An 86,684-nucleotide genomic window follows, 5' to 3' on the forward strand; every position below is an offset into this window, starting at 1 on the left:
GGGCTTCGGGCTTCGGGCTTCGGGCTTCGGGCTTCGGGCTTCGGGCTTCGGGCTTCGGGCTTCGGGCTTCGGGCTTCGGGCTTCGGGCTTCGGGCAGTCTCCGTCGTATCACGCTTGCTGCAAACCGCTCGTGGCTCGTGGCTCGTCGCCCGCGGCTTCTAGCCCGGACGCGCGGTGATGCGCCAGTCGCGACCGACGGCGCGGATGTCGAGGATCTCCAACGGCTTCTGCTCGGCCATGGTCTCGAGGCCCGGCAGCGCGAACAGCGGGCGCGCCTCGCCGCCGAGCAGCGTCGGGGCGACGAACAGCTGCATCTCGTCGACCAGCCCGGCGTCGAGCATGGCCCCGGCCAGCGTCGCGCCGGTCTCCAGCAGCGCCTCGTTGACGTCCTCGCGCGCGGCCAGGCGAGCGAGCAGGGCTGCCAGGTCGACGCGTCCACCGTCGCCGGCGGGCAGCGCCAGCACCTCGGCACCGGCGGCCTCCAGTCGCTGACGGCGCTCTTCGTCGTGTCCCTCGACGGTGGCCACCAGGGTGCGCCCCGGCTCGCGCAGGCAGGCTGCCGCCTCGGGCAGGCGCAGTTGGGAGTCCACCACCACGCGCAGCGGCTGACGGGCAGCGATGCCCTCGGCGCCGGGCAGCTCGAGCTGCTCGGCGCGCACGGTGAGCCGCGAGTTGTCGAAGATCACCGACTCGACACCGGTGATGACCGCGCTGGAGCGGGCGCGCAGCCGCTGCACCTCGCAGCGCGCCCGGGGGCCGGTGATCCACTGGGACTCGCCGGAACGCATGGCCGTGCGGCCGTCGAGGCTCATCGCCATCTTCAGCCGCACGAAGGGTCGCCCTCGGGCCATGCGCGACACGAAGCCGGGATTCAGGGCCAAGGCCTGCTCCTCGAGCAGGCCGACCTCGACCTCGATGCCGGCCTCGCGCAGCAGGGCGATACCACGGCCCGCCACCAGGGGGTTGGGGTCGCGCATGGCCACCACCACCCTGGCAACACCGGCCTTGACCAACGCCTCGGCACAGGGGCCGGTGCGACCATGATGGGAACAGGGCTCGAGAGTGACGTAGGCGGTGGCTCCGCGGGCAGCCTCGCCGGCGGCACGCAGGGCATGGACCTCGGCGTGCGGTTCGCCGGCTCGCTCATGCCAGCCCTCCCCCACCTGGTGGCCGTCCTTGACCAGCACGCAGCCGACCCGAGGGTTGGGATCGGTGGTATACAGGCCACGGCGCGCCAGCACCAGGGCTCGGGCCATCCAGCTCTCGGGGTAGCGGGTCACGGTGGTCATGGCTTGCTGGGCTCGTCGGGATGAAAGCTCGGCTCCTGGGCCAGGCGATCGATCTCGGCGCGGAACTCGTCGATGTCCTGGAAACGGCGATACACCGAGGCGAAGCGGATGTAGGCTACCTGGTCGAGACGCTTGAGGGCATGCATCACCTCTTCGCCGACGTCCCGCGCCTGGATTTCCCGCTCGCCCCTGGCCCGCAGGGTCTGGCGTATGCGCTCCACCGCGGCCTCGATGGACTCTGCGCTGACCGGGCGCTTCTCCAGGGCACGCAGCATGCCGGCGCGTAGCTTGGCCTCGTCGAACAGCTCCCGGGAGCCGTCGCCCTTGATCACCCGAGGCATCACCAGCTCGGCGGTCTCATAGGTAGTGAAGCGTTCGCCGCAGGCCGCGCACTGGCGCCGCCGCCGCACCTGGTCGCCGTCGGCGACCAGGCGGGAGTCGGTCACGCGGGTATCGTTGGCGCCGCAGAAGGGACAGTGCATAGGCAGGAATCCGGGATCGGGGAAAGACGATGTTGCCGTATTGTAACGGTTTTGGCCCCCGGGCGCCCAGCGAACCCCATGGCTGCTGCGCTGTCATCAGGGGGCCCAATCGTTCAAGGAGGATCGTCATGCCCGCCCTGCCCCGCGCCCTGCTGCCGGCCGTCCTGCTGGTGCCACTCGTCGTCTCCGCCGAGGAGCTTCCTGCCCCCTTGCAGGCCCTCGAGGCCCAGGGACTCGACGTGCACGGCCGCTTCGAGGCCCCCGGCGGCCTGACCGGCTATGCCGCCAGCGCCCAGGGGCAGCCGATGACGGTCTTCGTCACCGCCGACGGCGAGCATGCCGTGATCGGCAACCTGGTGGACGCCGATGGCCAGAATCTCTCGCAGGCGCCGCTGGATCGCCTGGTGCGCGGACCCAAGGACGCCGAGACCTGGGGCGATCTGGAACAGAGCGCCTGGATCGCCGACGGCGCCTCGGACGCCGAACGCATCGTCTACGTGTTCACCGATCCCAACTGCCCCTACTGCCGCCAGTTCTGGCAGGCCGCCCGCCCCTGGGTGGAGGCCGGCAAGGTGCAGCTGCGCCACGTGATGGTCGGCATTCTCGCCGCCGACAGCCCGCGCAAGGCGGTCTCGCTGCTGGCCGCCGACGATCCGTCGGCGGCGCTGGCTGACCACGAGCGGGGCGACACGGTCGAGGTCCTCGACGCCCTGCCCCGCCCCCTGGAGCTGGCCCTGCAGGAGAACCACAACCTGATGGATGGCCTCGGCCTGGTGGCCACCCCGGGCCTGGTCTACCGGCTCGACGGCCGCTTGCAGACGGCCCAGGGCATGCCCGACGAGGGGCGACTGGAGGCGATCCTGGGCCCACGCCCCTGAGCTCGACACGGGCCTTGCCGTGACTCGGCGGGGCCCGACGCACGGGCGCAGCGGTCACTCGGCGCCGGGATTCTCGCCGTAATCGTCATGATCGCCCAGGCGATGCCCATCGACGGTGTCACCGTAGTAGCCCATGTGCTGGTGGAAGATTCGATCGGTCTCGTCCACCGACTTCAGGGTACGCCGGCGCGGATCCTGGGGACGTTCGTGGCCGTTGATGAAGGCGGCCAGGTCCCAGGCCTGCTGGTCGCTCAGCGAATAGGGCTGGCCCAGCGGCATGTTGGCCTTGATGAAGTTGGCGGCGGTATTGACCCGGTGCATGCCGGCACCCCAGTTGTAGGCGCCGTCTCCCCACAGCGGCGGGAACACCTGGCGCTCGCCCACCGTCTGCCCCTGGCCGCCGTCGCCGTGACAGATCGCGCAGCGCTCGGCGAAGAGCTCGGCGCCCCGACCCCGATCCGGCGCCTGGGCAGGCTCCTCGAGCCCGGGATAGCCGCGCCCCGGCAGCGACTCGTTGATCGGTGCGCCGGTGGCCAGCCAGTGGAAGTAGGTCTGCAGCGCCACCAGCGGCTCGCTGCCGTATTCCGGGGGAATGCCGTTCATCGAGTAGGTGAAGCAGCCCTGGATGCGCTCGGCCATGGTGTTGACCTTGTCGTTCTTGCCGCGATAGGCGGGATACATGCCCACCGAGGCCCACATGGGAGCCGAATTCGCCAGTCGGCCGGCATCCAGGTGGCAGTTGCTGCAGTTCTGGTCGTTGAAGACATATTCGTCGCGCAGCCGCTGGGTATCCAGGAACAGGTCGCGCCCCAGGCGCACCATGTCGCCGTACGGGGTGTCGGGAATGTCCGCCTCGGCAGGGGGCTGGAATGTCGCCTCGCCGGCCGGGGCCTCCGGCAGCGGCACCTGATAGTCGCGCTGCGGCGCGTCGCTCTCGTCGGCGACCGCGCCGCCCAGCGCGCCTGCCATCAACAGGCTGCCGGCCAGCCAGGGAACGATGCTGCGAAGGTTCATTGGGCATCCTCCCCGGTCAGCGGTGCCCCGGACGCCGCGAGGCGCTCGGGCAGGGTCGCGTAGTAGTCGGCGATCGACGCGATCTCGTCATCCGACAGCCGTTCGGCAACGCCTCGCATCAGGCCGTTGGGATCGTTGCGACGACGGCCTTCACGCCAGCCCTCTAGCTGGGCGGCCAGATAGCCGGCATGCTGCCCGGCGAGCGGGGGAAAATGGCTGCCCACCCCTTGACCATTGGGTCCGTGGCACTGGTTGCAGCCAGGCACCGTACGGCTCCAGTCCCCCCGCTCGGCGAGCCATTCAGCCGATTTTCCTGGATCCGCGGCGCGGTAGTCGTCCGGCAGCGACGGCCAGGGCGCCAACTGGGCATAGTAGGCCGCCACGTCGACGATCTGCTGATCGTCGAGCATGTTGGCGAATGGCATCATGGTGGCGTTTTCTCGCCGCCCGGCCTTGAAGTCGTGCAACTGCTTGGCGATATAGGCAGCCGGTAGTCCGGCCAGCCTCGGCCAGGACTCGCCCTGCGGCATTGCCATGCCCATACCGTCGGCCTGGTGACAGGCCGTGCAGGTACCGGCGACGCGCTCTCCGCGGTCTGCATCGCCCTCCAGGGCAAAACCCGGGCCGGCGGCGAGGCCTAGCCCCACCACCAGCCCCAGCCCTCCCGCGATCCTCATCGCTGACATCCGATATCTCCTTGTGTGATTATCGCTCCCTTCACGGGTCCCTCCGACATGCCGCCGTCTTCTGCTCATGCTCCGCGGGACAGCGCCCGGGCCAGGAACCAGCCGGCGATCATCGCCGCAAGCATGGCGATCAGCGGCGCACTGATCCCGGCAATGGAAGCAAAGGCCGGCCCCGGGCAATAGCCGGACAATCCCCAGCCGACGCCGAACAGCGCCGCCCCGCCGACCAGTCTAGCGTCCAGGTCCCGCCGGGTGGGCAGCTGGAAGGCCGCTGCGAACAGTGGGTTGGGGCGCCGCAGGGCCAGCCGGTAGCCGACGAAGTTGGTCGCCACGGCGCCGCCGAGCACGAACACCAGGGTCGGGTCCCAGGCGCCCGCCAGATCGAGAAAGCCCAGCACTCGGGCAGGGTCGGTCATGCCGGACACGGCCAGGCCAAGGCCGAACAACAGCCCGGCGACGTAGCCCATCAGGCTCTTCATGCGCCACCTCCGATCAGGTGCCGGACCACGAAGACGGTCATGATGGCCGTCATCAGGAAGGTCAGGGTGGCGACCATCGAGCGCGGCGACAGCCGGGCCAGGCCACATACCCCATGACCGCTGGTGCAGCCGCTGCCCAGGCCGGTACCGACGCCCACCAGCAGCCCCGCCAGCAGCATCAGCATCACGCCGCCGGCGGGCTCGCCGATCACCGCCCCGGGCCGGCCGAGCACGTTGCCGAATCCGCCGCCGGCGAGCGTCAGCAGCAGCGGCCCGGATATCAGCCCCAGCAGAAAAGTCAGCCGCCAGGCGCTGTCCCCCCGGGGGCGGGCGGTGAGCAGGGTACCGATGATGCCGCTGACCCCGGCGATACGGCCCAGGGTAACCATCAGCCAGGTGGCCGCCAGCCCGATCAGCACGCCGCCGACAAGGCCGGACAACCAGGAATGCCATTCCACGTTTCTCCTCCCATTTGCTGCCTTACCATATGCCGACACCCACTACCTGATGCCGACACCCTCGATGTCGCTCAAAACAGGTCAATGGGCACCTTCAGGTACACCTGGCCATTGTCTTCGGCGGGCGGCATCCTGCCGGCGCGCATGTTGACCTGCACCGACGGCAGGATCAGCCGCGGCATGCCAAGGGTGGCGTCGCGCTCGGTGCGCATCTTGACGAAGTCGTCCTCGCCGACGCCCTCATGGACATGAATGTTGTGCTGGCGCTGCGCCGACACGGTGGTCTCGTGCTGGTATTCCTCGCGATCCGGCGCCTTGTAGTCGTGGCACAGGAAGAGGCGGGTCTCGCCAGGCAGCGCCAGCACTTTCTGGATGGAGCGATAGAGGGTGCGCGCATCGCCGCCCGGGAAGTCGCAGCGCGCCGTGCCGTAATCGGGCATGAACAGGGTGTCGCCGACGAAAGCGGCGTCGCCGATCAGGTAGGTCAGGCAGGCCGGCGTGTGGCCCGGGGTATGCAGCACCCGCCCCTGAAGAGCGCCGATGGAGAAAGTGTCGCCCTCCTCGAAGAGGCGATCGAACTGACTGCCGTCGCGGGCGAACTCGGTGCCGGCGTTGAAGGCCTTGCCGAAGATCTCCTGCACCTCGATGATGCGGGCGCCGATGCCGGTTTGCCCGCCGAACTTCTCGCGCAGGTAGGGCGCGGCCGAGAGGTGGTCGGCATGCACGTGAGTCTCGAGGATCCATTCGACGCTCAACGCCTCCTCCTCGACGTAGGCGATGATCGCCTCGGCGGAGCGCACGTCGGTCCGCCCGGCGGCGTAATCGAAGTCGAGCACGGAATCGAGGATGGCGCAGGAGGAAGAGTCCGGATCGCGGACCACGTAGCTGAAGGTGTTGGTGGGTTCGTCGAAGAAGGCCTTGGTGACAGGCTGCTGGGACATGATGTGCCTCCCTTGTCAGTATTCGGAGGAATGGGGAGCGACCAGGCACCGTGATTCCGAATGTGCCACCATCATAAACATATTTTTAGTTCTAACGTTATATCATATTCTCATATAAGAACCAGGCAACATGGCTCACCGCTATGTTCCTGAGCCCGACTCCTGGCACGAGGCGAAACGGCCTGCGAGGCATCGCGGCCAAAAGGTAGAGCCATCAGAGTTCGATGCGCTGCCGATAGGCGGGAATCTCAGCCTGGATACCGGCCTCCTCCAAGGCCGCCTGCAAGGCCCGCTGGGCTTCGGGCTCGCCATGCACCAGGTAGAAGCGGGGATGATCGCGAAAGGCGCCCGCCCAGCCGATCAGCTCGCTCTGGCCGGCGTGGGCCGAGAACCCGCCCAGGGTATGCACCCGGGCCTTGACCGCCAGTTCCTCCCCGAGCACCCGGACCCGCTCGGCCCCTTCGACCAGCTGACGCCCGAGAGTGCCCCTGGCCTGGAAGCCGACGATGACCAGTCGGGTGCTGGGACGCTCCAGGTTGTAGCGCAGGTGATGAACGATGCGCCCGCCGTTGCACATGCCGGCCCCGGCGATGATGATCGCTCCGCCATGGATACGATTGATGGCCATGGATTCCTCCACGCTGCGGGTCAGGCGCAGGATCGGCAGGTACTGCCCCGGATCGCCATGGGCCGCGACGTTGAGCACCCTGAGGTCGTCGGGGTCGAGCGCCTTGTGCTTGCGGGCGTAGAGCTCGGTGACGCGGATCGCCATGGGACTGTCCAGGAAAACCATCTGCTGGTGAAGCCGGCCCTCGTGGTAGAGCACGCTCAAGTGATAGAGAATCTCCTGGGTGCGGCCCACCGCGAAAGCCGGGATCAGCACGTTGCCGCCATCCGCATGGGCCTCGTCCAGTACCCGAGCGAACTCCTCGAGGGTGTCCGGTAGAGGGCGATGGTCACGGTCGCCGTAGGTGCTTTCCATCAGCACCAGGTCGGCCTCATGAACCTTCTCCGGCGTCTTCATCAGCGCCGACGCGGGATTGCCCAGGTCGCCGGAGAACACCAGTCGGCGCCGCTGGCCGCCCGAGGGAATGGCCAGCTCGACGATCGCCGAGCCCAGGATATGCCCCGCATCCCGGAACACCAGGGTCACGTCGCCGGGCAGCGTGACCGGCCGCCCATAGTCGTGGGGCTCGCACTGCTCCAACGTACGCACCACGTCGTCCTCGTCGTAGAGCGGCTCGAGGGCGGGCTTGCCGGCCCGCGACCGCCAGCGGTTCTCCCACTCCAGATCCTTGGCCATCACGAAGGCGGCGTCGACCAGCATGATCTCGAGCAGCTCGGCGGTGTCGGCGGTGCAGTGGATCGGCCCTCGGTAGCCTTCGCGGACCAGCTTTGGCAGCAACCCGGCATGATCGAGGTGGCCATGGGACAGCACCACCGCCTCGAGCTGCCCGGCCAGGCGACCGAAGGGCACGGCGTTGGCGCCCTCGAGCTCGCGGCCGCCCTGGTGGAGGCCGCACTCCAGCAGCAGCCGATGGGGACGGGACGGGCCGTCGACGTCGAGCAGATAGCGGGAGCCGGTCACCTCACCCACCGCTCCCAGAAAGGTCAGTCGCGACATGCCCACCTCCCGCTACGCCTCAGGGATCTCGTTTGAGCATAACGAAGCCTGGCGCCGGGCGCCTCGACTCAAGTCAAGCTCGAGGCGGCCGATGCAGGACAAGAGGCTTCGCCTCCCTCACCCGCTCCGGGCTCGCCAGGTCACGCTCAAGGGAACACCCCATCATGCACGCATCCTTCGCTCCTCTCTTCCGTGCCATCCTCGCGCTCGGCCTGCCCCTCGTGTTGAGCGCCTGTGCCGCCATGTCGGATGCCCCACCCCCGCCCAGGACGCTCGACGACGTGCTCGCGACGGCAACGACGGCGATGGTCAACGCCCACCCGCGCCTGAGCGACTACGACCCACTGATTCCCACGACCGTGGTGGACATCGACGACCTGAACCGTTCCTCGACCCTGGGCCGGCTGGCCAGCGAGATCGTTGCCGCAAGGCTCACCGAGGCCGGCCTGAGGGTGCGTGAGGTACGCCTGCGTGGAGAGCTGTACAGCGAGGAGTACACCGGCGAGCTGATGCTGTCCCGGCTGGCCCAGCGGGTCGGCATCGATCAGGGCGGGCGCTCGCTGCTGGTGGGCACCTATGCGGTGGGCGAGGACCGCCTCTACCTGACCTTCAGGATAGTCCGCACCAGCGACGCCAATGCGCTTGCCGCCGCCCAGGTCAGCCTGCCGCTGACCAACGACCTGCGCGCCATGCTCGATCGCTGGTGACTACGATCGACCCAGGCTTTGTCTGAAAAGTCGGCGAGCGCAGGCTAGACAAGGCAAAAAATCAGCGAGAAGCCGGAATTTACGGGGTGTAAATGAGGACTTTGACCGGGCTCGCGCACGAGCTGATTTTTAACGCGGTATAGCCGAGCACAGACAGTTTTCAGACATTGCCTAGCGCGGCTGGATCACCACCTCTACCCGCCGATTGCGGGCGCGGCCCTCGACGGTATCGTTGGTCGCCAGCGGCCGGGTGTCGGCGAGCCCCACCGCGCGCAGACGCGTCGGGTCGATGCCGGCCTCGACCAGCGCCTCGACGATAGCGATGGCACGGGCGCTGGACAGCGCCCAGTTGGAGGGAAAGCGCGGCGTCTGGATGGGCCGGCTATCGGTATGCCCCTGTACCGCCACCTGCCCCGGATGGCGCGCCACCACGTCACGCAGACGCTCCGCCACCAGCTCGCGGCCGGCCTCGGTGAGCTCGGCCTGGGCGGAGGGAAACAGCAGCCGGTCCTCGACCCGCAGGCGCACGCCCTCCGGTACCCGCGACACCTCGACGCCTTCGAGGTCCGGCAGGTAGGGGGCGGCAGCGACCCGCTCGGCCACCTCACGGGCGGCGAGGCTCAGGGTCTTGGCGGCCTCGGGTGCCGCCTCCATACCCTCGGGCAGCCGGTCGGTCAGGATCACCATGTAGTCGGCCAGCGGCGCGGCAGGATCGAGCCCCTTGGGCAACGCCAGCATCGGCAGATCCCTCGCCGATGCCGTGTCGGGCTCGGGGCTCGGCTGACGGGCCAGCAGCGCGGGGGGTGCCGGCGGCGTATCCACAGACGGTGACCGCAGCGGCAGACCGGCCACGCCGAGGGCCGCCGAGACGGCCTCGCGATGCAGGGTCAAGGGAGACACCGGGCCGGCGTCCAGCGCCTGGCGCAGCGCCGCCGGCAGCGGCACGCCGAGCCTGGGCGGCGTCGATTCGGCGATCACCGGTGACCCGGGGTCGGGCTCAGCGGCGGACAGCCCATCGCCAAACCGACTCGACAGGGCGAGCAGCAGTACGAACAACACCACCAGCAGCGTCATCACATCGATGTAGCTGACCATCCAGCCGTGGGCGCTATCATCGTGGCTGTGCTCCGGCAGGAGTGACTCATGTCGCGAAGGCCTGCGGGGATGCTGCATGTCTCGACTCGGCATATGGCGTGGCAAAACGCCAAGCCTAGCGCTCTCTCGGTCTCGTCGAAACGTCGAACAGGGCACGTTCGAGACCGTCTATTTCACCGAGCCCGGCATCATGGAAAAGCCCCGACGCCCATTGGAGCATCGGGGCTCGTGCGACCGCCGGCGGGAAATCGCCGTCCGGCAGTCTTGCTATCTCGCGCTAGGCGATCAGGGACAACGCTTCCGAGGACTCGGTGAAGCCCACCATCACGCTGCCTCGGCTATCTCCTTGAGCGAGCTGATCAAGCCAGTAGTCACGGCCCGACGCGTCGGCATCGCGTTCAAGGACATTGTGATACATGAGATCGATGAACGCCGCGTCCTCAATGGTGTGATGAAGCTGCTGGAACTCCACCGAACCGACGAAGGCATCCGCGATGTCCGAATGATCGAGACGTTGCTGACGATCCAGCCAATAGCCGAGCCCCGTCCCATCGGCATGACGGTCGAAGGCGGCATCGTAGAGACGCAGCAGCGAGTCGACGTCCCCCACCAGCACCTGATCGTCACGTGCGTCCAGATTCTGGATACGGGTATCCTCTCCCGCCGGCGTTTCCGCTTCACTGAACGGCGTCTCGGAATGGAACTCTGCCATGTACTCGGCGAAGGCATCTTGTTCGGTACCCGAGTCGGCGAAGTTGAACCGTCCTTCCTCCTGGACGGCATCGACCAGATCGACCCGCTCCAGATACTCCCCCTGCCCCAAGGGATAGCCGTCGCCGCCGTCCGCCATGAAGCCCAGCGTCACGACCTTGACGATCTTGTCAGCGCTGCCGACGAGGCTTCCATCGTTGACGAGCACGTCCAGGGTGGCGCCGGCCTCATCGACGATGGCGGCACTCTGGATGCGCTCGCCGGCGGGCTGCTCCCAGTCAAAGCTGTATCGAATACCGCCGACCTGGGCAAACTGGCCCGCCGTGATGTCGGGCGCCGAGGCCGCTACGGCATGCTCGAGAATCTCGACCAGCTTCTCCCGGGTAACGCTGAGGATCGCCAGATCGTTGTTGAAGCGTAGCGCCGAGGCAGCGTCAAGCTGCGACACGCCACCTCCCGGCTTGCCGATGGCCGAGTCGGCAGCCGGTGCCTCGAAGCTCGGCTCGCTATCTTGCCCCTCGACCACGACGCGCCCGATCGGCTCGCGGATTCCCCCGCCGTTCTTGAACGACACCAACACGTCTTCATCCACCTGCCGCGCGTACCACAGGTTCGCATCGGCAGTCAGATTACCGAGATTGGTTTCTTCGGTACGGACCTTGCCTCGCTCACCCACCAGGTAGGTATCGGTCAGCCCGAGGAGGTTGCCATCCTGCTCGGAAACGAAGTCGGCGACCGCCCCCACCAGGTCGTCGGCGATATCCCCCTTGGTGCCATCGGCAAAGGCGTTCTCCCATTCTCCCCAGAGCGCTGCCACCTGCTCGTCCGTCGCGGCATAGACCCCGGACGTCGCCGATTCCACGGAGTCGGCGATCAGGCGTCCCTGATCATCGAATTCCACCACCAGCTGCCCCACATAACGCCAGCCGCCATCGGTGTTGATGATGGCCACATCGTCACCCGCAGCATCCTGGGTGACGATGGGATAGCGATCGTAGGGCTCACCGGCCCCCGGATAGAGGCCACGATCGACGTCTTCGGCATCGGCCAACAGCGTGTTGGACCCACCCGCCATGACGATGTCGACGCCATCCAGCAGCGTGGCCAGCTCTTCCTCGTACTGGATCTGCTGCAGATGGGAGGCCAGCACGATCTTGTTGACGCCCTGGCTTTCCAGCTGGTCGACGATCGGCTGGATCAGGTCGGCCAGGGCCTGCATATCATTGCTGCCACCCGCCAGCACCTCGGTATCTCCTGGGGAAGAGATACTCTCCAGGATCTGGGTAGTGATACCGATGATGCCGATCTGCTCACCGCCACGTTCGGTCACCACGGCCGGAGCCAGCTTGGGCGGCATGGCACCATCCAGCACCTCATCAGGCGACGCGCGGAAGGCATCGCGATCCAGCACGTCGGTCGTCGCCAGATCGACCAGATTATCGTCGGCGCTGAAGTCGAGATTGGCCGAGAGATAAGGAAACTGGGCGCCCATCCATTCCATGCCGCTCTCACCGATCACCGGTGCGATCATGTCGGCGATCAACCCCGTGCCCTGGTCGAACTCGTGATTCCCCAGCGTCACCGCATCGGCATTCAGCAAGTCCATGAGCAGCGTCTCGACGCGCCCCGATGCGGCCGACACGTCTTCCAACGAGCCGGCGGGCAAGCCATGGATCGCCTCGGCCGCGGCCTGGATCGCCGGCTGCAACGCATCACTGCCGGCCGCCGCCAGGTAGGGTCCCGGCAGCACCAGGTCTCCCGAACTGACGAACAGGGAATTGGCTTCCTGCTCCTCGAGATAGTCCACGATCGCGGCGAAGTTGGGCGCGTTCAGCAGATCGCCACCGCCACCTTCCATGTCGGAGGCATGCAGCAGCTGCAGGCGAAAGTTGCTCATGAGACTCACTCCCTTGCGTCATGACTTTTGGCGCACCAGTGTCGACGCCGAAAGTGACATCCGTTTGACAGTTTCACTATTGGCTCTCTTTCGCATTTCTCCAAAGAAAGCGTCACCCAAGCGTCAATCAATCTAAATATTAGAATGCAAAAATATATTACCGATTGACCATTCAAGAGATTGCCTCATGTCCACTGAAACCCTGCTCGCCAATCTGTACAGAGACATCCTGCTGCGTGAACCCGATGCCTCGGGCATGGCCTACTGGAAAGGTCAGCTCGAGGGCGAAAGCCAATCTCTTTCAGAGGTTGCCCAGGCACTTCTCGATAGCCAGGAATTCCATGCAACGGTCGCCCCGGTGATTGCGCTGTACGGACAGCAGCTCCTGCGCCAGCCGGATCTTCCGGGGCTGCGCTTCTGGGTCGGCGAGCTGCGTGAAGGACTTTCTCTGGAAGAGATCGGCTCCGCCATGCAAGCTTCCGAAGAGGCCAGCGACGACATAGCCTCGCTGTCCGATGAGGCTTGGCTGGAAGGGGCCTATGCCAACGTGTTCGACCGCCAGCCCGATCCCGAAGGCCAGAGCTACTGGCTGAAGCAGCTGGCGGCCGGCGGTTCGCGTAGCGATATCGTTGCCACCCTTCAAGCCAGCGAGGAAGGTATCGCGCGTCAGGAGCAACGTCATCTCACCTCGATACTGGAAGATGACGGGCCTCCCGAACAGGCGCTGGGTCGCTATCTTGAAGCGCTCGAGGAATCTACCCAACCTCCCGCCGATGACAGTGACGATCAGGACGACGATCTTCCCTCACCCGTCGAGCCGCCGGATGAAGGCGATGATACGCCGGACAACACAGGAGATGACGAGGAAGAGCCCTCCTCCACGGACAATCCCGATCTTGGCTTGAACGAGCGCTACCACCTGGGTGCTTCCGATGCCTCGGCGGCTATCACCGTTGGTGACAGGCTGATGCTGGTTGCCGATGACGAAGACCAGGTATTGCGACTCTATGATCGCGATAAAAGCGGCGAACCATTGGCATCCATCGACCTGAACGAAGCGCTGGGCCTGAGCGACGGCGATGAAGTGGACATCGAGGCCGTGGCCAGCCTGGACGGCATTCAGTACTGGCTGGGCTCCCATGAGAACGCGCAGCGCTCGCTGGTCTTTGCCACGCAAATGGATGATAGCGATGTCGAAGGTATCGACATCGAGGTGCAAGGTCAGTACGCCGGTCTGCTGGCGGATCTTCAGGAGTGGGACGACCTCGACGGTCATGGCAAGGGTGCCAATGCCCAGGGACTTGCTGCCGGACTCAACGTGGAGGGAGCGGCCTTCGCGGATAACACCCTGCTATTGGGACTGCGTGCCCCGCTGGATGAAGGGTTGGCGCAGGTGATTCCGGTGACCAATGTGCCGGCCCTCGTGGCGGGAGAAGCCGACACGGCCGAGTTCGGCACGCCGCTTCGCCTGGACCTGGGCGGCCGCGTGATCCGCTCCATCGAGCCCGCCTCTGATGGCAACTTCCTGGTACTGGCTGGCCCCGAACACGATGACGGCGAGGAAGGCTTCGCGCTCTACCATTGGGATGGGGCTCATGCAGTGCGCGAGATCGACGGCATCGATCTCGATACCGTCCCGGAGGCATTGGGTGCCAAGCCAGAATCCATCTTCGGTCTGCAAGCGACCGATGGCGACGTTACCGCGAGCGTGCTCTACGATAGCGGCAGCGTGGACTGGCTGGAAGATGGCCAGGAATCCAAGGACTTGCCAGCTGATCAGCAGCGTTTCATCAGTGTGGATGTCGATATTCCGCCCCTGCCCGACTTCACTCCTCGCCCAGGGGATATTGCCATCACCGCCGTCCAGGCCGATTCTCCAGACGACTTCCAGTTCGTCGCCCTGAAGGGCATCTCGGCGGGGGCGCAGATCACCTTTACCGACTCAGGCTGGAACGATGCCGCCTTCCGTGCCAATGAAGGTGCGGTCACCTGGACGGCTCCGGAAGGCGGGGTGGCACCAGGCACGCTGATATCGTTTGCCGACCAGAGCGAGCAGTTCCAGGAGGCCAACGGAGACGAGGTCGGCAACAACGGCTTCAACCTTTCCTCCAGCGGCGATCAGGTAATAGCCTTCACCGGCACACCGAGCGAACCGACGTTCCTGTTTGCCGTTCAGACCAACAGCGATACCTGGCAGGACGCCGCCTCCAGTTCCAACGACTCGGCGCTTCCCCCGGGACTCGAGGCGGGGCTGACCGCCGTGGCGGCGGGTGAAGGACCAAGCAGCGAATACGACAACGTGGCCTACGTGGGACCGGGGACCGGTACCGCGGAGCAACTGCTGGCCTCCATCGGCAACATCGCCAACTGGACCGGCAGCAACGACATGCTGCCTGACAGCGCCACTTCATCGTTCCGGATCGGCACCATGGACGCTCCCCATGTGCCGGGTGAGCGCGATATCGGCCTGGCCATCACCGAAATCTGGTCCGGCCAAAGCGGCGACGATGTGAGCGAGGACTGGTTCGAGATCACCAACCACTCCGACGAGGCCCTCGACGTCTCCACGACCCCGCTCTACTACGACGATGAAAGCGCCGCCCCGGAGGATGCCGTAGAGATCCAGGGGCTGGACCATCTGGCTCCCGGGGAATCGGCCATCGTGCTGGTCGATGGAGGTGCCGATGCCGTGACCGAATTTCGCCAGGCATGGAGCCAGCTGAAAGGGATCGAGAACCTGTCGATCGGTTACGCCGAGGACGCCTCGGGGCTCGGCAGCGGCGGCGATGGCGTCACGCTCTGGCGGGGCGACCCGCGCGTGGATGGCGACCAGGTGGCAACCGGGCGCTATCCGGACACCGAGGGCTTTGACGCCGCGGCCTGGGACGTCAACGCCCAGCGTTTCGTCACCGCCCAGGATGATGGCGTGACCGCCTCCACCGCCCTGGGAGGCGATAACGGCGATGTGCCGGCACTGGCGACGCCGGGAACGGCGACCGAGCCCGCCGCCGACATCACCAGGATTTCGACGATTCAGGGCAGCGGCGATACCAGCCCCCTGGCAGACGAACGGGTCACCGTGGAAGCCGTCGTGACCATGGTCGCACCCGGCCTGGACGGCTTTTTCCTGCAGGAGGAGGATGCCGACAACGACGCCGACGCCACGACCTCCGAGGGCATTTTCGTCTACACCGGCAGTGGCAGTGCCGATTGGCTGGAGGCCAACCTGTCGGCCGGACAGCAGATCCGGATCAGCGGCAGCGTCTCCGAGTACTACGACAAGACCCAGATCAGCGCCGAGCGTGCCAGCCTGGACGTGCTGGACAGCGGCCTTGCCCTGCCGCAAAGCCAGCACACCGCCATGCCGTTCACCGACAAGCACGGCATGGAGGCCTTCGAAGGCATGCGAGTCGCCATCGAGGCCCGGGATGGCGAGCCGCTGACGGTCACCGAGCTGTACGAACTGGGCCGCTACGGCGAAGTCACGCTCTCCTCCGGCGGGCGTCTGGAACAGTTCACCGAGGTCAACGCCCCCGATCAGGAAGGCTATAGCCGTTGGCTGGCAGATGCCGAAGCGCGCACCATCAAGATCGACGATGCCAACGGCACCCAGAATCCGGACCCGGTGATCTACGGCCGCAACGGCCAGGCACTCTCCGCCGACAACCCGCTCCGCGGTGGCGACCAGTTGAACAAGCTCGAAGGCGTACTCGACTTCAGCTTCGATGAGTGGAAGGTCCAGAACGTCGAGGGGCTCGACTTTGCCGGCCCCGAGCGCCCCGACGCACCGGCCGAAGAGGCACTGGGCAACCCGGGACTGACCGTGGCGTCCTTCAACGTCCTCAACTACTTCACGACCCTGGACGAAGACGGCAACCAGACCGTCACAGCGAACGGCACCTCGCACGACCCGCGTGGCGCCGACAATCTCGAGGAGTTCGCGCGCCAGGAAGCCAAGCTTGTCGAGGCCATCAACACCAGCGGCGCCGACGTCGTCGGCCTGATGGAACTCGAGAACAACGGCTACGGTGAGGACAGCGCCATTGCCTCACTGGTCGAGGCCCTCAACGCCGACGTGGCGACAAAGGGAATCGAGGGCGTGAACTGGGCCTACAGCATCCCTCGAGATGCCGAGGGCAACCTTACCAGCCCCGGTGACGATGCCATCGCCGTCGGCATGATCTACAACAGCGAGGCCGTCACGACCGTGGGTTCCGCCGTCACCAAGACCGATGGCGCCTTCGCCACCGCCAACCGCGCCCCGCTGCTGCAGACCTTCGAGGAACTCGACTCGGGCGAGCGCTTTTCCGCCGTGGTCAACCACTTCAAGTCCAAGGGCAGCGTGGTCAACGGCGAAGAGGCCATCGACGACGGCCAGGGCAACAACAATCCCACCCGCGTCGAGGCGGCCAAGGCGTTGCGCGATTGGCTGGCCAGTGACCCGACCGACAGCGGCGACAGCGACGTGCTGATCCTCGGCGACCTGAATGCCTATGCCATGGAGGACCCGATCACGACCTTGACCGAGGCGGGCTACGCGTTGCTGGACGATGATCACAGCTACGTCTATGACGGCTTCTGGGGCTCGCTGGATCATGCCCTGGCCAGTGCCTCACTGGCATCGCAGGTCAGCGGCACCCGAACCTGGCACATCAACGCCGACGAGGCCTCGGCACTGGACTACAACACCGACTACACCAGCGACCGTCAGGACGAGGACCTCTATGCGCCGGATGCCTTTCGTAGCTCCGACCACGACCCCGTCCTGGTCGGCCTCAACCTGGGCGAACCAACCGGTCTCGCCTGACTCCGCCCCCTGACGACACAGCCCCGCCAAGGCGGGGCTGTGTCGTGATACATGCAGACTCACAACGGCGGCCTCGGGCCGCCGTGGCGGTATCAGCGATAGACAGGGAAGCGGCCGCAGACGGCCTCGACCTTGCCCTTGACCTCGGCTTCGATGGCGGCGGTGTCGTCGCCCTTGGCCAGCACGTCGAGGATGTCGCAGATCCAGCCGGCCAGCTCGCTGCACTCGGTCTCGCCGAAGCCGCGGGTGGTCACCGCCGGGGTGCCGATGCGCAGGCCGGAGGTCACGAACGGGCTCTGCGGGTCGTTCGGCACGGCATTCTTGTTGACGGTGACGTGGGCACGGCCCAGGGCGGCGTCCGCGTCCTTGCCGGTCACGCCCTGCTTGACCAGCGACAGCAGGAAGAGGTGGTCCTCGGTGCCGCCGGAGACGATGTCGAAACCGCGCTCGATGAACACCCCGGCCATCGCCTGGGCGTTCTTGACGACCTGCTGCTGGTAGGTCTTGAACTCGGGCGCCATGGCTTCCTTGAAGCAGACCGCCTTGGCGGCGATGACATGCTCCAGCGGACCGCCCTGGATGCCCGGGAACACTGCAGACTGCAGCTTCTTCTCGATGGCCTCGTCGCCCTCGCGGGAGAGGATCAGGCCGCCGCGCGGACCGCGCAGGGTCTTGTGGGTCGTGGTGGTGACCACGTGGGCATGGGGCAGCGGGCTCGGGTAGACCCCGGCGGCCACCAGGCCGGCGATGTGGGCCATGTCGACCAGCAGGTAGGCACCCACGTCGTCGGCGATCTCACGGAACTTGGCCCAGTCGATGATCTGGGAGTAGGCGGAGAAGCCGGCGATGATCATCTTCGGCTTGTGCTCGCGCGCCAGTTCGGCGACCTGGTCGTAGTCGATGCGGCCGTTCTCGTCGATGCCGTACTGCACGGCGTTGTAATGCTTGCCGGAGAAGTTCGGCTTGGCGCCGTGGGTGAGGTGGCCGCCGGCGTCCAGGCTCATGCCCAGTACGGTGTCGCCAGGGGTGACCAGCGCCTGGAACACGGCGCCGTTGGCCTGGGAGCCGGAGTGCGGCTGCACGTTGGCGTAGGTGGCGCCGAACAGTTCCTTGGCATAGTCGATGGCCAGCTGCTCGACCACGTCGACGTACTCGCAGCCGCCGTAGTAGCGCTTGCCGGGATAGCCTTCCGCATACTTGTTGGTCAGTTGGCTGCCCTGAGCCTCCATGACCCGGGGGCTCGCATAGTTCTCGGAGGCGATCAGCTCGATGTGCGCCTCCTGACGCGCGCTTTCCTTCTGCATCGCATCGAACAGGGCATCATCGAAACCGGCAATCTGCATGTCACGGCTGAACATCGGCGGGAAACCTCGCATCAACGGGGAAATCGAAGGCCGCCATGATACCCCAGCCCATGGCGGCTTTCACATGAAACCCCGTCATGCGGCGCCCCATCATTTCTCATGTGCGCTTCAGTAATTCTGAAGGCCGATCTCAGCGGGTCTCCACCCGCATCGAGAGCTTGCTCGGCAGCCCCAGGGGATCCGCAGCCAGCGTGTCCGCATCACTCTCCGGTGGCAGGGTCAGGTGCACCGTGAGTTCGCCGGCCTGGCCCACCATCATGTCCACCACGCCGTTCAGCAGCGCACCGACCTCCGGCCCGAGCATGGTACCGAAGCCCTTGGCCTGGGTGCGTGCCTGGTCGAGGAACTCGGCCTCGCTGACGCCTCGGCTGGCCGCCATCACCGCCGGCATGCGACCGAACAGGCCCAGGTCGGCAAGCGTGGTATCGATTCGACCGCCGAGCAGGGTGACCCCACGCAGGTCCTCCATCTCGGCCAGGTAGGCCGCCGGCTCCACGCCCTCCGGCAGGCTCACCGGCAGTTCGGCATCGATGTTCCAACGGAAGGCATCGCCGGCGGTGATCTGGCCTTCGCCATTCAGCAGGCTTTTCCGTCCCAGGGCTTCCCAGCGACCATCGAACTCGGCATCCAGGGCCAGCCTGCCGCTGCCGCCGGTGAGCACGTTGCTGGCCAGGCGCAGCTCGGTGCGCTTCTCGGGCGGCGCCAGTTCGATCATTCGCGCCAGGTCCAGGTCGAGCGACTCGAGGCGCATTCCCCCCTCGCCGTCGCGCATGTCGCCGTCATAGGTCAGCCGCGCCAGGTCGGCCACCAGGCGATCCGACACGATGCTCAGATCATTCAGCGTCATCTGATCCAGGGTGGGCTCCTTGCCGTCGTCCTGCAGGTGACGCATCCCGTCGAGGCTCAACGAGGCCAGCGTGAAGTCGCCGTCACCCATCTCCTCGAGCCCTTCCCCATGCCCCTCGATGCCGCTCATTTCCAGGTGGCCGATGGCCTGTCGCGACAGCTCGGTGGCATGCAGCCGCTCCATCGTCAGCCAGCCACTGGACGGGTCCGTGGGGGGCAGGGTCTTCTTGCCGTCGGCGGAGGTAACGAGAGCCGCCTCGAGTTCCAGGCGCAGCCCCTCGGCGGTGAGCTCGTCGGCCTCGAAGTCGACGTCGCGCAGCGGCCCCTCGGGCCACGGCAGCGGCCCGCCGGGGCCGTCGAGGCGCACCCGGTCGGCGGTCAGCACACCGGCCTCGCTGCCGGTGCGCTCGAGCCGCAGGCCCTCCATGACGACCGCATCGGGATGTTCATAGTCCCCCTCGACGACGTAGCGCGCCACGTCCAGCCTCGAGCCATCGTCATCGACGAAGCTCAGGTCCTCGGCCGCGGTCTCGCCGCCGAGCAGGCTGTCGGACACCTTGCCGATGGTGAGTTCGCCGGGCGCCTCGGCGAAGCGCTGGCGCAGATCGCTCTCGAGGTGATCGGCATCGGCCTGCGCCAGGCCGCAGGGCAGCATGGCGAGAAAGGCAGCGAGCGCGGCGGCTCGCGAGGGGGTCGTACGCATGAGGGTCACCTCCCTGATGATCCCGCCTGCGGGCGTCAGCGCGGCTCAGCGAGACGCGCCTCGAGCAGGCGATTGGCGTAATCCAGCACCGCCAGACGGGCACGGCGCTTGTCGCAGTGTCGATCGGGAACCGACTCCCGTCGACGCCGAGAGTATGAACGAACTTGGGGGCAATGGCTCGGCACGCTCTTATGCTCCCCTTTTGGATGCCGGATGCGTCTCGATCAAGTTTCGCCGAGCAACCCCAGACTCTCCGCCGGCGCCCTGCGCCGTATGCCCCTCGACAGCCACTGGCCGATCACGCCGACCAGCAGCGCTCCACCCAGCGGCAGCGCGATCCACAGCCAGGGATGCCAACGCGGCGCCAGGTCCAGCCAACCTCCGTATAGCCCGGCGGCGGCCAGCTCGGTCAGCGCCGCGGCGAGCAGGCCGCTGGCCAGGCCCAGCAGCGCATATTCGGCGCCCTGCACTCGCGACAGCAGCCGATCACCGGCGCCGAACACCCGCAGCAGTCCGGCCTCATGGGCGCGTACCGGCAGGCTGGCAGTCAGCGCGGCATAGAGCACGCTGACGCCGGCCAGCAGCACCAGGCCCAGCACCAGTTCCACGGCCCGGGTGACCTTGGCGAGCACCTCGCGCACCCGCTCGAGGATCGCCTCCACGTCGAGCAGGGTCACGCCGGGGAATTCCCGCACCAGGCGGCGCAGGGTATCGCGATCGTCGGCCGCCAGGTGGAAGGCGGTGATATAGCTGTGGCCGAAGCGCTCCAGCACCCCCGGGGGGAAAATCACGTAGAAGTTGGGTCGAAAGCTGTCCCAGTCCAGCTCGCGCAGGCTGGCGATTCGCCCGTCGACAGTGGCGCTGCCGACGCTGAAGGTCAGGAGATCGCCGAGCCCGAGGCCCAGGCGCTCGGCCAAGCCACTCTCCACCGAGATCGGCACCGGCGAGGCGCGATCGCCCTCTCGCGTCGCCCCGCCAGCATCCTCGAACCACTCGCCGGCCACCAGGCGGTTGCCCTCCGGCAGGTCGGCGCGCCAGGTCAAGTTGAGCTCGCGGCGCAGGGCATTGTCGCCGCGCGCCTCCGCCGGCACCGCCTCGCGGGGCGGCCGGCCATCGATGGCGGTGAGCCGACCGCGCACCATGGGGTAAAGCGCGCTGCGCGCCTCGGCGGCCTCGTTCAGGGCGTCGGCGAAGGCATCGCGCTCGGCGGGCTGGATGTTGATGGCGAACTGGTTGGGCGTGTCTTGCGGCAGCTGGTCCCGCCAGGCGTCGAGCAGGTCGCCGCGCACCAGGGCGATCATCGCCATGGCGAACAGCGCCACCGAGAAGGCCAGCAGTTGGCCGAGACTGGCGGCGCGGCGTCGAGCGAGCTGGCGACCGCCCAGGCGCAGCGCCTGGAGCGGCCCCGAGCCGCCACGCCGAGGCAGTCGGGCGCAGAGCGCCAGCAGCGCGCTCAGCAACAGCCCGCCGAGCCCCCACAGGATCGCCAACGCCAGGCCGCCGCCGAGCAGCAGCGAAACCGCCAGGACAAGGTCGCCGGAATACAGCCACAGCAGCGCCCCGAAGACCAGGCCGGCGACGCCCACCACCCACCAGGCGGACGCCGGCAGTGGATCGAGCTCGCGGCGCAGTACCTTGAGCGCGCTGACCCGTCGCAGGCGCAGCAGGGTCGGGCCGGCGAACCCGGCCAGCACCGCCAGCGCGGTGAGCACACCGAGCGCCAGCGGCATGAGCCCCGGCGGCGGCAGTTCCACCGTCACCAGGCTGCCGAGCAGACCCAGCAGCAGCGCCTGACCGGCCAGCCCGAGCAGCGCGCCCAGCGCCGCGGCAGCCAACGACAGCCACAGCAGCTGCAGCGCGAACAGCCTTACCAGGTCTGCCTGGCGAGCCCCGAAGCAGCGCAGCAGGGCCGCGGTGTCCAGATGACGCTCGACGTAGCGACGAGTGGCCATGGCCACCGCCACGCCGGCCAACAGCACCGCGGCGAGACCGGCCAGGCTCAGGTAGCGGTCGGCGCGGGACAGTGCGCTGCCAAGCCTCGGCCGGTCGCGGCGCACGTCGCGCACCTCGACGCCCTCGTCGCGCAGCCGCTCGAGCCGGGACGTGACGGCCTCCACCGCGGCCGGCGAGCCGGCGGCCAGGATCTCGTACTCGATGCGCGAACCGGGCTGGATCAGCCCGGTGGCGTCCAGGTCGTCGACGTGCACCATCAGCCGCGGGTTGAAGCTGCCGAAGCCTGCCGAGGGGTCGGCCTCGCGTTCGATCACTCCGCTCACCTCGAGCTCCGCCCGGCCCAGCCGCAGCCGGTCACCGACCCCGAGGTCGAGCAGCAGCGCCAGGCGCGGGGCGACCCACGCCGTGCCCCGGGCGGGCCCGCTGGCCAGCGCCTCGGGGCCCGTACCACGATCGACCCTCGAGACACCGTAGTGGGGATAGGCATCGTCCACCGCCTTGACGCTGACCGGCTGGAAGGCATCGCCGTGGCTGACCATGGACACCATGTCGACCTGGTCGGAGAGCGTCAGTCCGGCGTCCTCCAGGGCGCCACGCAGCGCGGCGTCGAAGGGGCGTGACTGCTCGAGGACGATGTCACCGCCCAGCAGCTGCCCGGCCTGGCGGGTCAGGCCGCGCTCGAGGCGGTCGAGGAAGAAGCCGATCATGGTGGCGGCGGCCACCGCCAGGACCAGCGCCACGAACAGCGCACGCACGTCGCCGGCGCGCAGGTCGCGCCCGAGCCCCTTCCAGGAGAGACGCACGGCGTGGCGCAGTCGCTGAGAGCGTGGCCCGGTCATGCGCCGACCTCCTCGGGCACGATCGCCGCGAGCCGCCCATCGGCGAGCGACAGGCAGCGATCGCAGCGCCGTGCCAGGGCGCGGTCGTGGGTGACCAGCACCAGGGTGGTGCCAGCCTCGCGATTCAGGGCGAACAGGCTATCGATGATACGCTCGCCGGTAGCGGGATCGAGGTTGCCGGTGGGCTCATCGGCGAACACCAGCTCGGCGCCGGTGACGAAGGCCCTGGCCAGGGCGACACGCTGCTGCTCGCCGCCCGAGAGCTGCTTGGGAAGGTGGTCTAGGCGTTCGCCGAGCCCCACACGGCCCAGCCAGTCCCGGGCCTTGGCCTCGGCATCGCCGTCCGGGGCCAGCTCGAGCGGCAGCAGCACGTTTTCCAGCGCGGTCAGGGTAGGCAGCAGCTGGAAGTTCTGGAACACGAAGCCTACCCGGCCCGCCCTCAGGGCGGCCCGGCCATCCTCGTCGAGATCGCCGAGCGGCTCGCCGAACAGCTCGAGCTCGCCGGCGCTCGGTGCATCCAGCCCGGCCAGCAGGCCGAGCAGGGTCGACTTGCCCGCGCCGCTCTGTCCGAGGATGGCCAGGCTCTCGCCGGGGAACACCTCGAGCGCCAGGTCACTCAGAATGGTCAGCGAACGCTCGCCGCTCTCCACCCGCTTGGTCAGGTGGGCGGCGCGTAGAATAGGATAGGGGTTTACTGGCGAGGAGTCGGACATGAGGTCGGTCATGAAAAAGCGCATCCCTGTTGGTCGAGCTCATGACACCCTGGCATGGTGCCTGCTCTGGGCGCTACTGGTGCTGATGGCCGCGCCGGCGATGGCCGACCAGCGCCCGCGGCTGCTGGTGATGGGCGACAGCCTGAGCGCCGCCTATGGCATCGAGCGAGACGCCGGCTGGGTCAGTCTGCTGGCCGAGCGCCTGGAGGGAAAGGCCGAGGTCATCAACGCCAGTATCAGCGGCGAGACCAGCGGTGGCGGCGCGGCCAGGCTGCCCGAGCTGCTTCGACAGCACGCCCCGGAGATCGTGCTGCTCGAACTGGGCGGCAACGACGGCCTGCGCGGGCTGCCGCCCGGTCAGCTACGCGCCAACCTGGCGGGCATGATCGAGGAGAGCCAGGCCGCTGGCGCCCAGGTGCTGCTGCTCGGCATCGATATTCCGCCCAACTACGGGCCGGCCTACCGCGACGCCTTCACCGGTGTCTATGACGATCTCGCCGAGCGCTATGAGGTGGCCCTGGTGCCCTTCCTGTTGAAAGGCGTGGCGCTCGATGAATCGCTGATGCAGGACGACGGCATCCACCCCACGGCGGCGGCCCAGCCTGCGCTGCTCGACAACGTCTGGCCGGCGCTGGCACCGCTGCTGGAACAGCAAGGCGTGGCGCTGGCCGCGCGGGGGAATTAAGCCTCGTCCGGCGTCGCCGGGGCCTTCTGCCACTGCTGCAGGGCCAGCCCGCCGAGGATCAGCACCAGCCCGACCAGGGTCGAGGGCAGGATCGGCTCGCCGACGACCAGGTACAGCAGCATCAACGACACCGGCGGCGACAGGAAGATCAGGTTGGAGACCTTGGCGGTGCGCGACACCGTCCCCACCGCCAGCTGCCAGAGCACGAAGGCGATGCCCATCTCGAACAGCCCCACGTAGACGCCGGCGGCGAGCCCGGTGACGCCGTGCCACTCCAGGCCCGGTCCCAACAGCAGCAACAGGGTCAGCACCGGCACCCCGACGCTGAAGTTCTGCCACTGGGCGACCAGCGGCGAGCGACGGTCGCGCACGTTGAGCAACCAGTACAGCGCCCAGATCAGCGTGGACACCAGCGCCAGCCCGACGCCCAGCGGATCGGCGAAGGCCACGTCGAGTACCTGGCCGCGGGTGGCGATCACCCAGACCCCGCCGTAGGCCACCAGGCCCGCCAGGATGTCCATGAGAGTGAGGCGCTGGCCGAGAATCGGCACCGCCAGCAGCGCCATGGCCAATGCCCAGGTGTAGTTGAGCGCCATCGCCTCCTGGCCCGGCAAACGGTCATAGGCGGCAAACAGCACCAGATAGTAGGCCACCGGGTTCATCAGCCCGGCCCATGCCGCAGTGCGCCAGCCTCGCTTGAGCGCCTCGCCGAGCAGCCCGCGGCGCACCACCAGCACGCCGATCACCGCCCAGGAGACCAGCGCGGCAATCCACATCAGCTCCAGCGGGGCCATTCGCTCGAGCGCCACCTTGAAGGCAGTGGCCACCGTGGACCAGAGCGCGACGGCGCCCAGCCCGTAGAGCATGGCGCGACGATCCGTTGTCATGACGTCTCCCGTCTATTCTCCATAACCTGCCGCCCGCAGCCCGCAGCCCGCAGCCCGCAGCCCCGCAGCCCGTAGCCGCTTCCAATAGCCCGCAGCCCGCAGCCCGTAGCCCGTAGCCGCTTCCAATAGCCCGCAGCCCGCAGCCCGCAGCCCGCAGCCCGCAGCCCGCAGCCCGCAGCCCGCAGCCCGCAGCCCGCAGCCCGCAGCCCGCAGCCCGCAGCCGCCAGATTATCGATCGATATGGCCCAGGTCCCGCTCGGGATCGAGGCGGTCGCGGACCTTCTGCTTGAGCGTCTTGACGTCGGGGAAGCCGCCGTCTCGCTTGCGCTCCCAGAGGCTCACGTCGCCGAAGAAGACCTCGAAGTAGCCGCCGTGGGACGGCACCAGGGCCACCTCCTCGAGGTCCTCACCGAAGGTCGACAGCAGTTCCTGTGCATACCAGGCACTGCGCAGCAGCCATTGGCACTGGGTACAGTAGTGAATGCGAATACGTGACACGATGCCCTTCCTGTCGCAACAATAAGCGCTTCATCCTACCAGCGAGGAGCTCCCATGGCCGCCCCCGAGATCAGCCAGACCCGCCTCTTCGAGCGGCTGACCGGCGACGAGGACAGCCGGATGTGCAAGGACATCCCCGACGAGGCCTGCCAGGAGCAGCCGCGCAACTTCTTCCTGCACCTGGCGGCCTCGCTCGGCAACAAGCTGGCCGACGAGCTGGCCAGCGCCCGGCTGGTGCTGCCCTGGCTGCTCGGGGCGATCGGCGCCCCGGTGTGGATGGTTGGGATGCTGGTACCGATCCGCGAGGCCGGCGCCTTGCTGCCCCAGGTGTTCGTGGCCGGATTCATCCGCGGCCGCCCAAAGCGCAAGGGGGTGTGGGTGGCCGGCGGCATCCTCCAGGCGCTGGCCGCGGCGGCCCTCGCGCTGCTGGCGCTGTTCGGCCACGGCGGGCTCGGCGGCGCCCTGGTGCTCGCCGTGCTGGTGGCGCTGTCGCTGGCCCGAGGCCTGTCGTCGATCGCCACCAAGGACGTGCTCGGCAAGACCATCGCCAAGCAGCGCCGCGGTACCCTGATGGGCTGGAGCGGCAGCCTGGCGGGCGCCGCCACCCTGGTCGCCGGCGTGGTGCTGATGGCCTTCAGCGACCGTCCCGGCGAGCTCGCCCTGGCCGCGCTGCTCGCGGTAGCTGCCCTGGGCTGGGCCGTGAATGCGCTGTGCGCCGCGCGTATCCGCGAGGTGCCCGGCGCCTCGGAAGGCGGCGACAGCATCGCCTCGACGCTGCGCGAGGGCCTGCGCCTGCTGCGCAAGGACCGCACCTTCCGCCACTTCAACCTGTCCCGCGCACTGCTGCTGTCGAGCGCCCTGGCGCTACCCTACGTGGCCCTGCTCGGCCAGCGCCAGAGCGGCGCCGAGCTCGGCGACCTGGGCGTGCTGGTGATCGTCTCCGGCATCGCCGGCATGGTGGCGAGCCCCGTGTGGGGAAAGCGCGCCGACGACTCGAGTCGCCGGGTGATGCGCCTCGCCGCCCTGGGCACCGCCGTATGCTGCGCCGCCGGCGCGCTGCTGGCCTGGCTGCCCGGCGCCTGGACGGCGAGCGTCTGGCCCTATGCCCTGCTCTACGCGCTGCTGGTGATCGTCCACGCCGGGGCCCGGCTGGGACGCAAGACCTATGTCGTCGACCTGGCCGGCGCCGAGGACCGCGCCCTCTACGTGGCGCTCTCCAACACCCTGACCGGTGTGCTGATGCTGATCGTCGGCGGGCTGGTCGGCGCCCTGGCCCAGTGGCTCGGCAGCGGCGCCCTGCTGCTGGCGCTGGGCGTCACCGCGCTGGCCGCCGCGGCCAGCGCCACGCGGTTGCCGGAGGTCGAATGAGTGGCTCCGACGTTGAAATCCCGGTCCCGGCTGGCCATGATATTTTACAAAGGGGCGGCGCCTGGCCGCGCCGTCCATCACGCTCTCGCGACAGGAATGCCTCGATGAAACGCCCGCCCCTGATCAGCCCGGACCTGCTGGAACGAATGGTCGATGCCTCCGAGGACGGTATCGTCGTCGCCGAGCAGGAGGGCGACGAGAATATCCTGATCTACGTCAATCAAGGCTTCGAGCGACTGACCGGCTACAGCGCCGACGAGATCCTCTACCGCGACTGCCGCTTCCTGCAGAACGAGGACCGCGATCAACCGGCCCTCGCCACGATTCGCAAGGCGCTCGCCGAGGGCCGCCCGTGCCGCGAGGTGCTGCGTAACTACAAGAAGGACGGCACGCTCTTCTACAACGAGCTGTCGATCACTCCCGTCTTCGACGAGAACGACGCCCTCACCTACTTCATCGGCGTGCAGAAGGACGTCACCGAACGCGTCGAGGCCCAGCAGGAGCTCGAGCGACTCAAGGCCGAGCACGGCCTTTCCTGAATCTCTCACGTCGGCGCCTTCGGGCGGGCGTCGACGGCCAATGGCGTGACGCCTCGGATCCCGGCTTCAGCCAGCACGGCAAGGCGTCATGATATTTCTTGCCTTCTCCTCTTGCGCTTGGCCGCATCTCCCCTTATATAGCCGTCAGGTGCCCGTCAAGGGCATCCTGGGGCCCCGCTCGATGCGGGGTGTCGGATCCGCTTCTGCCGCTCCCCGAGCGGCACGGCCATGGGAGGACCTCGCATGCGCCAGAATGCCCATCACGAAGAAACCCTCGACGACGACTTCTACGACGACGATCAGGACGAGGCCGTCAACGACCACGATTATCGCCGCGCCCGCCCGGCCAGCCGCACCGAACAGCTGCGCGCTCGACGACGCCTGGAGACCCTGCTCGAGGAGCGCCGCCTGAAACGCGCCATCGAGGACGACTGGGGGATCGACGAGGAGGAGTGAGAATCGAGATTCGAGGTGCGTGGCCGGCCCTGGCCATTCCTCCGCCCGGGCTCTATCATCATGGGCCAGCGCATTCTCAATCCGTTCTTTACAACCTTAGTGAGATTCCATGGCGCAATACGTCTACACCATGAATCGGGTGGGCAAGGTCGTGCCCCCCAAGAAGCAGATTCTCAAGGACATCTCGCTGTCCTTCTTCCCGGGCGCCAAGATCGGCGTGCTGGGCCTCAACGGCGCCGGCAAGTCGACGCTGCTGCGCATCATGGCCGGCGTCGATACCGAATTCGAGGGCGAGGCCCGCCCGATGCCGGGCATCAACGTCGGCTACCTGCCCCAGGAGCCGCAGCTCGACGACGAGAAGAACGTTCGCGAGACCGTGGAAGAGGCCCTTGGCGCCATCAAGGAGGCCCAGGAGAAACTCGACGGCGTCTATGCCGCCTACGCCGAGCCCGACGCCGACTTCGACGCCCTGGCCGCCGAGCAGGCGCGGCTCGAGAACATCATCGAGGCCGCCGACGCCCACAACCTCGAGCGCAAGCTCGAAGTGGCCGCCGAGGCCCTGCGCCTGCCGCCCTGGGAAGCCCGGGTAGGCAACCTGTCCGGGGGCGAGCGGCGGCGCGTGGCGCTGTGCCGCCTGCTGCTCTCGAGCCCCGACATGCTGCTGCTGGACGAGCCGACCAACCACCTGGACGCCGAGTCCGTGGCCTGGCTGGAGCGCTTCCTGCACGACTACAGCGGCACCGTGGTGGCGATCACCCACGACCGCTACTTCCTCGACAACGTGGCCGGCTGGATCCTCGAGCTGGACCGCGGCGAAGGCATCCCCTTCGAGGGCAACTACTCCCAGTGGCTCGAAGCCAAGGAGCAGCGCCTGGAACGGGAGGCCAAGCAGGAGGCCTCGCGCCAGAAGGCCATCAAGCACGAGCTCGAGTGGGTGCGCTCCAACGCCAAGGGGCGCCAGGCCAAGAGCAAGGCGCGCCTCAACCGCTTCGAGGAGATGCAGTCCGGCGACTTCCAGAAGCGCAACGAGACCAACGAGATCTACATTCCGCCCGGTCCGCGCCTGGGTGACAAGGTCGTCGAGTTCCACGGCGTGTCCAAGGCCTTCGATGACAAGCTGCTCTACGAGAACCTGGACTTCGCGATTCCGCCCGGCGCCATCGTCGGCATCGTCGGCGGCAACGGCGCCGGCAAGTCGACCCTGTTCAAGCTGATCAACGGCACCGAACAGCCGGACACCGGCGAGGTCGTCAGGGGCGAGACCGTCGACATCGCCTACGTGGAACAGCTGCGCGATGCCCTGGACAACAAGCAGACGGTGTGGGAAGCGGTCTCCGACGGCCAGGACATCCTCAACATCAACGGCTATGAAGTGTCCTCGCGGGCCTACGTGGGCCGCTTCAACTTCAAGGGCAACGACCAGCAGAAGCGCCTGTCGGACCTGTCCGGCGGCGAGCGCGGTCGCCTGCAGCTGGCCCAGACCCTCAAGCAGGGCGCCAACGTGCTGCTGCTCGACGAACCGTCCAACGACCTGGACATCGAGACCCTGCGCGCCCTCGAGGAGGCCCTGCTGGCCTTCCCCGGCTGTGCCCTGGTGATCTCCCACGACCGCTGGTTCCTCGACCGCATCGCCACGCATATCCTCGCCTTCGAGGGGGATTCCCACGTGGAGTTCTTCGAGGGCAACTACACCGATTACGAGGCGGATCACCGGAAGCGCGTGGGCGACGATACCCCGCATCGCATGAAATACAAGCGCATCGACGCCTGACCGGCTTCGCCGGAGCCATAAGAACGCCCGCTGCGCGGGCTGAAGCTTGAAGCTGGAAGACAACCCCACGATCTCGCGGTCGTGGGGTTGTTGCGTTGGCCCCGGCGCTAGACAGCGACGGCCGCAGCCTCCATAAGAGGACATGGCGGAGCGCGTCGCCGCGACCGCTTTCCTGCTGGCCACCCGAGGACCGGGCATGTCGCCGACGCTTCTGCTGCACCCCGTTCAGCTGTTCCGGCGCTTCGCCAACAGCATCGCCTACCTGCCGACTCTCGCCGCGGCGAGCTACGGCCTGCTGGGCCTGCTGATCCTGGTAAGCACCACCCGCGACGCCGGCTTCCCCGACGGCCTCGAGGCCTGGATTCCACCGCTGCCCGACGGCGCCCGCGGACTGCTGATCGCGCTGCTCGGCGGGATGATCTCGCTGATGGTGTTCAGCTTCTCGATGGTCATGTCGATCCTCTCCCAGGCCGGCGGCAACTTCTCCCACAAGCTGGTGTTCGGACTGATCGGCGAGCGTCGCCACCAGTGGGTGCTGGGCCACTATCTCGGCACCATCCTGCTGCTGCTCCTGCTGCTGATGGCCCCGGACGATGCCCGGGGCTGGATGGCTCCCGCCGTCTATCTGGCCTGCCTGCTGGTCGTGCACTGCCTGGGGCTGTTCGTCTATTTCATCCATGGCGCCTCGCAGTCGGTGCAGATCGACGCGGTAATCGGCGGCCTGCACGACGCCACGCTCGCGGCCATGCATCGCCAGCAGGCACGACAGCGAGGCGAGAGCTGGCGCTTCCTGGACGAGCGACCGCGGCCGCACACGCCCTGCCACGAGATCGCGATGGGCCAGGAGGGCTATGTCCAGGGCGCCGACCTCGCCGCCCTGGCCCTCCTGGCAAGGCGCCAGGACGGTCGGCTGCACCTGAGCTTTCGCTTTGGCGACTATCTGGCCCAAGGTGCCCCGCTGGCGATCCTGGAAGCCGACGAGCCACCCGACGCGGCCTGGGAGGAAGCGCTGCACGAGTGCCTGGTGCGCCTGGACGGCGAGTCGGTGAGCGAGCACTACGTCCACGGCATGACGCAGCTGATGGAGGTAGCGATCAAGGCCCTGTCGCCGGGCATCAACGATCCGGGCACCGCACGGCTGTGCCTGCACCGCCTGACCGATCTGCTGCGACATCACCTGGCCTGGCAGCCGGCCAACGCCCTGCTCGATGCGGAAGAACGGCTGCGGGTGACCTGGCCGCTGGAGCGCTTCGACAGCCTGCTGCACCGGCTGTTCGTGCCCCTGCTGCACTACGGCGGCGACGACCAGAGCGTGCTGCTGGGGCTGCTCAAGGCCTTGAAGGCGCTGTCGCTCGAGACGCAGGGCGACGCGCTGAGCGCCCTGCAGGCCATGGCCGAGCGCGTCGTGGAACGGCTCGACCGACTCTCATGCCATCCGATGGATCGGGCCTTCGTCAGCGACCGGCTGACCCGGGGGCGGCATCGCCTGGCGCTACCCGGCGAACTGCCGCCCGATGGCGAGGCCGCTCAGTAGAGCTTGGGCTCGCCCTTGGGGCGAGTCTTGAAGCGGCGGTGCAGCCACAGGTACTGCTCGGGGTGGCGGCGAATGGCAGCCTCGATGACGGCGTTGACCTGGGTGGCATCGGCCACGTCGTCACCGGTGGGAAAGCCCTCCAGCGGCGGCAGGTACTCCAGGGTATAGGTGCGATCATCAGGATTGCGGTGGAAGATCAGCGGCATGACCGGGGCCCCGGTCATGCGGGCTATCTTGGCGGTGAGCTTGATGGTCGCCGCCTCGACGCCGAAGAAGGGCGCGAAGACGCTGGCGTCGCGGCCGAAGTCCTGGTCAGGGGAGTACCAGACGTTGTGGCCGTCCTTGATCCTGCGCACCACGCCCCGCAGGTCATGGCGGTCGATGGCACGGCCGAAGATGCGCGACCGGGCGCGGGTCATGAAGCGCTCGAACAGCGGATTGTCGTGGGGCCGATAGACCACGTCGGCGGGAAAGAACAGCGAATGCAGCGCCCCGCCGAGGTCCAGGGTCGAGAAGTGGATACCGATGATCAGCGCGCCCTTGCCCTGGGCCTGAGCGCGTGCCATGTGCTCCTGACCCTTGAAAGTCACGCGGTGGCGCAGGTGCTCGGGATCCCGGCACCAGCCGGTGGCCGTCTCCAGGATGCCGATCCCGTTGGCGATGAAGGTCTCGCGGACCAGCCGGGCATGCTGGGCCTCATCGAGTTCCGGGAAACACAGCCGCAGGTTGGTCTCGGTGATGTGTCGCCGCCGCTTGGCGAATCGCCAGACGGTGAGGCCGATGGCCCGCCCCACCCACAGCTTGAGCCGCCAGGGCAGCCAGGCGGCGACGCGCATGGCACCGATGGACAGCCAGGTCGGCCAGTAGCGGGGGTGGGCGAAGGAGGTCGGGGTCTCGTCCTTGGACATGGGGCACTCTTACTCGGATTCAGCCACCATGATAGCGTCTCGGCACCCGCGGCAGCACCCCGGTGAGCAGCGTATAGCTGATGGTGTCGCAATGGCGAGCCACCTCGTCCACCGACAGCACCTCGCCGTTGCCCGCCCGGCCCCACAGCACCACCTCGCTGCCGATATCCGCTTCGGGGATGTCGGTGAGGTCCACGGTCAGCATGTCCATCGATACCTTGCCGGCGATGGCCGTGCGCCGTCCCTCGACCAGCACCGGGGTGCCGTCGACGGCATGCCGGTCGTAGCCGTCGCCGTAGCCGCAGGCCACCACGCCGATACGCGACGGCCGCGGGGTCGTCCAGCGACCGCCATAGCCCACGGGCTCGCCCTCTGCCAGCTCGCGCACGGCGATGATCGCCGAGCGCAGGGTCATCACCGGCTCGAGGCATCGGCTGGCGTCATTGGCATGCTCCAGTGGATCACTGCCGTAGAGCATCACCCCGGGACGATTCCAGGCGCCGTGGCTTTCAGGGCGAGCCAGGGTCGCCGGGGAATTGGCCAGGCAGGTGGGCGCGCCCAGCCGCTCGGCGAGCTCGGCGAGCAGCGTCGCCTGGCGGCGGAAATAGCCGTCGTCGAGAGCATCGGCGGTGGCGAAGTGGCTCATCAGGTGCAGATCGCAGGCATGGTCCGGCGCGTCCACCAGGCGCCGCCAGGCAGTCTCGACCCGCTCCGGCGCAAAGCCCAGCCGATGCATGCCGGAATCGACCTTGAGCCATACCGGGATCGGCCGTGCCGGACGATAGGCCATCAGCGCATCCAGCTGCCACTCGCTGTGTACCGCCATCCACAGTCCCAGGGCCTCGACGCGCTCGAGCTCGGCGGCCTCGAAAATCCCCTCCAGCAGCACGACGGGGGCGGCGATGCCGCCCTCGCGCAGGGCCTCGGCCTCCTCGATGCAGGCCACGGCGAAGGCCGGTGCCTGTCCCTCAAGCGCCCGGGCGCAGGCCACCAGGCCGTGACCGTAGGCATCCGCCTTGAGCACTGCTACCGCCTGGCTGCCAGGCGCCAGGTCACGAGCCAGGCGATAGTTGTGGCGCAGGGCGTCCAGGTCGATGTCGGCGCGCAGCGGTCGGGCCATGGGCAAGACTCCAGAAAAGGCAAAAGCCCTATTATTTTTCAATTGATCGCCATTTTCATGGCAAAAAAAGCCGAAATATATTTATTTTACAGCTTTTTCAACCAGCGAAATCGCATCAGACAGATTATTGCACCATCCAGGTTTCATAACGCAGAAAGCCAGGACAGGGTCCTGGCTTTCTGTCGAGATTCAGGGCGGTGATCACTCGAAGATGGCGTCCAGATCCAGCCCCTGCTTGTCGAGCATGCGCCTGAGCTTCTTCAACGCTTCCACCTGGATCTGGCGGACCCGCTCGCGGGTCAGGCCGATCTCCTCGCCGACCTGCTCGAGGGTCGAGGCCTCATGGCCACGCAGGCCGAAGCGGCGCACCACCACCTCGCACTGCTTGTCGGTGAGTTCGGCCAGCCAGTCGTCGACGTGCTGCTTGACGTCGCCGTCCACCAGGGTCGACTCGGGGCCCAGGTCGTTGTCGTCGGTCAGCGTCTCGATCAGCGGCTTGTCGCTCTCGGTGCCCACTGGATAGTCGACCGACGAGACCCGTTCGTTGAGCCCCATCATCTTCTTGACGGTCTCCACCGGCTTGTCGAGATAGTCGGCGATCTCTTCCGCGGTGGCCTCGTGGTCGAGCTTCTGGGTCAGCTCGCGGGCCGCCCGCAGGTAGATGTTGAGCTCCTTGACCACATGGATGGGCAGCCGAATCGTGCGGGTCTGGTTCATCAGCGCCCGCTCGATGGTCTGACGAATCCACCAGGTGGCATAAGTGGAGAAGCGGAAGCCGCGCTCCGGATCGAACTTCTCCACCGCGCGGATCAGGCCCAGGTTGCCCTCCTCGATCAGGTCGAGCAGGGTCAGTCCGCGGTTGAGGTAGCGGCGCGCGATCTTGACCACCAGGCGCAGGTTGGACTCGATCATCCGCGACCGGCCGGCGGGATCGCCCTTGCGAGCGAGACGCCCGAAGTGAACCTCTTCCTCCGGGGTCAGCAGCGGCGAGAAGCCGATCTCGTTGAGGTAGATCTGGGTCGCGTCCAGGCTGTGGTGATAGTGACGATCCTCACGGCTCAGCGCCTTCTCGAAGGCCTCGTCACTATCCGCATCTTCGGCCGCGGCGGTCTCGACCTCGACCTCCTGCTCGCTGGTTTCGGAGGCTGATTCCAGGTCCACGTCCTGCAGGTCCCGTTCAAGCATGCTCATCGATTGTCACCCCGTGGTTGCCATGGGCATCAAGTCATGCCCGAAACGATCGATGTCAGAGGTTATCATTGTAAATTTTTGTGCTGCTGAAACGAGCGACTCCGTGACCCTTCCCTTCAACGCTTGGGGAGATACTCAAGCGGGTCCTGAGGCTGGCCGTCCTTGCGCACCTCGAAGTGCAGCCTGACGTCCTCGGCGTCGCTGTCGCCCATGGTGGCGATCACCTCGCCGGCCTCGACCACATCGTTTTCCTTCACCCTGAGGGTGTCGTTGTGGGCGTAGGCACTGAGGAACTGGTCATTGTGCTTGAGCAGGATGAGGTTGCCGTAGCCACGTACGCCACTCCCCGCATAAACCACGATGCCCGGTCCGGCCGCCTTGACAGGTTGCCCCTTTTGTCCGTCGATATCAATGCCGGCGGTGATGCTCCCGCCTTCACCGAAATCGCCGACCACTTCACCGTTGACGGGCCACTGCCAGGGCACGTCATCCACCGGCGTATAGCGGCGCGACTCGCGGCTCTCGGCGGCCGGCTCACCGGCCACCTGGGTACCGGCATCGGCCTGAGCGTCGCTCTCGGCTCCGGCCTGAGCCCCGCTGTCGGCGACCTGACGCTCCTCGGCCTCTTGCGACTGTGACTGGGCCTCGGCCTGCGACTGGGTCTCGGCTTGCGCCTGAGCCTCGCGCTCGCTCCGTTCGGCCAGGTCACGCTCGCTGAGATTGCCATCCGCCCCTGGACTGTCGGCATCATAGACCGGCCCCGGCCCCTCGGTGCCGCTCCCCTCCTGGCCCTCGGCCGACGCCTGGGAGGACGCATTCCCGTTATCGGCGCTCACGCCGCTGCGTTCGGTGCTGCCATCGGGCAGCAGCCAGTCCAGCGAACCGTCGTCCTGGGTCCCGCCACCGAGGCCGGTGGCCACGGCACCTCCAGCGGACGCCGCCGCCGCGGTTACCGCCTCGCCGGACTCGCCGGCACCACCGCCGCTGGCGGCGGCACTACCGCCCAGCGACAGCTGCTGCCCCGGCTGGATGCGATAGGGCGGCTCGATTTGATTGAGTCGCGCCAGGTCGCGGTAATCCATGTCATGGCGCCAGGCGATGCCGTACAGGGTGTCTCCAGGCTCGACGGTGTAGCTGGCCGGCCGATCCGCAGCACGGCTGGCCGACAGGTCCTGGACTCGCACCGGCTGGGGCGCCTGCTGGGAGGCGGCACATCCCGCCAGGGTCAGGGCCAACCCGGAAATCAGCAATACCTTATGCATCGGAACCTTCCTCCTTGTCCTTTTGTCGGCCATCACGGGCTAAAGCGTCGCCACCGCGATGGGCTCTGCCGATGCCCCATACCAGGGCGGCACCGGCCAGCATCAGTGCCACCACGACGGGCAGCTGTGCGGGATCCCCGGTGACCTGGGTAAACCCCGAGGGGGTCAGATAGCGAAAATCGAGGGGGATCATCTGTCCGTCCGGCCCGAGCTGATAGCGGACCAGTTCCCGCCAGGGCCACAGCACCGGCAGTGAGCCAAGGATGAACCCCACCAGAAGTTGCAGGGTGGCGGTGTGAAAGCGTTCGAGCAACCAGCACAGCAGCCGCGAGAAGGCGAACAGCCCGATCAGGCAACCACCGCCGAACAGCAAGAGCACCTCCAGGTCGAAGCTACGGATCGCTGCCATCACCTTGCCATAAAGCCCCATGGTCAGCAGCAGGAAGCTACCCGACACACCGGGCAACAGCAGCGCGCTGATGGCGATGGCACCCGCCACCACCAGCACCAGTGCAGGACTGCCGAGCTGGCCGAGCCAGGGCATCAGTGCCGGCAGGGCCTGGGCCAGCAGCAGGCCGACGAGCAACGGCAACAGGTGCCAGAAACGCCAGTCGGCGGGATGCCGGCCGACCACCAGCGCCGAGGCTGCCACCAGGCCGAAGAAGAAGCCGTCGAGCAGCAGCGGCTGTGCTTCCATCAGCCACACCACCAGATGTGCCACGCTGATGAGGCTGGCGGCGATACCCGCCAGTAGCGGCACCAGGAAGGCCAGGTTGAGGTGGGCGACCAGCCCGGCCACGCCGTCCTGGCGCCAGGCCACGATGGCGCTGGGGCCAAAGCGGCGGATGGTGTAGAGCAGCTCCTCATAGATGCCGGTGACGAAGGCGATGGTGCCCCCGGAAACACCGGGCACCGCATCCGCGGCCCCCATGCCGGCGCCCCTGAGCAAGAGGCCAATTTGACGCTTCAAGAACTCACTCCCACTTTTCTATTCATCTGGCAACCGAATCGATCATCCTGATCGATTCGGTTGTCGTCCGCGCCACTCTGGCGCAGATACGTGGATCGGCTGGCGTGGCGCGGGCTCGCACCGGCCTGCCGGCCGGAAGCGGCACGCCCCAGTGCCGCGATTAACCCGACATGAAAGCTTGCCGGGTTAATCATCAACGGATGACGCCTTCCAGCAGCGGCACGAAACGCACGCGCTCGAGGCGCTGCTTCTCGAACCGGTCGCCCTGTCGACGCACCCGTACCAGCCACTGTTCGCCATCGCGGGATGCCAAGGGGGCGATCAGCACCCCGCCATCCGCCAGTTGAGCGAGCAGCGGCTCGGGCAATGCGCTGGCACAGGCCGTCAGCAGGATGACCTCGAAGGGCGCCGCCTCAGGCCAGCCGTGCCCCCCATCGGCCAGGCGCAACCGTGCGTTGTGCACGGCGAGCAGTCGTAGCCGCTCCCCGGCGCGGCGATGCAGGGCATTGATTCGCTCCACCGACCAGAGTTCCGTCACCAGTCGCGCGAGCACCAGGGTCTGGTAGCCGGATCCGGTGCCGATCTCCAGCACTCGCCCGGGGGCCTCCTCGAGGACCAGTTCGGTCATGCGCGCCACGATCCATGGCTGGGACAGCGTCTGGCCGTGGCCAATGGGCAGCGAAGTATCCTCATAGGCGCGATGCGCCAGCGCCTCGTCGAGAAACAGATGCCGCGGCTCGCTGGCCATCACCTCCAGCACCCGGCGATCGGCGATGCCCTGGCGAGCCAGTCGGTCGGCCATGCGATCGCGAGTTCGCTGCGACGTCATGCCGATGCCTTGCATCAGGCCGGGGCGCAGGCTGTGTCGGGAGTCAGGTGAGCGCATCCAACCATTCCTGCACGTCGTCGCGCGCGGCATGCCGGGTCAGGTCGGTCTGCAGCGGCGTGATGGACACGTAGCCCGCCTCGACGGCGGCAAAGTCGGTATCCGGGCCATCATCGGCGTTCTCGCCCACGGCGGCGATCCAGTAACGCTTTCGCCCGCGCGGATCGCGAACCTCCAGCGGCTCGGCCGCCGGTCCGCGATACCCCAGCCGGGTCACGCGCAGGCCGCGGATCTCGTCCCAGGGCAGGTCCGGCACGTTGACGTTGAGCAGGCTGCGCGGCGGCAGCGAGAGCCGGTCGGCGACCCCGACCAGGCTCGCCGCCACTCGCCCCGCGGTGTCGAAGTGCCGGTGCCCCACCAGCGACATGGCGATGGCGGTCATGCCCAGGTTGCGCCCTTCCATGGCGGCGGCCACGGTCCCCGAATAGAGGACGTCGTCGCCCAGGTTACCGCCATGATTGATCCCCGAGATCACCAGGTCGGGCCGCTCCTCCCAGACGCCGTTGACGCCCAGGTAGACGCAGTCCGCCGGGGTGCCGTCGACGCTGTAGAAGCCGTTGTCCAGCGTCGACAGCGCCAGGGGACGTGACAGGGTCAGGGAATTGCTGGCCCCGCTCTTGTCGCGGTCGGGGGCCACCACGCGCAGCCGCGCATGGGGAGCCAGGGCGTCATGCAGGGCACGCAGGCCCGGGGCATGTACCCCGTCATCGTTGGATAGCAACAGTCGACGCATCCACGCCTCCTCTGTCGGCACCCTCGGCGGAGGGGTGGAAATTCAGTGTCGGATGGGCGATCAGCTCGCGCAGCACCGCGGTGGCGAAGGCCCCTCGAGGCAGCGTGAAGGACAGCCAGGCCTCGCCCTCGCCGGGCTCGAGGCGCGGCGCCGCCAGGCGCAGGCGCAGCGGCCGTCGCGCCATCTTCACGCCGGCCCTCTCGAGCCCCGTGCACAGCCCGGGATGGGCCTCACGCAGAGCCTGCTCATGGGCCAGCGCCGCGTCCCGGGCTATCGACTCGCCCTGCCCCCAGAGCACGCCGCTGGGGTGCAGGTCCAGCCGCTCGGCGCGCTCGAGCAGCGACGCATCGATGGCCTCGGCGACGAAGCGACTCGCCGAGCCGTCGAGCACCACCGCCTCCCCCGAAAGCGGCACGTTCCAACTGTTGTCGGCGATGCGCGCCGCCAGCAGCTCGTTGAACAGATAGCTGCGCGCTGCGGAGAGCAGCATGCCGTCGCGGTCGTCACGCTTGCGCCAGCCGCGCGCCAGCAGGCTGGCCGCGCGATGCAGGTTGCGCCCGTCGGGGCCGAAACGCTGGGGTCCGAAGTAGTTGGCCACCCCATGATGGCATAGCCAATCCCAGCGTTCGGCGAGCCCCGGGTCATCCAGGGCCTCGCCGGTGAGGCGCAACCGAAAACGATTGGCGGCGTGCACGCCGCGCTTGAGCTTGCGGGGATGTCGGGTCACCTCGAGCAGCGTCAGCGGCAGCTCCGCCAGCCGGGCATCCAGGTCGCCCGGCGCCTCGCGGCCGGGCAGGTGCACCGAGAACCACTGACGGGTCACCGCGTGGCGATCCTTCATCCCGGCGTAGCCGACGTCCCTCGGCGTCACCTCGCAGGCCTTGGCCAATCGACGAGCGACCATGGCGGTGGTCAGATCGCGTTTTTCCAGCCACAGCCACAGGTGCTCGCCCTGTCCCTCGGGTTCGAACCCCAGATATTCCTCGACCCGGAAATCCTCGGGCGTGGCCCGATAGCCGCCGGAAAGTGGCGCGCCAAAACGCGCGTCCAGTACCCGCGGCCAGCGGGGCGGCCAGGCGATCGTCGCCTCCTTGCGTTCACTCATCGGCACCCTCCCCGACGAGCAGGGCGACCGCTTCGGCGGCGATGCCCTCGCCGCGGCCGGTGAAGCCCAGGCGCTCGGTGGTGGTGGCCTTGACGTTCACCGCACCGCGCGCGACCGCCAGATCGGCGGCGATGGCCTCGGCCATCGCCTCGACGTGGGGGGCGAGCTTCGGCGCCTGGGCCATCACGGTGGCGTCCAGATTGCCGACCCGAAAGCCCGCCTCGTGCACCTGCGCGACTACCCGGCGCAGCAGCTCGCGGCTGTCGGCTCCGGCCCAGGCCGGATCGGTGTCGGGAAAATGGCGGCCGATATCGCCCAGCGCGCAGGCACCGAGCAGGGCATCGCAGATCGCGTGGAGCAGCACATCGCCGTCGGAATGGGCGATGAACCCGCGGTCGAAGGGAATGGCGACGCCGCCAATCCTCAGGTGGTCGCCCTCGCCGAAGCGATGGACATCGAAGCCGTGGCCGATTCGCATCATGCGCTATCGTTCCTGTCTGCGTGGTGATCGTGCATCCCCTGGGCGGCGAGGATCGCCTCGGCCAGCGCCAGATCCTCGGGATGGGTGATCTTGAGGTTGTCGCGGCGGCCGGCCACCAGGCACGGCGAGAGACCGAGGGCCTCCACCGCCGAGGCCTCGTCGGTGACCGACACGCCACGTTCGGCGGCATCATGCAGGGCGCGACGCAGCAGTCCGAAGGCGAAGCCCTGAGGCGTCAGGGCATGCCATAGGCCGTCTCGGGGTTCGGTGCCAGACACGCGCCCGGCACCGTCGTCACGCTTCATGGTGTCGGCCACCGGTACGGCCAGCAGGCCCCCCACCGGATCTGCGGCGACCGTCGCCACCAGCCGGCGCAGGTCGTCGACCCGTACGCAGGGCCGGGCCACGTCGTGGACCAGTATCGGGTCGCCCTCTTGGGCCTCCCCGGCGATGGCGGCCAGGGCGTTGGCCACCGAATCGGCGCGTTCGCTCCCGCCGGGCACTCGCCGCCAGTCGGCGAAGGGCACCTCGGCCGGGTCGAAATGCGCATCGTCGGGATCCAGGCACAGACACAGCCTTGCTGCCGGAAAGGCGGCATGCAGGCGCGCCAGGGTGCATGCCAACACCGTGCGGCCGGCCAGCGACAGGTACTGCTTGGGAACGGCCGCCCTCATGCGGCGTCCGCGTCCCGCGGCCGGCACCACCAGCCAGAGTCGCTCGCTCAAGGCGCCCCTCCCTCGCCCGGGCCGGCATCCGGCACCCAGAAGAACTGCTCGTCGCGGCGCACCATGCCGATGTCGCTGCGTGCCCGCTCCTCGATGGCATCCAGGCCGTTCTTGAGATCGACCACCTCGGCGGCGAGACGGTCATTGCGCGCCCGCAGCGGCGCATTCTCGGCTTCCAGGCGATCCACCCGCTGGCGCACTTCGGCCAGCTCGCGCAGTCCGCCCTCGCCTAGCCACAGGCGATACTGCAACAGCGCCTGGAGGGCGATGAGCACGATGGCCAGCCACTTGAGCATGAAGAGGATCCGTCACCAGGGAATTCGAAGGCGTAGTATGCCATCTTCCCCCGACCGCCTCATCCACGAAAGCCCCTGACGCTCACCGACAAACGCGAAACGGCAGGGCCTCTCCGGCGGCCTCGATATAGGCCGCGACGTGCTCGGCCTCCTCGTCGCAGAAGCGCGCTACCCCGGCGCGCAGGCGCGGGTCGGCGATATGGTGAAGCGAGGTCAGCCGGCGGGGCGCAAAACCTCGCGCCAGCTTGTGCTCGCCCTGGGTGCCGGGATCGAAGCGCTGCAGGCCGCGGGCCAGACAGTGCTCGATGCCCTGGTAGTAGCAGGTCTCGAAGTGCAGGCCGTCGGCCTCGATCTCGCTGCCCCAGTAGCGGCCATAGAGGGTATGGCAGCCCTGCAGGCACAGCGCCGCGGCCACCGGCCGCCCTTCCATTCGCGCCTGGACGAGCACCAGCGCCTCGGGCAGGTGGTGACGCAGACGAGCGAAGAAGGCCTCGTTGAGATAGCCCTGCCGCCCGCGTTCCAGGTAGGTGATCTGATAGCAGCGATAGAAATGCGCCAGGTCGGCCTCGCCGATCGCTTCGCCCTCCAGGCGGTGCAGGGTCAAGCCCTGCTCGGCGACTCGACGGCGCTCGCGGCGGATGGCCTTGCGCCGCTTGGAGGTCAGGGCGGCCAGGAAGCCGTCGAAGTCGCCGAAGCCATGATCCTGCCACTGGAACTGCACCCCGGCGCGGGGAATCAGGTCGGGCCGGGCCTCGCGCCAGGCGGCGACCTCGCCCTCCTCGGCGAACAGCAGGTGCCAGCTCGACAGCGCCGCGTTTTCCCAGCCCTCGGCCAGACAGCGGCGCGCGTCGAGGGGATCGACGTCCGCGGCCAGTGCCAGCCGAGGCCCCGGCGCCGGCGTGAAAGGGATGGCGCTGAGCCCCTTGGGATAGTAGCGCCCCCCGGCCCGCTCCCAGGCATCGGCCCAGGCCCAGTCGAAAACGTATTCGCCGAAGGAATGCTGCTTGTGATAATGGGGCAGCAGACCGACCAGGGTATCGCCGCGCCACAGGGTCAGGTGACGCGGCGTCCAGCCGGTATCGGCACTTACCGCGCCGCTGGCTTCCAGGGCATGCAGGAACTCGTGTCGCAGGAAAGGATGATCGTCGCCCACCAGGGCGTTCCAGGCCGACGCCGGCACCTCGGCGACAGCGGGTAGCTCGACGAGACACAGTCGACTCATGGGGACTCCCGACGGGGGCCGGCTGACAACAGGCCGGCGCAAGACCTACATTGTGCCCTAGTAGACGGTCGGGGTTAACGCCGCCCCCGCCAGCATGGCGTCGACACCCGCCGGCCCCGGACCGTGCACCGGGCCACGACGCCGCCCGCCCGACGGCCGGCATCCAGCCCGATTCAAGGTAAATTAATTACAACTATAGCCGTATAGCCCTACCCATTCCGACTTTTCGCCGCTATTTTTGTTAAACTTACGAAATCATTCGTTTCCCATGCCGAGGTGCCCCATGGCTCAAGCTTCCACGCCACTCAACGCCACCGTCCAGCAGGTCACCCAGCGCATCCGCGAGCGCAGCGCCGAACGCCGCGCGCTCTACGAGCAGCGCATGGCCGACCAGCACAAGCGCGGCGTTCACCGCGCCGAGCTGTCCTGCGGCAACCTGGCCCACGGCTTCGCCGCCTGCGGCACCCAGGACAAGGATTCGCTGAAGCTGATGAATGCGGCCAACCTGGGCATCATCTCGGCCTACAACGACATGCTCTCGGCGCACCAGCCGCTGGAAACCTTCCCCGAGACCATCAAGGACGCCGCCCGCGCCATGGGCTCCACCGCCCAGTTCGCCGGCGGCGTGCCCGCCATGTGCGACGGCGTCACCCAGGGCCAGCCGGGCATGGAGCTGTCGCTGTTCTCCCGCGACGTGATCGCCATGGCCACCGCCGTGGGGCTATCCCACAACATGTTCGACGCCGCCCTCTACCTGGGCGTATGCGACAAGATCGTGCCGGGGCTGTTCATTGCCGCGGCACGCTTCGGCCACCTGCCGGCCATGTTCGTGCCCGCAGGCCCCATGCCCAGCGGCCTGCCCAACAAGGAGAAGGCCCGCATCCGCCAGCTGTTCGCCGAAGGCAAGGCGAGCCGCGAGGACCTGCTCGAGGCGGAATCCGAGTCCTATCACAGCCCCGGCACCTGCACCTTCTACGGCACCGCCAACTCCAACCAGCTGATGATGGAGATGATGGGGCTGCACCTGCCGGGTACCTCCTTCGTCAACCCGGGCACCGAGATGCGCGAGGCGCTGACACGCTTCGCCACCGAGCAGGCGGTCCGTAACACCGAACCCGGCGGTGACTATCGCCCCTTCTACAAGCAGATCGACGAGCGCGCCATCGTCAACGCCGTGGTCGGCCTGTTGGCCTCGGGCGGTTCCACCAATCACACCATGCACCTGGTGGCGATGGCCGCCGCGGCGGGCATCACCCTGACCTGGGAAGACTTCACCGACCTCTCCGCGGTGACCCCCAGCCTGATGAAGGTCTATCCCAACGGCCAGGCGGACATCAACCACTTCCAGGCCGCCGGCGGCATGGCCTATCTATTCCGCGAGCTGCTCGGCGCCGGCCTGATCCACGGCGACATCCCCACGGTGTTCGGCACCGACATGACCGCCTACACCCGGGAGCCCTTCCTGGAAGACGGCAAGCTGACGTGGCGCGAGGGCCCCGAGGAGAGCCTCGATACCGACGTGCTGCGCGGCGTGGCGGATCCCTTCGCTGCCACCGGCGGGCTCACCGTGCTCGAGGGCAACCTGGGCCGCGGGGTGATCAAGGTCTCTGCAGTGGAAGAGGAGCACCGCGTAGTGGAAGCGCCGGTGCGGATCTTCGAGGACCAGAACGAGATGAAGGCGGCCTTCGACGCCGGCGAGCTGGACCGCGACGTGATCGCCGTGGTGCGCTTCCAGGGGCCCAAGGCCAACGGCATGCCCGAGCTGCACAAGCTGACGCCCTATCTCGGCGTGCTGCAGGACCGCGGCTACAAGGTGGCACTGGTCACCGACGGGCGCATGTCCGGTGCCTCCGGCAAGGTCCCCGCGGCCATCCACATGAGCCCCGAGGCGCTCGACGGCGGCCCCCTGTCCAAGCTGCGCGACGGCGACATCGCGCGCCTGGACGCCAACGCCGGCACCCTGGAGGCCAAGGTGGACGCCCATGTCTGGGCCGATCGCGAAAAACACGTGGCCGAACTCGATCACTATCACGTCGGCCTGGGCCGCGAGCTGTTCGGCGGCTTCCGCCACCTGGCCATGCGCGGCGAGGAAGGCGCCGGGGTGTTCGGCGGCTTCGAGGCCGACGACCTGGCCCGCCAGGCCGGCCAGATCCACGACGAGGACGCCTGAGGAACTCCCGCCATGACACGACCCGCCCTGTCCGGTAGAAACATCGAGAGGGGCGGCACCATGGCGGGCCACCTTGGCCGAGCCCTAGGCTAGCCCCTGAGAAGACCCGAGACGAAGCCATGACACGACCCGCCCTTATCGGCGACATCGGCGGTACCAACGCCCGCCTCGCCCTGGTCACGCCGGGGGCCTTCGAGCCCCACGACATCCTGAGCCTGCCCTGCGCCGACTACCCCGGCCTGGTCGAAGCGGTGCGCGACTATCTGGAGCGGGTCGGCGCCGTGGGCGATGCCGCCCCGCGCGAGGCCTGCCTGGCATTCGCCTGCCCGATCCGCGGCGACCGGATCAAGATGACCAACAACCCCTGGTCGTTTTCTCGATCCGAGGTCCAGGCGGCCCTGGGGCTGACGCTGTTCAAGGCGATCAACGACTTCACCGCCCAGGCCCTGGGCGTGCCCCACGTGGCCGATGACGACCTGTTCGAGGTTCAGCCCGGCGAGGCGATTCCCCATGCCGCGCGGCTGGTGATCGGCCCCGGCACCGGTCTCGGCGTGGCCGGCGTCTTTCCCGGCCGCCACGCCTGGATCCCGCTGGCCACCGAGGGCGGCCACGTGACCTTCGCCCCCACCGACGAGCGCGAGCACAACCTGCTGCGCCACTTCCGCAACCGCTACGGCCGCATCTCGGTGGAGCGGCTGTTGTGCGGCCAGGGGCTGCTCGACCTCTACCTGGCGCACTGCTCGCTGAAGGGCACCAACCCGCGCTACTCGACGCCCGCCGAGGTGACCGAGGCGGCCGGCGACGACAGTGTGGCTCGTGATACCCTGCTGCGTTTCCTGAAGATTCTCGGCGACGTCAGCGGCGATGCCGCTCTCACCATGGGCGCCCGAGGCGGGGTCTACCTGTGCGGCGGCATCCTGCCGCGGCTGCTCGACTGGCTGCCGCAGAGCCGCTTCCGCGAGGCCTTCGCCGACAAGGGCCGCATGAGCGCCTATACCGCCGAGCTCCCGGTCCGGGTGGTCACCGCCCCCTGGACGGGCCTGCTGGGCGCCGCCGAGGCCCTGCACAATGAGGAGGTCGAATGATTCCCGCATCTCTGCGCGCCCTGCTGGACGCCACCGACGGACAACGCCGCGCCGAATGGGCCGGCCGCGAGGTATGGCTGGCCCGCGAGGCCTGGGGCGAACTCGTGGTGTCGCTCCAGGGCGCCCAGGTGCTTCACTATCTACCCGCGCCCGAAGACGCGCGCGCTGAGGGCTCGCTTTCTAATGCGCCCGAAGATGCACAAGCCGCAGGCGCCTCACCGTCGCCCGAAGACGCGACCGCTGAAGGCTCGCTATCCAATGCGCCGCTCTCTAACGCGTCCGAAGACACGCGAACGCGCAGCCCGGATCAGAGCGAGGAAGCCCTGGTGGCCGGCGGCTGGCTGTGGGTCACGCCCACGCCCCAGGCGCTGCCCGGCGCCATCCGCGGCGGCATCCCGCTGTGCTGGCCGTGGTTCGCCGATGAGAACACCGCCGACGAGTCCCCGGACCGTTCCGGTCCGATGCACGGCCCGGCGCGCAAGGCCGACTGGCGCCTGGATGCCGTGGACGAGCACGAGGAGGGCGTCGAGCTGCATCTCTCGCCGCTCGAGCGCCTGCACTCCCAGCTGGTGCCGCGGGCGGTGATCCAGGCCAACGCCAAGCGCCTGCACGTGGAGCTGGTCACCGAGCATGTCGGCGAAACCCCGGTCAAGATCACCGGCGCCCTGCACAGCTACCTGGCGGTGGACGACGCCAGGGCCTGCCGGATCGAGGGACTCGCCGGCGCCCGCTACCTGGACAAGCTCGCCGACTTCGCCGAGCGCGAACAGCAGGGCGAGCTCGGCGTTCGCGGCGGGCTGGACCGCATCTACCACACCAACGCCGAGCTCACCCTGGACGACGGCAGCCAACGGCTGCGCGTTGCCCGGCAGGGCAGCGATTCGGCGGTGGTGTGGAACCCGGGCGACGACCGGCCGGCGGACACCTCGGCCGCCGCCGGCCGCCGCTTCCTGTGCATCGAATCCGCCAACACCCGGCTCGACCCGGTGTGGCTGGTGCCCGGCGCCCAGCACCTGCTGGGCACCACCCTCTCCCTGGCGAACGACGCATGAGCGCCGCGCCGGTGTTCGACGCGCCCTTCGCGCTGGGCATGATGGCCCTGCACGAAGCCCCGGCACTGCACGCCCCCGAGCGGCTGGCCGACTGGCTCGAGGCGCGCCTCGACCAGGGCCTGCACTGGTTCGACCACGCCGACATCTACGGCGACCGCGCCGGCGAGCGGCTGTTCGGCGACGCGCTGCGCGCCCGCCCCGGCCTGGCTTCGCGAGTCAAGGTGGTGACCAAGGCCGACATCGTGACGCCCGAGCGCGACGCCTCGTCGTTCGCCGTCAAGCACTACGACAGCTCGGCGACCTACGTGGCCCGAGCCATCGACGACGCCCTCGAACGCCTGGGCGTGGAGCGCCTCGACCACTTCCTGCTGCATCGCCCCGACCCGCTGATGGACGCCGAGGCCACCGGCCGCGCCCTGGACGACGCCATCGCCGCCGGCAAGCTCGGCGCCGCCGGCGTCTCCAACTTCCGCCCGGAGGCCTGGCGGCGGCTGCAGGCCGCCATGCACGGCCGCCTGTCGGCCCACCAGCTGCAGCTGTCGCTGGATCACCCGCAGCCGCTGTTCGACGGCCTCTTCGATGCCCTGATCGGCGACGGCCAGGCCCCCATGGCCTGGTCGCCGCTGGGCGGCGGCCGGGTACTGACCGGCCCGGCGCGCTCCCTGCTGCTGTCCCAGGCCGAGGCCTTCGGCGTCAGCCCTGCCGGGCTGGCACTGGCCTGGGTGCGCGCCCTGCCCGGCCGGCCGCTGCCGGTGATCGGCAGCCTCAAGCCCGAGCGCATCGAGACGCTGTGCCGGGACGCCGCGCTCGAACTGCCGCGTCCGGCCTGGTTCGCCCTGCTCGAGGCCGCCCGCGGCCACGAGGTGGCCTAAATCCATCATGAGGAACCACGACCATGCTGCCCGTTATCGCCTTCGGTGAAGCCCTCGTCGACATGCTCTCCAGCCGCCTGGGGGACGCCGCCGACGGGACCCCGGAGACCTTCACCCCCTACGCCGGCGGCGCTCCGGCCAACGTCGCCGTGGCCTGCGCGCGGCTCGGCGTGCCCAGCCGCTTCCTCGGCATGCTCGGCGACGACCACTTCGGCGATTTCCTCGCCGAGGCACTGGCCGCCCAGGGCGTCGACCTCTCCGGCGTTTGCCGCACCCGCGAGGCGCGCACGGCGCTGGCCTTCGTCTCCCGGGATGCCGACGGCGAGCGCACCTTCGACTTCTATCGGCCGCCCGCCGCCGACCTGCTCTACCGCCTGGAGCACCTGCCGGCCGGCGTGTTCGCCGAGCCGGCGATCCTCCACCTGTGCAGCAACAGCCTGACCGACCCCGAGATCGCCGAGACCACCCTGGCCATGGCCGAGATGGCCGCCCGAGCCGGCTGCGTGGTCAGCGTCGACGCCAACCTGCGCCACAACCTCTGGGCCGAGGGCCGCGCCGACGCCGCCCTGGTCACCCGGCTGCTCGACACCGCCGACCTGCTCAAGCTCTCCCGAGAGGAGGTCGACGACCTGCGCGGCGACCATCCCGAGGAGGCCTGGCTGGCCGAGCGCCTGGCCGCCGGGGTCAAGCTGGCGGTGATCACCGACGGCGGCGGCGACGTGCGCGCCCTGGGCGCCGGCCTGTCGCTTTCGGTCGCGCCGCCGAACGTCGATCCCGTCGACACGACAGCGGGTGGTGACGCCTTCATCGGCGGACTGCTGGCGGCGCTGGCCGAGGGCCGCTTCGAGGCGGGCTGGCATCGCGACACGGCGGGCCTGGAAGCGGCGCTGGCCTTCGCCTGCCGCTGCGGCGCCCATGCCGTGACCCGCCCGGGCAGCTACGTCGCCCTGCCCACCCGGGACGATCTCGCCTCGGCCTGATCGCCCCCGGACACGACGACGCCCGATGACGGTTTCCGTCATCGGGCGTCGTCGTGTCCGGGCCCAGGGGCGATGGGCCCGGACGATTCCGGGATCAGGCCATCACGCCATGATGCTCGGCCAGCGCCCGACGATAGCGCGCATAGACCGCTTCGTAGGCCGCGACGCGCTCGGCGTCGGGCGCCGCCCGGGAGCTCTCGTCGAGGTGCACCAGCCGGGCGCAGAGCGCGTCCAGCGAGGCATCGGCGCCGCCCTCGCACCAGGCCGCCTGGATCGCCGCACCCAGCGCCGCGGCATCGGTGACCGCGGGGCAGATCACCGGGGTGCCGAGGATGTCGGCGACCATCTGCCGCCACACCGCGCTCTTCGCCCCGCCGCCGATCAGGCGAATCTCGCTGGCGTCCCGGGCCAGCCCGCCGAGCCGTTCGAGGCCATAACGCAGGCCGAAGGTCGCGCCCTCGACCACCGCGCGACACAGGTTGGCCTGGGTAGCGTTGACGTCGGTCAGGCCCAGGAAGCTGCCCGAGGCCTGGGGCAGCGGCGGGACCCGCTCGCCGTTGAAGAACGGCAGCACCGTGACGCCCTCGGCGCCGATCGGCGCGGCGGCCAGCCGCTCGCCGAAGGCCGCCAGGTCGAGGCCGAACAGCTCGCGCACCCGGGTGGTCGCCGAGGTCACGTTCATGGTGCAGATCAGCGGCAGCCAGCCGCCGTGGCTGGCGCAGAAGTTGGCGACCTGGGCATCGTCGGCGACCGCCGGCTCGGGGGAGTAGGCGCACACCGTGCCCGAAGTGCCGAGGCTCAGGGTCACCAGTCCGGGGCGAATGTTGCCGGTGCCGATGGCGCCCAGCATGTTGTCGCCGCCCCCGCTCGAGACCACCACGCCCTCGGCCAGCCCCAGCTCGCGAGCCAGCGCCGGCCGCAGCGTGCCGGCCGGCTCGCGGGAGCCAATCAGCCGCGGCAGCACGCGCTCCGGGTCGAGCTCCGGGGCGATCTCGGCCAGCACGTCCTCGCGCCAGCGGCGCGCGCGGGTATCGAAGTAGCCGGTGCCCGAGGCGTCGCCGGCCTCGGCGACCCGCTCGCCGGTGAGCCAGAAGTTGAGGTAGTCGTGGGGCAGCAGCAGGGTGGCGATGCGCCGATAGGCCTCGGGCCGGGCGTCGCGCAGCCAGGCCAGCTTGGAGGCGGTGTAGCCGGTCTGCAGCACCAGCCCCAGCCTGTCGAGGCAGCCGGCCTCGCCGCCCAGGCGCTCGACCAGGGCGGCGTTGTGGTCCGCAGTCTCGGTGTCGCACCACAGCTTGGCCGGGTGCACCGGCTCGCCGGCGGCGTCCAGGGCCACCAGCCCGTGCTGCTGGCCGGAGACGCCGATGGCACGGATCGCTTGGGGCTCGATGCCGGCGCGCGCCACGGCGTCATGCAAGGCACCGCGAAAGGCCTCGATCCAGTCGGCGGGCGCCTGCTCGCGGCGCCCGCCCTCCCCTGCTTCCAGCCGGTGGGGCCGGCTCGCCTCGCCGAGGATTCGGCCGCCGTCGATGTCGACCACCACCACCTTGGTGCTCTGGGTCCCGCAGTCCACGCCGATGTACATCATGAGTCCTCTCGTTCGATCAGCGCCTCCAGCGTAGCGCGTGCGCCGTCACGATGCAGGCTCTCCAGCGCCCACAGGTAGGCCTCGCGGAAGCGCTCCTCGTCCGCCAGGTCGCCGAACAGCTCGCGATTGTCGATGAAGGCGGTGGGGACGTCATGCTGCCGGCCGGCAAGCGACATCAGCTCGTCCTTGAGGCGATCGACGACCTCGATCGGCTCGCCCGCCTCGTCGACGCCCTCGGCGTAGCGCGCCCAACTGGCCACCACCGCCGCGGCGCGGTGCAGCTCGCCGCCGCGGGCGAGCTGCTCGCGAATCACCGGCAGCAGCCACTTGGGAATCCGATCCGAGCTCTCGGCGCACAGCCTGGCCAGGGTGTCCTTGACCTCGGGGTTGGCGAAGCGCTCGATCAGGGTGCGGCGGTAGGCATCGAGATCGACCCCGGGCAGCGGCGCCAGGGTCGGCGTCGCCTCGTGCGTCATGTAGCCGAGCAGGAAGTCGACGAACAGCGGGTCGGCGCTGGCCTCGTGGGCATAGCGGTAGCCGGCCAGGTAGCCGAAGTAGCACAGCGCCTGGTGGCTGGCGTTGAGCAGGCGCAGCTTCATCAGCTCATAGGGCTCGACGTCCTCGACCACCTGCACCCCGACCTCCTCGAAGGCGGGACGCCCGGCGACGAAGCGATCCTCGAGCACCCACTGGGTAAAGGGCTCGCAGACCACCGGCCAGGCGTCCTCGACGCCGAAGCGCGAGGCCAGTTCCTCGATGTCCTCGCCGGTGGTCACCGGGGTGATGCGATCGACCATGGAGTTGGGGAATGGCACCTCGGCCTCGATCCAGGCGGCGAGCTCGGCGTCGCGGGCACGGGCGAAGGCGGTGAACATGCGGTGCGCCACCTCACCGTTGCCCTGGATGTTGTCGCAGGACATCACCGTGAAGGGCGCGAGGCCGCGCTGGCGACGCCGCGCCAGCGCCTCGGTGATCAGCCCGAAGCTGGTGCGCGATGTAGCCGGCTCGGCCAGGTCGTGCCGCACGTCGGGGTTGTCGAGATCGAACTCGCCCGTTACCGGATGAAAGTTGTAGCCGCCCTCGGTGACCGTCAGCGAGACGATGCGGATCGCCGGGTCGGCCATCAGCTCGATCACCGCCTCGGGGTCGTCCGGCGCGTATCGGTAGTCGATGATCGAGCCGATTACCCGCGGCTCGTAGTGGCCGTCGGGATGCTTGACCACCAGGGTGTAGAGGTGATCCTGGGAGGCCAGCGCTTCCTGCATGCGCCGGTCGCCGGGCATCACCCCGACGCCGACGATGCCCCAGTCCAGCGCCTGGCCGCGGTTCATCAGGTCGTCGAGGGTCACCGCCTGGTGGGCGCGGTGGAAGCCGCCTACCCCGAAGTGGACGATGCCGGCACTCACGGCGGCGCGGTCAAAGGCCGGCGTGGATACCCGGGCATCCAGCCGGTCTAGATTGGCGGTGGCGAGTCGGGTCATGGGACGTCTCCTGCCGCGTATCGCGGTCAAATCGAAAGTGAGGGTGAGCGGCATTCAGTCGTCGGCAGCCCAGTGCAGGTCGGCGGCCACCGAGGCGGCCTTGATCAGGCGGGCGTTGAGCATGTCCTTGTGGCGAGCGCGCTCGATGGCGCCGGCCGGATCCTGCCCCATCTCCCGCCAGCGCTGGATCAGGCGCGCCTCGAGCAATTCGTCGGGCACATCGAGGAACAGCGTCATGTCGAACAGCGGCCGCAGCGCCGGCCAGGGCCCCTCGTCGAGCAGCAGGTAGTTGCCCTCGACGATCACCAGGCGATGCTCGGGGGTGATCAGCCGCCCGCCGGCCCGGGCCAGGTCCAGCGGCCGGTCGAAGACCGGCACGGCGACGGGGCGATCGGCGCGGCGGATGCGCTCCAGGTCGTGCCTGAGCCCGTCGCAGTCGAAGGTCTCCGGCGCGCCCTTGACGGGCACCAGCCCCCGGGGCTCGAGCACGGCGTTGTCGTAGTGGTAGCCGTCCATCGGCACCACCGCGGCGCTGCCGGGCTCGCGGGCGTTGAGCTCGCGGCACAGCCAGCCCGAGAGGAACGACTTGCCGGCGGCCGGCGGGCCCGCCAGGGCGACGATGAAGCGCCGGCGCTCCCCCGCCGCCTCCAGCACCCGCTCTGCCACCTCATGGATATTCGGATTCATCGTTGTTCACGCCTGGTCAATCCATCATGTCTTCGCACCTCGCCGTGAATGCCATCGTGGGCGCTCACGGCCCGGCAACCCGGCTGTCAGGCACGCCCCTCTCTGACAGGGCGCCTGACGGCGCCAATCGTTCAGCGAAGCTGAACTCCCACCATGCAACACCACCATGTCGCGTTTGGTCGTGCAGCGACTTCACACTGGTCTGCGTCGAAACCAAGCTGTCAGCTCATCCAGTTGCCACCGTCGACATTAAGCGTCTGCGCCACTACGTAATCGCTGTCGTCGCTGGCCAGGAACACCGCGGCGCCGGCGTGATCCTCCGGCCGGCCCATGCGGCCATAAGGCACCGCCTCCCCCACCAGGCGCTTCTTCTCGCCAAGGGGGCGACCCTCGTAGCGGGCGAACAGCGCATCGACCTCGTCCCACATCGGGGTGTCGACCACCCCCGGGGCGATGCCGTTGACGTTGATGCCGTGCTCGATGAGCGCCAGGCCGCAGGACTGGGTCAGGCTGATCACCGCCGCCTTGGAGGCGCAATACATGCTGACCAGCGGCTCGCCGCGTCGGCCGGCCTGGGAAGCCATATTGATGATCTTGCCGCCCCGGTCGCGCTCGACCATCGCCCGGGCCACCGCCTGCAGGGTGAAGAAGGCCCCCTTGACGTTGACCGCGAACTGCCTGTCGTAGCTGTCTTCGCTGACCTCGAGCACCGGGGCCATGTCGAACACCGCAGCGTTGTTGACCAGGATGTCGATGCCGCCGAAGCGCCGGACGGTCTCCGCGACCATGGCGTCGATGGAGGCGCGGTCGCAGACGTCCAGGCGGATGCCCGCGACGCGCTCGCCGCCGCCGAGGGCGGTCACGGCCTCGTCGATGGCCGCCGCGTCGATGTCGGCCACCACCACCCGGGCACCCTCGGCGAGATAGCGTTCGGCGATGGCCAGGCCGATGCCCCGTGCGCCGCCGGTGATCACGGCGACTCTGTCGTGAAGTTTCATGCTGTCGTCCTCGATGGAAGGTGGTATCGGCTCATCGGCCCGCGGCCGCCCGGCGCGCCCGTTGCCACTGCGCCACCAGCGCGGCCAGTTCGTCCATGTGCGACATCACTCGCCAGGCCCCCGCCTCGCGCAGGCGCTCGGCCTGGCCTGGCGGCACGTGGCTGGCGCCGATGAAGCCGATCACCGTCATGCCGGCGCGGTGGGCGGCGGTAACGCCGGAGACGCTGTCCTCGACCGCCAGGCAGTCATCCGGGGTACGCCCCAGGCGTGCCGCGGCGTGGCGATAGACCGCCGGATCCGGCTTGGGCTTCTCTACCTGGTCGGCGGTGAAGATCGGCGCCTCGCCCAGCCGCGCCGCGAGCCCGGTAGTCGCCAGCGACGCCAGCACGCGCTGGCGGCGGCTGTTGGAGACCACCGCCATCGGCAGGTCCAGCGCCGCGATGGCCCCGGCCACGCCATCGATGGCGCGCAGTTCGTCGGCCAGACGCGCCTCGATCTCGTCGTCGAGGCGGCCCAGGGCCTCGGGCGGAAGGCGATGGGCACTCAGGCCCTCGAGGTGAGCGAGGATGTCAGCGGTGGTCATGCCCAGTGCCTGGGCCAGCAGCCTCTCGACCTCGAGATCCGGCAGCCATTCGGCGAGCCGCTGGACCAGCGTGGCCTCGGCGATGGTCTCGCTGTCGACGAGCACGCCGTCGCAGTCGAAGATCAGGGTGTCCATTGGCATGCCCCTCATTCGCTGTCGGCGCTCGAGGCCATGCGGTTGTCCTGGCGCTTCAGGCTGGCCAGGGGATGCGCCTCGAGGCTCGGCAGGGCCAGGCCGTCGGCGTCGAACAGGTGGGCGCGCCCGGGTTCGAAGCCGAAGCGCAGCGTATCGTGGACCCGGTGGGCGACATCGCCGTCGGCCATGATGGTCACCGTCTGCTCGCCCATGCGCACATAGAGCGAGGTCTGGCCGCCCAGGCGCTCGAGGACCTGGATCTCGCCGGACAACGGGCCCTGGTCATCGAGCACCAGGTGCTCCGGCCGGATCCCCAGCTCGAGGGCCGTGCCCGCGGCCTGGTCCTGGCCCGCCACCGGCACCCGGGTGACGTCCCCGCCGGGCAGGCGCACGCTGACGCCCTCGGCGCCGGCCTCGGTGACCTCCACGGGCAGGAAGTTCATCTTCGGCGAGCCGATGAAGCCGGCCACGAAGCGGTTGCGGGGATGGTGATAGAGCTCCATCGGCGAGCCCACCTGCTCGACCACCCCGCCCTGCAGCACCACGATCTTGTCGGCCATGGTCATGGCCTCGATCTGGTCGTGGGTGACGTAGATCATGGTGGCGTCGAGCTCCTCGTGGAGGCGCGCCAGCTCGATACGCATCTGCACGCGCAGCGCCGCGTCGAGGTTGGAGAGCGGCTCGTCGAACAGGAAGATGCTCGGGTTGCGCACGATGGCGCGGCCGATCGCCACGCGCTGGCGCTGGCCGCCGGACAGCGCCTTGGGCTTGCGGTCGAGCAGCGGCTCGAGCTGCAGGATCCGGGCGGCCTCGAGGACCTTCTCGCGGCGCTCGGCCTTGGGCACCCCGGCGAGGCGCAGGCTGAAGCCCATGTTGTCCTCGACGGTCATGTGCGGGTAGAGCGCGTAGCTCTGGAACACCATGGCCAGGCCGCGGTCGGCGGGTCCCACCTCGTTGATGCGTTGCCCGTCGATGACGATGTCACCCGAGGTGGCACTCTCGAGCCCGGCGATCATGCGCATCAGGGTCGACTTGCCACAGCCCGAGGGGCCGACGAAGACCACGAACTCGCGGTCGTTGACCTCGAGGTCGACGCCCTTGATGACGTCGGTCTCGCCGAAGCTCTTGGTGATCTGCTTGAGTTGAAGCGTGGACATCAGGGAATCCTCGTTATTTGACGGCGCCGAAGGTCAGGCCACGGACCATTTGTTTCCGGGCTGGGCGAGAGCGCCAGCCAAAGACCAGCGTTTCGGCAGCGTCGGGCATTCATTTCACGGCACCGAAGGTGAGGCCACGGACCATTTGTTTTTGTGTGAGCCAGCCAAAGACCAGGATTGGTGCGATGGCCATGGTCGAGGCGGCAGAGAGCTTGGCCCAGAACAGGCCCTCGGGGCTCGAGAAGGAGGCGATGTAGGCGGTCAGCGGGGCGGCCTGGGAGGAGGTCAGGTTGAGACTCCAGAAGGCCTCGTTCCAGCTCAGGATCACCGCCAGCAGGCCGGTGGACGCGATGCCCGGCAGGGTCAGCGGCAGCAGCAGAAACCACACCTCCTGCAGGGTGCCGGCGCCGTCCATGCGGCCCGCCTCGAGGATGTCCTTGGGCAGGTCCTTGAAGAAGGTGTAGAGCATCCACACCACGATCGGCAGGTTCATCAGCGTGTAGACGATGGTCAGCCCGGTACGGGTATCGAGCAGGCCGACGTCGCGGAACAGCAGGTAGATCGGCACCAGCACCCCCACCGGCGGCAGCATCTTGGTGGACAGCATCCACAGCAGCGTGCCCTTGGTGCGCTTGGTGGGCAGGAAGGCCATGGCATAGGCCGAGGGAATGGCGATCAGCAGCGCCAGCAGGGTCGAACCGAAGGACACCACCACGCTGTTCAGCGCGAAGTGGAAGTAGTTGGCGCGACTCTGGACCTCGGCATAGCTGTCCAGGGTCGGCGAGAAGACCAGGCTGGGATCGGCGACGGCCTCGGCCTCGGTCTTGAAGCCGGTCAGTACCATCCAGAAGATCGGAAAGAAGATCACCCCGGCAACCGTCCAGCCGAGTACGGTCAGCCACAGGCGCCGGCTAGACAGCGCCGCGAACAGGGGGCTGGGCGTCGCCTTCGGCACACTGCCGGCGGCGCTCATCGATTTGGTTCTTGCGGTGGTCATGGCGACTCTCCCGAATCAGCTTTCCAGGTTCCTGGCCACCATGCGGACCAGGAAGACGGCGACGATATTGGCCAGCACGATCGCCACCACGCCGCCGGCGGAGGCCATGCCCACGTCGAAGTCGAGCAGCGCGCGGATGTAGATCAGGTAAGCCAGATTGGTGGTGGCCAGGCCCGGGCCGCCCGAGGTGGTGACGAAGATCTCGGCGAAGATGGTCAGCAGGAAGATCATCTCGATCATGATCACCACGCTGATCGCGCGCTTGAGGTGCGGCAGGGTGATGAAGAAGAAGATCGCGATGGGCCCGGCGCCGTCCATGCGTGCCGCCTCGACCTGGTCGTCGTCCAGCGACTGCATGGCGGTGAGCAGGATCAGCAGCGCGAAGGGCAGCCACTGCCAGGCGACGATGATGATGATCGAGGTCAGCGGCAGCGACGAGAACCAGTCCAGCGCCGGCAGGCCCAGCGACTCGGCCAGCCAGGCCAGAACGCCGTTGGCCGGATGCATCATCATGTTCTTCCAGATCAAGGCGCTGACCGTGGGCATGACGAAGAACGGCGAGATAGCCAGCACCCGAGCGATGCCGCGGCCCAGGAACTCCTGCTGGAACAGCACCGCCAGCAGGGTACCGCCGACCACGGTGATCGCCAGCACCCACCCGACCAGCAGCAGGGTGGTGCCGATGGCCGACCACAGCGCCGGGTCGGTGAACAGGTACTCGTAGTTTTCCAGCCCGGCGAAGCCGGTCATGCCGGGCATCAGCAGGTTGTAGCGCTGCAGCGAGAACCACACGGTCATCGCCAGCGGTACTATCATCCACAGAAACAGCAGGGAGACGGCCGGCGCCTGGAGCGAGAGGGTACGCAGCCCTCCGACCGTGCGTCCGGAGGATCGTGTCTTGTTCATGATCTGACCCATGGGAGGTGGAAGGTGGAGAGCGGCCGGCCGAGGCCCTGCCCCGGCCGGACCGGACGGCTCAATCGAAGTAGCCGGCACGTTCCATGGTGCGCTGGGTGGCGCGCTGGGCGGCCTGCAGGGCCTGCTCGACCGAGGTCTCGCCGGTCAGCGCCGAGGCCACCATCTGGCCGACCTGGGTGCCGATCGACTGGAACTCGGGGATGCCCACGAACTGCACGCCGACGTAGGGATTGGGCTCCAGGGTCGAGTCCTTCGGGTCGGCGCCCTGGATGGCGTTCAGCACGAAGTCGGCGAAGGGCGCAGCTTCCTGGTAGTTGGGATTCTCGTAGGTGGAGACGCGGGTACCCGGGGGCACGCTGGTCCAGCCTTCTCGCTCGCCGACCAGGTCGACATACTCCTGCGAGGTCGCCCAGGCAATGAACTCGCGGGCCGCGTCCTTCGAGTCGGACGAGGCCGGAATGGCCAGCGCCCAGGACCACAGCCAGTGCGAGCCCTTGGGCGTCTTCGCGACCGGCGCCGGGGCGAAGCCGAGCTGGTCGGCCACCGTCGATTCATCCGGGTTGTAGAGCTTGCCTGCCGCCGAGGTGGCGTCGACCCACATGGCGCAGTTGCCGCGGGAGAACAGCGCCAGGTTCTCGTTGAAGCCGTTGGAACTGGCGCCGGGCGGGCCATAGTCGTTCAGCAGGTCGACGTAGAAGCCGATCGCTTCCTGCCATGCAGGGGAGTCGATCTGCGGCTGCCAGTCCATGTCGAACCAGCGCCCGCCGAAGGTGTTAACCAGGGTCGAGACGAAGGCCATGTTCTCGCCCCAGCCCGGCTTGCCACGCAGGCAGATGCCGTAGGTCTCGTTGTCGGGGTCGTGCAGCTGGCCGGCCCAGTCGCGGACCTGCTCCCAGGTCGGCTGCTCGGGCATCTCGATGCCGGCGTCGTCGAACAGATCCTTGCGGTAATAGAGCATCGAGCTCTCGGCATAGAACGGCAGCGCATGCAGGGTGCCGTCGTCGTCGCTCAAGCCGTCGCGCACCGACTTCAGCAGATCGTCGACCCGGTAGTCGGCAGGCAAGTCGTCGAGCGGTGCCAGCCAGTCGCGCTCGGCCCAGATGGGCACCTCGTAGGTCCCGATGGTCATCACGTCGAACTGGCCGCCGCCGGTGGCGATGTCGGTGGTCAGGCGCTGGCGCAGCACGTTCTCCTCGAGCACCACCCAGTCCAGGCTGATGTCCGGATGGGACTGCTCGAAGGCGTCGGTCAGGCTCTGCATGATCACCATGTCGTTGTTGTTGACGGTGGCCACGGTGATGGTCTCGGCCTGGGCGGCGGTGGCACCGGCCGCGGCCAGGCCGACGAGGGGGATCGCACGGGACAGCTTCATGGTGTGCTCCTTGGTGGGAGGATGTTGTGTTGTTGTCGAAGGCGTGTCGCTGACTTGATCAATCTACTCATCTTTCGATCAAATGATCGAACACCACCCCAAAAAAAGCAAAGCCATGGGAGTTAGACTTTCGGGTATATCGCAGAACGGTCCTACCGACGAGACGGCAGGCACATGGTGGGCGGGCGCCTGCGGATCAGGCGCTCTCGCGAGCCGCCATCTCGGTGTCGACGATGAAGCGGGCGGCGTGCTCGTCGGTGACCAGGCCCTTGAGCCAGCCGCCGCGCAGCGCGGCGAGAATGGCAGGCCCCTTGTCGCGTCCGCCGGCCAGCGCCACCAGGGTCTGCTCGAGGAACATCTCCAGCGGCAGGCTGGTAACCCGCCGGCTGGTGGAGCAGTCGACCAGTTCCCCCTGGGCATTCATCGGCCAGCCCAGCAGCTCGCCGACGGCGCCGCCGGAGATCAGCTCGTCGAGTTCGGCCTCACTGATGAAGTGATCCTGGAACAGGGTCGCCTGGCGATCGATCCGCCCTACCCCCACGAAGGCCGCCTCGGCCTGCCGGGCCACCTCGGTAATGGCCCGGAACAGCGTCTGCTCGCGCAGCGCCTCCTTCTCCGACACCGAGCCGGCGACCACCGGTGCCGGAAGCAGGAAACGCTCACCGCCGGTCTTGTCGGCCAGGATCATCACGCCGTCATAGCGGTTGGCCGAGCCGTCGCGGGCCACGTTGCCGACCAGGGAGACGAAGCGATGCTGGGGACGGTCGATGCGGCTGAGCGCCTCCACCGTCGCCCGCACCGAGCGGCCGGTGCCCAGCGAGAGCGTCAGCGGTTCGCTGCGATCGAGGTAGCGGGAGAGACGCTCGGCGGCGGCGACCGCCAGGTAACGAGCTTCGCTGTCCGAGGTCCCGGCATCGGCGGGTGCCACGTCACAGAATTCCAGGCCGAAGCGGTCGCGGATCGCTTCGGCCAGGGCCATGCAGTTGGCGATCGGGTGGTCGACGCGGACCTTGACCAGGCCCTCCTGGCGGGCCAGCGCCAGCAGCCGCTGCACCCCGGGACGCGAGACACCCAACTGGGCGGCGATCTCATCCTGGGTGCGACCGCCGACGTACGACAGCCAGGCGGCTCGCGCGGCCTGATCCAGCTTTACCTCGAACTTGTCCACGACTCGGCACTTCCTGCATGGCGGTGATCGGCAAAATCATCGCAAGCCTGCCGCGCCGGCACAATGCCCCCGTGTCAGGAGGCCGCGACGCCTTGAGCCGCCCCGGCACGCCAGCGCATCAGCCGCGGGATGACCTCGCGACCCAGCCGCTGCTCGCCCCGGGCGGCGACCAGCGCGCTGTCCAACGCCGCCTCGGCCATGCGATCGTGGTCCTGAACCGCGGAATTGACCGCCAGCGGCAGGAACTCCAGCAGCCGGCTGTCACCGAAGGTCGCCAAGCGCAGCGAATCCGGCAGCCCGCCGGCCTCGAGCAGGGTGTCGAGCACGCCGTCGAACAGCGAGTAGGAGGCGGTAACCAGCGCATCCGGCAGGCCATGCTCGTCGAGCACGCGGCGCATCAGCCGCGCGCCCTCGGCGCGGTCGTAGCGCTCGCCGGCCAGCGACAGCGACGGCACGTCGCGTCCCGCGAGGGCGCGCTGGAAACCAGCACGCCGTTCCTGGGTGATCGACAGCCAAGGCACCGCATCGAGCCACACCACGCGTGACACCCCATCCTCCAGCACCGAGGCGCCCAGGCGTTCGGCGGCCTCGGCGTCGTTGCTGACCACGCTGGCGAAGTGCTCGGCATCGAACCCCCGGTCGACGGCCACCACCGGCAAGCCCTCGGCCTGCAGCTCGGCGTAGAAGGGATCGTCCATGGGCAGGCTGCTGGCGGTGATCAGCACCTCGCAGCGCCTCGCCCGCAGCGCCAGCGCCAGGTCGCGCTCCACCTCGGGGCGGTCGTCGGAGCCGGCAATCAGCAGTTGGTAGCCGGCCTCCCGTGCGCCGCGCTCCAGCCGCTTGGCCAGCCGCGCATAGGTCACGTTCTCCAGGTCGGGCACGATCAGCCCCAGGGTGCGGCTGGAGCCGCGCCGCAGAGCGGCCGCCTGGGGATCGACCCGATAGCGATGGCGGTCCACCACCGCCATCACCTTGTCGACGGTTTCCTGGCTGATCCGCCGTTTCTCGGCCTGGCCGTTGATGACGTAGCTGGCCGTGGTGCGCGAGACCCCGGCCAGACGAGCGATTTCCGCGAGCGTCATGGACTCCCCCTAGACTGTTGGGAAGCATTCTACGCCGGACCGCCCCCTGACGCCCCCTGCCAAAGTCGTAGACGATCGACCTTGCCAAGCGGGGTGAAGCGATCCAGCATTCACCGTATTGAAGGTGACACGATTCACCTTGCATACACAAGACGCTGCAACGCCTCGGGAACCACGGAACGGCCCGGCGTCGCACCTCGACGAACCGGAGACACTCATGTTGACGCTACGCCAGGAAGACGTCCTGCTCGGCTGCCGGGCCGAGCACTGGCGCGCCGCGCTGGACCAGGCCGCCGAATCGCTGCATGCCGCCGGGCTGGTCGCTCCCGAATACCGCGACGGCCTCCACGCCCGGGAAGCCCAGTCCTCGACCTTCCTCGGCAACGCCATCGCCATCCCCCACGGCACCCCGGAGAGCCGCGAACACGTGCGTGCCACCGGCGTGCGAGTGCTGCAGTTTCCCGAGGGCATCGAGTGGCACGACGGCCAGCGCGTCCACGTGCTGGTGACCATCGCCGCCCAGAGCGACGAGCACCTGGATATCCTGCGCCAGCTGACCCACGTGCTGGACCAGGACGGCATCGCCGAGCGCCTGGCCGGCGCCGAGCAAGCCGCCGAGATCGCCGAGCTGCTGTCGAAGGCGGTGGTCGAGGCGCGGCTGGACGCCGACACCCTGTGCCTGGGCTTCCCCGCTCGCGATCACCGTGAGCTGGCGCTGGCCGGCGCCGCTCGACTGCGCCAGGCCGAGTGCGTCGACGCCGCCTTCGTCGCTGCCGTGGCCGAGGCATCGCCGCGATCACTAGGCCGCGGCCTGTGGCTGGTGGCCAGCGACCGCGGCGTCGAGGTGCCGGCGCTGGCCCTGGCGACCCCGGCCGAGGCCCTGGAGGCCGACGGCTCCCCCATACAGGGCGTGTTCTGCCTGGCCGCCCAGGGCCAGGCCCACCGCGGCCTGCTCGAGCGGATCCTCGCCCTGCTCGACGGCGACGCCCCCGAGGCCCTGCATCGACTCGACGCCGACGCCCTGCTGGCACGGCTGGCCGGCGAGTCCGCCGCCGCCAGCCAACGCCTGGCCACGGTGCTCAACGCCCACGGCCTGCATGCCCGCCCGGCCAAGCAGCTGGTCCAGGTGGCCCGCGCCCAGGACACCGCGGTGCGCGTGCGCCTGGCCGAGGGCGGCTTCGATGCCGTCTCGGCAGCCAGCCTGACCAAGGTCATCAACCTCGGCGCCCGCCGCGGCCAGCAGCTGATCTTCAGCGCCGAGGGCGACGCCGCCGAGGCCGCGCTGGACGCGGTCTGCCAGGCCGTGGCGGACGGCCTCGGCGAGCACGTCGAGCCCTTCGACGCGTACCGCGAGCCGGTGGCCACGGAGCCGGAGAACACTCCGGCGCTGGAGCCGCTGGCCGACGATGTCGCCCACCCGGCGGTGGCCGCCTCGCCGGGGCTGGCCATCGCCCCGGCCTTCGTGCTGACCACGCCGAGCTTCGACTATCCGGCCCGCGCCGCCGACCCGGCCGCCGAGCGCCGTCGCCTGGAAGCGGCCATCCGCGAGGGTGGCGAACAGCTCGAGGCGCTGATCGGCCAGGCCCGCGGCGGCGAGGTCTCGCAGATCCTGTCGATGCACGAGGAGATGCTCGGCGACCCCGAGCTGCACCAGGCCGCCCGCGAGGGCATCGACGAGGGCGCCTCCGCCGAGGCCGCCTGGTGGGAAGCGATCGACACCGCCGCCCAGGCCCAGGAGCGTCTGGCCGACAAGCTGCTCGCCGAGCGCGCCGCCGACCTGCGCGACGTGGGCCGCCGCGTGCTGGGCATCCTGTGTCGGGTCGAGCTGCCCGACCCGCCGGACCACCCCTACATCCTGGTCACCGACGACATCGGCCCCTCCGACGTCGCCCGCCTCGACACCAGCCGGGTGCGCGGGCTGCTTACCGCCCGCGGCGGGGCCACGGCCCACAGCGCCATCCTGGCCCGAGCGCTGGGCATTCCGGCCGTGGTCGGCGCCGGCGAGCGCATCCTGCTGCTCGACAATGGCACCGAGCTGATCCTCGACGGCGAGCGCGGCCGCGTGACCCCGAATCCCGCCGCCGAGCGCCGCGAGGCCGCCGAGCAGCGCCTGGCCGAGCGCCGGCGCCGCGAGGCCGAAGCCTGGGAGGCCCGCTTCGAGGAGGCGCGCACCCGCGACGGCCATCGCGTCGAGGTCGCCTCCAACCTGGGCAACACCGCCCACGCCGCCGACGCCGTGGAGCGCGGCGCCGAGGGCGTCGGCCTGCTGCGCACCGAGTTCCTGTTCATGGCCCATGCCCAGCTGCCCGACCTCGACACCCAGGTCGGCGAGTACCGCGAGGCCCTCGACGCCCTGGACGGCCGCCCGCTGGTGGCGCGCACCCTGGACGTGGGCGGCGACAAGCCGCTGCCCTACTGGCCGGTGCCCCAGGAGACCAACCCCTTCCTCGGCCTGCGCGGCATCCGCCTGGCGCTGACCAAGCCCGAGGTGCTCGAGACCCAGCTCCGCGCGCTGCTGATGGCCGCCGCGCCCTCGACCGAACCGAAGCGCGACGCCCGCCCGCTGCGCATCATGCTGCCGATGGTCAAGGACGTGGCCGAGTTCCGCGCCGCCCGCGCCATCCTCGACAGGCTGCTCGAGGAGCTGCCGGTCGGCGAGCGCAGCGACGACGTCCAGCTCGGGGTGATGATCGAGGTGCCCTCCAGTGCCCTGCTGGCGCCGACGCTGGCCGCCGAGGTGGACTTCTTCTCGGTGGGCACCAACGACCTGACCCAATACACCCTGGCCATCGACCGCGACCACCCCGAGCTCTCCGCCCAGGCCGACGGCCTGCACCCCGCGGTGCTCAAGCTGATCGAGATGACCGTGGCCGCGGCCCACGCCGAGGGCAAGTGGGTCGGCGTGTGCGGCGAGCTGGCCAGCGACGCCACCGCGGTGCCGGTGCTGGTCGGCCTCGGCGTCGACGAGCTCTCGGTCAGTGCCCGCCAGGTGCCGCTGGTCAAGGCGCGGCTGCGCGAGTTCGATCTCGAGGAGGCCCGAGCCCAGGCCGCGCTGGCACTGGCCCAGGCCACCGGCGAGGCGGTCCGCGACGCCCTGGAGGCCCGCTGATGGCTCGCCTGCTGACCCTGACCCTGAATCCCGCCCTGGACCTCTCGGTGTCGCTTTCGCGCCTGGCCCCCGGCGAGGTCAACCGCACCCGCGAGACCCACCTCGAGGCCGCCGGCAAGGGCGTCAACGTGGCCCGGGTGCTGGCCGCCCTCGGCCACGAGGTCTGCGTCTCGGGCTTCCTGGGCGCCGACAACGACGGCCCCTTTCTGCGCGCCTTCGAGGCCCAGGGGCTCGAGGACGCCTTCCTGCGCGTGCCAGGCGAGACCCGCATCAACGCCAAGCTCGCCGAGGCCGACGGCCGGGTCACCGACATCAACGGCCCGGGGCCTGCCATCGACGCCGATGCCTGGGGGCGCCTGCTGGCCTGGCTCGATGAGCTGGCCGCCGATGCCTCCCGTCGCCCGGCAGCGGTGGTGATCGCCGGCAGCCTGCCGCCCGGCGTCTCGCCCGGCGCGCTGGCCGAACTGATCGCGCGGCTGCGCGATGCCGGCCTGCCGGTGTGGGTGGACACCAGCGGCGCGGCCCTGGCAGCCGCCATCGACGCTCGCCCCACCGCCGTCAAGCCCAACGAGCACGAGCTCGCCGCCTGGGCCGGCACGCCGCTCGACAGCCACGCCGCTCGTCTCGACGCCGCCCGTCGGCTGCACGCCGCCGGCATCGAGGAGGCGGTGCTCTCCGCCGGCGCCGAGGGCGTGCTATGGGTGGGCGGCCGCGGCGCCTGGCAGGCCGTTCCACCGCCCATGCCGGTAGCCAGCACGGTGGGTGCCGGCGACACCCTGCTGGCCGCGCTGCTGCACGGCGTGCTCGAAGGCCATCCGCCCGACGAGGCGCTGCGCCTGGCCGCCGCACTGTCCGCCGATGCGGTCCGTCATCTCGGCGTGGGCGACGCCCGCGCCGCCGATTTCCCGTCACTCCAACAACAGACGCGCGTCCACCGCCTGGCCGGTGACGACGCCGGGGGAGCCCTTTCATGAACGCCATCCTCATCACCGCCTGCCCCAGCGGCCTGGCCACCACTTTCCTCGCCGCCCGGCGCCTCGAGCAGGCCGCCGAGCGGCTCGGCTGGCAGACCACCGTGGAGATGCACGGCGAGCTCGCGCCGGTGCAGCCGGCTTCCGCCGAGGCCATCGAAGCCGCCGATCTCGTCATCGTCGCCGCCGACCACGTACCCGACCCGCAGCGCTTCAAGGGCAAGCGGCTGTTCCGCGCCGCCATCGACCAGGCGCTGCCGGATCCGGGCGCCTTTCTCGAGCGCGCCGAGGGCGAGGCCGAGGCCTTCGAGCCCGGCGACGCGGCACCCGCCGTCCAGCCCGCCAACGCCGCGCCCGGCGGCCAGCGTATCGTCGCCGTGACCGCCTGCCCCACCGGGGTGGCGCATACCTTCATGGCCGCGGAAGCCCTCAGTGAAGCAGGGAAATCTCTCGGCCATGCGATCCGGGTGGAGACCCAGGGCTCGGTGGGCGCCCAGGACCAGCTCACCGACGCAGAGATCGCAGGCGCCGACGTGGTGATCCTGGCCTGCGACATCGAGGTCGATCCCACCCGCTTCGCCGGCAAGCGGATCTACCGTACCTCCACCGGCAGCGCGCTGAAGAAGTCCCGCCAGACCATCGAGGCGGCGCTGGCCGAGGCCGCGGTGGAAGATGGCAGTGCGCCCTCGGGCGGCGGCGAGGCCAAGAAGAGCATCAAGGAAAAGGGCGTCTACAAGCACCTGCTGACCGGGGTGTCCTTCATGCTGCCGATGGTGGTGGCCGGCGGCCTTCTGATCGCGCTGTCGTTCGTGTTCGGCATCGAGGCCTTCAAGGAAGAAGGCACCCTGCCCGCCGCGCTGATGCAGATCGGCGGTGGCACGGCGTTTGCGCTGATGGTGCCGGTGCTGGCCGGCTACATCGCCTACTCCATCGCCGACCGCCCCGGCATCGCCCCAGGCATGATCGGCGGCATGCTGGCCTCCAACATCGGTGCCGGCTTCATCGGCGGCATCCTGGCGGGCTTCCTGGCGGGCTACGCGGCCAAGGCGGTGACCCGCTACGTCAAGCTGCCGGCCAGCGTCGAGTCGCTCAAGCCGATCCTGATCATCCCGCTGCTGGCCAGCCTCATCACCGGCCTGACCATGATCTACATCGTCGGCGAGCCGGTGGCGGCGATCCTCTCCGGGCTGACCAGCTTCCTCGAGAACATGGGCTCGACCAACGCCGTGCTGCTGGGCGGCCTGCTCGGCGCCATGATGTGCTTCGACATGGGCGGGCCGGTGAACAAGGCCGCCTACACCTTCGGCGTCGGCCTGCTGGCCTCCGAGACCTACGCCCCCATGGCGGCGATCATGGCCGCGGGCATGGTGCCGGCGATCGGCATGGGCATCGCCAGTTTCGTGGCCCGTGCGAAGTTCTCGGAGCCCGAGCGCGAGGCCGGCAAGGCGTCCTTCGTACTGGGCCTGTGCTTCATCACCGAGGGGGCCATCCCCTTCGCCGCCAAGGACCCGCTGCGGGTGATCCCGGCAAGCATCGTCGGCGGCGCCGTGACCGGCGCCATGTCGATGCTGTTCGGCGCCAAGCTGATGGCGCCCCACGGCGGCATCTTCGTGCTGCTGATCCCCAACGCCATCACCCCGGTGGCCTGGTACCTGCTCGCCATCCTCGCCGGCAGCCTGATCACCGGGCTGGGCTATGCGGCGCTCAAGCGCGGCGACCAGGCGGTGGCGGTCGAGGCCAGCGCCTGACCCTCCGCCACCCACGATGACAGACGCCCCCGGCAGGCCGCAGCACGGCCTGCCGGGGGCGTCTTGGTTTTCCGCCTCCCGTTACGGCACGTGCACCGTCAGGCACTCGCGCAGCTGGCGACATTCCTGCTGCTTGTGGCGGGCAAAGGCCAACAGCGCGGTCTCGAGTTCCGGGGTGGAGTTGGTGTCCAGCAGCAGGCGTGACAGCCGGCTCGCCTCGTCGGCCGCGTCCAGCGCTTCCTTCAGCGCCTGGCTGACGCTCATGGCCTCGACCGAGGGGATCGCCGGCGCCTCGTCCCGGGTGACGCAGGCGGCCAGTTCCACGCGCTCGGCGGCCGCGGTCAGGGCATCGAGCTGCTGTTCGCACTCGGCACCGAGGTCGGCCACCACGCGGCTGATATCGGCATGGCGAGTGGCCAACGCCTTGGAGAGCCGACGGTATCGCTGCAGGTCCTGGCTCTCGAGGCCACTGGCAAGCGTCAAGCGATCCTGGGGCAGCAGGGTCAGCGTGGTGATGTCATTCATAAGTCGCTTCCTCGTATTGTCGAAGGGACGAGACGCCGCGACGCGGGCGACGGCAACAAGACAAAGCAAGAGGCGGGCCAACTCGAGCAGAACGCAGGGTTTGCCATGGAAAGGCTCGGTCGCGCGAGCCGGCATATAGCGACGACGCACCACTCAGGCCACGGCGAAACGGGTGATGCATGCCCCTGGTGCACCAGGACCACGCCTCTCCCGGCTCGCTTCTTTCCATTCCTCGCAGCCCGCGACAGTCACATCGGCGCTTCTCGTGCATGGCCGTCGTGCAAGGGTCAGGGTGCTACCCAGGCGCCACAAGCTTGAGTTTCAGGGACGGGAGTGCCCGCGGGAGGCCTCACGGCCACACGACTAAAGTCGCAACGTCGCGCCTTGCATTCGTGCCATGAAAATACTTAGATATAAAAGCATTTGGCGACACGACAACAACGAGGGAGTCCCCCATGGCGACCACTGACAATGCAGTACCCATGACCGCGCTAGAGGTTACCGCGCTGGATGCCATCGCCGAGGGCATCTATCGCCTCGAGTTCGCCCACCCGGAAGGCAACGAACTGCCCGAATTTACCCCCGGGGCCCATCTGCACATCGAGGTGCCGAATGGGCAGGTGCGCCGCTACTCGCTGTGCAATGATCCCGAAGAGCGAGAACGCTATGTCATCGCGGTCAAGCGTGAGGAGGCGGGCACCGGCGGCTCGAAGAGCCTGGTGGATGACACTCGGGTGGGAGATCGCCTGCAGGTATCGGCCCCCGTCAACGACTTCGAGCTGACAGGCAATCCGGCACGCTACGTGTTCATCGCTGGCGGCATCGGCATCACCCCGATCCTGTCGATGATCCACCACCTGCGCTCTACCGGTGGCAAGCCGTTCAAGCTTTACTACCTGACCCGCGAGCCGGAACAGACCGCCTTCCTCGAGGAGCTAAGCGGTCCCGAATTCCGCGGCAAGGTGTTGATCCATCATGACCACGGCGATCCGGACGACTCCTACGACCTGTGGCCGGTGCTGGAGCAGCCCAAGGGCGCACATATCTACTGCTGCGGCCCGCGCGGGCTGATGGAGGCAGTGCGCGACATGACCGGCCACTGGTCATCCTCCAGCGTGCACTTTGAGGATTTCGGTGCCCAGAAGCAGGCCTCGGCAGAAAACGACACGCCGTTCACGGTGCGTCTGCACGCGACCGGCGAAGCGATCCCGGTGCCGGCGGGCGTCTCGATTCTCGAAGCCTTGCGGGCAAACGGCCATCACGTGCCCTATTCCTGCGAAAGCGGTACCTGTGGCTCCTGTCGCTCAACGCTGATCGAGGGCGAGGCGGATCATCGCGACCTGGTGTTGTCCGACGCCGAGAGGGCCGACCACATCATGGTCTGTGTCTCTCGCGCCTGCTCCAAGGAGCTGGTGATCGACCTGCCGGAATGAATCCGCCTTTTCCCCAGGAGTAGCGCCCATGACAGACTCCCCCTTGAGGCTCGGGATCGCGGGGCTGGGCCGCGGCTTCATGCTGCTGCTGCCCACCCTCGCGGCGCACCCCGGCATCCGCCTGGTGGCCGCGGCCGACCCGCGTGAGGAGGCGCGCCGGCAATTCGTCGCCGACTTCTCCGCCACCGCCCATGCCGAGGTCTCGGCCCTGTGCGCCGATCCCGAGGTAGAGGCGGTGTACATCGCGACCCCTCACCAGTATCACCGCGAGCACGTCGAGATGGCCGCCCGGCATGGCAAGCACGTGCTGGTCGAGAAGCCTATGGCGCTCTCCCTGGCGGACTGCCAGGCCATGATCGAGGCCATGCGCCGGGCCGGCCGCTGGCTGATGGTGGGCCACAGCCACAGCTTCGATGTGCCTTACCTGCGCACCCGGGCGCTGCTCGACAGCCAGGACTTTGGAGCGGTGCGTATGATCAGCGCGCTCAATTACACCGACTTCCTGTATCGCCCCCGCCGCCCCGAAGAACTGGACACGGCCCGCGGCGGCGGCGTGATGTTCAGCCAGGCCGCCCACCAGGTCGACGTCGTGCGACTCCTCGGCGGCTCGCCCGTCACGAGCGTGCGCGCCGCCACCGGATGCTGGGACGCCTCCCGCCCCACCGAGGGGGCCTATGGGGCCCTGCTGACCTTCGAAAACGGCGCCTTCGCCAACCTGACCTACAGCGGCTACGCCCATTTCGACAGCGACGAGCTGTGCGGCTGGAGCGGCGAGCTGGGGCAACCACGCGATCCCCGGGAATACGGCCAGGCCCGAGCGCGACTGGCGCAGCTGCAGGACGCCGAGGAGGAAGCCAGGGTCAAGAATGCCCGCACCTACGGTGCCGGACTGTCCCTCGCCGATACCAGCCTGGCCGACATCAGCCACAATCATTTCGGCTTCGTGGTGGTCTCCTGCGAGCGGGGCGACCTGCGTCCCACGCCACAGGGCATCGACGTGTTTCTGGACGGTCGACGCTACCGCGAGCCGCTGCCCCGGCCACGGATACCGCGACGCGAGGTGCTCGACGAGCTGATCGCCGCCGTGCGCCACGACCGGCCCCCCATCCACTCCGGAGAATGGGGCATGGCCACCATGGAAGTGTGCCTCGCCATGCTCGAATCCGCGGACCTGGGCCGTGATGTGACGCTGTCCCATCAAGTGAGTCTGGCGCAATCGATCGAGTACAATGGCGAGGTCGTATCACGATGACTTCGAGGACCTCACCATGGCACGCAGCAACCATCAGGAAACCCAGACCGTCCTTCGACACTGGCAGGAGGACGTCCCGGACGACCGCCTGGCCCACCTGATCCGGGACGCCGGGCGCGTACTGACCAAGAGCCTCCAGACGCGTCTGTCGGAGCACTCGGTGAGCTTCGGCCACTGGTCGTTCCTGCGAATCCTGTGGGTCACCGAGGGGCTGACCCAGCGAGAGCTCAGTGAAGAGGCCGGGCTCATGGAGCCCACCACCTTCACCGCGCTGAAGGCCATGGAAGCCAACGGCTTGATCGAGCGCCGCCAACTGAACGGCAACCGCAAGAATATCCACATCTACTTGACGCAAAGAGGGCGTGACTTGAAGAAGACGCTGGTCCCCCTGGCCGAGGAGATCAACGAGATCGCCGTAAAAGGCGTCGATGACGATGACCTTCAGGTGACCCGGCGCACCCTGCTCAAGATCATCAGCAACCTGGCCAACGCCAACGAGTGACGGAACGGGCCGGTTGCGTGTTCCCCTATCACAAGACAAGACAGGACAGGCAATGAGTTCCCACGATTCGCGAGCGACGACTCAGGACAAGCACGCCCTTCTCGAAGACCTGGTGGATGCCAATCACATCCTCTTCAACGAGGGCGTCCTCGACGCCTTCGGCCACGTCAGCGTCCGACATCCGGAGGCTCCCGAGCGCTTTCTCCTGGCACGCAACATGGCACCGGGACTGGTGACCCGAGACGACATCCTCGAATTCGAGCTGGATGGCACACCTGCCGACGCCGACGGCCGGAAGGTCTATCTCGAACGCTTCATTCATGGCGAGATCTACCGCGCCCGTCCCGACGTCATGGCGGTGGTGCACAGCCACTCGCCCTCGGTGGTTCCCTTCAGCGCCGTCGCCTCGACGCCCCTTCGCCCAATGTGCCACATGAGCGGCTTCCTCGGCGAGGGAGCGCCGATCTTCGAGATCCGCGACGTGGCCGGCTCCGCCACGGACCTGCTGATCCGTGACGCCCCGCTCGGCGAGGCGCTGGCCCACTCGCTGGGCGACAACAATGTCGTGCTGATGCGGGGGCACGGCGCCACCGTGACAGCCCCTTCGCTCAAGCAGGCGGTCTATCGGGCGGTCTATGTCGAGGTCAATGCCCGCCTGCAGGCCGATGCCCTGCGACTCGGCCCCGTCGAGTACCTCACCGCCGGCGAGGCCAGATCGGCGATGGAAACCACTGAAGGTCAGGTGGAACGCCCCTGGCAGCTGTGGAAACAGCGCGCGCGCCAGGCCGCTCGCGCCGCTACCCTCTCCTGAGTCGATGCCCGGTACCCAATGACACCGGGCGTCTCCTTGCGCCCCGCCGCCCGGCGACGGCCGGCGTGAGCCACCTTTCCTTCCCCCTCCCGCGCAACAACCACCTCTCGGCGGACGCCTGGCGCTATGCGCCCAGTGACAGGCGCATCGAGAGGTCGATCGACGCCACGTCCTTCGTCAGGGCCCCCAGTGAAATGCAGTCGACGCCGGTCGCGGCGATATCGCGCAGCGTGGCGTCCGTGACGCCTCCGGAGGCCTCGAGCCGGACGCGCCCCGCGGTCAGCGACACGGCCTCCCGCAGGTCGTCGAGGCTGAAGTTGTCCAGCATGATCATGTCGGGGAGTGCCTCGAGCGCCTGCCCGAGCTCGTCGAGGGTCTCGACTTCCACCTCGACGGGCCTGTCATGGCCGAGGCGGCGGGCCGACTCGACCACCGGGGCAATGCCGCCGCAGGCGGCGATGTGGTTCTCCTTGATCAGGTAGGCGTCATACAGCCCCATGCGATGACTGTGACATCCCCCACAGGCGACCGCATACTTCTGGGCCAGGCGAAGCCCCGGAAGGGTCTTGCGCGTGTCCAGCAGGCTCACGCCGGTGCCGCTCACCAGGTCGGCATAGCGTCGGCTGCGGGTCGCGGTCCCCGAGAACAACTGGAGGAAATTGAGCGCCGTGCGCTCCGCGCTGAGCAACGAGCGGGCGTTGCCCGTCAACTGGCAGAGGGTCTGGCCGGGCTCGACGCGATCGCCGTCGGCCACTCGCCATTCGATCCGTAGCGACGGGTCGACCTGGCGGCAGACCTCCTCGACCCAGGCGATCCCACAGAGGATGGCATCTTCCTTTGCCGTGATGCGGGCCTCCCCCCGCTGGTCCTCGGCGACCAGCAGCGCGGTGATATCGCCGCTGCCGATGTCCTCTTCCAGCGCCGAGGTGACATCGCGGCGGATCGCGTCGGCGAGTGCTTGGCTATCGATTCGATACATGTTCCTGCCTCATGGTCATGGTGGTTCGGATGGCGTCATCAGTGGAAACGACCCCGACATCGCTGGGGCGATGCCGGGGCCATTCCTTCCCGCTCATTGGCGGGCATGACGCGGTCTGGGCATTATGGGTCGGCGTGCCATCGCGTCATGCCGGCTTCCTGTGCAGATGGGGACGCAGGTGCGGCGTGGCGAGGATCGCCAGGATGCCCACCATCATGGCTGCCACCACGGCCCACCAGCTTGGAGTGATGAAGAGCAGTCCCGCCAGGCCAAAACCAAGCCTCGGGAGCCGTGACAGTGGCTGGCGCCAGAAGCCCTCGACCGCAATGCTCAGCAACAGCACCCCCAGCACCGCCGTCACGCAGGAGACGGTGATCGCCTGCCAGCCGCCGACCATCAGCAGGCCCTCGCCGTAGACGAACGCGAACGGCACGATGAAGGCCGTGATGGCCAGTTTGACGGCGCCAATGGCGATCTTCAGCGGGCTGGCATCGGCGATGGCGGAGGCCGCGAACGCCGCCACGGCGACCGGCGGCGTCATCGCCGAGAGTACGGCGAAATAGAGGATGAACATGTTGGTCTGCAGGGCGCTGAAATCCATCGACAGCAGCGTGGGGCCCACGAGTACGGCGGCCAGGATGAAGGCCGACGGCGTGGGCATGCCCATGCCCAGGATGATCGCCAGCACCGCGGAGATGACCAGTGCCAGGAAGGCGCTGTTGCCGGCCATCAGGTAGACCAGGTCGGCAAACTTGCCGCCCAGGCCGGTCATCGAGATACCACCGATCACCAGCCCCGCCGCCGCGCACGCGGCCACCACCGACACCATGCGTAGCGTGGTGACGGCCAGGGCATCCCAGATGGCCCGGGGGCCCATGCGGGTCGACGGCTGCACCGTCGCGACCACCAGCACCACCGCGGTGGCGATGGCCGCCACGAAGGTCGGCGAATAGCCCATCAGCAGCGCCCCCGAGAGGGCCACCAGCGGCACGATGAACAGCCCCCCCGTCTTGAGGGTGTCCTTCAGCGGCGGCGTCTCGTCCTTCGACAGCCCGCGCAGGCCCAGCTTCTGGGAACGCAGGTGCACCTGGGCATAGACACACAGGTAGTAGAGCAGGGCAGGGACGATCCCGGCGATGGCGATATCGCGATACTCGATGCCGGTATATTCCGCCATGATGAAGGCCGCGGACCCCATCACCGGCGGCAGGAGGCTCCCGCCCGTGGACGCCGCCACCTCGACGCTGCCGGACAGCGGCTTGCTGTAGCCCAGTCGCTGCATGATGGGGATGGTGACCGACCCCGTGGTGACCACGTCGGAGGTCGGACTACCCGACATGGTGCCGTAGAGGCCGGAGGAGATGACGGCAATCTTCGCCGGGCCGCCGGTGCGATGCCCGGCGAGCGACGACGACAGGTTGTAGAAGAACTCGGCACCGCCCGCCTTGGACAGGAAGGTCCCGAACATCACGAACAGGAAGGCATAGGTCGCCGCGACGCGCAGCGGCACGCCAAACAAGCCATCCGAGGTGAACATCATGATATCCAGGAAGTGGTTATAGCTGACTTCCCGAAACCCAAGCGCCCCCGGCAGGCCGTGTCCCCACAGGTTATAGACCACGAACACCAGGACCACACTGGTCAGGCCGAAGCCCACCGTCCGCCGGGTTGCCTCTATGGTCAACGCGAGCAGCACGCTGGCCGCGATCAGGTCCGGCGTCTCGAGTGGGAACAGCAGCGTGATTCGCTCGGCGATCCGCTGGTTTTCCACCAGGAAATACACGCCTACGGCAATACTCGCCAACACCAGACACCAGTCGATCAGGCCGGGACGATCCTCGCGTCCCAGGGGGCCTGGACCGATGTTGATGAACAGCAGGGCCAGCATGGCCGACAGGAACACCACCATCATCACATAGAGATCGACGTACACGAACGTCGTGGTGTAGATGACCGCCAGTGCCACCAGGGCAGCGCATCCATGCACTGCCATGCCCAGGCTACCCGTCAGGTGACGCTTGGAGCCGCCCCCGGTAATGATCGAAAGGATCTGATTCATCGATACCTCCTCGGCATTGATGCCGACTCACTCGATTAACGAAGGCCGGCTTCTTTCAGGTAGCGCATGGCCCCATCGTGATAGGGAATGACGTCCACGGATGCCATGATCTCGGGCGTCAGGCTCCGCATCGCCGGATGCACGTTGGCGATCTTCTCGTAGTTCTCGTAGACGGCCTTGGTCAGGTCATAGGCCTGCTGCTCATCCATATCGCTGCGTACTGCGAGGGTGGCACTAATCGAGACGGTGGGAATGTCATTGGGCGCCCAGTCATAGGAACCGCCGGGGATCACGAAGGGCGTGGTACCCGTCTTTTGGGTGATCTCCTGCACGATATCATCGGACAACGGCAACAGGGTCAGGTCGACACTGGTCCCGGCCTGCATCAGCGAACTATGACCGACGAAGAGGCTGTTGAGGATCATGTCGGCGCGTCGATCCTGGATTAGACCCGACTGCTCACTGGAGGCCGCATAGATCAGGTCGCCCCCCCAGCTCTTCAGTTCCTCTGGGCTCGCACCGATCGTCTCGAGCATGGTTTCCGCGACACTCGAGGCGATGTTGCCCCGCTTATTGATGGCAATGGTGATCGGAGGTTTCACCTCGCCAATGTCAGCGAAGCTGTCAATATCGTACTCCTCGGCAAACGCCTCTCGAATGACGGGCTGCATAGGTGCCCAGGTATAGAGGTTGGCGATCACGCGAAGATCGTCGCTCGGTTCACGGAATGGCGGCTCGCCATCGCGTGCCCGCTGAAGCACAGCATCCTCGATGATCGCCAGGCTGGCATCATCGCGCTGGAGTACGGCCACGTTTGCGAGGCCGCCACCGGAGGTTTGGTAGGTGACGGTGGAGCCTGGAAATTCGGCTTTCATGGCGCTATCCAGGCCCGCCCCCAGCAATGACCACAGTCCCCCGGGGGAAGCGCCGGCGACGGTCATGTTGTAGCTCTGGGCAGAGGCGACATTCGCCGCCATGGCGGGGACAACGAGAGCGGCGGCCATCAGGGTCTTCTTGATCGACATTGTCATTTTTTCACCTTGTCGTCTTGAGTCATCGTTCGTTGTTATTGATCTTGCCGGTGTCATGGGTAGGCATCGCGCTGGCTGTGTCAGGGTGATCAGATCTTGAAGCTCTCCAGGGTGGCGGGATGAAAGAGCTCCTCAGGCTCCAGCCGCCTACCAGACAACCCTTCGTCATGATGCTGCTGAAGGAATCGCGCGAGGGCATGCCGGTTGGGTGCGAATCCATAGGACCAGAAGTCGTCGCCCATGAGCTGCCGGGCGGCCCGCAACTGATCCTCGACGAATGGCAGGGTCACCTTGGTCGCCGAGGTATCGCTGAGCTTGGCCAAGGCTCGAGCCTTGGACTGTTCGAAGGCCTTGTAGACGGAGAACGGCAACCAGGGGTGACGCTCGACGAGCGTCTTGCGGATTCCCAACAGATGCATGATGGGGAAGATGCCTGTTCGGCGGTACCAATCCGAGGCGGCTCGCTGCGGCTCGGCATAGAGATAGCCCACGTGGGGATGTCCACGCTCGAAGCAGGAGGGCGCTCGCGGCCCCATCACCGCGTCCAGTTCGCCGGAGGCCAGCATGCCGGACAGGGTTTCCCCTTCGGGTATGTTCTCCACGCGCACCCCATCGGGCAGGTCGAGATTGACCTTCTCGACGCGACCGGGCTCCTCGTAGCCGCCACGCATCCAGGTAACGTCCCGGGGGGCGAGGCCGTGATCCTCCTCGAGGAACAGCCGCGCCCAGACATTGGCCGTCAGCTGGTACTCCGGCACGCCGATGCGCTTGCCGCGCAGGTCGGCCGGGGCCTCGATGCCGCGATCGGTACGAATGTAGATTGAGGTGTGTCGAAAAGCGCGCGAGGGGAAAACCGGGACGCCGATATAGGGACAATTCCCCGCCGCCGTCTTGACCGCATAGCTGCTGAGCGACAGCTCGGTGATATCGAAGTCGGCATGCCGGAAGGCGCGAAAAAAGATCTCCTCCGGATCATGCAGCATGAACACGGGATCCACGCCATCGATCTGTACCTCACCGTCGATCAGGGGGCGCATGCGGTCGTAGTTTCCCACCGCCACCGAAAGTTCCAGCTTGTTCATCAGTACTCCTGTCTTGTGATCTTATCGTCGGCGCTCATGAACACGACACCGCTTGGTCTAATCAGTAGTTACTAAAAGCGGTTTCAGAGCCTCACTGTTCCGCGTAATACTCCGCCTCTTCCGGGGCCGTGCCCAGTTCGCGCCAGTCGGTTTCCTTGGTCACCACGCCTTGGAAGGATTTGAGTTTGTGGTGCGGAATGCGAGGCTCCTCGGCACCGATGGCCGGTCCACCATCCTGCATGGTCTTGGCCGCCTGGAGCATCTGGCGACGGAACTCGACAATCGCCAGGTCGCTGGCGCCCAACCGGTCATGGGTACGGTCAGCGATCGGCCCCATGGTCTCCCACATGGCGATGTCCTGATTGGGAATGCCCTTGATGCCGGTGAAGCTGGTGCCCAGCTGCATGATCCGACGATCCTGCCAGTAATTATTCTCGCGGGTGCGGAACTTACGGAAGCTCTTATCGACATCGAGGCCGATCTGCGTACCCAGGAACTTCCGCCAGGACTCCGTATCCGGCGTGGTGGCGGCATGTCCCCAGGCGATGAAATGAAAAGCCGTATGGGTGTCGTCGATCGGCACGTGCAGGATGGCGATGTCGTATTGGTTGTTCGGGGGAATCTGCACGGTATAGGGAGCAATAAACAATGTGGTACGCACATAGTCGTGCGTCTTAGCATCCTTGATGGGCCGGCGAATCGCCGCGTAGCGGAAGCCGAAGCGCGTCTTCTGGACCTGCAAGCGTGGCGCCTTGTCCGTGGAGGGACGCAGCCACAGCGTATCCGTGGCTTCGGCGCCGGTGGTCCGCGCGGGCACCATGTCGGTGGAGTGCAGGCTAGACGAATGCGCCGAGTCGATGGCCCCCTCGAGGATCTGGGCCCAGTTACAGTCGATGATGACCTTGGAGATGGACACCTTAGTATCAGGCGTCGGCTGGAACACCGGGGCAGTGAACTCAGGCTGCTCCTCGGGAGGGCCCATGTAGACCCAGACGAACCCCGCCTCCTCATGAGTCGGATAAGCCTTGTGCTTGACCTTCTCGGTCATCTTCGACTCCGGCGGCTCGGATGACATCTCGAGCACATTGCCGTCGACGTCCATCTTCCAGCCGTGATAGAGGCAGCGAAGCCCGCACTCTTCATTACGACCCAACACCAGTGATGCCCGGCGGTGGGGGCACATCTCGTCCAACACGCCCACTCGGCCGTCGGTATCACGGAAAGCCACCAGGTCCTCGCCCAGCAGCCTCACCCGCACCGGATCACCATCCGGCTCATCGACCTCTTCCGACAAGCAGGCGGGAATCCAGTGACGGCGCATGATCTGCCCCATGGGGGCCTCGCCTTCGATACGACACAGCAGGTCATTCTCGTCCTGGGTCAGCATTTCGCACGGTCTCCTACTCACGGGGCGGCCAGGGATCCAGCTCGGGGCCGCTCATTTGCTTAGATATCTAACTTACACCTCTAAGATAGCGTCGCCGATGGGGGAGTCAAACCCACCAAAGTCGTAGAAGCGACCTCCCATGCGGTCTCCGAAGGCGCGGCGACTCCGCCTGATGGCCAGCCAGGACATGGCGACTAGCCCCTGATTTCAGGTAGATAGAAAGCCTACCCTGGCGCCTCGCATCCTCGTTATTGGCGCCAGTCAGGTTCAGGCTCGGCCAGTGGTGAAATAGACCATCGTCTAGTGCTTGAGGGAGCGGCTCATGTGCCCTTGGATGCAAACCACCAGGCGGCCTCGCAGGATGATCGCTTCAAGCGTTGCTGCCCGAAGGGCAAGCGAGAGGACAATCGTCCGGACGAACCACCTCCGGGGATCGCCGACCGGCCTGCTCGCCCCGCCGCGCTTCCCGGCACGAGACCGGCACAAAAAATGTTCTTCGCCACCTTGGCGTGAAAGCGGTGAGGTCATGGAGGATTCCATGTTGCCTTTCAGGCCTTCATGGGCATGAGTACCGTTGCTCCTCGCGGGAGCCGCTTGCTGCGCGATGGCTCGGAGGCCCGCAGCGTACATTAGGCGCCTGTCCGCGCCATCGCGCACTGAAGTGCGCTCCCACAATGACATTCACGCCAAGAGGCAATGCAAAAAAAGCCCCGACCGAATGGCCGGGGCGCAAGGACAGCGACTGGCTGTCGAGAGAGAACCCGATGGGGTCGTGAAAACTCAGTGGTGGAAACGCTCCGCGGCCTCGCGGGCCAGGCGCTGGATGGCGTCCCAGTCCTCGGCCTCGACCAGCGACTTGGGCGTCAGCCAGGAGCCGCCCACGCACATCACGTTGGGCAGCGTCAGATAGTCGTCGGCATTGTCCAGGCCGATGCCGCCGGTGGGGCAGAAGCGTGCCTCGGGGATCGGTCCGGCGAAGGCCTTGAGGGCCTTGGCGCCGCCGCTGGCCTCGGCGGGGAAGAACTTGAAGCGGCGGTAGCCGAACTGCCAGCCGATCATCAGCTCGGAGACGGTGGCAACGCCGGGCAACATCGGCACCGGACTGGACACGCCGTAGCGATAGAGGGCCTCGGTGGTGCCCGGGGTCACCACGAAGTCGGCGCCGACCTGCTCGGCCTGGCGATACTGGGCCGGGGTCAGCACGGTGCCGACGCCGACGCTGGCCTGGGGCAGCGCTTCCTTGATGCGCCGGGTGGCCTCCAGGGCACAGTCGGTGCGCAGGGTGACTTCCAGGACGCTGAGGCCGCCTTTCACCAGGGCGGTGGCCAGGGGCACGGCATCCTCCACGCGCTGGATGGCCAGCACCGGGATCACCTCGGCCTTGAGGCAGATGCTGTCGATCTCGGTCGTGCGAGTGGACGGCAGCTGTTTGTCGATGGTCATGTCGTGGCTCCTGAAAGGGTCCGGGGGCGACTCAGGGCGCCCAATAGGTGGCCAGCGGGCAGGCCAGGAAGGCGCGGATCGGCAACTCGCGAACGTCGTCACCGGCCAGGGCTCGGGCCAGCACGCTGCGCTTGTCGCCACCGGTGATGTGCAGAATATGACGGCGCGCCTGGTGCAGGCGATCGGCGCTCAGGGTGATACGGGGCTGAGGCTGGCTGGGAGTACGCACGGCCACCACCGGCTCGGCGGTGGACAGCGCCAGCTCCAGCTCCCGGCTGTCGGGAAACAATGAAGCGGTGTGGCCATCGCCGCCCATGCCCAGGATCACCGCGCTGGCCGGCCAGGCAAGACCCGCGATGCGCTCGGCTACCGCCTCGGCGCCCTGCTCGGGCGTGGCGTCCTCGGTGGTCAACGGCACGAAGGTGGCGGCAGCGGCCGGCCCCTGCATCAGGTGCTCGCGCACCAGGCGGGCGTTGCTGTCGTCGGCGTCCTCGGCCACCCAGCGCTCGTCGGCCAGGGTCACGTCGATGCGCGGCCACGGCAGCTCCATGGCGGCCAGGGCGGTGAAGAACGGCACCGGGGTCGAGCCACCGGAGACCACCAGCAGGGCGCGCTCACGCTCGGCCAGGTCGGTGCGCAGGGCCTCGGCCACCGCCTCGGCGAGCTGGTGGGCCAGGCACTCGCGGGGCGTCGGGTTGGCATCGCTCATGTCAATCATCCTCGTACCGACGGGGTCAATAGTCTTCATACCAGCTGCGGCCGTCCTGGGTGATCATCGCGATCGAGGCGACGGGACCCCAGGAGCCGGCGGGATAGCGCCGCGGCGGCTCGTCGCGATCGGCCCAGGCGGCGATCAGGCTGTCGCACCAATGCCAGGCGTGCTCGACCTCGTCGCGGCGCACGAACAGGTACTGCTGGCCCTTCATGACCTCGAGCAGCAGGCGTTCGTAGGCGTCCGGGATGCGGGTCTTGGGAAAGGCGCTGTTGAAGTCCAGATGCAGCGGACCACGGCGCAGACGCATGCCCTTGTCCAGGCCGCTGTCCTTGGTCAGCACCTCCAGCGCGATGCCCTCCTCCGGCTGCAGGCGGATTACCAGCTTGTTGGCGGCCAGGGCACGCTGATCGGGATCGAAAATGTAGTGCGGCTGCTGCCGGAAGTGGATGACGATCTGCGACAGCTTCTCCGGCATGCGCTTGCCGGTGCGCAGGTAGAACGGCACCCCCGCCCAGCGCCAGTTGGCCACCTCGGTCTTCATCGCCACGAAGCTCTCGGTGTGGCTGGCGCGATTGGCGCCCTCCTCCTCCAGGTAGCCGGGCACCGCCTGGCCGTCGATGGTGCCGGCGATGTACTGGCCGCGCACCACGTCGCGCCCCAGCATGTCGTCGGTGAACGGCTTGAGCGCCTTGAGCACCTTGACCTTCTCGTCGCGGATGGCGTCGGCATCGAGGTTGGCCGGCGGGTCCATGGCGATCAGGCAGACCAGCTGCAGCAGATGGTTCTGCACCATGTCGCGCAGCTGGCCGGCGTCGTCGAAGTAGCCCCAGCGGCCTTCGATGCCGACCTTCTCGGCCACGGTGATCTCCACGTGGGAGATGTGGTTCTGGTTCCACTGGGTGCCGAACAGCGGGTTGGCGAAGCGCAGGGCGATCAGGTTCTGAACCGTTTCCTTGCCCAGGTAGTGGTCGATGCGATAGACGCGGGACTCGGGGAAGACCGCACCGATGGCATCGTTGATCTCGGCCGAAGAGGCCAGGTCATAGCCGATCGGCTTCTCCACCACGACCCGGCTGGCCTCGTCGAGGCTGCCGCTGGCTTGCAGGTGGTGGCAGATATCGCCGTAGATCTTCGCGCCCACCGACAGGTATACCACCATGGGCTGCGCCGACCCCTGCCGCCACTCGCGGATGGCGGCGTAGCCCTCGGGCTGGGTGAAGTCGAGCTGCAGGAAGTCGAGCCGGGCCAGGAAGCGGCCCAGCGACTCGCGATCCAGTTCCTCGGCCTTGACATAAGTCTTGAGGGATTTCTCGACGCGCGCCTTGAAGGCATCGGCGTCCAGCTCCTGGCGCGCCAGGCCCAGCAGCCGCGTGGCGGGATCCAGCAGCCCCTCGCGCTCCAGGTGGAAGAGCGCGGGAAACAGCTTGCGCTGGGCCAGGTCGCCGAGCGCTCCGAACAGGGCCAGGTCGATTGCCGTGCCGGAATCCCCGGAGGAAAGCGCCGCCTCGGGCCGCTTGTGTTGACTCATGTCCGCCCCCATCTGGTTAACTTAACAAAATACTAGCCTATTGCGCCCGCCATCTCCAAAAATATTCTGTAAGATTACTACTAAAAGAGGAGACGGTGCCGCCCCCTGGTGGCCGAGCCCCCTGCGCGCGCGCTAGGATAGTGAGCATAATGTAGTTAAATCACCACATCATATCGACACACCCCGGGAGCGATCGCGTCGCCCCGCCTCACGGAGACCCTCTCGCGCATGGTCAGTCACGATCTGCTGGACCGCATCCGCCGTCGCCTCGATGAGCTCAATCGATCCGAACGCAAGGTCGCCGACGTCATCCTCGCCGACCCGGCCGCCGCCACCAGCATGAGTATTGCCAGCCTGGCCCATGCGGCTTCGGTCAGCGAGCCCACGGTCAACCGCTTCTGCCGCAGCTTCGACGCCAAGGGCTACCCGGACTTCAAGATCAAGCTGGCCCAGAGCCTGGCCGGCGGCACCCCCTACGTCAGCCAGGCGGTCGAGCCCGGTGATGCCGCGCGCGACTACACCGGCAAGATCTTCGGCGCCACCATCGCCGCCCTGGACATCGCGCGGCGCGAGGTGGACTCGACCCGGGTGGAGCGGGTGGTCGACTACCTGACCCAGGCCAAGCAGCTGCACTTCTTCGGCCTGGGCGCCTCCGGGGCCGTGGCCCAGGATGCCCTGCACAAGTTCTTTCGCTTCAACATCCCGGTGTCGGCCTACATCGACGTGCTGATGCAACGCATGGTCGCCGCCGCCTGCCACACCGGCGACGTGGTGGTGATTCTCTCCTACACCGGCCGCACCCGCGAGCTGGTCGACATCGCCCGCCTGGCGCGCGAAAACGGCGCCGTGGTGCTGGGCATCACCGCGCCGGACTCACCGCTATCCGCCGAATGCACCGAGACGCTCGAAGTCTCGGCGCCGGAGGACACCGACCACTATATGCCGATGACGTCGCGGATGATTCAACTGGCGCTGATCGACGTGCTGGCCACCGGCGTCACCCTGAGGCGCGGCGAGGATTTCCTGCCCCACCTCAAGAAGATCAAGGACAGCCTGCGCGATACTCGCTATCCGATGGGCGACGCAGGCTGAGAGGCCTCAGCCGAGCCGCAGCGTCGGCTCGGCGAGCCCTGGCACTGAAAGATCGGCGACGAACAGATCGCCGGCCCCGGACTCGCGGTCCCGCTGCTCGGCGCTCATGCCCTCGCGGGCCGTGGTGATGTAGAGAGAGGTCAGCCCCTCGCCGCCGAAGGCCGGGCAGGAAGGCTGGGTGGCAGGCAGCGTCACGGCGTCGATCTCGCGGCCCTCGCGGTCCAGACGCACCACCTTGCCGGCGCCCCACAGCGCCAGCCACATGGCACCCTCGGCGTCGATCACCGCGCCGTCGGGATTGCCCTCGCGCCCGGCGAAGTCCACCCAGGGCTCGGGCTCGCCGACCGGCCAGCCCTCGGCGTCCAATGCCCAGCGATAGACGATGCCACGGGCCGTGTCGGCGAAATGGGCATGCTCGCCCCGGGGCGAGAAGCAGATCGCGTTGGGAATCGTCAGCCCGCTCCTGAGGCGCGAAAGCTCGCCGCGATGCAGCCGGTAGAGGCTGCCGGCGCCGTCCTCGGCGCCCTTGCCCATGCTCGACAGCCACAGGCTGCCGTGACGATCCACCCGAGCATCGTTGCTGCGGGTGACGGCGTTGTCGGCCTCGAAGCCCATCAGCCGTGCGATCTCGCCGGTCGCCAAATCCAGCCAGCACAGGCGATCCTCGCCCACCACCAGCATCCCGCCGTCGTCCAGCGGCGCGGCCAGCGAGGCCATGTGATCGAGTGCAATCACGCCGGTCTCGCCGCTTGCCGCCTCGAGCCAGTGCAGGCGCTTGCCAAGGATGTCGCACCACACCAGGCGGCCAAGCGCGGCGTACCACTGGGGGCCCTCGCCCAGCTCACAGCCGCTGGCCACCGCAACACGCGCCGCATCGCTCATGCGGCTGGCCTCGCGGCCTGCCAGGCCTCGACCAGCTTGCGTGCCCGCTCGCCGACCTCGTCGGCGCTGAGGCCCGGCTTGTAGAGGGCGCTGCCGAGCCCGGCACCGTTGACGCCGGCGGCCCGCCACTGGACGAAGTTGTCGACGCCGATGCCGCCCACGGCATAGAGCTCGGTGCCCGACGGCAGCACGGCGCGCACCGCCTTCATGCCCTCGATACCGACCTGCACCGCCGGGAACAGCTTCAGCGCCGTGGCGCCGGCGTCCAGGGCGTCGAAGGCCTCGGAGGGCGTGACGATGCCGGGATAGGACGCCATGCCCAGCCGGCGGGTCTCCTCGATCACCGCCGGGCGGCAGTTGGGCGACACGATCAGCCGGCCGCCGACTGAATGAACGTCGCGCACCTGCTCGACGGTCAGCACGGTGCCGGCGCCCACCTCGGCGCGATCGCCAAGCGCGGAGGCCAGGCGGCGGATGCTCTCCAGCGGCTCGGGAGAGTTCAGCGGCACCTCGAGGCGATCGAGGCCGGCGGCTAGCAGCGCCTCGCCGACGTCGACGGCTTCATCCGGGGTGATGCCGCGCAGGATACCGATCAGCGGAAGGGACATGGGACAAGGCTCCTGTTCAGTCATTGTCAGCAGGGTCGAGGGCGGCATGGGCCAGGCCGAGGCCGGCCAGCACCGCGCGTTGGTTGGCGATGATCTCGCTGGCGTGGCCCTGCGCCGAGAGCGCCAGGGCGTAGCGGCGGCACAGCGCTTCGCCGCCGATCAGCCGCACGGTCTGGCCCGCGTCGAGATCGCGGCAGGCGCCGGCCAGCTCCAGGCCGATGGCGAGCCCGGAGAGCCGGGCCGCCAGCACGGCGCCGCGGGCTTCGCCGCTCGGCAGGGCATCGTCGAGCAGGTCCATGGCGCGCAGCCCGAACAGCCGTTGAGTGAAGGCCTCCGGCGCGTCGACCGCCTCCGCCACAGCGGCAGTGAAGGCCTCGCGGCAGGCCGGGTCCTCGAGGTCGTCCTCGCCCAGCGAGTGGGCCAGCACCGAGCGTTCGGCCAGCAGGCGATAGAGCTCACCGGTCATATAGGTGTGGAAGCCCTGCACGCGGCCGTCCTCGAGCGTCGCCCACTTGGCATGGGTGCCGGGCAGGCACACCGGGCCGGAGACGCCGGACTCGAGGGCCGCAAGCCCGGCGAGCTGGGTCTCCTCGCCGCGCATCACGTCGAAGCCGCCGGCGTCCGCGCCCTGGCAGAGGCCGGGCAGCAGGCGCACGTCGAGGCGCGGATCCTCGGTGGCCGGGCGCACCGCGCCCTCGGCCAGGGCATCGAGCGCGGTGGGCACCGAGCGATACGAGGCCTCGCGCCAGCCCTGGCGAGCGCCGGCCATGCCGCACACCAGCACCGTGACGCGCCCCTCGGCGGGCAGCCAGTCACCGATCGTCGCCAGCAGCGCCGGCTCATAGTCGGCCGGAGCGAGGCCCAGCATGCCGCGCGCGGCCTCGGCCTCGGCCAGCACTTCGCCGTCGCCGGCCAGCGCCCAGGCACGCAGGTTGCTGGAGCCCCAGTCGACGGCGATCCAGGCCAGCCGAGTTGGAATCGCTTGAGTCATCTCGGCATCTCCTACCATTCGGCGATGGAGCCGTCTTCATGGGTCCACACCGGGTTGCGCCAACGGTGGCCGACCTTGGCGCGCTCCTCGACGAAGGCCTCGTCGATCTCCACGCCCAGCCCCGGGCCCTGGGGAATGGCACAGAAGCCGTCCTCGATGCCGAGCGCCGACTTGTCGATCAGGTAGTCGAGCACGTCGTTGTCCTTGTTGTAGTGGATGCCCATGCTCTGTTCCTGGATGAAGGCGTTGTGGCTGACCGCATCCACGTGCAGCGAAGTGGCCAGCGTCAGCGGCCCCAGCGGGCAGTGCGGCGCCATGGCCACATCGTGGGCGGAAGCCAGGGCGGCGATCTTCAGGCCCTCGCTGATGCCGCCGCAGTGGGACAGGTCGGGCTGGACGATGTCGATCATGCCGTCGGCCAGCAGGTCGCGGAACTGATAGCGGGTATGCAGCCGCTCACCGGTGGCCAGCGGATAACCGAGCCCACCGGCGATGTGCTTGAGGCACGGCAGGTGCTCGGGGGCCACCGGTTCCTCGACGAACATCGGGTGGAAGGGTTCCAGCTCGCGCAGCAGCGCCTTGGCCATGGGCCGGTGCACGCGGCCGTGGAAGTCGATGCCGATGCCGACGTCCGGCCCCACCGCCTCGCGGGCCTCGGCCACTCGCGCCACGGCCTCGTCGACCTTGCGGTGGCTGTCGACGATCTGAAGCTCCGGGGTGCCGTTCATCTTGAAGGCGGTGAAGCCCTGGTCGACCAGCGCCTTGGCGCCGGCGCCCACGTCGCTCGGACGGTCGCCGCCGGTCCAGGCGTACATGCGCATCCTGTCGCGCACCGCGCCGCCCAGCAGCTGGTGCACGGGCACGCCCAGGTCGCGGCCCTTGAGGTCCCACAGCGCTTGGTCGATGCCGGCGATGGCGCTCATCAGGATCGGCCCGCCGCGATAGAAGCCGGCGCGATACATGGTGTTCCACAGGTGCTCGATGCGATGCGGATCCTGGCCGACCAGGTAGTCGGCAAGCTCATGGACCGCGGCCTCGACGGTGGCGGCACGGCCCTCGATGACCGGCTCGCCCCAGCCATAGGCGCCCTCGTCGGTCTCGATCTTGAGGAACAGCCAGCGCGGCGGCACCTGCCAGGTCTTGAGTCGGGTGATCTTCATGAAAGGCTCCTTGCTGAACGCGTCAATGATCAGGCGTGAACGGCCGCCCGGATGGCGGCCGATGAATGTCTAGGTGTCGCTGTCGCCGGTATCGATCCCGAGGTCCCGGGCGGTGCGGCGCAGCACCTCGCGGGCGGCCCGAGCCGCCCCCGGGCCATCGCCGCCCTTGATCGCCTCGAACACGGCACGGTGGCGAGCCAAGCTGTCGGAGAGACCATCGTCGCCGCGGGCAGGGCGCTGGGAGTGCTGGACCAGGGCGATGATCGAGGGCCGCAGCAGGTGGCCCATCTGCCGCCAGATCAGGTTGTGACTGGCATCGTAGATGGCCTCGTGGAAGGCCACGTCATGTTCCGCATGGCGGCCGGCCAGCCCCGGCGCCTCGGCGGTCTCGACCATGCCGTGCAGGGCCGCCTCGAGGCGCGTCAGGTCGTCCACGTCGGCGGCTCGAGCAGCGAGTTCGGCCACCACCGGCTCCGCGGAGTAGCGGAAGGCCAGCAGCTCGCGCACCAATTGTGGCTGGGGACGTTCCAGGCCGACCAGCCAATCGCTCATCTGCGGGTCGAGCAGGTGCCACTCGCCGACCTCGCGCACCTGGGTGCCGCGGCCGGCGGTGCGCTCGAGCAGGCCAGCCGCAGTCAAGCTGGTCAGGGCGTTGCGCACCTGGTTGCGGCTGACGCCGAAATGGGCGGCGATATCCAGCTCCTTGGGGAAAGTCTCCCCGGGCCGCCAGCGACCGCCGAGCAGCTCACGGGCCAGCAGCCTTGCCAATGCGTCGGCGCCGCCCTGGTGGGGCAGCAGGTCATCGAGACTCATGGTTGCTTCCTCGTCATCGCCACTCAGCCGGCGAAGGCCGCGTAGATGGCGATCACCAGGATCACCAGCACGATGCCGGCCGGTACCGCGCCCTTCCACGGCGTCAGGTCGACGGCGC

General features: G+C 68.2%; 75 protein-coding genes. 22 read left to right on the plus strand and 53 right to left on the minus strand.

The window, feature by feature from the left end; translation table 11 throughout:
- Nucleotides 1-158 precede the first annotated feature (158 nt).
- On the minus strand, nucleotides 159-1,289 hold the full coding sequence (ribD, locus tag FHR96_RS14685; protein WP_183388445.1) for a bifunctional diaminohydroxyphosphoribosylaminopyrimidine deaminase/5-amino-6-(5-phosphoribosylamino)uracil reductase RibD: 1,131 nt from the start codon (nucleotides 1,287-1,289) through the stop codon (nucleotides 159-161).
- Nucleotides 1,286-1,771, minus strand: a complete 486-nt coding sequence (gene nrdR, locus FHR96_RS14690; protein ID WP_183388446.1) for a transcriptional regulator NrdR — start codon at nucleotides 1,769-1,771, stop codon at nucleotides 1,286-1,288. Before nrdR ends, ribD begins: the two co-directional genes overlap by 4 nt.
- A gap of 128 nt (nucleotides 1,772-1,899) precedes the next feature.
- Here nrdR and dsbG point away from each other — a divergent pair, with 128 nt between their 5' ends.
- Nucleotides 1,900-2,649: a thiol:disulfide interchange protein DsbG gene (dsbG, locus tag FHR96_RS14695; RefSeq protein ID WP_183388447.1), complete on the plus strand. Its 750-nt coding sequence runs from the start codon at nucleotides 1,900-1,902 to the stop codon at nucleotides 2,647-2,649.
- A 54-nt stretch (nucleotides 2,650-2,703) separates the two neighbouring features.
- Here dsbG and FHR96_RS14700 read toward each other — a convergent pair whose 3' ends face one another.
- From FHR96_RS14700 to FHR96_RS14725, 6 genes are all read right to left on the minus strand, one after another.
- The gene (locus FHR96_RS14700; protein ID WP_221195840.1) at nucleotides 2,704-3,663 is read right to left on the minus strand and encodes a c-type cytochrome; all 960 of its coding nucleotides are present in this window, start codon (nucleotides 3,661-3,663) and stop codon (nucleotides 2,704-2,706) included.
- The gene (locus FHR96_RS14705) at nucleotides 3,660-4,349 is read right to left on the minus strand and encodes a c-type cytochrome (protein WP_183388448.1); all 690 of its coding nucleotides are present in this window, start codon (nucleotides 4,347-4,349) and stop codon (nucleotides 3,660-3,662) included. Before FHR96_RS14705 ends, FHR96_RS14700 begins: the two co-directional genes overlap by 4 nt.
- Nucleotides 4,350-4,414: 65 nt before the next feature.
- Complete coding sequence (locus FHR96_RS14710) at nucleotides 4,415-4,828, minus strand: DUF6691 family protein (RefSeq protein WP_246392980.1); 414 nt, start codon at nucleotides 4,826-4,828, stop codon at nucleotides 4,415-4,417.
- Nucleotides 4,825-5,217 (minus strand): YeeE/YedE family protein, encoded by a 393-nt coding sequence (locus FHR96_RS14715; RefSeq protein ID WP_246392983.1) that lies wholly within the window; start codon nucleotides 5,215-5,217, stop codon nucleotides 4,825-4,827. The genes FHR96_RS14710 and FHR96_RS14715 overlap by 4 nt, the downstream gene beginning before the upstream one ends.
- Before the next feature lie 140 nt (nucleotides 5,218-5,357).
- A complete protein-coding gene (locus FHR96_RS14720) occupies nucleotides 5,358-6,227 on the minus strand; it encodes an MBL fold metallo-hydrolase (protein ID WP_183388450.1) in 870 nt (289 codons plus the stop codon).
- A 214-nt stretch (nucleotides 6,228-6,441) separates the two neighbouring features.
- Nucleotides 6,442-7,851 carry an MBL fold metallo-hydrolase RNA specificity domain-containing protein gene (locus tag FHR96_RS14725; protein WP_183388451.1) on the minus strand — a complete coding sequence of 470 codons (1,410 nt, stop codon included), beginning with the start codon at nucleotides 7,849-7,851 and terminating at the stop codon, nucleotides 6,442-6,444.
- Nucleotides 7,852-8,015: 164 nt separating this feature from the next.
- On the opposite strand from FHR96_RS14725, the gene FHR96_RS14730 reads away from it, so the two are divergent.
- Nucleotides 8,016-8,558 carry a FlgO family outer membrane protein gene (locus FHR96_RS14730; protein WP_183388452.1) on the plus strand — a complete coding sequence of 181 codons (543 nt, stop codon included), beginning with the start codon at nucleotides 8,016-8,018 and terminating at the stop codon, nucleotides 8,556-8,558.
- A gap of 171 nt (nucleotides 8,559-8,729) precedes the next feature.
- Here the strand turns inward: FHR96_RS14730 and FHR96_RS14735 are convergent, their stop codons facing one another.
- Nucleotides 8,730-9,731, minus strand: a complete 1,002-nt coding sequence (locus FHR96_RS14735; protein WP_183388453.1) for an OmpA/MotB family protein — start codon at nucleotides 9,729-9,731, stop codon at nucleotides 8,730-8,732.
- A gap of 199 nt (nucleotides 9,732-9,930) precedes the next feature.
- A complete protein-coding gene (locus tag FHR96_RS14740) occupies nucleotides 9,931-12,261 on the minus strand; it encodes a DUF4214 domain-containing protein (protein WP_183388454.1) in 2,331 nt (776 codons plus the stop codon).
- 187 nt (nucleotides 12,262-12,448) lie between these two features.
- On the opposite strand from FHR96_RS14740, the gene FHR96_RS14745 reads away from it, so the two are divergent.
- Nucleotides 12,449-17,068: an ExeM/NucH family extracellular endonuclease gene (locus FHR96_RS14745; RefSeq protein ID WP_183388455.1), complete on the plus strand. Its 4,620-nt coding sequence runs from the start codon at nucleotides 12,449-12,451 to the stop codon at nucleotides 17,066-17,068.
- A 92-nt stretch (nucleotides 17,069-17,160) separates the two neighbouring features.
- Here the strand turns inward: FHR96_RS14745 and glyA are convergent, their stop codons facing one another.
- The 4 genes from glyA to FHR96_RS14765 form a co-directional block, all read right to left on the minus strand.
- Nucleotides 17,161-18,426: a serine hydroxymethyltransferase gene (gene glyA, locus FHR96_RS14750; protein ID WP_183388456.1), complete on the minus strand. Its 1,266-nt coding sequence runs from the start codon at nucleotides 18,424-18,426 to the stop codon at nucleotides 17,161-17,163.
- Between the two features lie 136 nt (nucleotides 18,427-18,562).
- Complete coding sequence (locus FHR96_RS14755) at nucleotides 18,563-19,981, minus strand: hypothetical protein (RefSeq protein WP_183388457.1); 1,419 nt, start codon at nucleotides 19,979-19,981, stop codon at nucleotides 18,563-18,565.
- A 224-nt stretch (nucleotides 19,982-20,205) separates the two neighbouring features.
- Nucleotides 20,206-22,773, minus strand: a complete 2,568-nt coding sequence (locus FHR96_RS14760) for an ABC transporter permease (RefSeq protein WP_183388458.1) — start codon at nucleotides 22,771-22,773, stop codon at nucleotides 20,206-20,208.
- Entirely contained in the window at nucleotides 22,770-23,486 is a 717-nt protein-coding gene (locus FHR96_RS14765) for an ABC transporter ATP-binding protein (protein WP_183388515.1), read from the minus strand. Before FHR96_RS14765 ends, FHR96_RS14760 begins: the two co-directional genes overlap by 4 nt.
- A 10-nt stretch (nucleotides 23,487-23,496) precedes the next feature.
- Between FHR96_RS14765 and FHR96_RS14770 the strand changes: the two genes are divergently transcribed.
- Nucleotides 23,497-24,171, plus strand: a complete 675-nt coding sequence (locus FHR96_RS14770; RefSeq protein WP_183388459.1) for an arylesterase — start codon at nucleotides 23,497-23,499, stop codon at nucleotides 24,169-24,171.
- Here FHR96_RS14770 and FHR96_RS14775 read toward each other — a convergent pair.
- Complete coding sequence (locus tag FHR96_RS14775; protein ID WP_183388460.1) at nucleotides 24,168-25,058, minus strand: DMT family transporter; 891 nt, start codon at nucleotides 25,056-25,058, stop codon at nucleotides 24,168-24,170. The two genes, FHR96_RS14770 and FHR96_RS14775, sit on opposite strands and share 4 nt — an antisense overlap.
- Nucleotides 25,059-25,286: 228 nt before the next feature.
- Entirely contained in the window at nucleotides 25,287-25,556 is a 270-nt protein-coding gene (locus FHR96_RS14780; protein WP_183388461.1) for a SelT/SelW/SelH family protein, read from the minus strand.
- A gap of 54 nt (nucleotides 25,557-25,610) precedes the next feature.
- Between FHR96_RS14780 and FHR96_RS14785 the strand changes: the two genes are divergently transcribed.
- The 5 genes from FHR96_RS14785 to FHR96_RS14805 all read left to right on the plus strand — a co-directional run bounded on the left by FHR96_RS14785 (nucleotide 25,611) and on the right by FHR96_RS14805 (nucleotide 31,224).
- Nucleotides 25,611-26,924: an MFS transporter gene (locus FHR96_RS14785; RefSeq protein WP_183388462.1), complete on the plus strand. Its 1,314-nt coding sequence runs from the start codon at nucleotides 25,611-25,613 to the stop codon at nucleotides 26,922-26,924.
- A 104-nt stretch (nucleotides 26,925-27,028) separates the two neighbouring features.
- Nucleotides 27,029-27,463, plus strand: coding sequence for a PAS domain S-box protein (locus tag FHR96_RS14790; protein ID WP_183388463.1), 435 nt, complete (start codon nucleotides 27,029-27,031; stop codon nucleotides 27,461-27,463).
- A gap of 243 nt (nucleotides 27,464-27,706) precedes the next feature.
- Complete coding sequence (locus FHR96_RS14795; protein ID WP_183388464.1) at nucleotides 27,707-27,919, plus strand: PA3496 family putative envelope integrity protein; 213 nt, start codon at nucleotides 27,707-27,709, stop codon at nucleotides 27,917-27,919.
- A 109-nt stretch (nucleotides 27,920-28,028) separates the two neighbouring features.
- Complete coding sequence (ettA, locus tag FHR96_RS14800; protein WP_183388465.1) at nucleotides 28,029-29,690, plus strand: energy-dependent translational throttle protein EttA; 1,662 nt, start codon at nucleotides 28,029-28,031, stop codon at nucleotides 29,688-29,690.
- Between the two features lie 196 nt (nucleotides 29,691-29,886).
- Nucleotides 29,887-31,224, plus strand: a complete 1,338-nt coding sequence (locus FHR96_RS14805) for a DUF2254 domain-containing protein (protein WP_183388466.1) — start codon at nucleotides 29,887-29,889, stop codon at nucleotides 31,222-31,224.
- Here the strand turns inward: FHR96_RS14805 and lpxL are convergent.
- The 12 genes from lpxL to FHR96_RS14865 all read right to left on the minus strand — a co-directional run bounded on the left by lpxL (nucleotide 31,218) and on the right by FHR96_RS14865 (nucleotide 42,123).
- A complete protein-coding gene (lpxL, locus tag FHR96_RS14810; RefSeq protein ID WP_183388467.1) occupies nucleotides 31,218-32,132 on the minus strand; it encodes an LpxL/LpxP family Kdo(2)-lipid IV(A) lauroyl/palmitoleoyl acyltransferase in 915 nt (304 codons plus the stop codon). The two genes, FHR96_RS14805 and lpxL, sit on opposite strands and share 7 nt — an antisense overlap.
- A gap of 19 nt (nucleotides 32,133-32,151) precedes the next feature.
- A complete protein-coding gene (alr, locus tag FHR96_RS14815) occupies nucleotides 32,152-33,252 on the minus strand; it encodes an alanine racemase (protein ID WP_183388468.1) in 1,101 nt (366 codons plus the stop codon).
- 201 nt (nucleotides 33,253-33,453) lie between these two features.
- Nucleotides 33,454-34,443, minus strand: coding sequence for an RNA polymerase sigma factor RpoS (rpoS, locus tag FHR96_RS14820; protein WP_183388469.1), 990 nt, complete (start codon nucleotides 34,441-34,443; stop codon nucleotides 33,454-33,456).
- 116 nt (nucleotides 34,444-34,559) lie between these two features.
- Entirely contained in the window at nucleotides 34,560-35,705 is a 1,146-nt protein-coding gene (locus tag FHR96_RS14825) for a peptidoglycan DD-metalloendopeptidase family protein (protein WP_183388470.1), read from the minus strand.
- Nucleotides 35,698-36,675 carry a DUF368 domain-containing protein gene (locus FHR96_RS14830; RefSeq protein WP_246392982.1) on the minus strand — a complete coding sequence of 326 codons (978 nt, stop codon included), beginning with the start codon at nucleotides 36,673-36,675 and terminating at the stop codon, nucleotides 35,698-35,700. Before FHR96_RS14830 ends, FHR96_RS14825 begins: the two co-directional genes overlap by 8 nt.
- 193 nt (nucleotides 36,676-36,868) lie before the next feature.
- Nucleotides 36,869-37,561: a protein-L-isoaspartate(D-aspartate) O-methyltransferase gene (locus tag FHR96_RS14835; protein ID WP_183388471.1), complete on the minus strand. Its 693-nt coding sequence runs from the start codon at nucleotides 37,559-37,561 to the stop codon at nucleotides 36,869-36,871.
- Complete coding sequence (gene surE / locus FHR96_RS14840; RefSeq protein WP_183388472.1) at nucleotides 37,548-38,294, minus strand: 5'/3'-nucleotidase SurE; 747 nt, start codon at nucleotides 38,292-38,294, stop codon at nucleotides 37,548-37,550. Before surE ends, FHR96_RS14835 begins: the two co-directional genes overlap by 14 nt.
- Nucleotides 38,266-39,399 (minus strand): tRNA pseudouridine(13) synthase TruD, encoded by a 1,134-nt coding sequence (gene truD / locus FHR96_RS14845; RefSeq protein ID WP_183388473.1) that lies wholly within the window; start codon nucleotides 39,397-39,399, stop codon nucleotides 38,266-38,268. The genes surE and truD overlap by 29 nt, the downstream gene beginning before the upstream one ends.
- Nucleotides 39,392-39,877 carry a 2-C-methyl-D-erythritol 2,4-cyclodiphosphate synthase gene (ispF, locus tag FHR96_RS14850; RefSeq protein WP_281378408.1) on the minus strand — a complete coding sequence of 162 codons (486 nt, stop codon included), beginning with the start codon at nucleotides 39,875-39,877 and terminating at the stop codon, nucleotides 39,392-39,394. Before ispF ends, truD begins: the two co-directional genes overlap by 8 nt.
- The gene (ispD, locus tag FHR96_RS14855) at nucleotides 39,877-40,605 is read right to left on the minus strand and encodes a 2-C-methyl-D-erythritol 4-phosphate cytidylyltransferase (RefSeq protein ID WP_183388475.1); all 729 of its coding nucleotides are present in this window, start codon (nucleotides 40,603-40,605) and stop codon (nucleotides 39,877-39,879) included. Before ispD ends, ispF begins: the two co-directional genes overlap by 1 nt.
- Nucleotides 40,602-40,901, minus strand: a complete 300-nt coding sequence (gene ftsB / locus FHR96_RS14860; RefSeq protein WP_183388476.1) for a cell division protein FtsB — start codon at nucleotides 40,899-40,901, stop codon at nucleotides 40,602-40,604. The genes ispD and ftsB overlap by 4 nt, the downstream gene beginning before the upstream one ends.
- Before the next feature lie 82 nt (nucleotides 40,902-40,983).
- Nucleotides 40,984-42,123, minus strand: a complete 1,140-nt coding sequence (locus FHR96_RS14865; protein ID WP_183388477.1) for a GNAT family N-acetyltransferase — start codon at nucleotides 42,121-42,123, stop codon at nucleotides 40,984-40,986.
- A 283-nt stretch (nucleotides 42,124-42,406) separates the two neighbouring features.
- Here FHR96_RS14865 and edd point away from each other — a divergent pair, with 283 nt between their 5' ends.
- The 5 genes from edd to FHR96_RS14890 all read left to right on the plus strand — a co-directional run bounded on the left by edd (nucleotide 42,407) and on the right by FHR96_RS14890 (nucleotide 48,282).
- A complete protein-coding gene (gene edd, locus FHR96_RS14870) occupies nucleotides 42,407-44,293 on the plus strand; it encodes a phosphogluconate dehydratase (protein WP_183388478.1) in 1,887 nt (628 codons plus the stop codon).
- Nucleotides 44,294-44,412: 119 nt separating this feature from the next.
- Nucleotides 44,413-45,378: a glucokinase gene (gene glk / locus FHR96_RS14875; protein ID WP_183388479.1), complete on the plus strand. Its 966-nt coding sequence runs from the start codon at nucleotides 44,413-44,415 to the stop codon at nucleotides 45,376-45,378.
- The gene (locus tag FHR96_RS14880; RefSeq protein ID WP_183388480.1) at nucleotides 45,375-46,430 is read left to right on the plus strand and encodes an aldose epimerase family protein; all 1,056 of its coding nucleotides are present in this window, start codon (nucleotides 45,375-45,377) and stop codon (nucleotides 46,428-46,430) included. Before glk ends, FHR96_RS14880 begins: the two co-directional genes overlap by 4 nt.
- Complete coding sequence (locus FHR96_RS14885; RefSeq protein ID WP_183388481.1) at nucleotides 46,427-47,302, plus strand: aldo/keto reductase; 876 nt, start codon at nucleotides 46,427-46,429, stop codon at nucleotides 47,300-47,302. The genes FHR96_RS14880 and FHR96_RS14885 overlap by 4 nt, the downstream gene beginning before the upstream one ends.
- A gap of 23 nt (nucleotides 47,303-47,325) precedes the next feature.
- Nucleotides 47,326-48,282 carry a carbohydrate kinase family protein gene (locus FHR96_RS14890; RefSeq protein ID WP_183388482.1) on the plus strand — a complete coding sequence of 319 codons (957 nt, stop codon included), beginning with the start codon at nucleotides 47,326-47,328 and terminating at the stop codon, nucleotides 48,280-48,282.
- Between the two features lie 94 nt (nucleotides 48,283-48,376).
- Here the strand turns inward: FHR96_RS14890 and xylB are convergent, their stop codons facing one another.
- The 11 genes from xylB to cra form a co-directional block, all read right to left on the minus strand.
- Nucleotides 48,377-49,864, minus strand: a complete 1,488-nt coding sequence (xylB, locus tag FHR96_RS14895) for a xylulokinase (RefSeq protein ID WP_183388517.1) — start codon at nucleotides 49,862-49,864, stop codon at nucleotides 48,377-48,379.
- Nucleotides 49,864-51,348 (minus strand): mannitol dehydrogenase family protein, encoded by a 1,485-nt coding sequence (locus FHR96_RS14900; RefSeq protein ID WP_183388483.1) that lies wholly within the window; start codon nucleotides 51,346-51,348, stop codon nucleotides 49,864-49,866. The genes xylB and FHR96_RS14900 overlap by 1 nt, the downstream gene beginning before the upstream one ends.
- Before the next feature lie 54 nt (nucleotides 51,349-51,402).
- A complete protein-coding gene (locus FHR96_RS14905) occupies nucleotides 51,403-52,035 on the minus strand; it encodes a nucleoside triphosphate hydrolase (RefSeq protein ID WP_183388484.1) in 633 nt (210 codons plus the stop codon).
- A gap of 221 nt (nucleotides 52,036-52,256) precedes the next feature.
- Nucleotides 52,257-53,033: an L-iditol 2-dehydrogenase gene (locus tag FHR96_RS14910; RefSeq protein WP_183388485.1), complete on the minus strand. Its 777-nt coding sequence runs from the start codon at nucleotides 53,031-53,033 to the stop codon at nucleotides 52,257-52,259.
- A 31-nt stretch (nucleotides 53,034-53,064) separates the two neighbouring features.
- Entirely contained in the window at nucleotides 53,065-53,751 is a 687-nt protein-coding gene (locus FHR96_RS14915; protein ID WP_183388518.1) for an HAD family hydrolase, read from the minus strand.
- Nucleotides 53,752-53,762: 11 nt separating this feature from the next.
- The gene (locus FHR96_RS14920) at nucleotides 53,763-54,908 is read right to left on the minus strand and encodes an ABC transporter ATP-binding protein (RefSeq protein ID WP_183388486.1); all 1,146 of its coding nucleotides are present in this window, start codon (nucleotides 54,906-54,908) and stop codon (nucleotides 53,763-53,765) included.
- Between the two features lie 109 nt (nucleotides 54,909-55,017).
- Nucleotides 55,018-55,881 carry a carbohydrate ABC transporter permease gene (locus FHR96_RS14925; RefSeq protein ID WP_183388519.1) on the minus strand — a complete coding sequence of 288 codons (864 nt, stop codon included), beginning with the start codon at nucleotides 55,879-55,881 and terminating at the stop codon, nucleotides 55,018-55,020.
- Nucleotides 55,882-55,920: 39 nt separating this feature from the next.
- Nucleotides 55,921-56,811, minus strand: coding sequence for a carbohydrate ABC transporter permease (locus tag FHR96_RS14930; protein WP_183388487.1), 891 nt, complete (start codon nucleotides 56,809-56,811; stop codon nucleotides 55,921-55,923).
- A 70-nt stretch (nucleotides 56,812-56,881) separates the two neighbouring features.
- Nucleotides 56,882-58,195 (minus strand): ABC transporter substrate-binding protein, encoded by a 1,314-nt coding sequence (locus FHR96_RS14935; protein ID WP_183388488.1) that lies wholly within the window; start codon nucleotides 58,193-58,195, stop codon nucleotides 56,882-56,884.
- A gap of 196 nt (nucleotides 58,196-58,391) precedes the next feature.
- Nucleotides 58,392-59,363 (minus strand): sugar-binding domain-containing protein, encoded by a 972-nt coding sequence (locus tag FHR96_RS14940; RefSeq protein ID WP_183388489.1) that lies wholly within the window; start codon nucleotides 59,361-59,363, stop codon nucleotides 58,392-58,394.
- Between the two features lie 74 nt (nucleotides 59,364-59,437).
- The gene (gene cra, locus FHR96_RS14945; RefSeq protein WP_183388490.1) at nucleotides 59,438-60,445 is read right to left on the minus strand and encodes a catabolite repressor/activator; all 1,008 of its coding nucleotides are present in this window, start codon (nucleotides 60,443-60,445) and stop codon (nucleotides 59,438-59,440) included.
- A 217-nt stretch (nucleotides 60,446-60,662) separates the two neighbouring features.
- Here cra and ptsP point away from each other — a divergent pair, with 217 nt between their 5' ends.
- From ptsP to FHR96_RS14960, 3 genes are read left to right on the plus strand one after another with little or no spacing between them, the layout of a single operon-like run.
- Nucleotides 60,663-63,554 carry a phosphoenolpyruvate--protein phosphotransferase gene (gene ptsP, locus FHR96_RS14950; protein WP_183388491.1) on the plus strand — a complete coding sequence of 964 codons (2,892 nt, stop codon included), beginning with the start codon at nucleotides 60,663-60,665 and terminating at the stop codon, nucleotides 63,552-63,554.
- Nucleotides 63,554-64,528 (plus strand): 1-phosphofructokinase, encoded by a 975-nt coding sequence (gene pfkB, locus FHR96_RS14955; protein WP_183388492.1) that lies wholly within the window; start codon nucleotides 63,554-63,556, stop codon nucleotides 64,526-64,528. The genes ptsP and pfkB overlap by 1 nt, the downstream gene beginning before the upstream one ends.
- Nucleotides 64,525-66,273, plus strand: coding sequence for a PTS fructose-like transporter subunit IIB (locus FHR96_RS14960; RefSeq protein WP_183388493.1), 1,749 nt, complete (start codon nucleotides 64,525-64,527; stop codon nucleotides 66,271-66,273). Before pfkB ends, FHR96_RS14960 begins: the two co-directional genes overlap by 4 nt.
- Nucleotides 66,274-66,354: 81 nt before the next feature.
- On the opposite strand, the gene FHR96_RS14965 is transcribed toward FHR96_RS14960, so the two are convergent.
- Complete coding sequence (locus FHR96_RS14965) at nucleotides 66,355-66,798, minus strand: hypothetical protein (RefSeq protein WP_183388494.1); 444 nt, start codon at nucleotides 66,796-66,798, stop codon at nucleotides 66,355-66,357.
- Nucleotides 66,799-67,253: 455 nt separating this feature from the next.
- On the opposite strand from FHR96_RS14965, the gene FHR96_RS14970 reads away from it, so the two are divergent.
- Genes FHR96_RS14970 through FHR96_RS14985 form a run of 4 tightly spaced genes read left to right on the plus strand, consistent with a single transcriptional unit; the run spans nucleotide 67,254 to nucleotide 70,796 of the window.
- Nucleotides 67,254-68,231 carry a PDR/VanB family oxidoreductase gene (locus FHR96_RS14970; protein ID WP_183388495.1) on the plus strand — a complete coding sequence of 326 codons (978 nt, stop codon included), beginning with the start codon at nucleotides 67,254-67,256 and terminating at the stop codon, nucleotides 68,229-68,231.
- A 28-nt stretch (nucleotides 68,232-68,259) separates the two neighbouring features.
- Nucleotides 68,260-69,483: a Gfo/Idh/MocA family oxidoreductase gene (locus tag FHR96_RS14975; protein WP_183388496.1), complete on the plus strand. Its 1,224-nt coding sequence runs from the start codon at nucleotides 68,260-68,262 to the stop codon at nucleotides 69,481-69,483.
- A gap of 16 nt (nucleotides 69,484-69,499) precedes the next feature.
- Nucleotides 69,500-69,985 carry a MarR family winged helix-turn-helix transcriptional regulator gene (locus FHR96_RS14980; protein ID WP_183388497.1) on the plus strand — a complete coding sequence of 162 codons (486 nt, stop codon included), beginning with the start codon at nucleotides 69,500-69,502 and terminating at the stop codon, nucleotides 69,983-69,985.
- A 52-nt stretch (nucleotides 69,986-70,037) separates the two neighbouring features.
- The gene (locus tag FHR96_RS14985) at nucleotides 70,038-70,796 is read left to right on the plus strand and encodes a class II aldolase/adducin family protein (RefSeq protein WP_183388498.1); all 759 of its coding nucleotides are present in this window, start codon (nucleotides 70,038-70,040) and stop codon (nucleotides 70,794-70,796) included.
- A gap of 124 nt (nucleotides 70,797-70,920) precedes the next feature.
- Here the strand turns inward: FHR96_RS14985 and nadC are convergent, their stop codons facing one another.
- From nadC to zwf, 8 genes are all read right to left on the minus strand, one after another.
- On the minus strand, nucleotides 70,921-71,775 hold the full coding sequence (nadC, locus tag FHR96_RS14990; RefSeq protein WP_183388499.1) for a carboxylating nicotinate-nucleotide diphosphorylase: 855 nt from the start codon (nucleotides 71,773-71,775) through the stop codon (nucleotides 70,921-70,923).
- A 145-nt stretch (nucleotides 71,776-71,920) separates the two neighbouring features.
- Nucleotides 71,921-73,834, minus strand: a complete 1,914-nt coding sequence (locus FHR96_RS14995; RefSeq protein WP_183388500.1) for a TRAP transporter permease — start codon at nucleotides 73,832-73,834, stop codon at nucleotides 71,921-71,923.
- 35 nt (nucleotides 73,835-73,869) lie between these two features.
- Complete coding sequence (locus FHR96_RS15000) at nucleotides 73,870-74,865, minus strand: TAXI family TRAP transporter solute-binding subunit (RefSeq protein WP_183388501.1); 996 nt, start codon at nucleotides 74,863-74,865, stop codon at nucleotides 73,870-73,872.
- An 89-nt stretch (nucleotides 74,866-74,954) separates the two neighbouring features.
- Nucleotides 74,955-75,947 carry an aliphatic sulfonate ABC transporter substrate-binding protein gene (locus FHR96_RS15005; RefSeq protein ID WP_183388502.1) on the minus strand — a complete coding sequence of 331 codons (993 nt, stop codon included), beginning with the start codon at nucleotides 75,945-75,947 and terminating at the stop codon, nucleotides 74,955-74,957.
- 91 nt (nucleotides 75,948-76,038) lie between these two features.
- Entirely contained in the window at nucleotides 76,039-77,334 is a 1,296-nt protein-coding gene (locus tag FHR96_RS15010) for a Rieske 2Fe-2S domain-containing protein (protein WP_183388503.1), read from the minus strand.
- 780 nt (nucleotides 77,335-78,114) lie between these two features.
- A complete protein-coding gene (locus FHR96_RS15015; protein ID WP_183388504.1) occupies nucleotides 78,115-78,777 on the minus strand; it encodes a bifunctional 4-hydroxy-2-oxoglutarate aldolase/2-dehydro-3-deoxy-phosphogluconate aldolase in 663 nt (220 codons plus the stop codon).
- 31 nt (nucleotides 78,778-78,808) lie between these two features.
- On the minus strand, nucleotides 78,809-79,486 hold the full coding sequence (gene pgl, locus FHR96_RS15020; RefSeq protein WP_183388505.1) for a 6-phosphogluconolactonase: 678 nt from the start codon (nucleotides 79,484-79,486) through the stop codon (nucleotides 78,809-78,811).
- Nucleotides 79,487-79,511: 25 nt separating this feature from the next.
- Nucleotides 79,512-81,020: a glucose-6-phosphate dehydrogenase gene (zwf, locus tag FHR96_RS15025; RefSeq protein WP_183388506.1), complete on the minus strand. Its 1,509-nt coding sequence runs from the start codon at nucleotides 81,018-81,020 to the stop codon at nucleotides 79,512-79,514.
- Nucleotides 81,021-81,248: 228 nt separating this feature from the next.
- On the opposite strand from zwf, the gene FHR96_RS15030 reads away from it, so the two are divergent.
- Complete coding sequence (locus FHR96_RS15030; protein WP_183388507.1) at nucleotides 81,249-82,112, plus strand: MurR/RpiR family transcriptional regulator; 864 nt, start codon at nucleotides 81,249-81,251, stop codon at nucleotides 82,110-82,112.
- Nucleotides 82,113-82,118: 6 nt separating this feature from the next.
- On the opposite strand, the gene FHR96_RS15035 is transcribed toward FHR96_RS15030, so the two are convergent.
- The 5 genes from FHR96_RS15035 to FHR96_RS15055 form a co-directional block, all read right to left on the minus strand.
- Nucleotides 82,119-82,994 carry an SMP-30/gluconolactonase/LRE family protein gene (locus FHR96_RS15035; RefSeq protein ID WP_183388508.1) on the minus strand — a complete coding sequence of 292 codons (876 nt, stop codon included), beginning with the start codon at nucleotides 82,992-82,994 and terminating at the stop codon, nucleotides 82,119-82,121.
- On the minus strand, nucleotides 82,991-83,602 hold the full coding sequence (locus tag FHR96_RS15040; protein ID WP_183388509.1) for a 2-dehydro-3-deoxy-6-phosphogalactonate aldolase: 612 nt from the start codon (nucleotides 83,600-83,602) through the stop codon (nucleotides 82,991-82,993). Before FHR96_RS15040 ends, FHR96_RS15035 begins: the two co-directional genes overlap by 4 nt.
- Before the next feature lie 16 nt (nucleotides 83,603-83,618).
- Nucleotides 83,619-84,593, minus strand: coding sequence for a 2-dehydro-3-deoxygalactonokinase (locus FHR96_RS15045; RefSeq protein WP_183388510.1), 975 nt, complete (start codon nucleotides 84,591-84,593; stop codon nucleotides 83,619-83,621).
- A gap of 11 nt (nucleotides 84,594-84,604) precedes the next feature.
- Nucleotides 84,605-85,753, minus strand: a complete 1,149-nt coding sequence (gene dgoD, locus FHR96_RS15050) for a galactonate dehydratase (protein WP_183388511.1) — start codon at nucleotides 85,751-85,753, stop codon at nucleotides 84,605-84,607.
- A 69-nt stretch (nucleotides 85,754-85,822) separates the two neighbouring features.
- Nucleotides 85,823-86,566 (minus strand): FadR/GntR family transcriptional regulator, encoded by a 744-nt coding sequence (locus tag FHR96_RS15055; RefSeq protein ID WP_183388512.1) that lies wholly within the window; start codon nucleotides 86,564-86,566, stop codon nucleotides 85,823-85,825.
- Nucleotides 86,567-86,684 lie beyond the last annotated feature (118 nt).

This window comes from Halomonas organivorans (assembly GCF_014192055.1).
In the GTDB taxonomy this organism is placed as follows: domain Bacteria; phylum Pseudomonadota; class Gammaproteobacteria; order Pseudomonadales; family Halomonadaceae; genus Halomonas; species Halomonas organivorans.

Coding starts and splice junctions, on each gene's coding strand:
- FHR96_RS14960 (WP_183388493.1), top strand. CDS start 64,525: ATGAACGCCATCCTCATCACCGCCTGCCCCAGCGGCCTGGCCACCACT.
- lpxL (WP_183388467.1), bottom strand. CDS start 32,132: ATGTCCAAGGACGAGACCCCGACCTCCTTCGCCCACCCCCGCTACTGG.
- surE (WP_183388472.1), bottom strand. CDS start 38,294: ATGCGTCGACTGTTGCTATCCAACGATGACGGGGTACATGCCCCGGGC.
- FHR96_RS15005 (WP_183388502.1), bottom strand. CDS start 75,947: ATGAACAAGCTGGAACTTTCGGTGGCGGTGGGAAACTACGACCGCATG.
- FHR96_RS15040 (WP_183388509.1), bottom strand. CDS start 83,602: ATGTCCCTTCCGCTGATCGGTATCCTGCGCGGCATCACCCCGGATGAA.
- FHR96_RS14915 (WP_183388518.1), bottom strand. CDS start 53,751: ATGGACACCCTGATCTTCGACTGCGACGGCGTGCTCGTCGACAGCGAG.
- FHR96_RS15045 (WP_183388510.1), bottom strand. CDS start 84,593: ATGACTCAAGCGATTCCAACTCGGCTGGCCTGGATCGCCGTCGACTGG.
- FHR96_RS15055 (WP_183388512.1), bottom strand. CDS start 86,566: ATGAGTCTCGATGACCTGCTGCCCCACCAGGGCGGCGCCGACGCATTG.
- FHR96_RS14900 (WP_183388483.1), bottom strand. CDS start 51,348: ATGACCCGACTCGCCACCGCCAATCTAGACCGGCTGGATGCCCGGGTA.
- FHR96_RS14760 (WP_183388458.1), bottom strand. CDS start 22,773: ATGACCGGGCCACGCTCTCAGCGACTGCGCCACGCCGTGCGTCTCTCC.
- FHR96_RS14880 (WP_183388480.1), top strand. CDS start 45,375: ATGATTCCCGCATCTCTGCGCGCCCTGCTGGACGCCACCGACGGACAA.
- FHR96_RS14805 (WP_183388466.1), top strand. CDS start 29,887: ATGTCGCCGACGCTTCTGCTGCACCCCGTTCAGCTGTTCCGGCGCTTC.
- cra (WP_183388490.1), bottom strand. CDS start 60,445: ATGACGCTCGCGGAAATCGCTCGTCTGGCCGGGGTCTCGCGCACCACG.
- FHR96_RS14890 (WP_183388482.1), top strand. CDS start 47,326: ATGCTGCCCGTTATCGCCTTCGGTGAAGCCCTCGTCGACATGCTCTCC.
- FHR96_RS14865 (WP_183388477.1), bottom strand. CDS start 42,123: ATGAGTCGACTGTGTCTCGTCGAGCTACCCGCTGTCGCCGAGGTGCCG.
- zwf (WP_183388506.1), bottom strand. CDS start 81,020: ATGAGTCAACACAAGCGGCCCGAGGCGGCGCTTTCCTCCGGGGATTCC.
- xylB (WP_183388517.1), bottom strand. CDS start 49,864: ATGTACATCGGCGTGGACTGCGGGACCCAGAGCACCAAGGTGGTGGTG.
- FHR96_RS14965 (WP_183388494.1), bottom strand. CDS start 66,798: ATGAATGACATCACCACGCTGACCCTGCTGCCCCAGGATCGCTTGACG.
- FHR96_RS14975 (WP_183388496.1), top strand. CDS start 68,260: ATGACAGACTCCCCCTTGAGGCTCGGGATCGCGGGGCTGGGCCGCGGC.
- edd (WP_183388478.1), top strand. CDS start 42,407: ATGGCTCAAGCTTCCACGCCACTCAACGCCACCGTCCAGCAGGTCACC.
- FHR96_RS14795 (WP_183388464.1), top strand. CDS start 27,707: ATGCGCCAGAATGCCCATCACGAAGAAACCCTCGACGACGACTTCTAC.
- FHR96_RS14700 (WP_221195840.1), bottom strand. CDS start 3,663: ATGAACCTTCGCAGCATCGTTCCCTGGCTGGCCGGCAGCCTGTTGATG.
- rpoS (WP_183388469.1), bottom strand. CDS start 34,443: ATGAGCATGCTTGAACGGGACCTGCAGGACGTGGACCTGGAATCAGCC.
- FHR96_RS14715 (WP_246392983.1), bottom strand. CDS start 5,217: ATGGTTACCCTGGGCCGTATCGCCGGGGTCAGCGGCATCATCGGTACC.
- FHR96_RS14905 (WP_183388484.1), bottom strand. CDS start 52,035: ATGAATCCGAATATCCATGAGGTGGCAGAGCGGGTGCTGGAGGCGGCG.
- FHR96_RS14745 (WP_183388455.1), top strand. CDS start 12,449: ATGTCCACTGAAACCCTGCTCGCCAATCTGTACAGAGACATCCTGCTG.
- FHR96_RS14735 (WP_183388453.1), bottom strand. CDS start 9,731: ATGCAGCATCCCCGCAGGCCTTCGCGACATGAGTCACTCCTGCCGGAG.
- FHR96_RS14775 (WP_183388460.1), bottom strand. CDS start 25,058: ATGACAACGGATCGTCGCGCCATGCTCTACGGGCTGGGCGCCGTCGCG.
- pfkB (WP_183388492.1), top strand. CDS start 63,554: ATGGCTCGCCTGCTGACCCTGACCCTGAATCCCGCCCTGGACCTCTCG.
- ettA (WP_183388465.1), top strand. CDS start 28,029: ATGGCGCAATACGTCTACACCATGAATCGGGTGGGCAAGGTCGTGCCC.
- FHR96_RS15000 (WP_183388501.1), bottom strand. CDS start 74,865: ATGACAATGTCGATCAAGAAGACCCTGATGGCCGCCGCTCTCGTTGTC.
- FHR96_RS14770 (WP_183388459.1), top strand. CDS start 23,497: ATGAAAAAGCGCATCCCTGTTGGTCGAGCTCATGACACCCTGGCATGG.
- dgoD (WP_183388511.1), bottom strand. CDS start 85,753: ATGAAGATCACCCGACTCAAGACCTGGCAGGTGCCGCCGCGCTGGCTG.
- dsbG (WP_183388447.1), top strand. CDS start 1,900: ATGCCCGCCCTGCCCCGCGCCCTGCTGCCGGCCGTCCTGCTGGTGCCA.
- pgl (WP_183388505.1), bottom strand. CDS start 79,486: ATGAGCGATGCCAACCCGACGCCCCGCGAGTGCCTGGCCCACCAGCTC.
- FHR96_RS14740 (WP_183388454.1), bottom strand. CDS start 12,261: ATGAGCAACTTTCGCCTGCAGCTGCTGCATGCCTCCGACATGGAAGGT.
- FHR96_RS14995 (WP_183388500.1), bottom strand. CDS start 73,834: ATGAATCAGATCCTTTCGATCATTACCGGGGGCGGCTCCAAGCGTCAC.
- FHR96_RS15035 (WP_183388508.1), bottom strand. CDS start 82,994: ATGAGCGATGCGGCGCGTGTTGCGGTGGCCAGCGGCTGTGAGCTGGGC.
- FHR96_RS15010 (WP_183388503.1), bottom strand. CDS start 77,334: ATGCTGACCCAGGACGAGAATGACCTGCTGTGTCGTATCGAAGGCGAG.
- nadC (WP_183388499.1), bottom strand. CDS start 71,775: ATGTATCGAATCGATAGCCAAGCACTCGCCGACGCGATCCGCCGCGAT.
- FHR96_RS15015 (WP_183388504.1), bottom strand. CDS start 78,777: ATGACCATCGACAAACAGCTGCCGTCCACTCGCACGACCGAGATCGAC.
- FHR96_RS14985 (WP_183388498.1), top strand. CDS start 70,038: ATGAGTTCCCACGATTCGCGAGCGACGACTCAGGACAAGCACGCCCTT.
- FHR96_RS14755 (WP_183388457.1), bottom strand. CDS start 19,981: ATGCGTACGACCCCCTCGCGAGCCGCCGCGCTCGCTGCCTTTCTCGCC.
- FHR96_RS14730 (WP_183388452.1), top strand. CDS start 8,016: ATGCACGCATCCTTCGCTCCTCTCTTCCGTGCCATCCTCGCGCTCGGC.
- FHR96_RS14705 (WP_183388448.1), bottom strand. CDS start 4,349: ATGTCAGCGATGAGGATCGCGGGAGGGCTGGGGCTGGTGGTGGGGCTA.
- FHR96_RS14725 (WP_183388451.1), bottom strand. CDS start 7,851: ATGTCGCGACTGACCTTTCTGGGAGCGGTGGGTGAGGTGACCGGCTCC.
- FHR96_RS14835 (WP_183388471.1), bottom strand. CDS start 37,561: ATGCGCTCACCTGACTCCCGACACAGCCTGCGCCCCGGCCTGATGCAA.
- FHR96_RS14790 (WP_183388463.1), top strand. CDS start 27,029: ATGAAACGCCCGCCCCTGATCAGCCCGGACCTGCTGGAACGAATGGTC.
- nrdR (WP_183388446.1), bottom strand. CDS start 1,771: ATGCACTGTCCCTTCTGCGGCGCCAACGATACCCGCGTGACCGACTCC.
- FHR96_RS14825 (WP_183388470.1), bottom strand. CDS start 35,705: ATGCATAAGGTATTGCTGATTTCCGGGTTGGCCCTGACCCTGGCGGGA.
- FHR96_RS14885 (WP_183388481.1), top strand. CDS start 46,427: ATGAGCGCCGCGCCGGTGTTCGACGCGCCCTTCGCGCTGGGCATGATG.
- ispF (WP_281378408.1), bottom strand. CDS start 39,877: ATGCGAATCGGCCACGGCTTCGATGTCCATCGCTTCGGCGAGGGCGAC.
- FHR96_RS14970 (WP_183388495.1), top strand. CDS start 67,254: ATGGCGACCACTGACAATGCAGTACCCATGACCGCGCTAGAGGTTACC.
- FHR96_RS14925 (WP_183388519.1), bottom strand. CDS start 55,881: ATGAGCGCCGCCGGCAGTGTGCCGAAGGCGACGCCCAGCCCCCTGTTC.
- FHR96_RS14720 (WP_183388450.1), bottom strand. CDS start 6,227: ATGTCCCAGCAGCCTGTCACCAAGGCCTTCTTCGACGAACCCACCAAC.
- glk (WP_183388479.1), top strand. CDS start 44,413: ATGACACGACCCGCCCTTATCGGCGACATCGGCGGTACCAACGCCCGC.
- FHR96_RS14910 (WP_183388485.1), bottom strand. CDS start 53,033: ATGAAACTTCACGACAGAGTCGCCGTGATCACCGGCGGCGCACGGGGC.
- FHR96_RS14920 (WP_183388486.1), bottom strand. CDS start 54,908: ATGTCCACGCTTCAACTCAAGCAGATCACCAAGAGCTTCGGCGAGACC.
- truD (WP_183388473.1), bottom strand. CDS start 39,399: ATGAGTGAACGCAAGGAGGCGACGATCGCCTGGCCGCCCCGCTGGCCG.
- FHR96_RS14710 (WP_246392980.1), bottom strand. CDS start 4,828: ATGAAGAGCCTGATGGGCTACGTCGCCGGGCTGTTGTTCGGCCTTGGC.
- FHR96_RS14765 (WP_183388515.1), bottom strand. CDS start 23,486: ATGTCCGACTCCTCGCCAGTAAACCCCTATCCTATTCTACGCGCCGCC.
- ftsB (WP_183388476.1), bottom strand. CDS start 40,901: ATGCTCAAGTGGCTGGCCATCGTGCTCATCGCCCTCCAGGCGCTGTTG.
- ribD (WP_183388445.1), bottom strand. CDS start 1,289: ATGACCACCGTGACCCGCTACCCCGAGAGCTGGATGGCCCGAGCCCTG.
- ptsP (WP_183388491.1), top strand. CDS start 60,663: ATGTTGACGCTACGCCAGGAAGACGTCCTGCTCGGCTGCCGGGCCGAG.
- FHR96_RS14785 (WP_183388462.1), top strand. CDS start 25,611: ATGGCCGCCCCCGAGATCAGCCAGACCCGCCTCTTCGAGCGGCTGACC.
- glyA (WP_183388456.1), bottom strand. CDS start 18,426: ATGTTCAGCCGTGACATGCAGATTGCCGGTTTCGATGATGCCCTGTTC.
- FHR96_RS14930 (WP_183388487.1), bottom strand. CDS start 56,811: ATGAACAAGACACGATCCTCCGGACGCACGGTCGGAGGGCTGCGTACC.
- FHR96_RS14935 (WP_183388488.1), bottom strand. CDS start 58,195: ATGAAGCTGTCCCGTGCGATCCCCCTCGTCGGCCTGGCCGCGGCCGGT.
- alr (WP_183388468.1), bottom strand. CDS start 33,252: ATGGCCCGACCGCTGCGCGCCGACATCGACCTGGACGCCCTGCGCCAC.
- FHR96_RS15030 (WP_183388507.1), top strand. CDS start 81,249: ATGGTCAGTCACGATCTGCTGGACCGCATCCGCCGTCGCCTCGATGAG.
- FHR96_RS14980 (WP_183388497.1), top strand. CDS start 69,500: ATGGCACGCAGCAACCATCAGGAAACCCAGACCGTCCTTCGACACTGG.